This window comes from Lentzea sp. NPDC092896, from assembly GCF_044754905.1.
Taxonomy (GTDB): Bacteria; Actinomycetota; Actinomycetes; order Mycobacteriales; family Pseudonocardiaceae; genus Lentzea.
In genome coordinates this window covers 1,531,248-1,641,154 of sequence record NZ_JBIVPX010000001.1, presented here as the reverse complement: position 1 = coordinate 1,641,154, position 109,907 = coordinate 1,531,248, and the positions used below count along the sequence as shown (strand labels likewise).

118 protein-coding genes and 1 tRNA gene (2 of these 119 cut by a window edge) are annotated in these 109,907 nt (G+C 69.4%); 56 read left to right on the top strand and 63 right to left on the bottom strand.

Annotation, left to right across the window (positions count from 1 at the left end):
• Positions 1-413: the 5' portion of a DUF4142 domain-containing protein gene (locus ACIQF0_RS07360; protein WP_401025618.1), read on the bottom strand. It extends 352 nt beyond the left edge of the window; 413 of the gene's 765 nt are visible here — the first part of the coding sequence; it begins with the start codon at positions 411-413; the stop codon falls past the left edge of the window.
• Between the two features lie 95 nt (positions 414-508).
• Between ACIQF0_RS07360 and ACIQF0_RS07355 the strand changes: the two genes are divergently transcribed.
• The gene (locus tag ACIQF0_RS07355) at positions 509-997 is read left to right on the top strand and encodes a MarR family winged helix-turn-helix transcriptional regulator (RefSeq protein ID WP_401025615.1); all 489 of its coding nucleotides are present in this window, start codon (positions 509-511) and stop codon (positions 995-997) included.
• Here the strand turns inward: ACIQF0_RS07355 and ACIQF0_RS07350 are convergent.
• The 4 genes from ACIQF0_RS07350 to ACIQF0_RS07335 all read right to left on the bottom strand — a co-directional run bounded on the left by ACIQF0_RS07350 (position 944) and on the right by ACIQF0_RS07335 (position 3,700).
• A complete protein-coding gene (locus ACIQF0_RS07350; protein WP_401025612.1) occupies positions 944-1,501 on the bottom strand; it encodes a TetR/AcrR family transcriptional regulator in 558 nt (185 codons plus the stop codon). The two genes, ACIQF0_RS07355 and ACIQF0_RS07350, sit on opposite strands and share 54 nt — an antisense overlap.
• A gap of 9 nt (positions 1,502-1,510) precedes the next feature.
• A complete protein-coding gene (locus tag ACIQF0_RS07345; RefSeq protein ID WP_360029493.1) occupies positions 1,511-1,939 on the bottom strand; it encodes an SRPBCC domain-containing protein in 429 nt (142 codons plus the stop codon).
• Between the two features lie 110 nt (positions 1,940-2,049).
• Positions 2,050-3,117: a CU044_5270 family protein gene (locus ACIQF0_RS07340; protein WP_401025610.1), complete on the bottom strand. Its 1,068-nt coding sequence runs from the start codon at positions 3,115-3,117 to the stop codon at positions 2,050-2,052.
• Positions 3,110-3,700, bottom strand: a complete 591-nt coding sequence (locus ACIQF0_RS07335) for an RNA polymerase sigma factor (RefSeq protein ID WP_360029491.1) — start codon at positions 3,698-3,700, stop codon at positions 3,110-3,112. The genes ACIQF0_RS07340 and ACIQF0_RS07335 overlap by 8 nt, the downstream gene beginning before the upstream one ends.
• 136 nt (positions 3,701-3,836) lie before the next feature.
• On the opposite strand from ACIQF0_RS07335, the gene lexA reads away from it, so the two are divergent.
• On the top strand, positions 3,837-4,496 hold the full coding sequence (lexA, locus tag ACIQF0_RS07330; protein ID WP_401025607.1) for a transcriptional repressor LexA: 660 nt from the start codon (positions 3,837-3,839) through the stop codon (positions 4,494-4,496).
• On the opposite strand, the gene ACIQF0_RS07325 is transcribed toward lexA, so the two are convergent.
• Entirely contained in the window at positions 4,493-5,380 is an 888-nt protein-coding gene (locus ACIQF0_RS07325) for a LysR family transcriptional regulator (protein ID WP_401025605.1), read from the bottom strand. The genes lexA and ACIQF0_RS07325 overlap by 4 nt on opposite strands.
• A 55-nt stretch (positions 5,381-5,435) precedes the next feature.
• On the opposite strand from ACIQF0_RS07325, the gene ACIQF0_RS07320 reads away from it, so the two are divergent.
• Positions 5,436-6,095: a type 1 glutamine amidotransferase domain-containing protein gene (locus tag ACIQF0_RS07320; protein WP_360029488.1), complete on the top strand. Its 660-nt coding sequence runs from the start codon at positions 5,436-5,438 to the stop codon at positions 6,093-6,095.
• Here ACIQF0_RS07320 and ACIQF0_RS07315 read toward each other — a convergent pair.
• The 3 genes from ACIQF0_RS07315 to ACIQF0_RS07305 are packed head-to-tail and all read right to left on the bottom strand — an operon-like array spanning position 6,092 to position 9,621.
• Complete coding sequence (locus tag ACIQF0_RS07315; protein ID WP_401025599.1) at positions 6,092-7,579, bottom strand: nucleotidyl transferase AbiEii/AbiGii toxin family protein; 1,488 nt, start codon at positions 7,577-7,579, stop codon at positions 6,092-6,094. The two genes, ACIQF0_RS07320 and ACIQF0_RS07315, sit on opposite strands and share 4 nt — an antisense overlap.
• 15 nt (positions 7,580-7,594) lie before the next feature.
• A complete protein-coding gene (locus ACIQF0_RS07310; protein ID WP_401025596.1) occupies positions 7,595-9,019 on the bottom strand; it encodes a DUF6297 family protein in 1,425 nt (474 codons plus the stop codon).
• On the bottom strand, positions 9,016-9,621 hold the full coding sequence (locus tag ACIQF0_RS07305) for an ATP-binding cassette domain-containing protein (protein WP_401025593.1): 606 nt from the start codon (positions 9,619-9,621) through the stop codon (positions 9,016-9,018). The genes ACIQF0_RS07310 and ACIQF0_RS07305 overlap by 4 nt, the downstream gene beginning before the upstream one ends.
• Before the next feature lie 99 nt (positions 9,622-9,720).
• Between ACIQF0_RS07305 and ACIQF0_RS07300 the strand changes: the two genes are divergently transcribed.
• From ACIQF0_RS07300 to ACIQF0_RS07290, 3 genes are read left to right on the top strand one after another with little or no spacing between them, the layout of a single operon-like run.
• Complete coding sequence (locus tag ACIQF0_RS07300; protein WP_401025590.1) at positions 9,721-10,878, top strand: LLM class flavin-dependent oxidoreductase; 1,158 nt, start codon at positions 9,721-9,723, stop codon at positions 10,876-10,878.
• Positions 10,875-11,297 carry a MarR family transcriptional regulator gene (locus tag ACIQF0_RS07295; protein ID WP_360029483.1) on the top strand — a complete coding sequence of 141 codons (423 nt, stop codon included), beginning with the start codon at positions 10,875-10,877 and terminating at the stop codon, positions 11,295-11,297. The genes ACIQF0_RS07300 and ACIQF0_RS07295 overlap by 4 nt, the downstream gene beginning before the upstream one ends.
• Entirely contained in the window at positions 11,297-11,965 is a 669-nt protein-coding gene (locus ACIQF0_RS07290; protein WP_401025588.1) for a CE1759 family FMN reductase, read from the top strand. Before ACIQF0_RS07295 ends, ACIQF0_RS07290 begins: the two co-directional genes overlap by 1 nt.
• Here ACIQF0_RS07290 and ACIQF0_RS07285 read toward each other — a convergent pair.
• On the bottom strand, positions 11,962-12,792 hold the full coding sequence (locus ACIQF0_RS07285) for an SDR family NAD(P)-dependent oxidoreductase (protein ID WP_401025585.1): 831 nt from the start codon (positions 12,790-12,792) through the stop codon (positions 11,962-11,964). The genes ACIQF0_RS07290 and ACIQF0_RS07285 overlap by 4 nt on opposite strands.
• 39 nt (positions 12,793-12,831) lie before the next feature.
• Here ACIQF0_RS07285 and ACIQF0_RS07280 point away from each other — a divergent pair, with 39 nt between their 5' ends.
• The gene (locus ACIQF0_RS07280; protein ID WP_401025582.1) at positions 12,832-13,506 is read left to right on the top strand and encodes a TetR/AcrR family transcriptional regulator; all 675 of its coding nucleotides are present in this window, start codon (positions 12,832-12,834) and stop codon (positions 13,504-13,506) included.
• Here the strand turns inward: ACIQF0_RS07280 and ACIQF0_RS07275 are convergent.
• From ACIQF0_RS07275 to ACIQF0_RS07265, 3 genes are read right to left on the bottom strand one after another with little or no spacing between them, the layout of a single operon-like run.
• Positions 13,503-14,240 carry an ABC transporter permease gene (locus ACIQF0_RS07275; RefSeq protein ID WP_401025579.1) on the bottom strand — a complete coding sequence of 246 codons (738 nt, stop codon included), beginning with the start codon at positions 14,238-14,240 and terminating at the stop codon, positions 13,503-13,505. The two genes, ACIQF0_RS07280 and ACIQF0_RS07275, sit on opposite strands and share 4 nt — an antisense overlap.
• Positions 14,237-14,941 carry an ABC transporter ATP-binding protein gene (locus ACIQF0_RS07270; RefSeq protein ID WP_401025577.1) on the bottom strand — a complete coding sequence of 235 codons (705 nt, stop codon included), beginning with the start codon at positions 14,939-14,941 and terminating at the stop codon, positions 14,237-14,239. Before ACIQF0_RS07270 ends, ACIQF0_RS07275 begins: the two co-directional genes overlap by 4 nt.
• Before the next feature lie 14 nt (positions 14,942-14,955).
• Entirely contained in the window at positions 14,956-15,942 is a 987-nt protein-coding gene (locus ACIQF0_RS07265; RefSeq protein ID WP_401025575.1) for an ABC transporter substrate-binding protein, read from the bottom strand.
• A gap of 54 nt (positions 15,943-15,996) precedes the next feature.
• On the opposite strand from ACIQF0_RS07265, the gene ACIQF0_RS07260 reads away from it, so the two are divergent.
• The gene (locus ACIQF0_RS07260) at positions 15,997-17,517 is read left to right on the top strand and encodes an FAD-dependent monooxygenase (protein WP_401025572.1); all 1,521 of its coding nucleotides are present in this window, start codon (positions 15,997-15,999) and stop codon (positions 17,515-17,517) included.
• A gap of 4 nt (positions 17,518-17,521) precedes the next feature.
• Entirely contained in the window at positions 17,522-18,037 is a 516-nt protein-coding gene (locus ACIQF0_RS07255) for a hypothetical protein (protein WP_401025569.1), read from the top strand.
• On the opposite strand, the gene ACIQF0_RS07250 is transcribed toward ACIQF0_RS07255, so the two are convergent.
• Entirely contained in the window at positions 18,022-18,396 is a 375-nt protein-coding gene (locus ACIQF0_RS07250) for a YciI family protein (protein WP_401025566.1), read from the bottom strand. The two genes, ACIQF0_RS07255 and ACIQF0_RS07250, sit on opposite strands and share 16 nt — an antisense overlap.
• A 96-nt stretch (positions 18,397-18,492) precedes the next feature.
• Between ACIQF0_RS07250 and ACIQF0_RS07245 the strand changes: the two genes are divergently transcribed.
• Positions 18,493-18,912, top strand: coding sequence for a hypothetical protein (locus ACIQF0_RS07245; RefSeq protein WP_401025563.1), 420 nt, complete (start codon positions 18,493-18,495; stop codon positions 18,910-18,912).
• Here the strand turns inward: ACIQF0_RS07245 and ACIQF0_RS07240 are convergent.
• The gene (locus ACIQF0_RS07240; RefSeq protein WP_360029472.1) at positions 18,876-19,154 is read right to left on the bottom strand and encodes a hypothetical protein; all 279 of its coding nucleotides are present in this window, start codon (positions 19,152-19,154) and stop codon (positions 18,876-18,878) included. The two genes, ACIQF0_RS07245 and ACIQF0_RS07240, sit on opposite strands and share 37 nt — an antisense overlap.
• 155 nt (positions 19,155-19,309) lie before the next feature.
• On the opposite strand from ACIQF0_RS07240, the gene ACIQF0_RS07235 reads away from it, so the two are divergent.
• From ACIQF0_RS07235 to ACIQF0_RS07225, 3 genes are read left to right on the top strand one after another with little or no spacing between them, the layout of a single operon-like run.
• Positions 19,310-19,732: an XRE family transcriptional regulator gene (locus ACIQF0_RS07235; protein ID WP_401027744.1), complete on the top strand. Its 423-nt coding sequence runs from the start codon at positions 19,310-19,312 to the stop codon at positions 19,730-19,732.
• 3 nt (positions 19,733-19,735) lie between these two features.
• Positions 19,736-20,209: a hypothetical protein gene (locus tag ACIQF0_RS07230; RefSeq protein WP_401025559.1), complete on the top strand. Its 474-nt coding sequence runs from the start codon at positions 19,736-19,738 to the stop codon at positions 20,207-20,209.
• The gene (locus ACIQF0_RS07225; RefSeq protein ID WP_401025557.1) at positions 20,206-21,291 is read left to right on the top strand and encodes an MAB_1171c family putative transporter; all 1,086 of its coding nucleotides are present in this window, start codon (positions 20,206-20,208) and stop codon (positions 21,289-21,291) included. Before ACIQF0_RS07230 ends, ACIQF0_RS07225 begins: the two co-directional genes overlap by 4 nt.
• Here the strand turns inward: ACIQF0_RS07225 and ACIQF0_RS07220 are convergent.
• Genes ACIQF0_RS07220 through ACIQF0_RS07205 form a run of 4 tightly spaced genes read right to left on the bottom strand, consistent with a single transcriptional unit; the run spans position 21,241 to position 24,214 of the window.
• Positions 21,241-22,920, bottom strand: a complete 1,680-nt coding sequence (locus tag ACIQF0_RS07220) for a GMC family oxidoreductase (protein ID WP_401025554.1) — start codon at positions 22,918-22,920, stop codon at positions 21,241-21,243. The two genes, ACIQF0_RS07225 and ACIQF0_RS07220, sit on opposite strands and share 51 nt — an antisense overlap.
• The gene (locus ACIQF0_RS07215; protein WP_401025551.1) at positions 22,917-23,195 is read right to left on the bottom strand and encodes a hypothetical protein; all 279 of its coding nucleotides are present in this window, start codon (positions 23,193-23,195) and stop codon (positions 22,917-22,919) included. The genes ACIQF0_RS07220 and ACIQF0_RS07215 overlap by 4 nt, the downstream gene beginning before the upstream one ends.
• A 52-nt stretch (positions 23,196-23,247) precedes the next feature.
• Positions 23,248-23,580, bottom strand: a complete 333-nt coding sequence (locus ACIQF0_RS07210; protein ID WP_401025548.1) for a putative quinol monooxygenase — start codon at positions 23,578-23,580, stop codon at positions 23,248-23,250.
• Positions 23,581-23,611: 31 nt separating this feature from the next.
• On the bottom strand, positions 23,612-24,214 hold the full coding sequence (locus ACIQF0_RS07205) for a DUF6928 family protein (RefSeq protein ID WP_401025545.1): 603 nt from the start codon (positions 24,212-24,214) through the stop codon (positions 23,612-23,614).
• Between the two features lie 58 nt (positions 24,215-24,272).
• On the opposite strand from ACIQF0_RS07205, the gene ACIQF0_RS07200 reads away from it, so the two are divergent.
• Positions 24,273-26,237 carry an MDR family MFS transporter gene (locus ACIQF0_RS07200; protein WP_401027741.1) on the top strand — a complete coding sequence of 655 codons (1,965 nt, stop codon included), beginning with the start codon at positions 24,273-24,275 and terminating at the stop codon, positions 26,235-26,237.
• Here the strand turns inward: ACIQF0_RS07200 and ACIQF0_RS07195 are convergent.
• On the bottom strand, positions 26,234-28,852 hold the full coding sequence (locus ACIQF0_RS07195; RefSeq protein WP_401025542.1) for a BTAD domain-containing putative transcriptional regulator: 2,619 nt from the start codon (positions 28,850-28,852) through the stop codon (positions 26,234-26,236). The two genes, ACIQF0_RS07200 and ACIQF0_RS07195, sit on opposite strands and share 4 nt — an antisense overlap.
• A gap of 190 nt (positions 28,853-29,042) precedes the next feature.
• Between ACIQF0_RS07195 and ACIQF0_RS07190 the strand changes: the two genes are divergently transcribed.
• Positions 29,043-30,176 (top strand): endonuclease/exonuclease/phosphatase family protein, encoded by a 1,134-nt coding sequence (locus ACIQF0_RS07190; protein WP_401025539.1) that lies wholly within the window; start codon positions 29,043-29,045, stop codon positions 30,174-30,176.
• 3 nt (positions 30,177-30,179) lie between these two features.
• Here ACIQF0_RS07190 and ACIQF0_RS07185 read toward each other — a convergent pair whose 3' ends face one another.
• A complete protein-coding gene (locus ACIQF0_RS07185) occupies positions 30,180-30,470 on the bottom strand; it encodes a DUF1905 domain-containing protein (RefSeq protein WP_360029463.1) in 291 nt (96 codons plus the stop codon).
• 25 nt (positions 30,471-30,495) lie between these two features.
• Positions 30,496-30,948: a hypothetical protein gene (locus ACIQF0_RS07180; protein ID WP_401025537.1), complete on the bottom strand. Its 453-nt coding sequence runs from the start codon at positions 30,946-30,948 to the stop codon at positions 30,496-30,498.
• 85 nt (positions 30,949-31,033) lie between these two features.
• Here ACIQF0_RS07180 and ACIQF0_RS07175 point away from each other — a divergent pair, with 85 nt between their 5' ends.
• From ACIQF0_RS07175 to ACIQF0_RS07165, 3 genes are read left to right on the top strand one after another with little or no spacing between them, the layout of a single operon-like run.
• Positions 31,034-31,585 carry a TetR/AcrR family transcriptional regulator gene (locus tag ACIQF0_RS07175; RefSeq protein ID WP_401025534.1) on the top strand — a complete coding sequence of 184 codons (552 nt, stop codon included), beginning with the start codon at positions 31,034-31,036 and terminating at the stop codon, positions 31,583-31,585.
• Between the two features lie 5 nt (positions 31,586-31,590).
• Positions 31,591-33,756 carry an MMPL family transporter gene (locus tag ACIQF0_RS07170; RefSeq protein WP_401025532.1) on the top strand — a complete coding sequence of 722 codons (2,166 nt, stop codon included), beginning with the start codon at positions 31,591-31,593 and terminating at the stop codon, positions 33,754-33,756.
• Positions 33,757-33,802: 46 nt separating this feature from the next.
• The gene (locus ACIQF0_RS07165) at positions 33,803-34,456 is read left to right on the top strand and encodes a hypothetical protein (RefSeq protein WP_401025530.1); all 654 of its coding nucleotides are present in this window, start codon (positions 33,803-33,805) and stop codon (positions 34,454-34,456) included.
• On the opposite strand, the gene ACIQF0_RS07160 is transcribed toward ACIQF0_RS07165, so the two are convergent.
• From ACIQF0_RS07160 to ACIQF0_RS07145, 4 genes are all read right to left on the bottom strand, one after another.
• Positions 34,399-34,734: a DUF6292 family protein gene (locus ACIQF0_RS07160; RefSeq protein ID WP_401025528.1), complete on the bottom strand. Its 336-nt coding sequence runs from the start codon at positions 34,732-34,734 to the stop codon at positions 34,399-34,401. The two genes, ACIQF0_RS07165 and ACIQF0_RS07160, sit on opposite strands and share 58 nt — an antisense overlap.
• A gap of 88 nt (positions 34,735-34,822) precedes the next feature.
• Positions 34,823-35,782, bottom strand: a complete 960-nt coding sequence (locus tag ACIQF0_RS07155) for a sporulation protein (protein ID WP_401025524.1) — start codon at positions 35,780-35,782, stop codon at positions 34,823-34,825.
• Positions 35,783-35,809: 27 nt separating this feature from the next.
• A complete protein-coding gene (locus tag ACIQF0_RS07150; RefSeq protein ID WP_401025521.1) occupies positions 35,810-36,967 on the bottom strand; it encodes a hemolysin family protein in 1,158 nt (385 codons plus the stop codon).
• The gene (locus ACIQF0_RS07145; RefSeq protein WP_401025518.1) at positions 36,964-38,205 is read right to left on the bottom strand and encodes a hemolysin family protein; all 1,242 of its coding nucleotides are present in this window, start codon (positions 38,203-38,205) and stop codon (positions 36,964-36,966) included. Before ACIQF0_RS07145 ends, ACIQF0_RS07150 begins: the two co-directional genes overlap by 4 nt.
• Before the next feature lie 109 nt (positions 38,206-38,314).
• On the opposite strand from ACIQF0_RS07145, the gene ACIQF0_RS07140 reads away from it, so the two are divergent.
• From ACIQF0_RS07140 to ACIQF0_RS07110, 7 genes are all read left to right on the top strand, one after another.
• A complete protein-coding gene (locus tag ACIQF0_RS07140; RefSeq protein WP_360029454.1) occupies positions 38,315-38,710 on the top strand; it encodes a MerR family transcriptional regulator in 396 nt (131 codons plus the stop codon).
• A gap of 33 nt (positions 38,711-38,743) precedes the next feature.
• Entirely contained in the window at positions 38,744-40,447 is a 1,704-nt protein-coding gene (locus ACIQF0_RS07135) for an IlvD/Edd family dehydratase (RefSeq protein WP_401025516.1), read from the top strand.
• Positions 40,448-40,744: 297 nt separating this feature from the next.
• A complete protein-coding gene (locus ACIQF0_RS07130; protein ID WP_401025513.1) occupies positions 40,745-42,310 on the top strand; it encodes an ABC transporter substrate-binding protein in 1,566 nt (521 codons plus the stop codon).
• Positions 42,277-43,281, top strand: a complete 1,005-nt coding sequence (locus ACIQF0_RS07125; RefSeq protein WP_401025510.1) for an ABC transporter permease — start codon at positions 42,277-42,279, stop codon at positions 43,279-43,281. Before ACIQF0_RS07130 ends, ACIQF0_RS07125 begins: the two co-directional genes overlap by 34 nt.
• A complete protein-coding gene (locus ACIQF0_RS07120) occupies positions 43,274-44,158 on the top strand; it encodes an ABC transporter permease (RefSeq protein WP_401025507.1) in 885 nt (294 codons plus the stop codon). Before ACIQF0_RS07125 ends, ACIQF0_RS07120 begins: the two co-directional genes overlap by 8 nt.
• The gene (locus ACIQF0_RS07115; RefSeq protein ID WP_401025504.1) at positions 44,152-45,054 is read left to right on the top strand and encodes an ABC transporter ATP-binding protein; all 903 of its coding nucleotides are present in this window, start codon (positions 44,152-44,154) and stop codon (positions 45,052-45,054) included. Before ACIQF0_RS07120 ends, ACIQF0_RS07115 begins: the two co-directional genes overlap by 7 nt.
• Positions 45,036-45,674, top strand: coding sequence for an ABC transporter ATP-binding protein (locus ACIQF0_RS07110; protein ID WP_401025501.1), 639 nt, complete (start codon positions 45,036-45,038; stop codon positions 45,672-45,674). The genes ACIQF0_RS07115 and ACIQF0_RS07110 overlap by 19 nt, the downstream gene beginning before the upstream one ends.
• Here the strand turns inward: ACIQF0_RS07110 and ACIQF0_RS07105 are convergent.
• The 4 genes from ACIQF0_RS07105 to ACIQF0_RS07090 are packed head-to-tail and all read right to left on the bottom strand — an operon-like array spanning position 45,646 to position 48,858.
• Positions 45,646-46,170 carry a class F sortase gene (locus tag ACIQF0_RS07105; RefSeq protein ID WP_360029447.1) on the bottom strand — a complete coding sequence of 175 codons (525 nt, stop codon included), beginning with the start codon at positions 46,168-46,170 and terminating at the stop codon, positions 45,646-45,648. The two genes, ACIQF0_RS07110 and ACIQF0_RS07105, sit on opposite strands and share 29 nt — an antisense overlap.
• Positions 46,170-46,913, bottom strand: a complete 744-nt coding sequence (locus ACIQF0_RS07100; protein WP_401025496.1) for a DUF4397 domain-containing protein — start codon at positions 46,911-46,913, stop codon at positions 46,170-46,172. The genes ACIQF0_RS07105 and ACIQF0_RS07100 overlap by 1 nt, the downstream gene beginning before the upstream one ends.
• A 45-nt stretch (positions 46,914-46,958) precedes the next feature.
• Positions 46,959-47,708 (bottom strand): hypothetical protein, encoded by a 750-nt coding sequence (locus ACIQF0_RS07095; RefSeq protein WP_401025494.1) that lies wholly within the window; start codon positions 47,706-47,708, stop codon positions 46,959-46,961.
• A 25-nt stretch (positions 47,709-47,733) separates the two neighbouring features.
• Positions 47,734-48,858: a GAF domain-containing protein gene (locus ACIQF0_RS07090; RefSeq protein ID WP_401025491.1), complete on the bottom strand. Its 1,125-nt coding sequence runs from the start codon at positions 48,856-48,858 to the stop codon at positions 47,734-47,736.
• A 128-nt stretch (positions 48,859-48,986) separates the two neighbouring features.
• Here ACIQF0_RS07090 and adh point away from each other — a divergent pair, with 128 nt between their 5' ends.
• The 6 genes from adh (at position 48,987) to ACIQF0_RS07060 (ending at position 54,398) form a co-directional block, all read left to right on the top strand.
• Positions 48,987-50,510, top strand: a complete 1,524-nt coding sequence (gene adh, locus ACIQF0_RS07085; protein WP_401025489.1) for an aldehyde dehydrogenase — start codon at positions 48,987-48,989, stop codon at positions 50,508-50,510.
• Entirely contained in the window at positions 50,510-50,860 is a 351-nt protein-coding gene (locus tag ACIQF0_RS07080) for a DUF779 domain-containing protein (protein WP_401025486.1), read from the top strand. Before adh ends, ACIQF0_RS07080 begins: the two co-directional genes overlap by 1 nt.
• A gap of 9 nt (positions 50,861-50,869) precedes the next feature.
• Complete coding sequence (locus tag ACIQF0_RS07075; protein ID WP_401025483.1) at positions 50,870-51,724, top strand: hypothetical protein; 855 nt, start codon at positions 50,870-50,872, stop codon at positions 51,722-51,724.
• The gene (locus ACIQF0_RS07070) at positions 51,721-52,572 is read left to right on the top strand and encodes a hypothetical protein (protein WP_360029438.1); all 852 of its coding nucleotides are present in this window, start codon (positions 51,721-51,723) and stop codon (positions 52,570-52,572) included. Before ACIQF0_RS07075 ends, ACIQF0_RS07070 begins: the two co-directional genes overlap by 4 nt.
• 68 nt (positions 52,573-52,640) lie before the next feature.
• Complete coding sequence (locus ACIQF0_RS07065; protein WP_401025481.1) at positions 52,641-53,912, top strand: alpha/beta hydrolase family protein; 1,272 nt, start codon at positions 52,641-52,643, stop codon at positions 53,910-53,912.
• A 99-nt stretch (positions 53,913-54,011) separates the two neighbouring features.
• Positions 54,012-54,398, top strand: a complete 387-nt coding sequence (locus ACIQF0_RS07060; RefSeq protein ID WP_401025478.1) for an SgcJ/EcaC family oxidoreductase — start codon at positions 54,012-54,014, stop codon at positions 54,396-54,398.
• On the opposite strand, the gene ACIQF0_RS07055 is transcribed toward ACIQF0_RS07060, so the two are convergent.
• From ACIQF0_RS07055 to ACIQF0_RS07045, 3 genes are all read right to left on the bottom strand, one after another.
• Entirely contained in the window at positions 54,395-55,438 is a 1,044-nt protein-coding gene (locus ACIQF0_RS07055) for a chitinase (protein ID WP_401025475.1), read from the bottom strand. The two genes, ACIQF0_RS07060 and ACIQF0_RS07055, sit on opposite strands and share 4 nt — an antisense overlap.
• A 98-nt stretch (positions 55,439-55,536) precedes the next feature.
• Positions 55,537-56,460 (bottom strand): zinc-binding alcohol dehydrogenase family protein, encoded by a 924-nt coding sequence (locus tag ACIQF0_RS07050; protein ID WP_401025472.1) that lies wholly within the window; start codon positions 56,458-56,460, stop codon positions 55,537-55,539.
• A 106-nt stretch (positions 56,461-56,566) separates the two neighbouring features.
• A complete protein-coding gene (locus tag ACIQF0_RS07045; protein ID WP_401025469.1) occupies positions 56,567-56,962 on the bottom strand; it encodes a MerR family transcriptional regulator in 396 nt (131 codons plus the stop codon).
• Between the two features lie 93 nt (positions 56,963-57,055).
• Between ACIQF0_RS07045 and ACIQF0_RS07040 the strand changes: the two genes are divergently transcribed.
• Positions 57,056-58,105: a serine hydrolase domain-containing protein gene (locus ACIQF0_RS07040; RefSeq protein ID WP_401025466.1), complete on the top strand. Its 1,050-nt coding sequence runs from the start codon at positions 57,056-57,058 to the stop codon at positions 58,103-58,105.
• A gap of 491 nt (positions 58,106-58,596) precedes the next feature.
• On the opposite strand, the gene ACIQF0_RS07035 is transcribed toward ACIQF0_RS07040, so the two are convergent.
• Together ACIQF0_RS07035 and ACIQF0_RS07030 are read right to left on the bottom strand one after the other, a co-directional pair.
• Positions 58,597-59,337, bottom strand: a complete 741-nt coding sequence (locus ACIQF0_RS07035) for a maleylpyruvate isomerase family mycothiol-dependent enzyme (protein ID WP_401025463.1) — start codon at positions 59,335-59,337, stop codon at positions 58,597-58,599.
• Positions 59,338-59,643: 306 nt separating this feature from the next.
• Entirely contained in the window at positions 59,644-61,119 is a 1,476-nt protein-coding gene (locus ACIQF0_RS07030; protein ID WP_401025461.1) for a class I SAM-dependent methyltransferase, read from the bottom strand.
• A 469-nt stretch (positions 61,120-61,588) separates the two neighbouring features.
• On the opposite strand from ACIQF0_RS07030, the gene ACIQF0_RS07025 reads away from it, so the two are divergent.
• From ACIQF0_RS07025 to ACIQF0_RS07015, 3 genes are read left to right on the top strand one after another with little or no spacing between them, the layout of a single operon-like run.
• Positions 61,589-61,945 carry a hypothetical protein gene (locus ACIQF0_RS07025; RefSeq protein ID WP_401025459.1) on the top strand — a complete coding sequence of 119 codons (357 nt, stop codon included), beginning with the start codon at positions 61,589-61,591 and terminating at the stop codon, positions 61,943-61,945.
• Entirely contained in the window at positions 61,926-63,137 is a 1,212-nt protein-coding gene (locus tag ACIQF0_RS07020; protein ID WP_401025456.1) for a hypothetical protein, read from the top strand. The genes ACIQF0_RS07025 and ACIQF0_RS07020 overlap by 20 nt, the downstream gene beginning before the upstream one ends.
• Positions 63,134-63,997 (top strand): transporter substrate-binding domain-containing protein, encoded by an 864-nt coding sequence (locus tag ACIQF0_RS07015; protein ID WP_401025454.1) that lies wholly within the window; start codon positions 63,134-63,136, stop codon positions 63,995-63,997. The genes ACIQF0_RS07020 and ACIQF0_RS07015 overlap by 4 nt, the downstream gene beginning before the upstream one ends.
• 81 nt (positions 63,998-64,078) lie before the next feature.
• On the opposite strand, the gene ACIQF0_RS07010 is transcribed toward ACIQF0_RS07015, so the two are convergent.
• Positions 64,079-64,387: a hypothetical protein gene (locus ACIQF0_RS07010; RefSeq protein WP_401025451.1), complete on the bottom strand. Its 309-nt coding sequence runs from the start codon at positions 64,385-64,387 to the stop codon at positions 64,079-64,081.
• 143 nt (positions 64,388-64,530) lie between these two features.
• Positions 64,531-65,025, bottom strand: a complete 495-nt coding sequence (locus tag ACIQF0_RS07005; RefSeq protein ID WP_401025448.1) for a DUF4231 domain-containing protein — start codon at positions 65,023-65,025, stop codon at positions 64,531-64,533.
• A 181-nt stretch (positions 65,026-65,206) separates the two neighbouring features.
• On the opposite strand from ACIQF0_RS07005, the gene ACIQF0_RS07000 reads away from it, so the two are divergent.
• On the top strand, positions 65,207-65,761 hold the full coding sequence (locus ACIQF0_RS07000; protein ID WP_401025446.1) for a DUF2716 domain-containing protein: 555 nt from the start codon (positions 65,207-65,209) through the stop codon (positions 65,759-65,761).
• A gap of 219 nt (positions 65,762-65,980) precedes the next feature.
• Here the strand turns inward: ACIQF0_RS07000 and ACIQF0_RS06995 are convergent, their stop codons facing one another.
• The 4 genes from ACIQF0_RS06995 to ACIQF0_RS06980 all read right to left on the bottom strand — a co-directional run bounded on the left by ACIQF0_RS06995 (position 65,981) and on the right by ACIQF0_RS06980 (position 69,671).
• Complete coding sequence (locus ACIQF0_RS06995) at positions 65,981-66,670, bottom strand: M15 family metallopeptidase (RefSeq protein ID WP_401025443.1); 690 nt, start codon at positions 66,668-66,670, stop codon at positions 65,981-65,983.
• A gap of 386 nt (positions 66,671-67,056) precedes the next feature.
• Positions 67,057-67,356 (bottom strand): hypothetical protein, encoded by a 300-nt coding sequence (locus ACIQF0_RS06990; protein ID WP_401025440.1) that lies wholly within the window; start codon positions 67,354-67,356, stop codon positions 67,057-67,059.
• Between the two features lie 429 nt (positions 67,357-67,785).
• A complete protein-coding gene (locus tag ACIQF0_RS06985) occupies positions 67,786-68,730 on the bottom strand; it encodes an SDR family NAD(P)-dependent oxidoreductase (protein WP_401025437.1) in 945 nt (314 codons plus the stop codon).
• The gene (locus ACIQF0_RS06980) at positions 68,727-69,671 is read right to left on the bottom strand and encodes an SDR family NAD(P)-dependent oxidoreductase (RefSeq protein WP_401025434.1); all 945 of its coding nucleotides are present in this window, start codon (positions 69,669-69,671) and stop codon (positions 68,727-68,729) included. Before ACIQF0_RS06980 ends, ACIQF0_RS06985 begins: the two co-directional genes overlap by 4 nt.
• Positions 69,672-69,784: 113 nt before the next feature.
• Between ACIQF0_RS06980 and ACIQF0_RS06975 the strand changes: the two genes are divergently transcribed.
• Positions 69,785-70,336, top strand: a complete 552-nt coding sequence (locus tag ACIQF0_RS06975; protein ID WP_360029417.1) for a helix-turn-helix domain-containing protein — start codon at positions 69,785-69,787, stop codon at positions 70,334-70,336.
• Here the strand turns inward: ACIQF0_RS06975 and ACIQF0_RS06970 are convergent.
• Positions 70,272-70,748, bottom strand: a complete 477-nt coding sequence (locus tag ACIQF0_RS06970; protein WP_401025431.1) for a GbsR/MarR family transcriptional regulator — start codon at positions 70,746-70,748, stop codon at positions 70,272-70,274. The two genes, ACIQF0_RS06975 and ACIQF0_RS06970, sit on opposite strands and share 65 nt — an antisense overlap.
• A gap of 59 nt (positions 70,749-70,807) precedes the next feature.
• On the opposite strand from ACIQF0_RS06970, the gene ACIQF0_RS06965 reads away from it, so the two are divergent.
• Genes ACIQF0_RS06965 through ACIQF0_RS06955 form a run of 3 tightly spaced genes read left to right on the top strand, consistent with a single transcriptional unit; the run spans position 70,808 to position 73,970 of the window.
• Entirely contained in the window at positions 70,808-71,326 is a 519-nt protein-coding gene (locus ACIQF0_RS06965) for an FAD-dependent oxidoreductase (protein ID WP_401025428.1), read from the top strand.
• Positions 71,327-71,337: 11 nt separating this feature from the next.
• A complete protein-coding gene (locus ACIQF0_RS06960; RefSeq protein ID WP_401025425.1) occupies positions 71,338-72,852 on the top strand; it encodes an alkaline phosphatase D family protein in 1,515 nt (504 codons plus the stop codon).
• On the top strand, positions 72,849-73,970 hold the full coding sequence (locus ACIQF0_RS06955) for a hypothetical protein (RefSeq protein ID WP_401025422.1): 1,122 nt from the start codon (positions 72,849-72,851) through the stop codon (positions 73,968-73,970). The genes ACIQF0_RS06960 and ACIQF0_RS06955 overlap by 4 nt, the downstream gene beginning before the upstream one ends.
• A 1-nt stretch (position 73,971) precedes the next feature.
• Here ACIQF0_RS06955 and ACIQF0_RS06950 read toward each other — a convergent pair whose 3' ends face one another.
• Entirely contained in the window at positions 73,972-75,006 is a 1,035-nt protein-coding gene (locus ACIQF0_RS06950) for an aldo/keto reductase (RefSeq protein WP_401027738.1), read from the bottom strand.
• 68 nt (positions 75,007-75,074) lie between these two features.
• On the opposite strand from ACIQF0_RS06950, the gene ACIQF0_RS06945 reads away from it, so the two are divergent.
• Genes ACIQF0_RS06945 through ACIQF0_RS06935 form a run of 3 tightly spaced genes read left to right on the top strand, consistent with a single transcriptional unit; the run spans position 75,075 to position 76,695 of the window.
• Positions 75,075-75,605, top strand: a complete 531-nt coding sequence (locus tag ACIQF0_RS06945; protein ID WP_401025419.1) for a hypothetical protein — start codon at positions 75,075-75,077, stop codon at positions 75,603-75,605.
• 21 nt (positions 75,606-75,626) lie between these two features.
• Positions 75,627-76,016 (top strand): MerR family transcriptional regulator, encoded by a 390-nt coding sequence (locus tag ACIQF0_RS06940; RefSeq protein ID WP_360029410.1) that lies wholly within the window; start codon positions 75,627-75,629, stop codon positions 76,014-76,016.
• A gap of 10 nt (positions 76,017-76,026) precedes the next feature.
• Complete coding sequence (locus tag ACIQF0_RS06935) at positions 76,027-76,695, top strand: MOSC domain-containing protein (protein ID WP_401025416.1); 669 nt, start codon at positions 76,027-76,029, stop codon at positions 76,693-76,695.
• A gap of 158 nt (positions 76,696-76,853) precedes the next feature.
• Here ACIQF0_RS06935 and ACIQF0_RS06930 read toward each other — a convergent pair whose 3' ends face one another.
• The 3 genes from ACIQF0_RS06930 to ACIQF0_RS06920 are packed head-to-tail and all read right to left on the bottom strand — an operon-like array spanning position 76,854 to position 78,068.
• Entirely contained in the window at positions 76,854-77,276 is a 423-nt protein-coding gene (locus ACIQF0_RS06930) for a protein-tyrosine phosphatase family protein (protein ID WP_401025413.1), read from the bottom strand.
• A 16-nt stretch (positions 77,277-77,292) separates the two neighbouring features.
• A complete protein-coding gene (locus tag ACIQF0_RS06925) occupies positions 77,293-77,682 on the bottom strand; it encodes a DUF1304 family protein (RefSeq protein WP_401025410.1) in 390 nt (129 codons plus the stop codon).
• Complete coding sequence (locus tag ACIQF0_RS06920; RefSeq protein WP_401025407.1) at positions 77,679-78,068, bottom strand: cupin domain-containing protein; 390 nt, start codon at positions 78,066-78,068, stop codon at positions 77,679-77,681. Before ACIQF0_RS06920 ends, ACIQF0_RS06925 begins: the two co-directional genes overlap by 4 nt.
• 88 nt (positions 78,069-78,156) lie before the next feature.
• Here ACIQF0_RS06920 and ACIQF0_RS06915 point away from each other — a divergent pair, with 88 nt between their 5' ends.
• Both ACIQF0_RS06915 and ACIQF0_RS06910 read left to right on the top strand, forming a co-directional pair.
• Positions 78,157-79,143: a LuxR C-terminal-related transcriptional regulator gene (locus ACIQF0_RS06915; protein WP_401025404.1), complete on the top strand. Its 987-nt coding sequence runs from the start codon at positions 78,157-78,159 to the stop codon at positions 79,141-79,143.
• A 60-nt stretch (positions 79,144-79,203) separates the two neighbouring features.
• Entirely contained in the window at positions 79,204-80,538 is a 1,335-nt protein-coding gene (locus ACIQF0_RS06910; protein ID WP_401025402.1) for an FAD-dependent oxidoreductase, read from the top strand.
• Here ACIQF0_RS06910 and ACIQF0_RS06905 read toward each other — a convergent pair.
• Complete coding sequence (locus tag ACIQF0_RS06905) at positions 80,504-80,977, bottom strand: hypothetical protein (protein ID WP_401025399.1); 474 nt, start codon at positions 80,975-80,977, stop codon at positions 80,504-80,506. The genes ACIQF0_RS06910 and ACIQF0_RS06905 overlap by 35 nt on opposite strands.
• Positions 80,978-81,007: 30 nt before the next feature.
• The gene (locus tag ACIQF0_RS06900; protein WP_401025396.1) at positions 81,008-81,412 is read right to left on the bottom strand and encodes a VOC family protein; all 405 of its coding nucleotides are present in this window, start codon (positions 81,410-81,412) and stop codon (positions 81,008-81,010) included.
• Between the two features lie 108 nt (positions 81,413-81,520).
• Here ACIQF0_RS06900 and ACIQF0_RS06895 point away from each other — a divergent pair, with 108 nt between their 5' ends.
• Entirely contained in the window at positions 81,521-82,486 is a 966-nt protein-coding gene (locus ACIQF0_RS06895) for a helix-turn-helix transcriptional regulator (protein ID WP_401025393.1), read from the top strand.
• On the opposite strand, the gene ACIQF0_RS06890 is transcribed toward ACIQF0_RS06895, so the two are convergent.
• On the bottom strand, positions 82,440-83,105 hold the full coding sequence (locus tag ACIQF0_RS06890; protein WP_401025390.1) for a Clp protease N-terminal domain-containing protein: 666 nt from the start codon (positions 83,103-83,105) through the stop codon (positions 82,440-82,442). The genes ACIQF0_RS06895 and ACIQF0_RS06890 overlap by 47 nt on opposite strands.
• 93 nt (positions 83,106-83,198) lie before the next feature.
• Between ACIQF0_RS06890 and ACIQF0_RS06885 the strand changes: the two genes are divergently transcribed.
• The 3 genes from ACIQF0_RS06885 (at position 83,199) to ACIQF0_RS06875 (ending at position 87,200) form a co-directional block, all read left to right on the top strand.
• Positions 83,199-85,007 (top strand): serine/threonine-protein kinase, encoded by a 1,809-nt coding sequence (locus ACIQF0_RS06885; protein WP_401025387.1) that lies wholly within the window; start codon positions 83,199-83,201, stop codon positions 85,005-85,007.
• 7 nt (positions 85,008-85,014) lie between these two features.
• Positions 85,015-85,752 (top strand): SDR family NAD(P)-dependent oxidoreductase, encoded by a 738-nt coding sequence (locus ACIQF0_RS06880; protein ID WP_401025384.1) that lies wholly within the window; start codon positions 85,015-85,017, stop codon positions 85,750-85,752.
• A gap of 182 nt (positions 85,753-85,934) precedes the next feature.
• Complete coding sequence (locus ACIQF0_RS06875; RefSeq protein WP_360029400.1) at positions 85,935-87,200, top strand: glycosyl hydrolase family 18 protein; 1,266 nt, start codon at positions 85,935-85,937, stop codon at positions 87,198-87,200.
• On the opposite strand, the gene ACIQF0_RS06870 is transcribed toward ACIQF0_RS06875, so the two are convergent.
• Positions 87,093-87,500 carry a DMT family transporter gene (locus ACIQF0_RS06870; RefSeq protein ID WP_401025380.1) on the bottom strand — a complete coding sequence of 136 codons (408 nt, stop codon included), beginning with the start codon at positions 87,498-87,500 and terminating at the stop codon, positions 87,093-87,095. The genes ACIQF0_RS06875 and ACIQF0_RS06870 overlap by 108 nt on opposite strands.
• On the bottom strand, positions 87,500-87,814 hold the full coding sequence (locus ACIQF0_RS06865; RefSeq protein ID WP_401025378.1) for a DMT family transporter: 315 nt from the start codon (positions 87,812-87,814) through the stop codon (positions 87,500-87,502). The genes ACIQF0_RS06870 and ACIQF0_RS06865 overlap by 1 nt, the downstream gene beginning before the upstream one ends.
• Before the next feature lie 51 nt (positions 87,815-87,865).
• Between ACIQF0_RS06865 and ACIQF0_RS06860 the strand changes: the two genes are divergently transcribed.
• Positions 87,866-88,738, top strand: a complete 873-nt coding sequence (locus ACIQF0_RS06860; protein ID WP_401025375.1) for a 5'-nucleotidase — start codon at positions 87,866-87,868, stop codon at positions 88,736-88,738.
• Here the strand turns inward: ACIQF0_RS06860 and ACIQF0_RS06855 are convergent, their stop codons facing one another.
• From ACIQF0_RS06855 to ACIQF0_RS06835, 5 genes are all read right to left on the bottom strand, one after another.
• Entirely contained in the window at positions 88,739-89,425 is a 687-nt protein-coding gene (locus ACIQF0_RS06855) for a DUF2625 family protein (RefSeq protein WP_401025372.1), read from the bottom strand. It lies immediately after the preceding gene.
• Between the two features lie 65 nt (positions 89,426-89,490).
• Complete coding sequence (locus ACIQF0_RS06850; RefSeq protein WP_401025369.1) at positions 89,491-94,956, bottom strand: carboxyl transferase domain-containing protein; 5,466 nt, start codon at positions 94,954-94,956, stop codon at positions 89,491-89,493.
• Between the two features lie 160 nt (positions 94,957-95,116).
• Positions 95,117-96,340 carry an MFS transporter gene (locus tag ACIQF0_RS06845; RefSeq protein WP_401025367.1) on the bottom strand — a complete coding sequence of 408 codons (1,224 nt, stop codon included), beginning with the start codon at positions 96,338-96,340 and terminating at the stop codon, positions 95,117-95,119.
• A gap of 1 nt (position 96,341) precedes the next feature.
• Positions 96,342-96,833 carry a Gmad2 immunoglobulin-like domain-containing protein gene (locus tag ACIQF0_RS06840; RefSeq protein ID WP_360029393.1) on the bottom strand — a complete coding sequence of 164 codons (492 nt, stop codon included), beginning with the start codon at positions 96,831-96,833 and terminating at the stop codon, positions 96,342-96,344.
• 240 nt (positions 96,834-97,073) lie between these two features.
• Positions 97,074-97,158: transfer RNA gene (locus tag ACIQF0_RS06835), tRNA-Tyr, on the bottom strand.
• A gap of 230 nt (positions 97,159-97,388) precedes the next feature.
• Between ACIQF0_RS06835 and ACIQF0_RS06830 the strand changes: the two genes are divergently transcribed.
• Positions 97,389-99,953 (top strand): ATP-binding protein, encoded by a 2,565-nt coding sequence (locus ACIQF0_RS06830; RefSeq protein ID WP_401025363.1) that lies wholly within the window; start codon positions 97,389-97,391, stop codon positions 99,951-99,953.
• Between the two features lie 48 nt (positions 99,954-100,001).
• Positions 100,002-100,277, top strand: a complete 276-nt coding sequence (locus tag ACIQF0_RS06825) for a hypothetical protein (RefSeq protein ID WP_360029391.1) — start codon at positions 100,002-100,004, stop codon at positions 100,275-100,277.
• Here ACIQF0_RS06825 and ACIQF0_RS06820 read toward each other — a convergent pair.
• Genes ACIQF0_RS06820 through lnt form a run of 4 tightly spaced genes read right to left on the bottom strand, consistent with a single transcriptional unit; the run spans position 100,270 to position 103,400 of the window.
• Complete coding sequence (locus tag ACIQF0_RS06820; protein WP_401025360.1) at positions 100,270-100,743, bottom strand: TspO/MBR family protein; 474 nt, start codon at positions 100,741-100,743, stop codon at positions 100,270-100,272. The two genes, ACIQF0_RS06825 and ACIQF0_RS06820, sit on opposite strands and share 8 nt — an antisense overlap.
• A gap of 17 nt (positions 100,744-100,760) precedes the next feature.
• Complete coding sequence (locus ACIQF0_RS06815) at positions 100,761-101,048, bottom strand: hypothetical protein (RefSeq protein WP_401025358.1); 288 nt, start codon at positions 101,046-101,048, stop codon at positions 100,761-100,763.
• Positions 101,049-101,104: 56 nt separating this feature from the next.
• Entirely contained in the window at positions 101,105-101,869 is a 765-nt protein-coding gene (locus ACIQF0_RS06810) for a polyprenol monophosphomannose synthase (RefSeq protein WP_401025355.1), read from the bottom strand.
• Complete coding sequence (gene lnt / locus ACIQF0_RS06805; RefSeq protein WP_401025352.1) at positions 101,853-103,400, bottom strand: apolipoprotein N-acyltransferase; 1,548 nt, start codon at positions 103,398-103,400, stop codon at positions 101,853-101,855. Before lnt ends, ACIQF0_RS06810 begins: the two co-directional genes overlap by 17 nt.
• A gap of 36 nt (positions 103,401-103,436) precedes the next feature.
• On the opposite strand from lnt, the gene ACIQF0_RS06800 reads away from it, so the two are divergent.
• Positions 103,437-104,813, top strand: a complete 1,377-nt coding sequence (locus ACIQF0_RS06800) for a class I adenylate-forming enzyme family protein (RefSeq protein WP_401025349.1) — start codon at positions 103,437-103,439, stop codon at positions 104,811-104,813.
• Between the two features lie 27 nt (positions 104,814-104,840).
• A complete protein-coding gene (locus ACIQF0_RS06795) occupies positions 104,841-105,446 on the top strand; it encodes a TetR/AcrR family transcriptional regulator (protein ID WP_360029385.1) in 606 nt (201 codons plus the stop codon).
• Here ACIQF0_RS06795 and ACIQF0_RS06790 read toward each other — a convergent pair.
• Positions 105,350-106,606, bottom strand: coding sequence for a hypothetical protein (locus ACIQF0_RS06790; protein ID WP_401025346.1), 1,257 nt, complete (start codon positions 106,604-106,606; stop codon positions 105,350-105,352). The genes ACIQF0_RS06795 and ACIQF0_RS06790 overlap by 97 nt on opposite strands.
• 135 nt (positions 106,607-106,741) lie before the next feature.
• Here ACIQF0_RS06790 and ACIQF0_RS06785 point away from each other — a divergent pair, with 135 nt between their 5' ends.
• Positions 106,742-106,936, top strand: a complete 195-nt coding sequence (locus tag ACIQF0_RS06785) for a PspC domain-containing protein (RefSeq protein WP_093588499.1) — start codon at positions 106,742-106,744, stop codon at positions 106,934-106,936.
• A gap of 48 nt (positions 106,937-106,984) precedes the next feature.
• Here ACIQF0_RS06785 and ACIQF0_RS06780 read toward each other — a convergent pair whose 3' ends face one another.
• Together ACIQF0_RS06780 and ACIQF0_RS06775 are read right to left on the bottom strand one after the other, a co-directional pair.
• Positions 106,985-107,527, bottom strand: a complete 543-nt coding sequence (locus ACIQF0_RS06780) for a hypothetical protein (RefSeq protein ID WP_401025344.1) — start codon at positions 107,525-107,527, stop codon at positions 106,985-106,987.
• 47 nt (positions 107,528-107,574) lie between these two features.
• Positions 107,575-108,354, bottom strand: a complete 780-nt coding sequence (locus ACIQF0_RS06775) for a hypothetical protein (RefSeq protein ID WP_401025341.1) — start codon at positions 108,352-108,354, stop codon at positions 107,575-107,577.
• 263 nt (positions 108,355-108,617) lie between these two features.
• Here ACIQF0_RS06775 and ACIQF0_RS06770 point away from each other — a divergent pair, with 263 nt between their 5' ends.
• A protein-coding gene (locus ACIQF0_RS06770; protein ID WP_401025338.1) for a hypothetical protein crosses the window boundary here: on the top strand, positions 108,618-109,907 show its 5' portion. 771 nt of this gene lie beyond the right edge of the window; 1,290 of the gene's 2,061 nt are visible here — the first part of the coding sequence; the start codon lies at positions 108,618-108,620; its stop codon lies off the right edge, out of view.

The window sequence follows — 109,907 nt, the reverse complement described above, 5'->3', positions numbered from 1 at the left end:
ACGCCGTGCGCCGCCCGCAGCCGGTTCGCGAACACGCGGTCGAACTCAGGACTGCGCGCGGGAGCGGCCGTCATCTCGTTCAGCCAGCCCTGCTGCGACTCGTTGGGCTGCGTGGGCAGCTGGACGTTCAGCGTGCGGGCGAGCTCGACGGTGCGCCGATCCAGGTCGGCGTGCCCCTCGATCAGGTGCCGGCCGGCCTCCTGCACCTTCGGGTTGGCCGACTTGTCGAGCCCCATCCGCCCGGCGGGCCCCTCCCACAACCCCGCGAGCGCCACCTTCTGCAGCAGGTCGCGCCCGGCCGGTCCCATCGGCCCGAACTGGGTCTGGACGTAGCCGGGTCCCAGATCCTGCTGCGCGAACGCGGGCTGCGCGCCGAGCAGCAACGTCAGCAAAGCGACGAGGAGTATCCGCATGCCGAGAGGTACGGACAGACAACGACCCATCGACCGTTGCACAGTGCAATGTTTATCGTTTCGTTACCTTCGGCGAGCCCTGTAGAACTAGTCGGGTGAGCGATGCCGATGACCTGACCGACGCGGTCCTCACCGCGTCCCGCCTGCTCGTGGCCGTGTCGGCGCGGTCACTCGCGGCTGTCGAGGAGACGCTCACGCTGCCACAGCTCAGGATGGTCGTCCTGCTCGACAGCCGCGGCCCGATGAGCCTCACCGCGCTCGCCGACCTGCTGGAGGTCAACCCGTCCACGGCCAAGCGCATGATCGACCGCCTGATCACGTCCGGCATGGTCGACCGAGCGCCGAACCCCGCGACGAAACGCGAGGTCGTGGTCGTGGCCAGCGAGGAGGGCAGCCGGGTCGTGACCGAGGTGATGGCCCGCAGGCGTGCCGAGATCAGCACGATCGTCGCGCGCATGCCGGAGCACCTGCGGCACGGCCTGGTCGAGGCGCTGACCGCGTTCGCGCAGGCCGGTGGCGAGCCCCGCTGGTCAGCCCGCGACGAGGCGCCGGAACGGACCCGCGACCACGCGGAAGTCGACTGACGAGTCCAACGCGCGGTGCAGCACCAGCCCGTCGATGGCCGCGCCGAGCAACAACGCCACCGCGTCGGCGTCCTGCACACCCGACTCCCGCAGCCAGTCGGCGACGCGCACCCGGAACTCCACGACCAGCGCCGACAGCCCGGCCCGCAGGTCGGGCAACCGGCGCGCGGCCAGGAACGCCTCGGCCAGCAGCAACGACTCGGGATCCGTGCCGGTGAAGCGCGACAGGTCCGCCAGGATCTGTTCGACCCCCTCGGCCGGCGACACCGACCGCAACGCCTCCGCCGACTCGGCCAGCGCCTTCGCGGCGAACCGCAGCGCGGCCGTCGACAGCAGCTCCTGCACCGACGAGAAGTGGTAGTGCACGAGCGCGGCGTTGACGCCCGCCCGTTCCGCGACCAGCCGCGTGGTCACCGCACCCCAGCCGACCTCGCCCACCAGTCCGGCGGCGGCGTCGATCAGTTGTTCACGGGTGCGGCGGCCGCGGTCGGCTGATTTGGGCACGCGCTCAACTTAGCTTTCGGCCTTCTTCGCGAACGCGTCGAGCACCTCGGGCCAGCCGCCCGTGTTGTCCCGCAGAGCCTTCGCGCGCAGCTCCTCCGAGCCCGCGAGCTGGGAGAACCCGCTCTCCACGACCTTGAGCCGAGTCGCCGCGCCCTCGGGCGTGAGGGTGAACTCGACCAGCGTCGTGTTGTCCGCGGCCAGCTCCTGGCCCTGGAACGCGCTGGCCCAGCGGTAGGACACGTAGGTCTGCGGCGTCACGGTCACGACGCGCACCGGGAAGTCGCCGTACTGCTCGTTCTTGCAGAGGGTCGTCTCCCCCTCGACCGCGGCACCGGACGGCTGCGAGGCCACCCAGAACCCCGGTTCGGTCACCAGCTGCCAGACCCGCGCCAGCGGTGCCTCGATCACGGTCTCGCGTTCGATCCGGTCCACGCTCACGACAACTCCCGATGTCCGCCAATAAGTGCAACCCCAGAGTTGCACATCCCCCCGAGGATGCGCAACCCCAGGGTTGCATGTCTCTCCCGCGCCCCGAACGGCGGGAGAAGCTACCTGGCGCCCAGCGAGTCCACGATCTTCGTGGTCACGGCGGAGGAACTGCGGACGGTGCCCTTCTCCAGGCCGCCCTTCTCCTCGGGCTGGTCCTCGGCGACGGTCTCGCGGCGGCCGATGTAGTCGCCGTTCGACGGGTCGATGAGGATCTCGGTGAAGTCGTCGAAGTACTTCATCCCGAGCGCGACGCCCTCCTTGCCGTCGAGGTTCGCCTTGTTGTCGGTCACGACCAGGCCGGGCAGCAGGGCCAGTGCGCGGAAGAGGGTCGCGCGCACCTCGGCCGGGTACTGGCCCGAGTTCAGCGCCTCGCCGGCCGCCATGAACGCACCCGGATCGCCGGCGTGACCTTCTTCCCTGAGCTTGGCCAGCAGCTCCGCCGGGTCGTTCGGCAGCGCCGCGATGAACTCCGGCGTGGGGTTGTAGAACGTGCCGTTGGTGCACCGGTCCGGCTGGTCCGCGGCGTAGTAGGAGTACTTGCCGCACTTGCCGGTGAACTCGGAGCCGTCCTTGAACGGACCCGGATCCGGCCTGCCGTCGCCCTCGTGGTCCTCCAGCCACTCGACCTTGCTGATCGAGAACCTGATCTTCCACTCGTCCCGGCGATCGGCGGGGATCCACTCCTCGCTGCCGGAGTCGGTGGTCCACGCCTTGGTGGAGCCGTACTCGACGGTGATGCCCTCGTAGCGGCTGCGCACGTAGCGGAACTGACCGGGGGCGAGCGGGCGTTCGACGACGCGGGAGGCGAGGTCCGCGGCCTTGATCAGCTCCTCGGAGGCGCTCACGGAGTTGCTGCCGACGCCGGTGAGGTCGACGGTCGACGCGGCCAGGCCACCACCGGTCAGCACCACCACGGCGGCCGCGGCGGCGAGCCAGCGAACCCGCTTGCGCGGCCGGTGCTCGGCACCGGCGGCGATCGGCTCAGCGACTTCCGCGCGTGACTTCAGAGCGGCGGCCAGGGCGTTCTTGCCGGCGGCCACGTCGAACTGGACGGGCTCGTCGCCGGCCCGCGACAGGGCGGCGTCGAGCAGTCGGTCGAGGGTCTCGGGCTGGGTGGGCTCAGACATGGCTGTCCTCGGTGAAGTCGTGATCGGTCGCGGCGAGGCGAGTGCGCAGCCGTGCGCGGCCACGGTGCAGACGAGTGCGCACGGTGGCCACCGGGACATCGAGTGCCACGGCGATCTCGGTGGGCGTGAAGTCCGCCCACGCGTGCAGCAGCAGCACCTCGCGTTCCTCGACGCGCAGTTCGGCGAGCCAGGCGGTGAGCGGGCCGGCGAGCACGTCGGCGTCCGCCGCGGCGCTCACCCGGTCGCCGATGTCGGCCTCGTCGGTGCGGGCCGCGTACTCCTTGCTCCACGCCCGCAGCTTGCGTTCCTCGGCACGGACGTGGCCGCGCAGCAGGTTCGTCGCCACGCCGTAGAGCCAGGCACGGATCGCGTCGGCCTCGTAGGTCTGCCCGGCGCGCTGGTCCCACAGCACCAGGAACGCCTCCGACACCACGTCCTGCGCGGTGTCGGCACCGACCCGCCTGGCCACGTAGCGGTGCAACCGCTCGGCCGTCGATTCGTACAGCTCCAGCAGCGCGGCCTCGTCCAGCACGGCTGGCGCCACTTCTGGTGTCAGCGCCACGGGCGCCACCTGGGTTCGCACAGACCTCCCTGGTCGCAGGCCCCAGGAGCGTTCCCGACGTGTGCTCACCGCCACATCGTGGAGGAGCAGGGCACATCTCGCCTGGGCACGTGAGCCACCCGATCGTGTCCGCGACCCCCTAACTAGTATCTGGCCGATGACCGCCTACGACGATCTTGAACTCGACACGACGGAGCTGCCGGAACGCCAGCAGATGATCCTGGTCGCCATTCGCGACTGGGTCGTCGAGCACGGCTACTCCCCCAGCACCCGTGAGATCGGCGAGGCGGTCGGCCTGAAGTCGTCGTCCAGCGTCTCGAAGCACCTGTCCTCGTTGGAGGACAAGGGTTACCTCAAGCGCGGCGGCTCCGTGACGCGGCCGATGGACGTGCGAGTATTCCTGAGCGGCGCGCCTATCGCGCCCGGGATGGTCTCCGAGGACTCGATCTCGGTGCCGGTCGTCGGTGACATCGCCGCCGGTGCGCCGATCTCCGCCATCGAGCACGTGGACGAGGTGCTGAACCTGCCGCGCGGGCTGGTCGGCCGGGGCAGCAACGTGTTCGCGCTGCGCGTGCGCGGCGACTCGATGATCGACGCCGCGATCTGCGACGGCGACACCGTCGTGGTGCGGCAGACGCACGAGGCCTACAACGGGCAGATCGTCGCCGCGATGATCGAGGAGGAGGCGACGGTGAAGGTGTACCAGCGCCGCAACGGCCACGTGTTCCTCGAACCGCGCAACGAGGCCTACCCCGTCATCGACGGCGACAAGGCCGTGATCCTCGGCATCGTGGTCTCGGTTCTCCGCAGCGTCTAGAGAGCGCCCCAGTCGCGTGACCTCAGCTGCTCCACGACCGCGTCGGTGGCCGGGGTCGTCGTGCCGCGGGTGACCACGTAGAGGGTGTTGAGCGGCGGAACCTCCGGGTGGTGCAGCTGCTCGACGGATCCGGCGGCGAGCGCGGGTTCGGCGAGATAGCGCGGCAGGGCCGACACGCCCGCCCCGGCGATCACGGCGGCCAGCACGGCGCGCAGGTCCGGCACGGTGACGACGGTGGCGTTCTTCGGCCGTGCGCCGAACTCGCTGCGCCAGTACCTCCGGATGATCGGCAGTTCGCCGGAGTAGGCGACGAGCGGCAGGTGTTCGAGAGCGCGCGCCGGGTCCCGCGCGAGCAGCCGCTGATCCACGGTCCTGGCCAGCTGTGGTGGCCCGACCAGCAGGAACTCCTCGTCGGTGAACGGGGTCGCGGTGAGGCCCGCGCCGGGTCGGACCGAGGACAGCACGAGGTCGAGCTGCGCCGCCTTCAGGGCGGTGAGCAGGTCGTTCGCCAGGCCGAGCGTGATCTCCAGCCGCAGGCCGCGCTGGGTCAGCGGGGTGAGCGCGGGCATGCCACGGGTGGTCATGAACTCGGCCGCACCCCCGATCCGCACCGTGCCTTCGAGTGCGGGTTCAGGGTCGAGGGCCGTCTTGAGCTGGTCGAGGTGGGTGCCGACGCGTCGGGCCAGGTCATCGGCACGAGGCGTGGGGGTGACCCCGCGGCCACCCCGCACGAACAGCGGTGCGCCGAGCTCCTTCTCCAGCTTGGCGAGCTGCCCGCTCACCGCCGGCTGGGTGAGCCCCCGCCTGGCCGCCGCGCTCGTCAGCGAGCCGCCCCGGTAGATCTCCAGGAACGTCGCCAGCAGGTCCAGGTCCATCGCAGCCATAACTCAGCTTATAGCTCCGCCGTCACGTTCTGCGGATCTGTGATGTCCTGGGCGCATGAAGAAGCTACTGATGGTCGTGACCGGCGCCGACTCGCTGACGCTGGCGGACGGGTCGAGCCACCCCACTGGGTACTGGGCCGAGGAGGTCGTGGAGTCGGTGCGCGTGCTGCGCGAGGCCGGCGTCGAGGTCACGCTGGCAACGCCGGGCGGCGTCGTGCCGACCGTGGACAAGGCGAGCCTCGACGGCAAGTTCGACGACGCCGTCGCGTCGCTGGAGGACCTGCGCGCCCCGGCCGTGCTGGCGTCGCTGAACGCCGCCGACTTCGACGCGATCTACCTGCCCGGCGGCCACGGCCCGATGGCCGACCTGGCGTTCGACACGACGCTGGGCACGCTGCTCGCGGACTTCCACGACAACGGCAAGCTCGTGGCGGCGCTGTGCCACGGACCGGCCGGGCTGCTCAGCGCGGTCCGCGCGGACGGCACGTTCGTGTTCGCCGGCAAGGAGATCGCGGTGTTCAGCGACGAGGAGGAGCGCCAGGGCGGCCTGAACGTCCCCTACTCGGTCGCGGGCAGGCTGGCCGAACTCGGCGCACGGCTCGCGCCGGGTGAGCCGTGGTCGAGCACGGTGATCGTGGACGGCACGCTCGTGACGGGTCAGAACCCGCAGTCCAGCGTGGCCACCGCCGAACGCGTGGCGGCGCTGCTCGGCTAGCGCAGGGCGGCCGCGATCCGTTGCAACAGAACGGGTTCGTCCTCCTCGGTGACGGGGAGCTCGGTCGGCGCGTTGTCCCAGTCGACGCCGCTGAGCTCCAGCACGGACTCCGGTCCGAACTCGTCCGCGTGGTGACGCAGTTCGGGCCGCAGCAACTCGCGCACCAGGGTGAGGTTCACGGTGGTGACCTCCGCGAGCAGTGCGGCGTCGTAGAGGTCCTTGGCCTGCGGGTAGCTGTCCGTCGCGAGCCACTGGAGCTTCCACGCGAGGGACAGCTCCTCGTCCGCGGCGAGCAGAACCGTGCCGGCGATCTCCACGGGTCGCGGCGCGATCAGCAGTTCCTCGTTGAAGACCAGGTCGATCTGGATCGCGCCGTCCGGGAGCCCCTCGACCTCGAACGGGAACACGATCCGAAGGCCGGGAACCCGTTCGTAGGTCCAGATCGGCTCGACGACCGACGGCTCGACCGCCGCCCTGAGGTCGTCGACGAGCTGCTTCGCCCGCGGGCCTTCGAACGTGATGGCCCGCGGCGTCACCACGAAGTCGAGGTCGCCGGGCTCGCGTGCGGCGGCGCCGAACCACTCCCGCATCAGCGTGCTGCCGCGCAGCACCAGGTTCTCGGACCACTCCGACTCCCCGATGATCCGGAGGGTCCGCGCCATGGCCTCCCTGCGTGCTTCGAGCCAGCGCGCACCGTCCGCGGGGTCGCCGAACCTCGGGTCGCCACCGCGGAACGCGTTCCGGTGGTGCTTGAGCGCGGGATCGAACACGGCGCGCTGTTTGATGTCCTGGCTCGGTTTCACCGCGAGCGGCTGGTAGGTGACGGGGAATCCCTCCACCCCCGCGGGCGCCTGCCGGAGCCGCTCGCCCTGGCCGTTGTGCCAGTCGACCTCTCCGTTGATCCAGCCGTCGTCGATGTGCAGCGCGTCGTCGTCGACGACGTACTCCTCCTCGACCTCCAGCACCTCGAACTCCTCGAGGTCGTTCAGGAGTGCTTCGAGCTTCTGCCTGGCAGTGGCCCGGCCGACGCCGAAGCACCGCTGCGTGACGAACCGCTCCTCCGTGCCGTCGTCACGGGTGCGGCGGGCGTTGCGAGAGAGGTGAGCCTCGTGCGGCTTGACCTTCTCGATGACGTCCCACCACCTCCCTGCCAGGCGCAGCTTCACGTGGTGCTCGAAGTACAACGCGGGATCGGCCTCTTCGTCGTGCTGCGGCACACCCTCGTTCCACGGGGCCGCCTCGATCTTCACCCGCAGCACGTACAGCTCGGCCGCGAGCATCCGCGCCCGCCACCCCTCGGCGACCGCCCGCACCTCGTCGATCGTGCCCTTGGCGCCGATGGTCAGCATCGGTTGCGACCACACGGTCCCGCCGTGCAGCTCGATGTGGCTGAACTTGAGCTGATGCGTGCGCGCGAACGCCGCCAGCTCCTCGACCTGCCACTCCGAGCCGGTCAGGTGCAGCTCGAACTCACCCGCGAACACGATCTCCCCCTTGGCCTACACCAACGTCTGCAGCACAGCGAGCCCCGTCAGCAACGCCGGCCCACGGCTCAGCTGCACGATCAGGCCGGCCGGTGTCGGCCCGTACATCCCGAAGCTGACGATCGCGGCACCGTAATCGACCGGCGGCCGCGTGGCGATCCGATATACGACCGCCACCGCGCCCACCGCCGAGACGAGCCCGTTCAGCACGGACACGTGCGGGGTGAAGGCCGTCGTGACGGCACACCACAGGACGGCGCCCGCCGCGGGGAACACGAGGTGCGCCAGCCGCAGTCGCCGGTCCGGCAGGCCCAGGGCCCGGCGCATCGCCGGGGAACGGCACACGAACTTCAGACCGGCGGCGAGCCGGTCGGTGGCCAGGAACGCGGCGACGAGGTGGACGGCGGCGGCGAGGGCGGGCTCGCCGCCCAGTGCCACGAGAGCCGGGACCGGGAGCAACGCGGTCCAGACGAGGACTGCGTTGGGGCTGCGGCGAAGTCGGAGCGCGTCGGTCCAGGCGAACGCGGCGACGTGGGAGCGCTGCCGGTCCGGTCCCCCGCTCCCGCCCAGCCGCGCCGACCTCACGCGCCCCACCGCGCGTGCACGGCGTTCGGCAAGCACCGCCCCGAGCAGAGCGAGGTCGAACCAGCTCACCGACACCCGCGCCACACCGGCCAACGCCGCCCCATCAGCAAGGTCGGACCGCCGCAGGTGCTGTGCGGAGGCCACCGCCACCAGCGCCAGACCGCTCGCCACGACCCAGGCGCCCCAGCTCACGCCACCGCCGAACGAGCCCCACTCCCCCGCTGTGCCAACAGAACCCGACTCCGCCACCAGAGAACCCGACTCCGCCACCGGAGAACCCGGCTCCCCGACCGAACCCGCCCAGGGCACCCCGATCCACCCGGCAGGCACCAGCAGCGCCACCACCGAGAGCCCCACCAGACCGCTCAACCACCCCTGCGGCCGCACCCGAACCCGTTGCAACAGAACGGCTCCAGCCACCGCGGCCAGCCCACAGGCACCCCCGAGCACCGTGGAAACCAGCGGCGGCACAACGGCCCCCACCACTCCGAACACCACAGCGGGCCACACCGCACCCACCGCCGCCCCACCAGCGAGCAGCCCGAACAACCGAGGCCGCACCAAGGCCCCGCGCGGCACCGGCGAGCTCAGCACCCAGAACATCCGGTCCGCGCCGACGAAGACCGGCCCGAACGCCAGCGACACCTTCATCAGCACGGTAGCGCCCAGCACCGACAACCAGAGCGCGGTCCAGCCGCTCCCTGCCTGAGGCGCCTTCGTGAGCCCGGCGTACGCCCAGCCGTACCCGACCGCGCCGGTGATCGACAACAGAACGATCCGCGAGTACAGCCGCGCGACCAGGAACCGCCACGGCTCGGGAGTGCGCAACCGGCGCCGGACGGCAGCGGCGGTCACAGCGTGACGGTCCGGCACGCCACCGCCTCCACCAGCTCGTGGTCGTGCGACGCGAACACCACGGCCACCCCGGCGGCCTTCTCCGCCAGCAGACGGGAACGCAGCCAGGCGCGGCCGGCCGTGTCGAGGCGCTGTTCCGGTTCGTCCAGCACGAGCACCGAGCGCGGGCGCACGAAGCACGAGGCCAGCCCGAGGCGGTGTCGTTGCCCCGAGGACAACGTCGGCGGCAACTGGTCGGCCGCCGACGTCAGGCCGACCTCCGCCAGCACCGCCGACACGTCCTCAGCAGACGCGTGCAGCCACGCCAGCAACCGCAGGTGCTCCACAACGGACACGTCCGGGAAGTAGTCGGCGTCGTCCAGCAGCGACGCGACGGCGGCACGGAACGCGCCCGACGACTCGTCCACCGCACCACCGTCGAACAGCACGCTGCCCGAGTCGAGCACCTCGGCCCCGACCAGGCACTTCAGCAACGTCGACTTGCCCGAGCCGTTCGGACCGACGACGGCGACGGCCTCACCGGGAGCCACGGCAAAGGACAGACCTGCGAAAACGGGGACTCCGCCGTAGCTGAAGCAGGCGTCCTCCACCCCCAGTGACATGGGATCAAGGGTAGTGGGAATAGGTGGGGCACCCAGGCGTTAGAGTAGATGCAAACGCATTAGTCACCAGTCAGTACGGATCAGAAGGAGGCGGGTGCCGTGCAGTTCGGAATCTTCTCGGTGAGCGACATCACCAGGGACCCGGTGAGCGGCGAGACCCCCAGCGAGGCCGAGCGCATCGACGCGATCGTGCAGATCGCGGAGAAGGCGGAAGAGGTCGGGCTCGACGTGTTCGCGATCGGCGAGCACCACAACCCGCCGTTCTTCTCGTCCGCGCCGACCACGCTGCTCAGCCACATCGCGGCCAAGACCAAGAACCTGATCGTCAGCACCGCGACGACGCTGATCACCACGAACGACCCGGTGCGCATCGCCGAGGAGTACGCGATGCTCCAGCACCTGTCGAAGGGCCGCATGGACCTCATGCTGGGCCGCGGCAACACCGCGCCGGTCTACCCGTGGTTCGGCGCCGACATCCGGCAGAGCCTGCCGCTGGCGCTCGAGAACTACAACCTGCTGCACCGGTTGTGGCGCGAGGACGTCGTGGACTGGGAAGGGAAGTTCCGCACCCCGTTGCAGGGCTTCACCTCCACGCCGCGGCCGTTGGACGACCTGCCGCCGTTCGTGTGGCACGGGTCGATCCGCACGCCGGAGATCGCCGAGCAGGCCGCCTTCTACGGTGACGGGTTCTTCGCGAACAACATCTTCTGGCCGAAAGAGCACTACATGCGGCTGATCAAGTTCTACCGCCAGCGGTACGCGCACTACGGCCACGGCACGGAGAAGCAGGCCATCGTCGGCCTGGGCGGTCAGGCGTACATCGCGAAGCGGTCGCAGGACGCGCTCAAGGAGTTCCGCCCGTACTTCAACGAGGCTCCCGTCTACGGCCACGGCCCGCGGATGGAGGACTTCATGGAACAGACGCCGCTGTCGGTCGGCAGCCCGCAGGAGGTCATCGACAAGACGCTGACGTTCCGCGAGCACTTCGGCGACTACCAGCGCCAGATGTTCCTGATGGACCACGCCGGCCTGCCGCTCAAGATGGTGCTCAACCAGCTCGACCTGCTGGGCGAGGAGGTGGTTCCGGTGCTGCGCAAGGAGATGGAGGCGCGGCAGGACCCCGAGACCGCCAAGCCGCCGACGCACGCCGGGCGCGTGCAGGACAAGTACGGCGACGGACCGGTCCGCCAGCCCAAGCCGAACGCCAACCGGGGTGACAACGTCACGGGTGGCTCGCCGTACCAGGACTCGCAGTGACCAGAGCCAACGAGGCGTGGGAGTCCCTGATGAAGGCGTACTCCGTGTTGATGAAGCAGTTCAACGCGGAGGACATCTGGGGCGACCTGACCATGCGGGAGTACGACGTGCTGTACCAGCTGTCCAAGTGCGACAGTCCACTCAGGATGAGTGAGCTGAACCGCCACGTGCTGCTGAGCCAGCCCGCCCTGTCCCGCATGGTCGACCGCCTGGTCGACCGCGGCTACATCGACCGCTGCCCGGACCCCGGTGACCGCAGGGGTGTGCGCCTGACGCTCACCCCCGCGGGCCGGGAGACCCAGAAGCAGATCGGCAGTCCGCACGCACGCAGCGTCACCCGCGCACTGAGCGTGCTGACGCCCGAAGAACTCGAACAGCTCGCCGTGATCACCGGCAAGCTCAGCCAGAGCGAGGAGTAATGGGCCAGAACTTCCAGCTGGTGGTGGTGTCCGCCGGCACGAGCGACCCGTCGTCCACCCGCCTGCTCGCCGACCGCGTCGCCGGACGGGTCGGCACGCTCGCCGGCAAGCGGGCGCAGACCGTCGGCACGACGGTGATCGAACTGCGCGAGCTCGCCTCCGAGATCGCGAACGCCCTGGTGTCCAACCACATCGGGCCGAAGCTGCAGACCGCCATCGCGACCCTGCAGCACGCGGACGGCATCGTCGCGAGCACCCCGGTCTACAAAGCGGGCGCGAGCGGGCTGTTCACGTCGTTCTTCCAGATCCTCGACAACGACCTGCTGATCGCGAAGCCCGTCGTGCTCGCCGCGACCGCCGGTACCGCAAGGCATGCACTCGTGGTCGACGACCAGATGCGCGGCCTGTTCGCCTACCTGCGGACGGTCGTGGTGCCGACGGCGTTGTTCGCCTCGACCGAGGACTGGCAGGACAACGGCCTCAACAAGCGCATCGACCGCGCGGCCCTCGAACTGGTGGCGCTGATGACCTCCGGCTTCGAGAAGACCGTGCGCGACGAGTCGTGGGGCAGCTACCAGCACGAGTACGGCAGCGCGGGCGGTACGGAGCTCACGATCGACCTCGACTCCGACCTGATGCGCCTCGCCGCCGGTGGTGGAGCGAACTAGAAGTCGGCGCTGCGCGAGAGCTTCTCGTTCTCGCGCAGCTCCACCAGCGCGGTCTCGTGCATGGCGACGACAGTGTCGTACCCGGAATTGCCGAGCACGATCCGCTGCGGCGGAACAGGTGCGTTCATCGCACTTATCACGGCCTGCACACCGCGCACGGGGTCACCCGCCTGCTTGCCGTTCTGGTCCACGAACGCCGCCTTGACGCCCTCGACCAGCGGCAGGTAGGCGTCGACGGTCTCGTCGACCGGCTCACCTTCGAAACTGGCATAGGCCTTGGTGCGGAACCCTCCCGGCTCCACGAGGAGCACGCGCACCCCGAACGGCCCAACCTCCTCGCGCAGTGTCTCCGACAGCCCCTCGAGGGCGAACTTCGCCGCCGAGTAGTAACCGAACCCCGGCGCGCCGACGAGGCCCGCCACCGACGACATGTTCACGATCCAGCCGTCGCCGCGCGCCCGCATACCCGGCAGGGCCGCGCGAATCACCTCGACCACGGCGAACAGGTTGAGGTCGAAGGTGCGGCGGATCGTCTCGTCACGAGCCCCCTCGACCGAGCCGAACCAGCCGCGGCCCGCGTTGTTGACGAGCACGTCGATCCCGCCGAACCGCTCCTCCGCCGCCCTGACCGCCGCCCGCACCTGATCCGCGTCGGTCACGTCGAGCTCGAGAAGCAAGACGCGGTCGCCGTGCTGAGCGGCCCATTCCCGCAGCTCATCGAGCCGTCGCGCGGTCAGCACCACCTGATCGCCCTGCTCCAGCGCGGCCTCGGCGTAGGTCTGACCGAATCCTCCGGGCGTCCCACCGGTGATGAACCAGGTCTTCACGGACTTCTCCTCTCGCTATAGCGCTCAATGTAGCGCTACATGAGCTACTATAACCACATGCAGAACGCGCGGGACAGACTCCTGCTCGCCGCGGCGGAGTTGCTCGAGGGCGGCGGCACGCTGTCCACGAGGGCGGTGTGCGAACGCGCCGGCGTGCAGGCACCGACGCTGTACCACCACTTCGGCAGCAAGCAGGGCCTGATCGACGCCGTGCTGAACCACGGCTTCACCCAGTACACGGCGGTCGAGAGCTCGGGCGACCCGCTCGACGACCTGCGCGAAGGCTGGGACAGGCACGTGCGGTTCGGACTGGAGCACCCGTCGTTCTACGGACTGCTCTACGGCCGCGCCGAGCCCGGAAAGCCTTGCGCCGTCACCGCTCCCGCACACGCCGCGCTGCGGGACAGGTTCACCGAAGCCGCCACGATCGGACTGCTGAAGGTGCCCGCGGACGACGCCGCCGAGCAGGTGCTCGCCGCGAACGTCGGCGTCACGCTGACCCTGATCAGCCAGCCCGAGCCGGACTTCGGGCTGTCCGAACGCGTCCGCGAGTCCGCGTTGGCGGGCGTTCTGGGCACCCTGACGACCGATGGCGCCGCGACCCGCGCGAGCACCGCGCTCACCCTGCGCGCCCTGGTCGCCGACGACCCGGCCGACCTCACGCCGGGCGAACGGGCGCTGCTCGGCGAACTGCTGGACCGCCTGGCCCGTTAGGCCTCCGCCCAGGGCACGAGCTTGCGTTCGGCCCAGGTCAGGCCGTAGAAGAGCGTGACGCTGATGATCGCGAGCAGCGCCATCGCCGCGAACGCCAGTGAGGTGTCGGCGCTGCCGCCGGACACGGTGATCACATACCCGAGTCCGGCGTCGGCCCCGACGAACTCACCGATCACCGCCCCGATGACCGCGAGCGTGATCGACACCTTCAGGCCGACGAAGATCTGCGGCAACGCGTGCCGCAGGCGCAGCTTGAAGAACTCGTGCGTGCGCGTGGCGTCGAGCGACCGGAACAGCTCGACCAGTTCGCTGGGCGTCGACTTCATGCCGGACGCGGTCGAGATCACGATCGGGAAGATGCACACCAGCACCACCATCAGCACCTTCGACGAGATGCCGAACCCGAACCACACCACCACGATCGGCGCGATGGCGACCTTCGGCACGGCGTTGAGCGCGACCAGCAGCGGGTAGAACATCCGCTCCAGCACGCTCGACCCGACGATCAGCAACGCGAGCGGCACACCGATCACAATGGACAGTCCGAAGCCGGACACGGCCTCCCACAACGTGATCAGCGCCTGTTCCAGCAGGTAGCCCGGCAGCTCAAGGAACGACGCGACGACGTCGGCCGGTGACGGCACGAGCAGCGGCTCGATCCCGAACACGATCGTCGCAAGCCACCAGAGCCCGATGATCGCCAGCAGGCCCAGCACCGGCAGCGCGGCCCTCATGCGGTCACCAGCAGCCCGCGCAACTCGCGACTCACCTCGTCGAGCTCGACCTGACCGAGCGCACGCGGCCGCGGCAGATCCACGTCGACGATCCGGTGGATCCGGCCGGGCCGCGGACTGAGCACCACGATCCGGTCGGCGAGCAGCACGGCCTCGTCGATGGAGTGCGTCACGAACACGACGGCACGCGGCCGGGCGAGCTGAACCCGTTGCAGTTCCTCGGAAAGCTCGGTGCGGGTGATCGCGTCCAGCGCGGAGAACGGCTCGTCCATCAGCATCACCCGCGGGCTCTGGATCAACGACCGGCACAGCGACACCCGTTGCTGCATGCCGCCGGACAGCTCGTGCGGCAGCCGCTTCTCGAACCCGCCGAGCCCGGCCAGTTCCAGCAACTCGTGCGCGCGGTCCCGCTGATCGCCCAGGCCGATGATCTCGGCCGGCAGCAGGACGTTGGCCAGCACCGTCCGCCACGGCAGCAACGCCGGCCGCTGGAACATCACCGAGACGTCCCGGCGCGGCCTGGTGACCGGCGAACCGGCCACCAGGATCCGGCCCCGCACAGGGGTGAGCAGCCCGGCGACGAGCCGCAGCAACGTCGACTTGCCGCAGCCCGAGCGCCCGATCACCGCGACGAACTCGTGCTCGCCCACGTCCAGGTCGATGCCGTCGAGCGCGTGCACGCCGCCGAAGGAGTGCGACACTCCGCTCAGACTGATCACTTGGGCGAGATCCCGAAGGACACGAGGTCGTTGGAGCTCAACGATCCCGCCGGAATCGCAGCGGCCTCCACGAGGGTGCTGACGATCTTCTCGACCCGCGCCTCAGTCACCCCGCCCACGCGACCGCTGTAGTTCAACGGCTTGACGTACGTCGCCATCAGCCCGACCTCGGCACTGGCCACGTCCGCGTCCTGGGTCGGCTGGTACTTCTTGAGAATCGGGCCGACCTCGGCCGGGTGCTCGACCGAGTACTCGAGGCCCTTGAGCAGCGCCGTCATGAAGGTGCGCGCCAGCTCCGGCTTGTTCTGCACGACGTCCTTCGACGACACGAGCGCGTTGCCGTAGAGATCGGGAACCAGGTCGCCGTAGGGCAGCACGACCGCCTTCCTCCCCTTGGCCGCGGCCTCGATCAGCGGCTTGCCGACGACGAACTGCCCGATCCCGTCGACCTGCCCGGCGGCCAGCAACTGCGGCAAGGCGGGCGGAGCGGACGGCACGAACTGGACCTTCGCCGGGTCGATGCCCGCCGCCTTCGCGTAGACCGGGAACATCACCTGGTTCGTCGACCCGGGCTGATCACCGATCTTCTTGCCGACCAGGTCGGCGGGTGTCGAAATCCCGTTGCCCTCCAGGGCGACGATCGCGGCCAGCGACCGTTGCTGGATCGCCGCCAGCACGGTGACCGGCATCTTCTCCTTGGCCATCGTGATCGCGGTGGCGGTGAAGTCGGCGATGCCGAAATCGGCGCGCCCGGCCGCGACCAGCTTCAGGACGTCGACGCTGCCGGTGCCCGGCGTGATCGTGACGTCCAGGCCGGCCTCCTCGAAGAACCCCTTCTCCTTCGCCACGTAGACGTACGCGTCCCGGCCGAACGTGCCGAACGACGTCAGGTAGTCGACCTTCTCCAGAGCTTTCTGCGCAGCTGGTGCCGCGCAGGCCGTCACGGCCAGCAGAACGGCGAGTGCTGAAAACGCTTTCCTCATGTTCCCTCCCCCGAAGGCTCCCTCATGGTCGAACATAGAGGTCGGGGAGGACAGATGAACACGTCCGATAGTCCGGTGGCCGTGATCGGCGCGGGCCCGGTCGGGCTGATCACCGCGTTGGGGCTGGTCGCGCACGGAATCCCGGTCGTCGTCTTCGAGGCAGGGAACGAGCTGTCGGCCGAGACGAGAGCGGGCACGATCCTGACGCGCACGCTGGAGGTGCTGGACCGGTACGACGCGCTCGGGCCGGTGCTGGAGGCGTCGCTGCGGCTCGACGAGATCGGCGAGGTGGACCGGGCGACCGGGAACTCGACCGGGAGCGTGCTCACCTCGGCACTGGCCGGCGAGACGCGGTTCCCGTTCGTCGTCAACGTTCCGCAGCACGAACTGGAGCCGGTGCTCGCGGCGATGCTGCCACCCGGCACCGTGCGGATGGGACACCGGCTGGTGGACTTCTCGCAGCACGAGAACGGCGTGACGCTGCAACTGTCCACTCCGGACGGAACCGTCGGCTTCGCGGCCGCGTACGTGCTGGGCTGCGACGGCGGGCGGTCGACCGTGCGGGAACGGCTCGGCGTGGCGGTCGACGGGCACACCCTGGAGCAGCGGTACATGCTGGTCGACCTGGTGTGCGACCTCGACATCGCCCACCCGCGCGACTACCCGTACCTGGCCTACTTCGGCGACCGCGAGGAGTGGATGGTCCTCGTGCGACAGCCGCACTGCTGGCGGTTCGTGTTCCCGCTGGCACCCGGCCGCGACGAGCCGGCGCCGGACGAGCTGCGGGACAAGGCGCGGCACTTCATCGGCGACGTCGACTCGCTGGAGGTGCTGGACAGCAACGTCTACACCGTGCACCACCGGGTCGCGTCGTCGTGGCGGGACGGCCGGGTGTTCCTGCTGGGAGACGCGGCGCACCTGATCACGCCGATGTGGGCGCTGGGCCTGAACACCGGCGTGCTCGACGCGTCCAACCTGCCGTGGCGGCTCGCGTGGGTGCTGCGCGGATGGGCTTCGGATGCCTTGCTCGACGGCTACGAGGCGGAGCAGAAACCGGTGGCCGTGCACGGTTCGGGCGCGCTGGCGGAGGCGGCCCGCGCCGTGATGGACCGGCGCTCGGACGCCGTCGCGGGGTGGCAGGACGCGATGACGCGGACGTTGCTCGGCGTGCGCCTGGGCGCCGACTGGTCGATGACGCGCACCGGGCCTTTGCGCGTCGGCGACCGAGCCCCGGACCTGCGCGTCTTCGGTCTGCGCGGCCCGGTCCACCTGCACGAGCTGTGCCGTGACTCGTTCGTCGCGCTGCACCTCACCGACGCGCGCCGCCGGCCGTTCATCCCAGCTGACGGACCCGCTGGTCTGCGGCAGGTGGTCGTGAGCCGGTGGGACGCTCCGCACTCGGACCTGCGTTCGCGGGCCTACTTCGATCCGGGCGACACGGTGCGCGAACGCTTCGGCGACGTCGTGGTGCTGCTGCGTCCGGACGCGCACATCGCCCACATCGAACCGTGGACCGCCATGTCGTGGCAGTCGGTCCAGGACCGCTATCTGCAGGAGGTGCACCTTGCGGGGTGACGTCGTGATCTCACCGTCCGGTGAGGAGATCGTGCTCGTCGACGTCGGCCGGCGCGTGCTGCACGACGATCCGGTGGTCAGGGTGTGGGAGGTGACGCTCGAACCGGGCGAGACCCACCCGTGGCACCTGCACCACAACCCGTACGTCGTGCTCAGCGTCGACGGCTCGGAAGGCCGGATGGACTGGCTCGACGGCAGCGAGCCGCGGTTCATCTCCGAGCACCGCGGCGGTTTCGTGTACCGGCCCGTGTCGCCCGTGCACCGGCTGACGAACATCGGCACGACCTTCTACCGCAACCGGCTGGTCGAGCTGAAGGACCTGGGCGAGAACCTGCCGGAACCGCTCGACGTCCGGCCCGACGACGTCAGCGTGCGCACGGTCGCGGACACGGCTCTGGACCTGGAGGGGCCGCACGTTCTCGTGGCGTTGGACAGCGAGGACGTGCGGCTCCACCCGGGCGGACCGTGTCAGCTGGACGGCGAGTGGTTCGTCGTCGAACTGGCCTACTTGGTCAGATAGGGCTCGATGTCCTCGAACTCGGTGACCCGCCGGACCTCGATGGACATCTCCTCGACGCCCGCGAAGCAGGTGATGTACTCCTCGGCGATAGCGGTAGCCTCGTCGAGATCCTTGGCGTTGACCAGCAGGAACCCGCCGACGACCTCCTTGGCCTCCGCGAACGGCCCGTCGGTCGACCTGATCGCCGCGCCACGCCTGCGCACCACCGCGCCCGGCTTCAGCACGCCCTCCGCGCCGAGCATGACGCCGTCCGCGTTGAGCTTCCCGATGAACGTGTTCATCCGCTCGATCAGCTCGGGGTTCGGCTTCCAGGAGGCCTCGTCGTCCTCGTGGACCCGGTGCATGAGCATGAACCGCATGTTCTCTCCTCGTTGTCGACTGGCGGCCTCGTCCGGCCGCCACCCCTGCGTCGATCGACGTCACGGAGCTTTCGACATTTTCGCCATGATGGCCAGGTGAGATTTTCGCGGCTCGTCGTTCCCCTGCTCAGCATGTGGCTGTTCGGCAACCTCTACGAGCAGATCGTGTGGAATCCGCAGCTGCTGGCCGACCCGCGGCCCGGTTCGCTCGTGGGCGTGTTCGCAGCGGGCAGCCCGATCTACTACTACCTGCCGTGGGGACCGCTCGGCGTGGTCCTGGCCGTCGTCTCGCGCGCGCCGTGGCCCGCGCTGGGCTGTCTCACGGTGTCGGTCGTGATGAAGATCCTGCTGATCACGCAGGTCAACCCGGTGTTCCGCGACCCGGCCGTCTCCCGGGACGTGGTCCACGACCACGCCGTGCTCTGGGCGTTCGGCAACGGGGTCGTCGTCCTCGCGGTCGCCGCCGCGATCCTGCTGGTTCAGCGCGCGCAGCGCAGGCCGGCGTCCCCCGCGTAGCAGCCCGGTCCCAGCCGGGTCGCGTTCACGAACAGCAGCACGCACTCGTCGTTGTCGAACCCGGCGATCATCGCCCGGCGCCGCGCCATCTCCAGCGCCTCGCGCACGGCCTCCTCGGGCGTGTGCTCGTAGGACCAGCCCGTGAACGCCTGCGCCTCGTTCACCTCAGCTGCGACCGGCGGGTTGGCCGCCACCGTCAGCGCACCTGCGGCAAGTCCGGCTCCCGGGACCACCTTCGTCATGTCCAGCTCCCCCTCTGGTCGGCGATGAGCGACCGGCTCCCCTCGGTCATTCATCTCAGCTAACGTGACCGACCGTAAGTTGCGCGGACAGACCGTGTCAATCCAAGATGAATGAGAATCTCAAGGGCGTTCATCTGAGCACGTGGAAGGCGATGATGACCGAGGACCGGGCGACCACGCTCGCCGACCGCATCGACCGCCTGTTCCAGGTGGTGCGCAGGCCGAACGGGGAGCAGCACAGCCACGAGGAGGTGGCGCGGTCGTGCCGGGAGACCACCGGGGAGTCGTTCTCGGCCGCGTACCTGTGGCAGCTGCGGACAGGGCGCCGGGACAACCCGACGAAGCGTCATCTGGAGGCGCTGGCCGGGTTCTTCCAGGTGCCGCCGGCCTACTTCTTCGACGATGAACAGGGGAGAGTCATCGCCGGGGAGCTGGAGCTGCTGGGGGCGCTGCGCAACAGCGCGGTGCGGGACCTGGCGCTGCGGGCGGTGACGCTGTCCGAGGAGGGGCTCGGCACGGTCGCCGACATCGTGGAGGCCATCGGACGTCGAGAGGCGCAGCGCGGCAAGGGGGACTAGGCGGTGCTGGGCAGGAGAAACGCGCTGTGGCGGCGATGCGAGCAGATCGCGTCCACTGTGGACTTATCTGATCCGTTCGACGTGCACGCGCTGTTCGGCACGATCGCCGAGCAGCGGGGGCGGCCGATCGAGCTGATCCCGTTGCAGGCGAGGCCTGGGGCGCCGTGCGGGGTGCTGGCCGCGACCGACCGGGCGGACTACGTGTTCTACACGCGGGACACGTCGCCGTTGCACCAGCAGCACATCCTGTTGCACGAGCTGGGTCACCTGCTGTGCGGGCACGCGGAGGGCCAGGAGCTCTCGGACGAGGTCGCGGCGAACCTCACGCCGAACCTGCCGGTCGAACTGGTCCGGCGGGTGCTCGGCCGCACGACCTACCTGTGGGAGCACGAGCAGGAGGCCGAACTGGTGGCGTCGCTGATCGTGCGGCGGCTCGCGGGCGGCGCGGACCCGCTGCGATCGGCCTTCGGGTCGTGATCAGCTACCTCACCGCGGCGCTGCTGGCGGCGATCGGTCTCGCCCAGCTCTCCACCGCCCGGCGCAGGCCCCGGCACCTGGTCACGTTCTTCTTCAGCATGGCGCTGAGCCTCACGATCTCGGCGGAGCCGACGCTCCAGGTGATCGGGATCGAGTACCAGCTGCCCTGCCGGCTCGTCACGAACATGCTGCAGATGCTCGCCGTGCGCGAGTTGATGAAGCTCGCCCGCAGCACCCGCTCCCCCGAACCGCGCACGCCGTGGTGGCCGCTCGTGCTGTGCTGGGCGGTGATGCTGTCGTCCAGCCTGGACTTCGCCGATCTCTACGGCGTGCAGGAGATGCAGGTGTTCCAGTGGCGGCCGAGCGTCCTGCTCTACCAGCTCGCGCTGACGGGCTATCCGATCGGCTGTCTGGCCGTCTTCATGGTGTCGTTGGCGCGCAACGCTTCGACGCGTCCGGCCGGCACGTTCCGGACCGGGCTGCACGTGATCGTGGTGGCCGCGGCGGCGACGATCGGGTGGGGGCTGTTCTCCGGGCTGCCGTCGTTCACGTTCGCGGTCACCGGGTTCGGCGTGGCCGAGTTCCTGCCGGTGTCGCGGAACATCGGCCTGGTGGCGATGACGCTGTGGGTGGTCGGAGCGCTGCTCACGGCGTGGGACGGCGTCGCCCGGACGGTGCGGACCTGGCGCGGGATTCGTGCGGTGACGCCGTTGTGGAAGGCCCTGGTCGCCGCGCAACCGCAGATCGAACTGCCCGCGCGGCACGACCTGGAGTTCACGCTCTACCGGCGGCTGATCGAGATCCGCGACGGGCTGCTCGCGTTGCGCACGCACGTGCCGCCGCAGGTCCAGGACTGGCTGCACTCCCCCGTCGACGGCCCGACGCGCGCCGCCGCCGAACTCGCGGCCGCGATGGTGATGCGCGACGCGGGCCGGAGCTGGCCGCAGCAGCCTTCCGGGCACGCCGGTGAGGCGCCCAGCGTGGAGGCCGAGACCGCCTGGCTGGGCGCCGTGTCCTCGGCTTTCACCCGGTCACCGGTCGTGCGCGAGGTGCGCCGCCTCGCCCAGCTCGACGCGGTGTGACACGAGGTGGCCCGCTGTGCGGAGAGCCAGCGCGGCCATCGTCAGCGACGGGTTGGACGTGCCGAGCGACGGCATGCTGCCGCACCCGACCGCGTACAGGTTCGGGTGGTCCCAGCAGCGTTGCCACTGGTCGACCACGGAGTCGCGCGGTGAGGTGCCCATGACGTGAGTGCCGCCGCCGTGCCCGGCACCCCACCAGCGCATCGGCTCCCCCTCGTGCTCGAAGTACCGCTCGTCGTCCGGCTTGTACGAGGTGTGGTCGTCGGCGCCGAGCAGCTCGAAGATCCGGCCGGAGGCCCGTTTCGCGGCCAGCAGGCCGTCCTTCACGTAGTCCGAGAGTCCGTAGTGGATCGACGGTCGAGGGTTGCCCAGGGCGTCGAGGTCGTCGGCCAGCGTGACGCGGTTCGCCGGATCGGCCTCCTGCTCGACCTCGATCTGCAACGCGAACTGGCGGCCGACCCGGTCCGCCACCGCTTCTCGCAGCGCCTTGCCGCGCAGCCCCGCCGCGACGAACTCGGCCGTGTCGGAATCAGGACTCCCGGCCGCCCAGCCCCAGCCCCAGTTGCCGATCTCGATGCGGAACGGTGCTCTCACCCGGCGTTGCGGACCGCTGCGGAACGCCTCGATGCCCGTCGTCGAGCCGGGGCCGCGGAACGGGCCGATCGCCTGCGGCATCAGCGCCCACGTCAGCAGCGCGGGATGGTCCATCAGGTTGCGGCCGACCTGGTCGCTGCTGTTCGCGAGCCCGGACATGAGCAGCAGCTTGGCGTTCTCGATGGCGTGCGCGGCGAGGACGACCACGTCCGCCTCTTCCTCGTGCCGCGTGTGCCTGCCGGAGGTGTCGTCCTCGTAGCGCTGGTAGCTGACCTTGGTGATGCGCCCGGACTCGTCCGCGTGCACCCGGTTCACCACGCATCTCGTGCGCAGCTCGACGTTGCCCGACCACTGCCTCTGCGTCCGGCGTGGGGTGTACTTGGCGTTCTCCGGGCAGATCGGCACACAGCTCGCGTAGCCGGTGCACTGGTGCCCGTCGGGCCGATAGCCCTGGACCGGGATCCCGTTGCGCGCCTGCGGGGTGCCGACGACGAGCAGTTCGCGCCCGTCGATCCACGCACCGTCCACAACGGACGCGATGGCGTGGTCGAGGTACGTGCGGGGCAGGGCGTGCATCGGATAGCGGTAGCCGTCCGCGACGGGGAGGTGCTGCCGCTGCTCGTCGGCGTCGGCCGCGATGCCGATCTCCCACTCCGCCGCGCGGTAGAAGGGTTCCAGGTCGGCGTAGCCCAGTGGCCAGTTGCGGCCGCGGCCGATGTCGGCGGTGCGGAAGTCGTCGGGGCGCATCCGGGGCGTGATGCCGGTCCAGGCGGTGCCGGTGCCGCCGTTCATCCGCAGGTACGGGCTCGAGTAGGCGTACGGCCCGGTGTTGATCAGGTAGCCACTGGACGGCGCGGCGGCGGTCGTCCGGTACGGCGCGAGCGGCGACTTGACGAGAGCCGTGCGGAACCGGTGCACGGCGTCGTCGTTCGGTTCGGCGCCGGCTTCCAGCACGAGCACGCGGAACCCGTTGTCCCCCAGCACCTTGGCGACGAGCGAGCCGGCGAACCCCGCGCCGACGACCACGGCCCTCACCGGGCGCTTCTTCTGGGTCTCTGCTCCCAGCTGCCGAACCCGGCCGCGCGGGTCCCCGGCGCGGCGACCCCGACCGCCTTCCACGCCAGGCCTTCGGCGTAGGCGCGCTCGCTCGGGATCACCCCGCGCCAGACGCCGGTGTACCAGAGCTGGATGATCTCGTTCTCCGGCGCGCCGTCGGCCAGCGCGCGGTACTGCTCGACCAGTCCGGTCGACCTCAGCTCGTCCGCCGAGAATCCGGTCAGCTCGGCGGACAACTCCAGGAAGGCGTCCATGGCGCCCATCCTGGGCGGACGAACCCGCTGCACCAAACGATCCGGGCAAGGCTCACCCGCGTGGCGCAACCTCCATCTCGCCGAGCAGCGACCAGTCGTCCTGCTCCACCGACTGGCTGACGATCCGGGGAGTCTCCGCGAGGTGCTGAGGCAGTTCCTTCTGGGCGTTCTTGAAATGCTCGGACTGCACGTGCGCGCCGCCCGCGTCGCCGTCCCGGAACGCCTCGACCAGCACGTACTCGGTCGGGTCGTCGAGGCTGCGCGACCAGTCGAACCACAGGCAGCCGGGTTCGGCGCGGGTCGCCTCGGTGAAGCTGCGGCTGATCTCGGGCCAGGCCTCGGCGTGCTCGGGCAGGACGCGGAACTTGGCGGTGATGAAGATCAAGACGGCCTCCTTCAGGTGATCTCGTCCGACCCTATGACGGCTCGGTGATCGGGACCAGCGAGCCGTCCGGCCCGATCGTCATCCGCCGCGGGCCGCGCCGGACCATCGCGGCCACCGCGGCGTTGTGGGCGGTGTCGCGTTCAGGCCGGTCCGGACCGGTCACGCGGAAGCCGTGCAGCACCACGCCGTCCGGCGGGCTCTCCGCCGTGAAGCCGAACATCTCCGCCGCCACCGAGTCCGCGAGTTCGTACTGGTCGTGCGACTCGGCGTGGTGCGACCGGAGCAGCGTGCCGTCCGCGGCCCATTCGGCGAACGCCAGCCACCCCGAACCGGAGTGCTGGGCGAACACCTTCAGCGGACGATCTCCCGCGAACTCCAGGACGTGCTCGGGCACGGGCACGGTCGCCAGCTCCTGATCGCACACGATCGTGGCATCCGGGAACACCGCGACGTACGCGAACCCGTCACCGGGGTAGATCTCGTCCACCAGTTCGCCGTCTCCGACCGGCTCGACCGCGCAGCCCGGCCGCAACGCCCGGACCACCGCCTCCGCCGCCGAACGATCCGGCCCGCCACCACGTCGCAACGCCGCCCGCACGTCGCCGAACGCCACCAAAGCGGCCTTGACCCCCATCGTGTTCCTCCCCCTGCGAGGTCGTCCAACCTGCGCGATCATCCCCTGCGTGCCCGAGATGATCGACACTCGCAGGCGGAACCTGGTCGTCGCGGCCGTCCTCCTCGCCATGCTGCTGGCCGCACTCGACCAGACCATCGTTTCCACCGCGCTGCCCACGATGGTGGCCGATCTGGGTGGCGGCGCGCACCTGTCGTGGGTGGTGACGTCGTACCTGCTCGCCGAGACGATCATGACAGTGCTGATCGGCAAGTTCGGCGACCTCTACGGGCGCAAGAAGACGTTCGTCATCAGCGTCGCGCTGTTCCTGATCGGGTCGTTCTTCGCCGGCTGGTCGGAGTCGATGACCACGCTCATCGCGTTCCGCGCGATCCAGGGCCTGGGCGCCGGCGGGTTGATGGTCACCTCGACGGCGATCATCGCGGACGTCGTGCCGCTCAAGGAACGCGGCAAGTTCCAGGGCTTCGCGGGCGCGGTGTTCGGCATCGCGACGGTGGCGGGGCCGTTGCTCGGCGGGCTGTTCGTCGACCACCTGAGCTGGCGCTGGGCGTTCTACGTGAACATCCCGCTCGGCATCGCCGTGGTGCTGGTGGCGATCGCCGCGCTGCCCACGATCAAGGCGGCGGGCAGCCCGAAGATCGACTACGCCGGCATCGCGCTGATCGCCCTCGCCGCCACCGGGTTGACGCTGGTCACGAGCTGGGGCGGCACCGAGTACGCGTGGACGTCGCCGACGATCCTGTGGATGGCGGCCGGATCGATCGTGCTGCTGATCGCGTTCGTGCTCGTCGAACAACGCGCGGCCGAGCCGATGCTGCCGATGAGGTTGTTCCGCAGCAGGGTGTTCACGGTGTCGGGCATCCTGAGCTTCGTCGTCGGGTTCGCGATGCTCGGTGGCATCACGTACCTGCCGATCTACCTGCAGTACGTGCGCGGCGAGTCGGCCACGGCGTCCGGGCTGTGGATGCTGCCGCTGATCGTCGGTCTCATGTCGACGGCCCTGTTCACCGGCAACACGATCAGCCGCACCGGCCAGTACCGGATCTTCCCGCTCATCGGCTCGGTCGGGCTCACCATCGGCCTGTTCCTGCTGTCCCTGCTGGACGCGAACACGAGCTACTGGGAGATGGGCGCGTTCATGATGGTGCTGGGCGCGGGCATCGGCCTGGTGATGCAGGTGCCGGTGATCGTCGTGCAGAGCACCACGAACTACACCGACCTCGGCGTCGCCACGTCCGGCATCAGCTTCCTGCGCACGATGGGCAGCTCGTTCGGCGTCGCGATCTTCGGCACGATCTACGCCAACCAGCTGCCGAAGCACCTGGTCGTCCCGCCGGGCGTCGACCCGCGCGCCATCGCCAGCCCGGCCGCGGTCCACGCGCTGCCGGACGCGATCAGGGCCCCGATCGTCGCCGGGTACGCCGAGACCGTGCAGATGATGTTCCTCATCGCGGCCCCGATCGGACTGGTCGCGCTGGCGGTGGCGTTCTTCCTGCCGCAGGTCCAGCTGCGCGACACCTCCCGCGCCGCGGCCGCCGGCAACAGCGGTGTGGGCGAGAGCTTCGCCGCGCCGCCGTCGAACTCCTACGACGAGCTGCGCAAACTGGTCTCGACGGTCGTCTCGAAGTCCGACGAGGACCCCGGCCTGGCCGTGCTCCGCCGGTCCGGCGTCGACCTGCCGCTGGAACAGGCGTGGCTGCTCGGCCGCGTGTACCGGGCGTCGACGGACGACGGCGTCGCCACGCTGGACGAGATCGCCGAGATGACGAAGGTGCCCGGCGGCATCTTCGAACCGACCGCGCAGGCGCTCGTGCGGTCCGGGCACCTGGCCTTCGGCGACGACGGCTACCGGTTCACCGACCAGGGCGTGGACGTGTTCACGCAGCTCGTACGGGCGTGGCGGCGCTGGCTGCTCGACCAGCTGGAGGACTGGCACGAGCCGGACCAGCGCGACTTCGCCCAGGCGCTCGACTCGTTCACCGACGAGCTGATCGAGAGCGGCCGGCAGATGAGCCGGGTCTAGACACGGGCTTGCAGGGCCGCGGCCTCCGCGTCGCGGCCCTGTTCCCGGTAGAGCTCCAGAGCGCTTTCCCAGTGCTCACGCGCCCGTACCTCGTCGCCGGCCTCCGCGTGCACGTCACCGAGGTGCTCCAGCACCGTGGCCGACTCGGCGGGATTGTCCAGTTCCCGGTACAGCGCCAGGGCCTCGCCGTAGTGCGCGATCGCGTCGGCGTGGCGGTCGTCGTGGCGGGCGATGTGCGCGAGGCTGTCCAGCGTCGCGGCGATCCCCTCCGCGTGGCCGAGCTTGGTGTTGAGCAGCATGGCCTCCTCGCAGAACGTCCTCGCCTCGGCGTAGCGGCCCAGGCACGCGTACCGCCAGCCGGCCTCGTTCAGCGACTCGGCCTCGCGGACCTCGGACGCGGCGGCACGGAACTTCTCCAGCCCGAGCAGCGAGTGCTCCAGCGCCTTCTCCAGGTCGCCCTCGAACTCGGCGGCCCACGCGATCGACCGGTGCGCGGCCCCGTGCGCCACCGGGTCGTCGTTGCGCGCGAACAACTCCAGGCTGCGCTCGAAGTGCCGGTGTCCCAGCGCGGACTGGCCCAGCTCGACGTAGTTCGCGCCGAGGCACATGTGCGCGGTCGCCTGCTTGGTCTCGTCCCCCATGGCCTCGGCGGCCCGCAACGCCGCCAGCCAGGCCTCCACGTCGTCGGACGTGCGCCCGCGCCGGAGGTGGTAGTTGTTCAGCGTGCGGCCGATCATCCAGGCCACGTCGAAGGCGCCGCGTTCCAGGGCCTGCCGTTGCTCGGTGACCAGGCAGGCGTGCTCGGCGTCGAACCACGCCATCACGGCGGCGTTGCTCTCGAACGCGAGTGTGTGGCTGCTTTCGTGTTCCGGCAACGGTTTGTGCGGTTCCTGGGTCAGCGCGGCGGCGCGTGCGGTGGCGGCGTAGAAGTCGGCCAGCCGCGTGCCGGCGTCGGCGGAACGGTCCGCCGCGTACAGGCCGACCAGGTCGTGCATCCGGTACCGGCCGGGCACGTGCTGCTGCACCAGGTGCGCGTTCTCCAGTTCCCGCAACACCATCCGCGTTCGTGCCGCGGGCCGGTCCAGCAGCGCCGCGGCCGCCGCGAGGCTCACGTCCGCCGTGCCGACGGTGCCGAGCAGGCCGAACGCGCGGGCCGCCTCCTCCGACAGCGCCGCCACGGACCACGAGAACACGGTCCGCAGGTTCGTGCCGATCTCGCCCGCGTCCAGCGCGTCGAGCGGCTGCTCGCGCAGTTCCCCGGCGAACGCGGCCAGCGGGAAGTCCGGTTCCATCGCGGCCCGCGCGGCGACGATCGACAACGCCAGCGGCAGGCCGCCGCACCAGCTCACCAGGTCCGCGACCACCTCGGGTTCGGCCGCCACGCGCTCGGCGCCGAGCCTGGCCACGAGGAACTCGTGGGCGTCGGCCGGGCGCAGCACGTCCAACGACACAGACCGGGCCCCGTGCGCCGCCACCAGCCCGGCGAGCTTGAGGCGGCTCGTGACCAGCACCGTCGCGTCCGAGCCGGGTAGCAACGGCACGACCTGCTCGGTGGAGCGGGCGTTGTCGAGCAGCACCAGCATCCGCCGCCCCGCGACCACGCTGCGGTAGCGCGCGGCCCGTGCGTCCAGTCCGGCCGGGATCGTGTCCTCCCCCAGCGCCTCCAGGAACTCGCGCAGCACCGTCTCCGGCGGCGTCGGCTCCGCGGACGGGTCGAAGCCGCGCAGGTTCACGTAGAGCTGGCCGTCCGGGAACTCGGCGAGGTGCCGGTGCGCCCAGTGCAGCGCCAGCGCGGTCTTGCCGATGCCGCCCGTCCCGCCGATCGCGGTGATCACGACGGTGCCTGCCGAGCCCAGCGCGGCCAGTTCGTCGGTGCGGCCGGTGAACCACGGGTGCGGCGCGGGGAGCTGGCGAGGTCCGTCGGCGCGGTCGTCCACGTCGCCGTTGAGAATCCGCTGATGCATGTCCTGCAACGGTTTGCTCGGATCGACGCCGAGTTCGTCGGCGAGGCGGTGGCGCACGATCTCGTAGTGCCGCAACGCCTCCGCGTCGTTGCCCGACCGGTGCAGCGCCAGCATCAGTTGTGCGGCAAGGCGTTCGTCGAGCTGGCGTTCGCCTGCCAGCTGCCGCAACGAGGGCAGCAGCGCGGCGTGCCGGCCGTCCGCGAGCGCCACGTCGTTGCGATCCAGTTCGGCGGCGACGCGTTCGGCGTGCAGGCTCTCGCGCAGCGCGTCGAACCACGGCGACTCGAGCCCGTCTAGCGCCTGTCCGCGCCACAGCCGCAGCGCCGCGTCGAAGTCCCGATCGCGCACGAAGGCCCGGAAGCGGAACAGGTCGACCTGCGCCGGGTCGACCGTGAGGCGATATCCGGCCGGTGAGCGCTCGATGTCCAGTTCAAGGAGCTTGCGGAGCTTTGACACGTAGCCGTAGAGCGTCTCGCGCGCCCGCAGCGGCGCCCGTTCACCCCAGACGCGGTCGAGCAGCCGGTCGACCGGAACCGGCCGTCCCTCCTCCATCAGCAGCGCGACCAGCACAGACCGTTGCCGGACGTGGCCGATCTCGACCGACTCACCCCGGTCCCGCACCTCGACGGCGCCGAGCAGCCCGAACTCCAAGATCACCCCTCAGCCAGTGGATTCAAGGTTCATCCTAGGTTCGTCCTCGGCCAAACGGGCAAAGTCGTTCTCGCGGAGGGCCCCACCACATCCGGCAGCCCAGCCACCGGGGCCCTCCACCATCGGCGCAGCGAAAGATCACCCGAGCGGACCAGGGCGAACACGTTCCTCCACATGCGACCCTGAAGTCGTGAGCACCACGCGAATCGGGTCGTTCAACGTGGAGAACATGTTCGAACGTCCCAAAGTGATGGGCCGCAACGCCACCAAACACGCGGCCCCGACTCTGGCCGCCCACGCCCGGTTCAACGAACTCATCGCCGCCGAGACCTACACGCCGGAAGTCAAGGAAGAGCTCAAGGAACACCTGACGACGCTGGAGTTGCTCAGGAGTGACCGGAGCAGGTACGCGGTCCTGCGGCGCATCCGCGGCCGTTTCCTCGCGCGCCACCGCACCGGCGAAACCTCAGTCGTGGCAAGCGGACGCGAGTCCTGGGTCGGCTGGGTGGAGCTGACCACCGAACCCATCAGCGAACTCGCCACGCGGCACACCGCCCAGGTGATGCGAGACGTCGGCGCGGACGTCCTCGGCGTGGTCGAGGCCGAGTCGCGCGAGTTGCTGCACATGTTCTCCGCCAGCATGCTCAAGCACGTCGGCTGGACCCCGTACGAGGAGGTCCACCTCATCGACGGCAACGACGAGCGCGGCATCAACGTCGGATTGCTGACGAGAGAACAACATCAGGTCATCACCATCCGCACGCACGTGTACGCGCGGGACAGCTCGGGCACCATCTTCTCCCGCGACTGCGCCGAATACCACGTGCGCACGCCCGCCGGCCCCGAGGTCGTCGTGCTCGTGAACCACCTGAAGTCCAAGGGCTACAGCACTCCCGGCGACCCTCTCGGCGCCCGCCGCCGCTTCCGCCAGGCAGTCCGCATCGCCCGCATCGTCAACCGGTTGCGCGACGAGGGCCACGAGTACATCGCCGTCGTGGGCGACCTCAACGACACCGCGGACAGCGAGGCACTGCGCCCGTTGTTCCAACGCACGGGCCTGCGCGACATCAGCGAGCACGAGAACTTCGAATGGGACCACCGCCTCGGCACGTACCGCGGCGTCAACGAGAAGGGCAAGATCGACTACGTCCTGCTCACCCCGGAGCTGTTCGCGAAGGCCACCGGCGGCGGCGTCTTCCGCAAGGGCGTCTGGCGCGGCCCGCGGACCAAGAACCGTTGGGACGTCTACGAAACCATGACGAACGAGGTGCACGCGGCCAGCGACCACGCCGCGATCTACGCCGACATCGACTGGAGCGCCTAGGGCCTAGACCAGCTCGACCGTCACCTCGATGACGTCACCGGGCCCGACGTCGTTCTTCTTGCGCACCGCCGCCTTGACCGGCAGCACGTAACAGCCGGACTGCTTGTCCGGGAACACCGACGTCGACCACGTGCTGGCGCCGACCCCGGCCCGGACCTTCACCGAGCCGAAGCCGGGGCCGGGCGTGGCGATGTCGCGGATCTGGTCCGAGACGTCCTCGGGCAGCGTCACGAAGGTCCAGGTTTCCGTGCGGCGGGCGTCCCAGATCCAGAGCTCCGCGTCGAAGACGAACATCGCCCCATTCTCCACAGAGGTGGACTCAGAGGGGCGCGCTGATGCGGAACTCCTCGTCGAACCGCGCGGCCAGCGCGTCGCCCAGCCCGTCCGGCGCCCACTCACGCACCCGCTCCAGGAAGCCGGGCAGGTCGCGCCGGACCCCCTCCAGATGCGCGGTCAGGTCCGCGAGCGGGATCACGCAGACAGGCCCATCGGCAGGTGCCGGGTGGTGCCGCATCCGCACGGCGTCCTCCAAGCCGGTGCGGCAGCCGGGTTCGACCACCACCCCGCTCCCGGCGTCCCGCACGACCAGCCCACCGGCCATGATCACGCCGTCAGCCTCCAGCAGCCCGCGCAACGGTGCCGGCTCGTCCTCCCCGCCGGAGTTGTAGTCGGCGATGGCGGCCAGGACCGTACCGACCTCCTCCTGGAACATCCGACCGGACAGCGCCACGTGACTATCAGTCACCTCGACGACGGCTCGAAACTCGATCACTCACCCGTTGTGGTGACGAACGCCACCGACCATTTCGGTCGGTAAACCTACCGAACCGGTCGGTAAACGCCGTAAAGTCGGCCGCATGCCACGACAGCCCAGGACCGGAGTCGACGAGAAGATCCTCGACGCCGCCGCCGCGCTCTTCGCGCGGCACGGCTTCGAGCAGACCTCGTTGAAGTCGCTCGCGGACGCTGTCGGTCTGTCCAAGGCCGGCCTGCTGCACCACTTCCCGAGCAAGGACGCTCTCTTCGAAGCGGCGTGGGAACAGAGCCGTGTGCTCACCCGGCACGTCCTCGACCAGGTCTCAACGCTGCCCGCGGGCTCCGAGCGGGACCGGCGGTCGCTGGAACTGCTGACCGACTACGCGCTGGACCGGCCAGGACTGGTCTCGCTGCTGTTCCGGACGATGACGGCGCCGGGCGAGGACCCGCAGCAGGCGCAGGACGAGCTGCTCCTCAACGAGATGTTCGTCATCGACCCCGAGAAAGAACTGCCCCGCGCGATCCGCATCGTCGGCGCGCTCAGCTCCATGGCCGTGCTCACCCTTCTGGCCAACCAACAGGGTGAGAAGACGACATGGCGTCCCTTGATCCTCGCTACCTGCTTCGACGCACTCGGGCACCAGGAGGCCTGACCATCATGGCGAAACTGCTCTACAAACTGGGACTCGGTGCGCACAAGCACCGCCTCCCGGTCGTCCTGATCTGGCTGCTCGTGCTGATCGGCTCCGGCGTCGGCGCGTTCACGCTCGGCGGTGAGACGTCCAACTCGATGTCCATCCCCGGCCAGGAGTCGACCACCGCCCTGGAGCGCATCCAGGAGAAGTTCGGCTCCGGTGAGACCGCGTCGGCCAAGGTCGTCGTGCAGGCCCTGGACGGCCAGAAGCTGCCGCAGCACGTCAAGGCGATCACCGACCTGGTGGCCGACGAGTCCGCGCTCAAGGGCGTGCGGTCGGCGACGAACCCGCTCGACCCGGCGGCGCCGAGCGTCAACCGCGACGTCAACGTCGGCTACAGCACCGTCACCTACGACGTGAAGCCCGGTGAGGTCACCGACGAGCAGCGCGCCGAGCTGACCAAGGCCGTCGACAAGGCTCGCGCGGCGGGCCTGACCGTCGAGGTCACCGGCACCGCGATGCAGGAGACGCCGCACGTCGGCGGGCCCACCGAGGCCATCGGTGTCGTGCTGGCGCTGGTCGTGCTCGCGCTGACCTACGGCTCGCTCGTGACCGCGGGCATGAACCTGCTCAGCGCCGGTATCGGCGTCGGCATCGGCACGCTCGGCATCACGATCGCCACCGGGTTCATGGACCTGCAGTCGACGACCCCGATCCTCGCCTCGATGCTGGGTCTCGCGGTCGGCATCGACTACGCGTTGTTCATCATCAACCGCTACCGCCAGGAACTGCGCCGGGGCTCCGACGTCGGGCACGCCGTCGCGACCGCGGTCGGCACCGCCGGTTCCGCCGTCGTCACCGCCGGTCTGACCGTGGTGATCGCGCTGGTGGGCCTCGCGATCGCGGGCATCCCGTTCCTGACGCAGATGGGCGTCTCGGCCGCCGCCACGATCGTCGTGTCGGTCCTGATCGCCATCACGCTGGTGCCCGCGGTGCTGAGCCTGCTCGGCCGCCGCGTGCTGACCCGCAAGGAACGCTCCGCCACCCCCGAGAACCCGGTCGAGCCGAAGGACCGCGGTGTCATCCGCGGCTGGGCCCGTGCGATCACCCGCAACCGCGTCGTCGCGCTGCTGCTGTCGGTCGTGGCGCTCGGCATCGTCGCGATCCCGGTGGCGTCCATGGACACGACGCTGATCCAGAAGCCGCCGGCCGGCTCCACGCAGGAGCGTGCCGACCAGATCCTCGCGAAGGGCTTCGGCGAGGGCTTCAACGGCCCGATCATCGTCCTGTTCGAGGGCCAGGGTGCCGCCGCGACGGCCACCAAGGCGTCCGAGCCGCTCGCCAAGCTCTCCGACGTCGCCCTGGTGACGCCGGCGCAGCCGAGCCAGGACGGCAACGCCGCACTGGTCACCGTGATCCCGAAGTCCGGCCCGGACAGCACCGAGACCGAGAAGCTCGTCGCCGACCTGCGCGCCGAACTGTCCGACGTGGACGGTGGCAAGGCGTACGTCACCGGTGCCACCGCGGTGAGCGTCGACGTGGCCACGTCCCTGGACAAGGCACTGCCGATCTACCTCGCGGTCGTCGTCGGCCTGGCGCTCGTGCTGCTGGTCCTGGTGTTCCGCTCGCTGCTGGTGCCGCTGGTCGGTGTGCTCGGCTTCCTGCTGACCATCGGCGCGTCGCTCGGTGCCACGGTCGCGGTGTTCCAGTGGGGCTGGCTCTCCAGCGCGGTCAACCTCGAGAGCACCGGCCCGCTGATCAGCCTCACGCCGATCCTGGTGATCGGCATCCTGTTCGGCCTCGCCATGGACTACCAGATCTTCCTGGTGTCCCGGATGCACGAGGCACACCACCGCGGCGCCAAGCCGTTGGAGGCCATCACCACGGGCTTCCGCCAGGCCGCCCCGGTCGTCGTGGCCGCCGCGCTGATCATGTTCTCGGTGTTCGCGGGCTTCGTCCCCGCCGGCGAGCCGACCGTGAAGTCGATCGCGTTCGCCCTGGCCGTCGGCATCTTCGTGGACGCGTTCGTGGTCCGCATGGTGCTCGTGCCCGCGGCGCTGGCTCTGCTCGGTGAGCGCGCCTGGTGGCTGCCGAAGTTCCTGCGCTGGCTGCCGGAGCTCGACGTCGAGGGCACCGCGCTCGACGAGCTGCCGAACGAGAAGAAGAAGCAGGAGCCGGTCTCCGTCTGACCGATTCCGCTCACCGGTCCGTCATGTCCGTGATCTGATCATGGGCATGACGGACTGGTCTGTGCTGCACCACGCGTACGGCACCGCGGAGGACATCCCCGCGCTGCTGGACCGCGCCGCCACGGACGACCAGGAGGCGTGGAGCGAGTTGTGGAGCGCCTTGTGCCACCAGGGCTCCAGCTACACCGCCAGTTACGCCGCACTCCCCCACCTCGCCGAGATCGGGAGCCTCGACGCGGTCCTGCTCGCGGTGGGAATCGTCGCGGACGGCCCTGACGAGGTCCGCACCGAGCACGCCGCCGCCATCGCCACGCTGGGCACCAGGGCGAACGAACTCCTGCCCGTGACCGACGACGGTTACGAGTACCTGCTGGAAGGTGTGCTGGTCCTGGAAGGCCTGCTGCATCAGGCAGACGCCATGGCGTGGGGAGTGGCCGAGGAGGAGTACGAGATCGAGTGTCCCGAGTGCGACACGCCGATGTTCATCCTCCCCGCCGAGGGCATCAGCAAGACCGTCGAGGCGGAACGGCCGTTGCGGCCCGCTGATCCCACGACGCTCGACGGCGTCGGGCGACGGGTCTGCGAAACGGCTGCGGCGCACGGCCAGGACAAGGTCGCTCGCGTCCTCGGGTACTTCTTCGGTCAGGCGACCTGTCCGGCGTGCGACGCCGAACTCACGGTGTCCGACGAGCTGCTCTGACCCAGCAGCCGCTCCACCCACTTGGCGACCGTGCGGGGCGGGGGTTCGACCGCGCCACCGAGGTGCGCGACCACGGTCAGCTCCGCGCCGTCCTCGACGGCGATGGCCCACCCGTGCCGTTCGGTCCACAACAGGGCGACGTCGTGATCGGGATGACCGGGCAGGCGTCCGTCCACCGCGATGTACATCCGCAGCGGTTTCTGCCGGTCGATGCACGAGGACTCACCGCTCAGGCCGAGTTCTCGCGTGACCTTCAACGCGTAATCAAGCGTTTTCACACCGTCACCGCTCTCCGTCTCACCGGGGTGGCAACGCCGACTGCTTGACGCAGGGCGCGAGTACCCCGGTGAGCGGAGGGAGAAACCCTTACTCGCCGCCGAAGTCGCCGAAGTCCTCGAAGGCGTCGTCCATCATCTCGCCGACGACCATGCCGCCGACGAGACCGGCGGCACCGGCCGCGACGACCGTGCCCATGCCGGGACCGCTGCGGTGGTGGCCGCCGTGGTGACCGTGCTGGCCGTACTGGTCGTGGCCGTAGCCGTGCATCGCGCCGCCGCCGCGCTGGGCGACCTGGGAAAGCCAGCCGTTGATCGCCGACGCCCAGTCGGTGCCCTCGGACTCCTGGTGGGACACGCGGAAGTGACCGAACGCGTCACCGCCCGACGAGAACATCCCGCCGCGCTTGTCGGCCTCCAGGATCACGAACAACTCGTGCGGGTTCGCCACGAAGGTCAGCTCGACCTGCTGGACGGCACCGGCGAACTGCGCGGGCGGGAAGAACTCGATCTCCTGGTAGAAACCGAGCTCCTGCGGCACGCCGTGCAGGCGGCCGGCCTCGACGTCGGCGCTGCGGAACGAGAAACCGAGCTGCCCGAACGCGGTGAGCACCGCGTCCTGCGACGGCAGCGGGTGGACCAGCACGGGGTCGAGGTCGCCCTTGTCCGGCGCGCCCGCGATCACGAGCTCGGTCCGCACGCCCACGGTCATGCCGGGCAGCTGGCCGCCGCCCACCGCGGTGATCGGGGTCTCCCACGGGATCGGCAGCTGAAACGGGATCGCGACCAGCTGACCGGCCCCGACCCGCACGCCCTGCTGCACGACGACCCGCAGGAACTCGGACACGCCGCCGTACTCGTGGTCACCGCGCTCGACCTCGACGCGGGTGACGAGCGACAGCACGACCTGGCCGATCTCGGCGTCCGCGCTGCCACCCTGGATGCGCACCTGCCCGGTGACGACCTGGCCGGGCGAGGCGTGCGGCGAGTCCAGCACGGTGTCGACCGACGGGCCACCGACGCCGAAGGCGCTGAGCATCCGCTTGAACATTTGTGTTTCCTCCCTGGGAAACTCCGGTCAGCGGGCGCTGACCGGACGGGTGTCGGTTTCATCCTCGAAGTCGCCGATCAGCTCTTCGAGGAGGTCTTCCAATGCGGCGATACCAACGACTGTGTTGATCGGCCGCTCCTCCGGAGACGGCGGCGAGTTCGCCTCGAAGTCGGCCGTCCGGTCACCGCTTCGGCCCGAATCGCCTTCGGCGGTCGACCCGAAGAGGCGTCCGGACGACCGACGCGAACTCGCGTCTTCGACGAGGGCTAGCTGCGAGCGTTCTGCACGCATCGCCGTCACGGCCTGGGCCACCGGCATCGACGCGGGCAGCGTCAGCACCGGGCCCATCAGCTCGCGGGCGGAGGGATCCTCGCCGCGGGCCGTGGCACGCATGGCCTCGCGGATGTGCACGAGTCCGACGTACCGGCCGCCGAGCCCGGTGACCGGGAAGCGCGACCGTCCACACTGGAGGCTGCGCTGTTCGATCTCCCGCGCGGTGGTGTGCTCGGTGACCGTCGACGTCTCCGCCACGGGCACCATCACCTCGCTCACGGTTGTGCGCTGGACCTGCAGCATCCTGGTCAGCAGCCGTTGCTGGGCCTCGGGAATCAGGCCGTGCTCCGCGGACTGGCGCAGCAGCATCCGCAGGTCGTCCGGCCGGTGCGTCTGCGCCAGCTCGTCCTGCGGCTCGACCTTCAGCAGGCGCAGCAGGCCGTTCGTCACCGAGTTCAGTCCACTGAGGAGCCAGCGGACCGAGCGGGCGAACGCGCGGAACGGCAGCGCCAGGATCAGCGCGGACCGTTCGGGGTCCGCGATGGCCCACGACTTCGGCGCCATCTCGCCCACGACCATGTGCAGGAACACCACCAGCACCAGGCTGATCGCGAACGCGATGCCGTAGGCGAACGCCTCCGGCAGGCCGGTCAACCGCAGCGCAGGTTCCAGCAGGTCCGCGACGGCCGGTTTCGCCAGCGCGCCCAGACCCAGCGTGCACAGCGTGATGCCGAGCTGCGCGCCCGCGAGCATCAGCGACAGCTCACGAACGCCCGCCACGGCGGCGCGGGCCGCCCTGGACGTCTCGGCGGCCTGCTCCAGGCGGTGCCGCTTGGCCGCGATCAACGCGAACTCGGCGGCCACGAAGAAGCCGTTCAAAGCAAGCAGCACAACGGAGATGACGATGCTCATCGGGACAACACCACCGAGTCGGGCACGTTGCGCGCCACCGCGGTGACCACCAGGCGCACCCCGTTCATCTCGATCTCGTCGCCGGCCTGCGCCACGCGGCCCAGCCGATGCAGCACCAGACCGGACACCGTGTCGTACGAGTCGTCGGCAGGGAGTTCCACGCCGGTGACGTCCTCGACCTCGTCCAGCCTCATGCGACCGGGCACGCGCCAGTCGTCGCCGACCTTCTCGATCATGTCGGCCACCCGGTCGTCCTCGTCGTGGATCTCACCGACGAGCTCCTCCGCCAAGTCCTCCAGCGAGATGACGCCGGCGAACCCGCCGAACTCGTCGACCACGCAGGCGAGCTGACGGCGTTCGGTCCGCAGCCTTTCCAGCACCGCGGGCAACGGCAGCGTCGCCGGGACGACCAGCGCGGGCGAGGCGATCTTCCCGATGGCGATGACGGACCGCTGCTCCGGCGCCAGGGTCAGCACCTCGGCCAGCCCCACGACACCGCGCAGGTCGTCAAGGTCGTCACCGATCACCGGGAAACGCGAGTTCCCGGTGTCCAGCAACGAGACCACGCGCGCGGCGGGTTCGTCGCACCGCACGGTGTGGACGTTGACGCGCGGCGTCATGGCCTGCTCCGCGACCAGTTCGCGGAAGCCGATGCCGTGCTCCAGCAACCGGGTCAGCTCGGGGTCGAGGTGGCCCTGCTCCCCCGCCTCCTCGACGATCTGCCGGAAGTCCTCCGGCGTCGCGCCCTGCGGCAGTTCCTCGACGGGCTCGATGCCGATCGCGCGCAGCAACCGGTTCGCGGCCGCGTCGAACAACCGGATCACGGGACCGGCGATCTTCAGGTACACCAGGGTCGACGAGCTCAGCGCCAGCGCGAGCTGTTCTGGCCGCGCGATCGCGAGGTTCTTCGGCAGCAGCTCGCCGAGCACCATCTGCACGAAGGTGGCGAAGGCCAGCGCGATCACCATCGAGCCCGGCACGCCGAGCCCGGTGCCGAGCAGCGGCTCGGCCACGTACCCGACGAGCAGCGCCGTCACCGTGATGCCGAACTGGGCACCGGACAGCATGAACGAGAGCTTCTGGGTCACGCGGTAGGCGCGGTCGGCGGCCTTCGAGCCGCCCTCGGCCATCTGCTGCAGGCGGCCGCGATCGACCGCCATGTACGCGAACTCCTGAGCCACGAAATACCCCGTGGCCACGGTCAGGACCACGATGGCGAGCAAGCCGGATGCGATCAACAAGACGCACCCGGCCACGTACTACAGCCGTCTACACCGGCTTCATCAGGCATGTTCCAACAGTAGCACGTGGCACTGTATGGTTTTGGTGACCGGGGAGGTGACCGCTGTGGCCGAGGCACTGCTGAAGATCGGCGAACTCGCCGCCCGCGCCGGCGTGAGCATCCGCACCGTCGACTACTACACGACGCTGGGCCTGATCAGCCCCGCCCAGCGCACGGCGAGCAACTACCGCCTCTACCGCGGCGACGACGTGGACCGCATCCACCTCGTGCAACGCCTGGAGGTCCACGGTCTTCCCCTGGAGGACATCGCCCGCGCGTTCACCGCCGCTCCCGCCGACACCGCGGCCGTCCTCGGGCAGATCGACATGGACCTGCGCACGCTCCAGGAGGCCGCCGACGCCGCGTCGCCGGCGATGCACGGCCTGCTGTCGGTGATCGCGAACCGCGTCCACTCGCTGATCACCATCGCGCTGCAACTGCCGCCGGACCTCCCGATGTAGTTAAGGTCGGAGGTGACCGCAAGGAGGCGCGCAGTGGGACTACGCAGCGAGCACTGGTACGCAGGTCAGGACCGCAACGCCTACATCCACCGCGCCTGGATGCGCCGCGGCGTCCCGGACGACGCCTTCTCCCGGCCCCAGATCGCGATCGCCAACAGCGCGTCGGATCTCACGCCGTGCAACGCGCACCTGAACGAGGTCGCGCAGTCCGTCTCCAACGGCGTGTACGAGGCCGGCGGCATCCCGCTCAACCTGCCCGTGGTGTCGCTGGGCGAGACCAACGTCCGCCCCACCGCGATGCTGTGGCGCAACATGGCCGCGATGGCCACGGAAGAAATGCTGCGCGCCAACCCCGTGGACGGCGTGGTGCTGCTCGGCGGGTGCGACAAGACGATCCCGGCGCTGCTGATGGCCGCCGCGTCCGTCGACATCCCGGCGGTCGTGGTGCCCGGCGGGCCGATGCTGACCGGCACGTTCCGCGGCACTCCCCTGGGCTGCGGAACGGACGTGTGGCGGCTGTCCGAGGAGGTGCGGGCAGGCACGTTGTCGCAGGAGGCGTTCGTCCGCTCGGAGTCGGCGATGATCCGCAGCCGCGGCCACTGCAACACGATGGGCACGGCGTCGACGATGGCGTTGGTCGCGGAGGCCCTGGGCACCACCGTCCCCGGCGTCGCGGGCACTCCGGCGCCGGACAGCAGGCTCCTGGAAGCGAGTCACGGCACCGGACGGCTGATCGTCGAGCTGATCGAGAAGGACCGGCGTCCCAGCACGTTCCTGACCAAGGCGAACTTCCACAACGCGATCGTGGCGCTGGCCGCGATCGGTGGCTCGACCAACGCGGTGGTGCACCTGCTCGCGATCGCCGGGCGCCTGGGCGTCGACCTGACGCTGGACGACTTCGACCGCATCGGCTCCGGCGTGCCGCTGCTGGTGGACCTCCAGCCCGCGGGCCGGTTCCTGATGGAGGACTTCCACCGCGCGGGCGGGCTTCTGGCCGTGCTGCGGGAAGTGCGCGACCTGCTCGACCCCGACGCCCTGTCGATCACCGGCAACCCGCTCGTCGACCACCTCGACGACGCGCCGATCTGGGAGCCGGAGGTGATCAGGAGCCGCAGCGAGCCGATCATCGCCGAGGGCGGCATCGCGGTGCTGAGAGGCAATTTGGCGCCATCGGGATCTTTGATCAAACCGGCAGCGGCGTCGGCGCATCTGTTGCAGCACCGGGGCAGGGCCGTGGTGTTCGACAGCATCGAGGACTTCCACGCCCGCATCGACGACCCGGATCTCGACGTGAACGCGGACTCCGTGCTGGTGCTGCGCGGTTGCGGCCCGCGCGGCTACCCCGGCATGCCGGAGGTGTCGAACATGCCGTTGCCGAAGAAGCTGCTGGAACAGGGCGTGCGCGACATGGTCCGGATCTGCGACGGGCGCATGAGCGGGACCGCGTACGGAACCGTTGTGCTGCACGTGGCACCGGAGGCGGCGGCAGGCGGACCACTCGGGCTCGTCCGGACGGGCGACGTCATCGTGCTGGACGTGGCGAACCGCCGCATCGACGTGGAGGCGCCGGACTTCCTGTCCCGCACGCCGAACGCCGCGACGGTGTCGGCGTTCGCGGCACCGAAACGCGGCTGGGAACGGCTCTACGTCGACCACGTCCTGGGCGCCGACACCGGAGCCGACCTGGACTTCCTGGTCGGCTCCAGCGGTAGCGACGTCACCCGCGAATCACACTGAACTCAGTGCGCGTGCTGGTGTTCCTCGACGTGACCCGCGTCGTGCACGTGCGTGTGTGAGTGCGTTTCTCCGTCGTGCGTATGGGTGTGCTCGTGCTCGACGTGATCGTGCGCGTGTTCGCCATGCGGATGCGTGTGAGTCGTGTCGCCGTGACTGTGCTCGTGGGTATGCACTCCGTTGGTCATGCCTCGATGCTGGCATGAGTCCGACTTGAGCGCACAGATGCAAGATCTTGCCTATTGCAACTCCCTTGCTGTTAGCTGCTCGCGGCAACACGGACTTCTGGGGAGGATCTGCATGCGGCGAGCTGTTCTGGCGGCCCTCGTTCTGGTGGCGGGGTGCTCGTCTCCCGACGGCGCGACGACCGGTTCGGCCGCGTCGATCGTCATCGGCGCGGGCAGTGAACCGGAGAACCTCAACCCCGTGCTCGGCTACGCGCCGGACGGCGCCGCGAAGATCTTCGACGGGCTCGTGACGCGGGACGCCTCGCTGGCTCTGAAACCGGCGCTGGCCGCAGAACTGCCGGCCGCGTCGGCGGACGGCCTGACGTGGACGGCCAAGCTGCGCAAGGACATCACGTTCTCCGACGGCACGCCCGTGACCGCCGAGGACGTCGTGTTCACCTACAGGTCCGTGGTGGACAAGAAGGTGAACTCCACGATCGCCTCCCGGTTCGACGCGCTGACCGAGGTGAAGGCGGTCGACGCGAGCACCGTCGAGTTCACGCTCTCCTACCCGTACGCCCCGTTCGCGCAGCAACTCGCGCTCGGCATCGTGCCCGCCGCGAAGCTCACCGGCACCGACATCAACAGCGCGCCGTTCAACACCGCCCCGGTCGGCACCGGCCCGTACACGGTCGAGTCGTGGCGCAAGGGCGACCGGCTGATCCTCAAGGCCAACGAGAAGTACTGGGGTGGCGCGCCCGCGATCAAGACCGTGACCGTGGTCTTCGTGCCGGACGACAACGCCCGCGCGACCCGCATGGCCGCCGGCGAGTTCGACGGGACGGTGCTGCCACCCAAGCTCGCCCAGACCTACCGCGACCGGTCCGGCTACCAGATCGTGCGGAACCCGTCCGCCGACTACCGCGGTCTCGGCATCCCGTCCGAACTGCCGTTCACCTCGTCGCCGCAGGTCCGGCGCGCGATCAACCTCGGCATCAACCGCCAGGCCATGATCGACGCCGTGCTGGCGGGCTCCGGCAAGCCCGCGTCCACGCCGATCTCGCCGTACCTGAAGGACTGGTACAACGACAGTTCCGCGTTCGGCTACGACGTCGCCGAGGCCGAGAAGCTGCTCGACGAGGCAGGCTGGCGCAAGGGAGCGGACGGCAAGCGAGCCAAGGACGGCCAGCCCGCGAAGCTGCCGGTGCTCTACCCCGCGCCGGACGTGCTGCGCAAGGAACTGGCCCTCGCCACGGCCTCCGACATCGCGAAGCTCGGCATCGACGCGCCCGTCGAGGCCACCACGTTCGAGATCATGCTGCAGCGCCAGAAGGAAGCGGCAGCGGTGTGGGGCGGCGGCGACCCGTACGACCCGGACACGGCCGCGTACACGTTGCTGCACTCCCGTTACGCGGGCCAGTCGGGCTACGTGAACATGACGCTGTACAAGAACTCCACTGTGGACACCGCGCTCGACACCGCGCGCCGCAGCCTCGACCCGGCCGCACGCAAGAAGGCCTACAACGAGTTCCAGACCGCTTACGCGGCCGATCCCGGCTGGGCGTTCCTGGTGTTCCTCGACCACACCTACGTGCTGCGCGACAAGTGGAACGGCCAGGAGACCCAGGTCGAGCCGCACGACCACGGCCTCGTGCACGCGGTGTGGTGGAACCTCGAGCGCTGGACGCCGAAGTCGTGACCCGGTCGATCGCCCTGGTCGCGTTGCGGCGCCTGGCCTTCGCGGTCCCGGTGCTGCTCGTGGTCAGCTTCGCGCTGTTCGTGCTGGCCAAGGCCAGCCCGTTCGACCCGGTCGAACGCTACTTCGGCGTCCGGATCATCGGCGCCTCCCCGGAACGCGTCGCGCAGCTGCGCGAGAACTGGGGCGTCGACGAACCCGTCGCCACCCAGTACTGGGCCTGGCTGCGGCACGCCCTGGCGGGCGACCTCGGCGACTCGCTGTCGTTGCAGCAACCCGTGTCGGCCGTGATCGGCGACCGTCTCGGGTGGACGGTGCTGCTGGTGTCGGTCGGCTTCGCGCTGGCGTTGCTGCTCGGGCTGGTGCTGGGCACGCTCGCGGCGTGGCGGCAGGGGTCGTGGCTCGACCGTTCGATCACGGGCAGCTGCTACGCGCTGGAAGCGGCGCCGGTCTTCTGGCTCGGCCTGGCGGTGCTGTACGTGTTCGCGCTGCAGTTGCGCTGGCTTCCCGGCGGCGGTGTGACCACGGGCTCCGAACCGGTGTCCGTCGGCGGGGTCGCCGTCCACATGGTCCTGCCCGTGGCGGTGCTGGCGATCTCGCAGGCGCCGTGGTTCGTGCTGTTCGTGCGGCAGAACCTCCTCGAATCGTTCACGCAGGACCACGTGATCGGCGCGCGGGCTCGTGGGTTGCCCGACCACCTGGTGGTTTCTGGGCACGCGTTGCGCACCTCGCTGCTGCCGTTCCTGACCCTCCTCGGCGCGCGACTGCCCGAGCTGATCACCGGGGCGTTGCTGGTGGAGACGGTGTTCTCGTGGCCGGGCATCGCGCGGGCGACGGTGGAGGCGGCGCTGAACGTCGACTTCGCGTTGCTGGGCGCGTTGACCGTGATGGCGACGGGTGTGGTGTTGCTCGGCAACCTGCTGGCCGACGTCCTGTACGCGCTGGCCGACCCGAGGGTGGCGCTCGATGGCTGACCTGCTCTGGCGTCCTGCCCCGCGCAGCCGCCTCACCGCCGCGAGCCCGCCGCGGTCGCCTCGCTGGCGGCTGCTGCCGTCCGCGATCATCCTCGGCGTCGTCGCGCTGACCGTCCTGATCGTGCCGCTGGTCGTGGAGCTCAACGAGCAGTACGTCGACCTCGCGATCGCCAACCAGCCGCCGTCCGCCGCGCACCTGTTCGGCACCGACGAACTCGGGCGTGACGTGTTGCTGCGGTGCGTCTACGCGCTCAGGGTCTCCCTCACCGTCGGTGTGGTCGCCGCCGTGATCTCCGCGATCGCCGGCACTGCGGTCGGTGCGCTCGCGGGGTCGATCGGCGGCTGGTTCGACCGGATCATGATGCGCGTGGTCGACGCGATCGCGTCGGTGCCGCACCTGTTGCTGGGCATCGTGATCGTCGCGATCCTGCGGCCGAGTCTGTCCGCCGTGATCATCTCGATCGCCCTGACGCACTGGCTCACCGCCGCCCGGATCGTGCGGTCGGAGGTGCTGTCGTTGCGCACCAGGCCGTTCGTCGACGCGGCGATCGTCGGTGGCGCTTCGAGACTTCAGGTGATGACCCGGCACCTGCTGCCGAACGTCGCCCCGCAGGTCCTGCTCGCGACCACGCTGATGGTGCCGCACGCCGTGTGGCACGAGACCGCGTTGTCGTTCCTGGGCCTCGGTCTGCCGCCGCACGCGGCCAGCATCGGCAACATGATCAACGACGCCCAGCGCTCGTTGCTCATCGGCGGCTGGTGGATGTCACTGGCGCCCGGACTGCTGCTGATCATCACGACGCTGGCGGTGTCCGGCGTGAGCGGTGTGTGGCGGGACCGGCTGAACCCCAAGCGGCGCACGGAGTTGACGTGGTGAACCTGGAGATCGACCGGGTGTCGGTGCGGTTCGCGCTCAAGGGTGCGACCGTCGAGGCCGTGAACGACGTGTCGTTGCGGATCCGGCCCGGAGAGTGCGTGGCGCTGGTCGGCGAGAGCGGCTGCGGCAAGACGGTGCTGGCGTCGGCGTTGCTCGGGTTCCTGCCGGGCAACGCGGAGACCTCCGGCAGTGCCCGGCTCGGTGAGGTGGACCTGCTCGCGGCGACCGACCACGAGCTCGCGACGACGATCCGCGGCCGGCAGATCGGCCTCGTCCCGCAGAGCCCGGCGAGCCACCTGACGCCGGTCCGCACCGCGCGTTCCCAGCTCGAAGAGGCCGCGCGGGTGCTCGGCGGAGACGCCGCGAACGCCGCAGAACGGGCAGGTCTGCTCCCCGAGCACCTCGACCGCTACCCGCACGAGCTGTCCGGGGGCATGGCGCAGCGCGTCGCGAACGCGCTGGCGCTGGTCGGCAACCCGTGGCTGCTGATCGCCGACGAACCGACGACGGGCCTCGACCGCGATCTCGTGGACGGCCTGCTGGACGAGTTCCGCAGGCTCGTCGACGACGGCCACGCCGTCCTGCTGATCACGCACGACCTCGCGGCGGCCCACAAGATCGCCGACCGGATCGCGGTGATGTACGCGGGACGGATCGTCGAGGTCGGCCCGGCCCACGAGGTGCTCGACCACGCGAAACACCCCTACAGCCGGGGACTCGCCAACGCTCTGCCGGAACGGGACTTCCTCCCGATCCCCGGCCAGCCGCCCCTGCTCACCGACCTGCCCGCGGGCTGCGCGTTCGCCCCGCGCTGCGAGCAGGCCACCGCGATCTGCGAGGACCGCCCCGTGCTCACCGACGACCCGCACGCCGTCGCGTGCCACCGCCCGTGCTGACCGCGAACGGCATCACCGCCGGCTACCGCGAACCGGTGATCACCGACGTCAGCCTCACCGTCCAGCCTGGACAGACCGTCGGTCTGGCCGGACCGAGCGGGTCCGGGAAGTCCACTTTGGCCCGTGTGCTCGCGTTGCTGCACAAGCCGTTCGCAGGCACCGTGGAGATCGACGGCGAGACGGTCACCGGGTTCCGCTTCAAGGCTCAGCAACGCACCAGGATCGGCGTGCTGTTCCAGCAGCCCCGGCTGTCCGTCGACCCGCGCTTCACCCTCCGGCAGGCGATCGCGGAGCCGTTGAAGAACCAGGACCGCGTCGAGGAGCTGGCGTCGCTGGTGATGCTCACCGACGACCTGCTGGGCCGCCGCCCGCACGAGGTCAGCGACGGCCAGTTGCAACGCGCCTGCCTGGCCCGCGCACTCGCGCTGAACCCGCGCTACCTGATCTGCGACGAGATGACGACGATGCTGGACGCCTCCACGACGGCCGCGCTGGTCGGCGTGATCCGCGCCTACCAACGTGAATCGAACGCGGGAGTTCTCGCGATCTCGCACGACGCCACGCTGCTGACGAGGTGGGCCGACGAGACCGTCAGACTTTCAGCACCGCGTCCACGATGACGTTGTTGCGGTAGCTGCCCGCGACTCGGTCGAAGTCGCCTCCGCACGTCACCAGCCGCAGCTCCGACAACGGCGTCGGCCCGTACACGGCGTCCGTCGGGAACGCGGTCTTCTCCGTCGTGTGGGTGCTGCTCACGACGAACGTGAGCTTGCTGCCGTCCTCGCGCTCGACCAGCACCTCGGCACCGGGCTGCAGCTCGGGCAGCCGGAAGAACACCCCGGGCCCGGTCTTCGAGTCGACGTGGCCCGCGATCACGGCCGGACCGGCGTCTCCCGGCGCGACGCCCTTGGCGTACCACCCGGCCTTGTCCGCGCGCGTCGGCGGCTCCAGCACGCCCGCGGAGTCCACCTTCAACGCCTCCAGCGACGTGTCGACGCCGATCGACGGGATCAGCACCGTCACCGGTTCCGGCACCTCGTCGCCGCCGGGTCCCTTGACCACGTAGATCAGCGTGACCAGCACGGCCGCTCCCATCAGGAGCTTGCCCTTGGCCATCAGCCGAACCGGAACAGCCGGCCGCGCACCGAGTACATCGCGACGCCCACGATGAGCGCGATCACCAGCGCGGTGAGCCAGTCCCAGCCGCCCGCCATGCCACCGAACCCGGTCTCCTGCCCGCCACCGGGCACGACCTCGGCGGCCTTGGCGTCGGTCCTCAGCTCGATCCGCCGGGCGCTGACCAGCAACGAGTAGACGCCGCCGGGTTCGAGCGCGGCCTCCAGCGTCGTGGAGTCCTTCCCGCGCGGCAGCACCTGCAGCCCGTCCTTGCCGGGCAGCATCACGACGTAGCCGGTCGTGGAGTTCGCCTGCACGTTGCGGTGCACGAACACGCTGCCGCGCAGCAGGTCCATCTCGGCGTCGCCTGCGTTGATCACCCGCAGCCGCGCCTGGCCGTTCGGCGGCAGGCTGACGTCGTCCTCGAGGACCTTCATCGAGGAGGCGATGTCGATGACCGTGTACGCCTTCCCGGCTTCGGTCTTCACGAGCACGGACCGCAGCACCGGGCTCCCGGGATCGGCACCGGCCGTGCGGAAGTCGACGACGTGCTCCCCCGCCTCGACCCGGCGGTACTCGTAGAGCTGGGCGTAGTCGAGGGTGCCGAGCTTGACGCCGTCGAGCGTGGCGTCGACGCGCGCCTGGTCCATCGAGAAGTGTCCCAGGCGCACGTACGTGCCTGTCGCGGCGTGCGCGGGCGTGGCCGTGAACAGCAACAACAGCACAACTGCGAGCACTCGCACGTGGACACCTCCCCTCACTGGAGGTGTCCACGATAACTCGGCTGATCAGCTCCGTGGGAACTGATCAGTGACGTCCAACCCGTCCGGCAGCACCGCGAACAGGTCGACCGGCGTCCGCTGCGACACCATCTCGCTGCGATGGGCGCGCTTGAGCCGGTCCCTGGCGACGACGACCTGCTGGCTCGGCGCGGACAACACGAGGACCGGCACCGCTCCCTGCGCGACGTGGGCGCTCACCCGGTCCGCGGTCCCGCGCCCGAACTTGAGCACCTTCCCGTACCGCGTCAGGTAGAGCAGGTTCTCCTCGCCGCGCAGGCGTTTGAGCTGCCGCACCTCCCCGGTCTCGTCGTCGCGTCCCCACGTGCCGTGCGACTTCGTGAGCCAGCGGAACCCGGTCCACGGCAAGCCGTGCACGTCCGTCGCGAGCACGGTCCAGCCGGGCCGGAAGTACTTGGCGAGGCGAACCTTCACGGTCGTCGCGGCGATGAACTCCGAGTTCTCCCGCCAGGTGCCGTCGAGCTCCAGCCGGTGCGCGATCTTCTGCACCGCCGGGTCCGGCACGGACCTGTCGTCCAGGCACACCAGGCACCTCGTGCGCCAGCCGACGCCGCACGAGCGCGCGACACCGCACCAGCCGCACTGCTGGATCTGCACGGGCGCACCGCCTGGCCGGTCGAGCAGCACTTTCATCTGGTCGGACACGACCTGCAGGCACGGCGCGCACAACGAACACCACGCGACCTCGGTGACATCCTTGCGCGGCAACCGGGTCATGCAGTTGATGCACTGCTTCACTTTTGCCCTCCCCTTGCGGGAAAGCCTATTCCAGCGCCCTTCGCAGGCGCGAGGAGACGAGAGCGTGACGAGGATCGGTGACCGGGAGCAGCAGGTGCAGGCGTTCGAGCACCTCGGCGTCCTCACCGCTGTCCGCGAACGACAGCAGCGCGTCGAGATCTCCCCGCTCCAGCACGCCCTTGCGCACCGCGGCGGCGAGGTCGACCCGTTCCTCGCGGACCACCGGAGCGTCCGAACGAGGTAGCAGATCACCGCTGTAGTGCCGGGTGGCCTTGCCCGCGTCGCCGGAACGCAACGCCGTCCGCACGTCGAGGAAGTCGCCGCGCACCACCGCATCGAGCCGATATGGCCTCGTCAACAGGACACCACCGAGCTGCGCACGCAGCCGATGCAGCTCCGCGCGGACCGTGGTCGGGTTCCCACGTTCACCATAGAGCAACAACGCGAGTTGCTCCGCCGTCAGTCCCTTGGGGTGCAGCGCGAGCGCGGTCAGCACCTCCGCGTTGCGCAACGTCAGCCCCAGCGGCCGTCCGTCGAGATCGGCGTGCGGCCCGCCCAGGAAGTTCAGCGTGAGCACGTGCTGCCGCGGCGCGAACTGCCCCAGGTGGTGCTCGGCCAGCCGGGCGGCCGCGGACACGAGCTGCGCGACGGCCGGGTGCATGGTCTTGAGCGGCCCGCTGACGTCGACGACCCCCAGCAGCAGCCCCGTGTGGGGGTCGTGGATCGGGCTCGCCGCGCACGTCCAGCCGTGGTAGGTGCGCACGAGGTGCTCGCGGGAGTGCACGGTGACGGACCTGCCGGTCGCCAGCGCGGTGCCCATCGCGTTCGTGCCGATGACGTCCTCGCTCCAGCGCGACCCCTCGGTGAGGTGGACGCGTTCGGCCTGGTGCCGGATCTGGTTGTCGCCCTCGCACCAGAGGATGTGGCCGCGGGTGTCGGTGACGATCATGATCGTGTCGTCCATCGACAGCGTGTGGGTGAGCAGCGGGACGGTCGCGGCCAGCGGGTGTGCGCCCCGCAGGTCCGCGATCTCGTCCGGCCCGTAGACGACTGGCGCCTCGTGCCGGTCCGGATCGACGCGCGCGTCGAGGGACCGCCGCCACGACTCGAAGATCACCGGCCGGGCGGAGCCCAGTTCGCCGGGGTCCATCGGTCCAGGATGCAGCCCGTACCACCGCACCGGCAACCCTGCGGCTACTCCGATCGGATGCAACGTGGGTGAAACGTTCGCGGTTCTACGTTCGCCGCCTGTTCGCAACGACGCGGAAGGCAGGCCCCATGGCGAAGTACGCGGCTCCAGGACAACCGGACAGCGTGATCACCTATCGCGACCGGTACGACCACTTCATCGGAGGCGAGTACGTGCCGCCCGCCAAGGGCCAGTACTTCGCCAACCCCACCCCGGTCACCGGCGAGGACTTCACCGAGATCGCCCGCGGCACCGCCGAGGACGTCGAACGCGCCCTGGACGCGGCCCACGGCGCCGCCCGTTCGTGGGGGAAGACTTCGGTCGCGGACCGCGCGAACGTGCTCAACAAGATCGCCGACCGCATCGAGGCCAACCTCGAGATGCTCGCGGTCGCGGAGACGTGGGACAACGGCAAGGCGGTCCGCGAGACGCTCGCCGCCGACCTGCCGCTCGCCGTCGACCACTTCCGCTACTTCGCGGGCGCCCTGCGTGCCCAGGAGGGCGGCATCTCGCAGATCGACGAGGACACGGTCGCCTACCACCTGCACGAACCGCTCGGCGTCGTCGCGCAGATCATCCCGTGGAACTTCCCGATCCTGATGGCGGTCTGGAAGCTCGCGCCCGCACTGGCCGCGGGCAACGCGATCGTGCTCAAGCCCGCCGAGCAGACGCCGGCGTCGATCCACGTCCTGATGGAACTGATCGCCGACCTCATCCCGCCGGGCGTGCTGAACGTCGTCAACGGGTTCGGCGTCGAGGCGGGCAAGCCGCTCGCGTCCTCGCGCCGCGTCGCGAAGGTGGCGTTCACCGGCGAGACCACCACCGGCCGGTTGATCATGCAGTACGCCAGCGAGAACATCATCCCCGTCACGCTGGAGCTCGGCGGCAAGTCGCCGAACGTGTTCTTCAACGACGTGGCCGCGCAGCGGGATGCCTTCTACGACAAGGCACTCGAAGGCTTCACGATGTTCGCGCTGAACCAGGGCGAGGTCTGCACGTGCCCGTCGCGGGCGTTGGTCCAGAGCGACATCTACGACAGCTTCATGGGCGACGCCGTGGCACGGACTCGCGCGATCAAGCAGGGCCACCCGCTCGACACCGAGACGATGATCGGCGCGCAGGCGTCCAACGACCAGCTCGAGAAGATCCTGTCCTACATCGACATCGGCAAGCAGGAGGGCGCTCGCGTGCTGACCGGCGGCGAGCGCGCCGACCTCGGCGGCGAGCTGTCCGGCGGCTACTACGTCACGCCGACGATCTTCGAGGGCGACAACAAGATGCGGATCTTCCAGGAGGAGATCTTCGGCCCGGTCGTGTCGGTCACACAGTTCTCCGACTACGACGACGCCATGAAGACCGCCAACGACACCCTGTACGGCCTCGGCGCGGGCGTCTGGTCCCGCGACGGTTCGGTCGCCTACCGCGCCGGCCGCGACATCCAGGCGGGCCGCGTGTGGGTGAACAACTACCACGCCTACCCGGCGCACGCGGCGTTCGGCGGCTACAAGCAGTCCGGCATCGGCCGCGAGAACCACAAGATGATGCTCGACCACTACCAGCAGACCAAGAACCTGCTCGTCAGCTACTCCCCGAACGCCCTGGGCTTCTTCTGATGCCCCGCGTCGCACTGACCCCTGAGGCCGCGGACGTGCTCCGCGGCCTCAGGGCTGAGCACGGCGACCTGATGTTCCACCAGTCCGGCGGCTGCTGCGACGGCTCCGCCCCGATGTGCTACCTGGCCGGGGAGTTCCGCACCGGCGCGTCCGACGTGCACCTCGGCGACCTCGCGGTCGACGAGTTCGTCATTCCTGTGTGGATGTCCGCGGCGCAGTTCGAGTACTGGAGCCACACGCACCTGACGATCGACGTCGTGCCCGGTCGTGGGAGCGGTTTCTCGCTGGAGGCACCGCTTGGAATACGTTTTCTGGTGCGCTCTCGACTGCTCACGAACGAGGAGCTCTAGCATGCCCGCATGACCGTCCAATGCGGATGCTGCGGAGCCGAGATCACCTCTACGGACCGCATCGACTACAGGCTCAACCGTCCGGAGCAACTGCTCGGCGTGCCCGGCGAGCAACTCGGCGCCCCCACGGGCGGGTTGCTCGTCGGACCGGACGGCGACTCCTACATCCGTTGCCTGCTCCCGGTTCGGCTGACCGGCGGAACCGAGCTCGTGTTCGGCGCGTGGACCCAGATCAGCAAAGTCGACGCGATGTACGCGCACGCCGTGTGGGACAACGACGAGCAGTACGCGAACCTGCGGATCTCCGGCAGGTTCGCGAACGTGATCAAGCCGTGGGACCTGCTCGGCGTGCCCGTCGAGGCCGCGGTGCTCAACACCGACGAGCTGCCGTACTTCACCTCGCACCCGGTGCTGGAGCGGGAATGGGACCGCGACGAGGTGCTGTGCCGCATCCGGCACCCGTTGCCGATCCCCGTCCGCGAGACGCTCGGCGAGGTCTGGACCATCGAACGCACCGACGGCATGCGCTGCGCGGTCGACGGCCGCACGGTCAGGTTCACGAGCCCGGACCGCCGGGTGGCGCTCGACGTCTACGCCGACCTCACCGGCGGCAGCGTGAGCGACTTCCTGGGCGCGGTCCTCGACGGCTACCCCGCGAGCGCCGAGCACTCCGTCTCGCACGACGGCCCGGAGTTGCGTCACGCGTTCTGGCTCAGCGAGGTGATCGACGGCCACGAGGAGCAGGTGTTCCACGGGCACGTCGTCCGTCCCGGCACGATGATCTCCGTGCGTTGCGTGTACCGCTACCCGGTGGACAGGGCGTGGGCGCAGCACGTGCTCAACAGCGTCCGGTACATCGGGTGACGGCCTGCGCGTGCTGCGGCACCGAGACCGACGACTCCGGCGCCATCGACCTCGACCTGGGCCTGCCCTCGGGGGTGCGCAACCCGAAGCTGCTGGCCGGCGGCAACGTGCTGCTGGCCGACGACGCCTCGTTCGTCAGGAGCGTGCTGCCCGTCGAGCTGACCGGCGATCTGGAGCTGTGGTTCGGCGCCTGGATGCGGGTCGGTCTGCAGGAGGCCCTGCACGCGGCTGATTCGTGGGACGGCCCCGGCTACGCCTCGCTGAGGTTCACCGGCACGTTCGCGCACGACGTCAAGCCGTGGGACGGCCTGCGCGGCGCGGAGGTCGTCGCCGAGGTCCGCGAGCCCGATGACCTGCCCGAATACGTCCAGCACCCGTTGCTCGGCACGACCTGGGACCGCGACGAGGTGCTCAGCGGCTACCTGGTCGAACTGCCGGTCTCGATCCGGCAGAAGCTGCCCGGCCAGTGGAGCATCGAACGGACCGCGGGCCTCACCCCGCACGTGCTCGAGGAGGGCCTGCGCTTCGCCGGTCCCGGCCGCGCGGTGTTCGTGGACGTCCGCAGGGCCATCGGCACGTCCGCCGAGAAGTTCCTGGAGCTCGCGCTGGAGGGCGCGCCGGACGTGCCTGAGGAGCAGCAGTTCCTCGTGCGCGACGGTGTCGAGCTGCGGCACGCGTTGTGGCTCACGGCCAGTTCGGACGGCGTGACGCGGCACGAGTTCCACGGCCACGTCGCGCGGTTCGGCGAGATGCTCGTCGTGACGTGCGTGCACGACGACCCGGCCGACCACGCGTGGGCGCGGCACGTGCTGAACAGCGCCCGCTTCCGTCGCGTGACTCGCTCGTAACGTCAGGGAAATCCCAAGTTTGTGTGAGTGAACTGGACCACTTATCGAGCTGGACCCACGATTCCGCCATGAACGTCCTGCTGGCATTCGCACTCACCGCGAGTCTCACGTCGCCGGTGCACCTGCCCCCGACCGCACCGTGCCCGGAGAACGTCCCCGCAGGCACCACCTGCTACGAGGGCCGGGACCCCAACGGCGCGTACTACACGATCGCCGTGCCGAAGAAGTGGAACAAGACGCTGGTCGTGCACTCGCACGGCGGGCCCGACCTGGGCGAGCCCACGCCCGAGCGCACTCGTGACGACCTGAACCGCTGGGCGGTCATGGTCAAGGAGGGCTACGCGTGGGCGGGCACCTCGTACCGGCGCGGCGGTTACGGCACGCGGATGGCGGCCGAGGACACCGACAACCTGCGCAAGATGGTCAGCGCGATGCTCAAGCCGCACAAGGTCTACATCCACGGGCAGTCGTGGGGCGGCAACGTCGCGGCCAAGACCATCGAGCTGTACAAGGGTTATGACGCGGCGCTGCTCACGAGTGGTGTCATGGCCGGCGGTTCGCGCGGCTACGACTACCGCGTCGACCTGCGCGTTGTCTACCAGTACTACTGCGGCAACCACCCGCGGCCGTCCGAGGCGCAGTACCCGCTGTGGCAGGGCCTACGTCCCGGTTCCACGATGACGACCGCCGGGCTGCGCGGCCGGATCGAGGAATGCCTTGGCGTGGCCGGCAGCCGCACGCCCGAGCAGCAGCAGAAGCTCACCGACATCCTCACGGTCACGAAGATCCCCGAGGAGACGCTGAACTCGCACCTGAACTTCGCGACGTTCACGTTCCGCGACATCGTGCACCTGCGGCTGGGCGACCGGAACCCGTTCAGCAACACCGGTGTGGTGTACAAGGGTTCGCACGACGACAAGGCGCTCAACGCGGGCGTCGAACGCTTCGCCGCCGACCCCGCCGCCCGTGCGGAACTCGCGTACGACAGCGACCTCACCGGGAAGATCGACATTCCGGTGCTGTCGGTGCACGCGATCGGCGACCCGACCGCGTTCGTGGAGCACGAGTCGGCCTACAAGGACGCGGTGACGAAGGCCGGACGCTGGTACAACCTCGTGCAGACCTTCACGACCGAGGCCGTGCACAGCGCGTTCAGCGACTCCGAGTACGCCGCGGCCATGCAGTCGCTGGAGGCCTGGGAGAAGTGGGGCATCCGCTCCAACGCGTTCCTGATCGCGGCGGCCTGCCCGAGCCACGACAAGAAGTACGGCACCGGCTGCTTCTACAACCCCTGGTACAAGCCGAAGTCCTACGAGTCCCGGGTCGCGCCCCGCGCGTGACCCGTTCGGGGCCCGGCACACCGCCTCCACAACCGCTGTGCCGGGCCTCGGTTTCTCGGCCTTGACCTCCACATTGGTCGAGGTACGACGATCTTCACCATGACCGACATCGCGGAGATCGAAGAGCTCGTCGCCACTGTCCAGCACTCTCAGCAGAACGAGTTGGCCGAAGAGTTCATCGATCTCTTCCGCTCCGACGCGATCTGGACGACCGCGCACGGCAAACGCCTCAACGGACGCGACGAGATCGCCTCCTTCACCCGCCAGGTCCTGCCCGGCGCGGCGAAGGAGGCGACCGCCACGTACGAGGTGGCGCACGTGCTGTTCATCCGGCCGGACGTGGCGGCCGTCAAGATCCGCCAGCGTCCGGTCCGGCCGGACGGCACCCTGATCCTCGACCAGAACGAGGGATCACCGCTCTACGTCCTGTCCAAAGAGGACGGCGCGTGGAAGATCGCCGCCGGGCAGAACACCATCGTGCTCTAGCGGCCCTGCAACGACTTCACCTTGTCCCCGAAGGTCCAGTTCTTCGAGCCGTCCCAGTTGATCGACCAGGTCATGAGGCCCTTGAGCTGACCGCCGAAGCTGTTCCAGGCCTGCCCCACCAGCGTGGGGTTCATGTAGCCGCCGCCGGCACCGGGCTGCGCGGGCAGGCCGGGAACCTGCTTGTCGTAGGGCACCTTGATCGTGGTGCCCTGCACGACCAGCCCCTTGTCGAGGCACTGGGTCTGCGCCACGAAGCCCTGCACGGTCCCGGCCGAGTAGCTGTCGCCGGCACAGCCGTACATGGAACCGTTGTAGTACTGCATGTTCAGCCACCACAGGCGGCCGTTGTCCGCGTACTTCTTGATGATCGGCAGGTACGCGCCCCAGATCGAGCCGTACACGACGCTGCCGCCCGTCACGTACGCGGTCTCCGGCGCCATGGTGAGCCCGAACCCGGCGGGCATCGCCGCCAGCACGCCGTCGATGATGCGGATCAGGTTGGCCTGCGAGGCGGACAACGAGTTGATGTTGCCGCTGCCGACCAGCCCGGTCTCGATGTCGATGTCGATCCCGTCGAAGTTGTACTTCTTCAGGATCGGCACCACGGTCGCGACGAACTTGTTGGCCACGGCGGTCGAACTCAGGTCGATGCCCGCCGCCGCGCCACCGATCGACAGCAGGATCGTGGACCCGGCCGCCTTCGCCGCGCACATCTCGGCGGGCGTCGCGACCTTCACCCCGGCGTCCATGCCGTCCTCCCACAGCACGGTGCCGTCGGAGCGGATCACGGGGAACGCCGCGTTGATCACGTTGTAGCCGTGCTGCTTGATGCGGCTGTCAGTGATCGGCGTCCAGCCGAACGGCGGGTGCACGCCGTTCGACGCGCCGTCCCAGTTCTCCCAGTACCCGTGCAGGACCTTGCCCGCCGGACGGGGTTTGAGCGCACAGGTGTCGGCCGCCTGGGCAGCGGACGGGATGAGCACGGTGCTCATGAGCAGAAGCAGGGCGGTCAGTGCCCTCAGCAACAAGCGGGCAGACATTCGCTCACCTTTCGCTTACAGGCGGCGACCCGTTGTCATTGAAGCACGAAATGGTCCAGACCTCTACCGGGAGGACGAGGTGTCCCGCTGGTTCCCGCTCACGCCACCTTGATGACGACCTTGCCCGAGGTGTGACCGTTCTCGACGGTGGCGAGGGCGGCCGGGGCGTCCGAGAGCGAGTGGACCGCGGTGATCACGGGTGCGAGGACCCCGTCGAGGGCCAGCCGAGCGGACCGTTCCAGGTTCTCGCGGTCGAGGCGACGTTCGACGAAGCGTCCACCGAGATCGGCCACCGACGCGTCCCCCACGGCGATGACGGTGCGGGGATCCCTGGCCAGCGGCGCGACCGTTCGCAGCGAGGCGCCCCCGACCAGGTCGACGATCCCGTCGAACCCGTCTGGAACCAGCTCGCGCGCCACGGCGACCACGTCCTGCGCGGCGTAGTCGATGAACCGCACCCCGATGGCTTCGGCCTGCTCGCGCTTGGCGGTGCTCCCGGTGCCGATCACCCGCAGGTCGCGACTGACGGCCAGCCGGGCCACGGCGAGACCGACCCCGCCGCCGACCCCGTTGACCAGGATCGCGGCACCGGCCGGGAGGCCGAGCTGGTCGAGCGCGTCCACCGCGGTCGTCCCGGCCACCGGCAGCGTTGCCGCCACGATCGCGGACAAACCCGCCGGGACCCGTGCGGTGTTCGGCGCGGACAGCACCGTCGTCTCGGCGTAGGCACCGCCACCGGTGAGCGCGAAGCCGAAGACCGCGTCACCCACCTCGAGCGCGTCGACGTCCTCGCCCAATGCGAGAACGGTTCCCGCTGCCTCCATGCCCAGCACGCGGGGAAACGGACGCCCGCCGTCGAGTCCGGGGACCAGCCCCGAGCGCACGAGGTGGTCGAGGGGGTTCACACCGGCGACCTCGACCCGGATCAGCACCTCGCCGCGACCGGGGACGGGATCGGGACGATCGAAGAACTCCTGCACCTCGGGCCCGCCGTGCTCGCCGAAACCCAATGCCTGTCCCATTTTCTGCCGCCTCCCAGGTGACCGGCCCGGTGGTTCCGGGCCCTGTCACCACCTTCACCCCTGACATCGATGTGAAGGGCAAGCCGCTGAGGCGCGGGTCACAGCGTCAGGCGGGCTGCGCCACCTGCGCCGAGCTCCTGGACAACTTCGCCCGGTGGCGACTGTTGATCCGCATCAGCGCATCGAGCGCGTCCCGTTCCTCGGTCAACTGCGCGATGTCGGCGTCGATCCGGTCGCGCTCGCGCATCATCGCCGCGTACGTCTCCTCGGCGACACCAAGATCATCGGGAAGATCCACGCACGGCAGCACCGTCGCGATCACCCGGCTGGGCATGCCCGCGTCGAACAGCTGCCGGATGAGCGACACGCGGTCGACCTCGGCGTCGGAGTAGTGCCGCTGCCCCGCGTCGGAACGCGAGCTGGTCAGCAGTCCCTGCTCCTCGTAGTACCGCAGTGAGCGCGGACTCACGCCCGTGCGCTTGGACAACTCGCCGATCCGCATGTCTCAGAATTTACTCCCGCGTGCTCTCCGGCGATCGGCGTTGCTCAGCGCGCACACGCCGATGAGCGAACGGTCGATGCGATGATGTTGACCATGGAGCGGGTGGCTGAGTTCATCGAGAACGAGGTGTCGGCTGACCGGTTGCCGGGCGCTGTGGTGGGGGTCGTGCATCGCGGGCAGGTGGTCTTCTTCGAAGCCTTCGGCTACCTGGACAAGGCCGGCGGTGTTCCGATGACGACGGACGCCTTGTTCTGGATCGCGTCGATGAGCAAGCCGATCACGGCGGCCGGTGCGTTGCTGCTGGCCGAGCGGGGTCAACTCGTGCTGGACGAACCGATCGGCACGTACCTCCCCCAGTTCGCCGGACGGTCTGTGCAACCGTCGGTCCTCGACCTGCTCAGGCACACGGCGGGCATGCCGGAAGGTCTGCTCGGCGACTCACCGGTGCACGAGCTGTACGCGGAGGCGGTCGGCGACGGGATGACAGACCTGACCGGCGAGGAGTTCGTCAGCAGGTTGAGCGCACTGCCCCTGCTGCACGAACCGGGCGCGATGTGGCACTACGGCTGGGGATTGGACCTCACGGGACTGATCATCGAGTCCGTGGCGGGCATGTCGCTGGGTGACTTCCTGCGCAATGAGGTCTGCACGCCGCTGGGGATGCCGGACACGACCTTCGGTGTTCCGGAAGAACATCGTGACCGGTTCGCCCGGCCGTTGCCGCCGCACGTGCTCCCCGACCTGTCGATCGCGCGGTTCCACTCCGGTGGGGCGGGACTGGTCAGCACCGCGGGTGACTACCTGCGGTTCGTCCAGATGTTGCTGGACAAGGGAAACCCTCTGCTCGGCCGCAAGACCGTGGAGTACATGTTGTCCGACCAGCTAGCCCCCGGCACGGACACCAGCCGGTTGGAGAAGCCGGGCTGGAATCCCGGGCACGGCTTCGGCATCGGGCTCGCGGTGCGGCGGCGGATCGGTGGTTCGCCCACCCCGGGATCCGTGGGCGAGGTGACGTGGCCGGGCGCGGGCGGCACCACGTGGTGGGCGGATCCGAGCGAGGACCTCGGTGTCGTCGTGATGGCGCACACCACGGCCAAGATCGAACCGCAGCTCAGAGCGATGGTGCTGCGGTCCCTCCTTTGAACGCCTGACAGCTGCCATGCCGATGAGCAGACACTCAGCGGCGCGGTAGCGGTCGCCCGGATGGGGTTTCAGCTCGATCTTGCGTCGTCGACGTTTGATCGGATGGCCTCGTCCTGGATCGTCGGGCTCCCACCCACTCCGAACGTCAGATCTCCTGGCTGACTGTCCGCCGGGACCGACGACGGATCACCAGCGCCGGCAGGGAGCGCTGGTGCGGTCGCGGGCGACAGCGGACCGGTGGCGGTTCGGATTCACCGTGACGAACTGGCGCTGGTCGAGCGGCTCGTTCGGGCGGTCGCTTGGCCAGGGACGCGGTGGACCGGGTCGGCGGACGAATTCGTGGCGTCACTAGCCCGCAGTTCGTTCCCTTCCTGCCCGATGAGGTCGCCATCGTCGAGCTGGCCGTCAACCACGTGTACCTGGGGTCGATCGCGGTGTTCGCCAGCCATCCGTTCCGCCCGTTGCCGGCGCGTCAGGCAGGTGTTGGTTCGTCAGAAGCCGGGAAACACGCGACGCAGGTCGTCGAGCGTGACGCTGCCCTCGACGGTGACGCCCTTGTCGTACGGCGCCTTGAGACGGCCGCTGATCAGGCGGACGACCGCTTCCTGCGGCCCGTTGAACGTAGCGGAAGGCGCCTCGAGGTGGTCCACCACGGTGACCGCGTCGTCGATCACCAGACCGGCGCCGGGAATCGCGACGGACACGGGCGCCGAGAGCTCGGCGGGCTTCGCGAGGAAGCCCAGCAGGAAGCCCAGGGGCCCGGCCAGCAGGTCGACGAGCACCGCGGCCGAGTCGGCGTCCACCCCGGCATCGGGGTCGAAGGCCACCCGCACGTCCCACGAGTGGTTGGCCACCTCGTTGAGCCGCATGCCCAGGGCGGTCAGCAACGGGATCGGCTCCGGCAGGAAGCCGAGGTCGACGGTCAGCGACGAGCGCTGCTCGGGCGTGAGCGCCTCGACCATGTCGAGCCAGCGGCCGTTGTGCTCCAGGAAACCCTCGGCCTGCGCGCGCGGCGCGGACGCGTCCCAGCGAGCCCAGATCGTCTGGTTGTCCTCGGCCGCCACGGTCTCGCCGGCGGCCGAGGCGATCGGCGCACGGCCGATCTCCGCGCCGCTGCCGAGATGCGACAGAGCCTGAGCGACGGTCCATTCCTCGGCACCACTGGTGAGGGCCAGCTGTTCGTCGGTGAGGGTGCGGACGAGACCGGCGAGCACGTCGTACTCGGCACGCAAGGCAGTGATCGTACGGTCCACGAGTTGACTCATAACCAACCCCAACTCACGAACCCGCGGATGTGTTCCACCGATCAACGCCACACCGACTCGCCGCCACGAAAGCCGGCCCGTCAGTGCACCGATCCCGGCCAACGCACGCTCATGCCGAATTGCGGACGTCTCTCGAGGCTGACGCGCAGGCGCCTCGCGACCCTCGGCTGCTCCCCCGCCGGCGGCGTGTGTAGCCAGATGCGTGCGAACACGCGGAGGGGGACATCGGCACCGGGCACACCGGATCACTCCGGTGCGCCCGGCTTCCCGCGGCTATTTCCGCACCACGTGCAGTTGGCGCTGGCGCTCCGGGTCGTAGAGGTTGATGACGGTCAAGCCGTGCTTGCGGTGTGTCGCCGCGTTCACCAACAACGGCGTCAGGCCGCCGTAGACGCCGAACCCGCCCTGCTTGAGCAGGTGGGCGAACATCAGGTTGAACTTCTCCGGCGTGTCCTTGGTGTTGCCGATCTGGTTGTTCAGCAGGCCACCAGAGTTGATGATGACGTCCGCACCCTGCGACACGCCGAGATCGGCCGCCGCCTTGGTGGCGTCGTAGTTGTAGCTGAGCATGTCTCGCAGCAGGGCCTTGGCGGTCAGGTTGAACGTGGGCGGCACAGACAGCTGCCCAAAGCGGCGGGTGGCGACCTTGATGTCGGTCGGGCTGTAGTCCACCAGGACGTAGTTCAGGCTCATCGCGGGAAACATCGCGGCCAGCTCCTTGATGACCCGTTCGGCCAGGTCGCCGTTGCCGCCGGCGATGTCCAGGACAGTGATCTTCTTCGGGGTGGACGTGAACGGCACGACGCTGCACAGGTACTGGGTGATCTTGGGATGGACCTCGGTGTAGTAGGTCATGCGGTTGCCGCCGAGGCCCAGCCGCCAGTCGGCGGCTTTGTCCTGCCAGTGGGCGTCACCGGCCGTCTGTGTCGCCATGTTGGCTGTGTCGTCCTCGCAGAGGTTGCCGTCCAGGCCGTAGCGCAGGCTCAGCACCTGTCCGACGAAGTGGCCTTCGGTCTGGTGGCGGAGGCTGCGGTCCGCGAGCCTGACCACGCATTCCGCCGCCGACAACGACACGCCCTTGATCATCGTCGCCTCGATCGTGACGATCTGCAGGTTGTCGACCTGGAAGTGGAAGCCCGACACGTCGATCCGCATGATGCGATAGTTCGCGCCGCACAGTTTCAGCCACTCGGCATCGGTGATGCGCTGCCACTTGGACTCGTTCGCCGCACTGGTCAGCTTGGCGTGATTGGCCAGCACACTGTTGACGGTCGGCGTGCCGACGCCCTGGACCACTGGGAGCTTGCAGAGCTCGCTCATGGGCTTGTCGGCGCCGACGAACAGGACGTCGGGGTTTTCGATGAGCCTCTTCAGCAGATCGTTCCGTCCGGCGACGACTGCCTTCAGCGCGTTCTTGCGGGCGAAGTAGGTGTTGTCCTCCTCGGTGCCCTGCTGCGTCTTGGACAGCTCGTCGACGTACGCGCACATGTAGGAGAACGCCAACCAGGTGATCGCGCGGCGCTCGTCGTACCCTGGGTGGTTCGGCTGGACGACGCTGAAGAGCGTCCTCAATTGGTCGGACTCGCTGAGGGCGCTGTCGGTGAGCAGCTGACTGGTCGCGTCGCATTCGGTCAGCAACTGGATCAGGCCGCCGCCGAGGAACACCTCGGTGGCGATCTGGTCGATTCGCGGCACACCCGTCCAGCGGCCCGGCATTCCCTGCATCTCGGCGCCCGGACTGTGGGTCATGATCCCCCAAACACCTTATGTGCCACAGGAAATCCGTGGCCGACGAGACCGTATCGACGCGGCCGGCCCCCGACAAGGTACGAAGGACCATGGGCGGCCGGACCGCTTCGTACCGATGGTGCCCGGAGTCGCGTTGTGCTGCCTTGGGTCGCAGCGCCTCGGAACCGAGATCGTCGGGCAGTGGCGACGACCAGCCCAACATCCCGCGCCACCGGCGCGTTCTCGTTCTGGCTGCTCATCGACACGACCGAGAACACCACGAACAAACCTGCCACGTGGTCCGGTGTGGCGCTCCATGATCTCCAGCACTGCGGCGGACAACCAGCATTTTCTCCTCGTCAGCAAACCACCGCTACTCGGTGAAGATGGCCGCCGGAATTCCACCTGTGTTCGCAACATTTGTTTTCCATCAACAGAAGTAACACCGCGCGCAGTCACGTCGATCTCCACTCAGCCGGAAGGAGAATCGATGAACTTGCTCGTTGACGCGGGCGATGAGACCGGCGTTCTGTGGACCTGGCTCAACCGCGAGGACGACCTCCGCGGAAAGATCAGGACCAAGTCCGTGCCGCCACCACCGGAGTCGATGTCCATCGACGTGGTGATCGCCGCCGACGGCGACGCCATCGCCGCTCTGGCCCGGTCAGTCTGCCGCTACCTGGAAGTGCGCGAACCCGGCCGCGGCACCGAACTGGAACTGACCGTGACAAGACCGAACGGGGAGAAGGTGCGGATCGTGGTCGCCAGGGGAACCGCCCACGGCTCGATCCTCGACCTCCTCCTCGGCGCTCACCTCGAAGGTACTGATGCGACTTCCCGTTCCTGACAATTCCCGGGTCGTCCTCATCGGCACCACGACCTATTCGGGCGAGCTGGCCGAATCCCCGCTGGAAAGCGTGCGCAACAACGTCATCGACCTGATGGAAGTGCTGACGCACAAGGAGTTCGGCGGTTTCCGGCGCGACCACTGCGTGCAAGTGCTCGACGAGCCTGATCCGCGCCGCGTCCTCCACGTACTCGGCGAGAACGCCGACCTCGCCACCGACGTGCTCCTCGTGTACCTCGCCGGCCACGCACGACCCAAGGACCCGGTCGGCAACGAGCTCTACGTCTGCCTGCAGAAGACAGATCCGGCGGAACGGCACTGGTGGCTCGACGCGTTGTCCTTCGGCGACGTCCGGAACGTGGTGCGGCACAGCCCGGCGGCGAACCGGATCATCATCGTGGACACGTGCTTCGCAGGCCTGGCCCTGCCGGATGCGATGGGTGAGGGCGAACTGTTCCAGGTCGCCGGCGCGTACACGCTGACGGCCGTCTCGGAGAACGAGCGGGCGTTCGCCCCGCAGAACGCGCGGAACACCGCGTTCACCGGAGCACTGACCCGACTGCTCACCGAGGGCGTGCCCGGTCATGACGACTTCCTCTCGCTGCCACGGGTGTTCCCCATCCTCAGGAACACCTTGATGGCGGAGGAACTACCGCAGCCGCGGCATCATTCGACGGAGACGGTCGACCACCTGGCCGTCGTGCGCAACCGAGCCACCCGGCCGAGCACCGCGCTCCCCGACGACGTTCGCGCTCTGCTGATCGACCCCATCAACACGGTTCGCCTCAGCGCGGTCGGCAAACTCGCAGTGCTGCATCAGACAGGTGATGACGCTGTGCGCAGCGAGTCCAGAGCCGCGCTTGTCCGGCTCGTCGAGGACGACAGCAGAACCGTGGCGAACGAGTCCCGGCGAGTCCTCGACGACATCGACGACAAACCCGCCACCGTGCCACCGACGCTGTCACCGCCGACACCCACGTCGCCGGCGCCCGCCCACAGGACGCCCACCCCACTGACCGACCTCTGGTGGATCGCCAGCGGAGGAGCGTGTGGAACTCTCACCGGCCTGGTGCTCCTGCTCCTCGGCTGCGTGGCCGAGCAGGCGCTGCTCGCGGGTTCGGTGGCCGCGGTCCTGAGCTATCTGGCCGCGGTCGGAACCGCGTCCTCCCAGAAACGGAACCGTACTTCATGACCCGTCCCCGACTGCTCCCCCTGCTCGCCGCCGTCGTGATGTCGACCGCCTCGGCCGGTGTCGCCTACGTCTCCTTCGACTTCCCCGCCAAGTACCTCGGCTCCGAACTCGTCATCGGCATCAACGGCACGTTGCCGGGATGGAGCCACCCGTCGGGGCAGACGATGACGAAGGGCTTCGACATCGACCTGGCGAAGTTCATCGCCGCGGAAGTCGGTGCCGATCACGTGCGCTACGAGCCACTCAAGCCAGGCGAGCGCGTTACCGCGCTGCTGGAGAAGAGGGTCGACCTGGTCATTTCAAACTTCTCGATCGAGGGCAAAGCCTGGCCCGACACCTCGAAAGGGCGGCGCGAGCTCATCGACTTCGCAGGGCCGTACTACAAGGACAACTCGGGAATCATGTACTCCGAACAAAAGCTGGCCGCGCTGCCTGAGGTCCGCTCAGGCATACCCGTGGCGAGGGTATGCGCCAGCAACGGCACAACCGCGGTCGACTATCTGGACGGCGGCGGTGTCAAACTCGACCAGCCCGAGTGCTTCAAACGGTTTGCCGATCCCACCGACCTGGGAGTCGTCGGGGTCGTGACCGACCAGTCCATCCTCACCGCGTACACCCTCGACCAGAAGACCACAGTCGCACCGGCGGAGTGGGAGGACGAACAGTTCCCCATCAAGGACAACGAGTTCTACGGCGTGGGGATGCGCAAGGACGTACCTGGCCTGTGCGTCAGACTCAACGCGGCGATCAATAAGTTCCTCAGCGGCCCGTGGGACACCGCGTTCGAGGCGAATCTGAAGGAGATCAAGCAGCGAGATTCGCACAAACCGCGATCCATCGACTCGACGTTGTGCGACTAACACATCGCCAACGCGCGAAGTCCCAAACGCGGTCCGGCGACCTGACCACGCACAAGGCTCCTGCAGCTTCCTAGTCGTTGATCAGTCCGCCGCGAACTCGCCTGCGATGCATCGGGCCACGGCCTGCTCCACGCTCAGGTGATGCTGGTCGGCTTCGTCGTACTCGGCCAGGCGGGCAGCTGCCAGGCGCTCTGCAAGGTCGTCGAGCGTGCGAAAAGGTGCCTCCAGGCGGTCCACCACGGTCACCGCGTCGTCGATCACCAGACCGGCGCCGGGCATCGCGACGGACACGGGCGCCGTGAGGTCGTCGGTGAAGGTGCGGACAAGACCGGCGAGCACCTCGTGCTCGGCACGCAGGACGGTGATCGTGCGGTCCACGAGTTGACTCATGACCATTCCCGCACTGCCTCGCTGTGACGAAGGCCGGGCCGCCGGTGCACCAGTTCCGGCCAACGCGCGCTCATGCCGCGAGCAGAACGGCGCACTGTTTCCTCCACCACCGACAGTTGCTCGTTGTTCCCTGAACTCTTGGTTCAGTTGGTGGCGGGAGGTTGTTGCGCGGAGGTGACGCTGCGGTGGTCGGCCTCCCACGCCCGGCCCTCGGCTTCGGTTATCTCTTCGACGGTCATGACCAAGGTCGCAGCGTTGGACCTGGTGTCGTAGGGCGGCACGCGGTGCTTGTAGTAGGTGATCTCCCGCTCGATCGCATACCGCGTGCGACTCCGCGAGATCCAGTTCTCCTGCCACCGGTAACTGCTGCGGATCCCACCGACGATGACTGCCGCCGTACCCAGCAGGGCACCGATCACCGGTTGGTCGACTGTCAGGGTGATTGCCGGCGCCAGAGCGGCAAGCGCGAGATTGAGCACCTCGAAACGATGCGACAGACCGCACGCCCGCTTCGACGTCGTCCGGTACCAGCTCCACTTCGCCAGCACCGAGTCAGGGATCGCGGGGTCCTCCGCCGCAGTCTCGTTGATCCAGTGCGAATCCCTGAGCATCCCCTGCTTTGACAAGGCATTGGTCACGACACGACCACCTCCTGCACCAACAGTCGATCTCAGGCCCGCTGACGTTTCCGTGCCGAGGTGCGGACGTCCTCTCGTGCCGCGAAGTAGTCGAGTTGGCGGCGGACGGCGACACATCTTGGTCGGCCACCGAATGCTGCTGTCGCCAGAATCGCGGCGAGCACGGGTAGCGTTCGTGGGCGTGCCGGAGTTCGCGTTCGTTGAGCTGCCCGAAGGCTTCGATCGCTTCCTGTGGCGGGAGTTCGTGGCCGAGTTCGACTTCCGACGTGCGCGTCGGCCCGTGATCCGCGAGCCGGTCCCGTCGGTAACGTGGACGTTGCCGCCGTGCGGCACCTCGGACCGACCGTTCCCTGACTCCACGCTCCCGGTCGCCCAAGTGGTGTGCGACGTCCTGCGCGACTGCGTCGAATGCTGGGACTCGGTGTTCCACCACGACGGTGTGCACCCATCGACCCAGTACCGTCCCCACCGGGTCACCGACATACGGGACCTGGACCGTTGGGAGTACTCGCACTACCCCAACGGCGACTACTCGATCTTCGTCGCGAAAGACCTGTCCTTCGGCGTGGTCGGCGATCCCTACGAGCAATCCCTGTGCTTCTTCGGCGCCCAGGCCGTCACCGCCGCGGAGAACCACAACCACGGCGTGCTGGCCCATGCTCTCCGCCGCAACGGCATCTCCGTCCCCGAACACCCGCCGTGGCGACCGGTAAGCCCTTCGGGTCCAGGTATGTGATGGAGACTGGCAGAACCGGAACAACACCCCGGTGCCTCACTGCGGGCACCGTGAACGCACTCATCCGCCGATGATCGGAGGTTGGGTCGAGTCGATGGACCCGAGCCTTCGCCTGCCGTCGTCGTGGCACCGCCAGACCGCCGCCACCCCGTCCGGCGGCGATCCTGGGCGCTGTTCGAGTTGCGCGGTGCCACGCGCCGACGGCTTCTCGGGCTGGTGTCAGGGCTTCTCGAAGTGCTGGTAGTCGATCGGGGTGTCCCAGAAGCCGCCCCAGGTCCAGCCGCGCGTGGTGAACGCCTGCTCGGTGGCGTCGCCCGCGTGGATCATGCCGGGCACGTTCTGGGTGCGGTCGACGTAGGGCGCGCCGTTGGGCGGGTAGACCGCGCCGCTGCGGGAGATGTAGGGGTTCTGCACGGTGTTGATGTCGATGGCCCGGCCGTAGGAGTGGTTGGACCAGGCGGTGCCGCCGGTGATCGGCCGGCAGTTGAACGCCGAGGTGTTGTTCGCCGCCATCGACGCGTCGTCGTCGGAGTCGTACTTCTCGATGGTCTCCATCCTCTGGATGGGGAACCGGCCGAAGTACAGGTCGGCGAAGGTGCGGGCGACCTCGGTGGCGAGATCGGCGTTGACGATCAGTTCGCCGCGGTGCACTGCACCATCGAAGCCGACGAAGTTCAGGTTGACCAGCCGCAGCTGGTCGGGCCCGACGGGGCAGCCCTCGCGCCAGCTGGAGGCGAGCCGCTTCGCGGTGACCGGCTTGATGACGGCGATGTAGGGCGGGAGGCCGCTGCCGGCCGGCGCGGCAAGTTCCACGGTCTGGGCGGTGGCGGCGGGCGCCGGCGTGGTGCCGACCAGGACCGTGGACAGAGTGAACGTGATGAGTGCGAAGACTCTGGTTCTCAACCTCAAAATACTTCCCCTCGATTCACCTACCGGGCCGCGTAGGAGAAGCAGCTCATCGACAGCGATCGTCAGTGGACTGTTTCCGGCTGTTCACCCCCAGCCGCGCGAAGACGCCCTCTGGGATCGACCCTGCCAGCGGTGTGCGAACAACGTCAACTTCGCTGGAACGTTTCGCCCCTCCCCAAAACGTCCGGTCGTGCGGGAACCGGGCGGGACGCACCGAGGCCGGCAGCCCGAGCTTGTCGTCGTTCGATGACATACACACGAGGACGTGTACGAGCAGAACGCCTTGCCCGCCGTACACCGGACCGACAATGCCATGCCAGGGCCGGACCAGAACCTGGGATCCGCAGCCAAACGGCTACCGCACGGGCCCAGCCCAACGGCAGGTGTCACCAGTGGCCGAGACGCACCCTCACTTGGTGGTTGTGCTCGGTGTGCGAGGTGACAGTGCCGACTATCCGAGAGCCCATTGGCGGGAGTGTTGCTTCGCGGGGCATCGCGGTGATCTCGGCCAAGCCGACGGCATCAGGCACGCCGTCGATGCGGATGAAGATCCCAAAGGGCTGCCGTCCTACCACCTCACCGGCGATCGCAGTCCCGACAGGGAGTTTCTCAACCGTCGCTCTCCACGCCTCGCGGCTACGTGCCGCAAGCCGCTGGCCGCCGTCAGGCCAGGAGTAGTCGTTCACGGCATCAGTGTTGCATCGCCTTCGAGTCCAACACCCCAACCGTCCGCTCATGCCGCTGACCGGTCAATCGGCTGAGGTGAAAGAACATCAACAGCCTCGCACGGTGACTCGTACCTGGCTGAGGCGCATTTGCGCGTGTGTGCCGACGCGGCCCGGCAACCAGGTCGGGGCTGGACAAGCCTTTCCGGCAACGACTTCGCTTGCCGGTCGGCGACGGCTGGACCCGCGCCCGCCTCGACCGCCGAGGCCCGGACGCTGACCACCGTCATCACGGTGGCGGTGTCCTTGCCTGCGGAACCCTGGTGCGCGCCACCTCAGAGTTCACGCCGCCGTCTCGGGTGCGTGGCCTTGAGGTTGGTGGCCCAGGCTGCGTCGCCTGGGCCACCGACACCGCGCCACCCGGCGCCGGCCCCCTTGGTTGCTGCTGGCTCAGGCCGCCTTCAGCGACCAGAGGGTCTCCTCGGAGACCTTCCACAGCTGGGCTGCCGCCTCCGGGTCCTGCGCGTACGGTGCGACGCCGCGCAGAGGGCTGGCGTCTGAGACCGGGACGGCCTCGTTGCAGTCCTCGAAGTACCTGCCCGAGATGCCGTCCAGCAGTGGGGTGGTGGCTACGACCAGCGTGGTCGCGGCACCCTGTTCCGGGGTCTTCACGCGGCGGGTGGCCGCTGCGCCGCTTTGGCGGATGCGCTCCTGCAGTTCTTCCGGCGTGAGGTGGCGCTGGAGGTTCGTGGCGATGCTGCCGGGCATGAGGGCGTTCATCGTGATGCCCTCGCTGGACCAGCGGCGGCCTGCCTCTACGCCGAACAGGATGTTCGCGGTCTTGGACTGGCCGTAGGCCTGCCAGCGTTCGTACTCGCGGTGCGCGTAGTGGATGTCGTCGAACACGACGTCGCTCATGAGGTGTGCGGACGAGCTGACGTTCACCACTCGGGCGCCTTCGGCTCGCAGCGAGTTGAACAGGCCCGCGGTGAGGGCGAAGTGGCCGAAGTGGTTGGTGGCGAACTGGAGTTCCCAGCCCTCCGGCGTGCGAGTGAACGGGGTGGCCATGACGCCCGCGTTGTTGATCAGCAGGTGCAGCGGGCCGTCCCAGTTGCGGGCGAACGCCTTCACCGACTCCTGGGAGGCGAGGTCGAGGCGGGCCACGGAGATCCGCTTGTTGCCCGTCGACCTGCAGAGCGACGTGGCCACGCGCTGGCCCGCGTCGATGTCGCGGGCCGCGATGGTGACCTCGGCGCCCGCGGTGGCCAAGGCGCGCACGGTTTCCACGCCGATGCCCGAGGCGCCGCCGGTGACGATGGCGCGGCGGCCGGCGAGGTCGGCGACGTCCGCCACTTCCTGGGCCGTCGTGTCGAATCCGAATCCTGTGGTGATCATGCCTGCACCTTCAGCGTTTCCTCGGAGACCTTCCACAGCTGGGCGGCGGCCTCGGGGTCGGCCGCGTAGGCGGCCAGGCCGTTGGTCATGCCCTCGGTGTTGGGGACGGCCTCGTTGCAGTCTTCGAAGTAGAGGCCTGAACGGCCCTGGACCAACGGGGACACGGCGAGCACCAGCGTGGTGGCCGCGCCCTGCTCCGGCGTCTTGAGCTGCAACGGCTTGTCGCCGCCGCGCAGCTTGATGCGCTCCTGCAGCGCCTCCGGCGTGATGTGGCGCTGCAGCGCCGTGAGGATGCCGCCCGGCATCAGGGCGTTCATCGTGATGCCGTCAGCAGCCCAGCGGCGGCCCGCCTCGACGCCGAACAGCACGTTCGCCGTCTTGGACTGGCCGTACGCCTTCCACGGGTCGTACTCGCGGCGCTCGAAGTGGATGTCGTCGAACACCACCGGGCTCGACAGGTGGCCGGACGAGCTGACGTTGACCACGCGGGCGCCCTCGGCGCGCAGGGACTCGAACAGGCCCAGCGTCAGCGTGAAGTGGCCGAAGTGGTTCGTGGCGAACTGGAGCTCCCAGCCCTCCGGCGTGCGGGTCAGCGGCGAGGCCATCACACCCGCGTTGTTGATCAGCAGGTGCAGCGGGCCGTCCCACGCCGCGGCGAAGGCCTTGACCGACTCCTGCGAGGTCAGCTCCAGCGGAGCGACCAGAACACTCTTGTTGCCAGTAGAAGCGGACACGTCGGCGGCGACCTTGCGGGCCGCCTCCAGGTCGCGTGCCGCGATGGTGACCTCGGCGCCCGCGGCGGCAAGAGCCCGCACGGTCTCGACGCCGATGCCAGACGCTCCACCGGTGACCACGGCGCGACGGCCCGAGAGGTCGACGCCCTCGACGACCTCGAGAGCCGTGCTCCCGAACCCGAACGGGGTGGTGATGCGCTCACTCATCCTGTTTCCCCAACCTGTGTCGTACACTGAAACGGAGGTTCCTCCGGTTCGGGTTCCACCGTAAGCGGAGGGGCCTCCGTTTAGCAAGTGACGTACCCCATAGGAGTGATGAAGTGCGTGCAGACGCGGTCCGGAACCGGGGGCTGCTGATCGAGGTGGCGCTCGACGCGTTCACCCACGAGAAGGACGCGACGCTCGGCGCCATCGCCAAGAAGGCGGGCGTCGGGATCGGCACGCTGTACCGCCACTTCCCCACCCGCGAGGCGCTGATCGAGGCGGTCTACCGCACCGAGCTGGAGAAGCTCTGCGACGCCGCGCCCGAGCTGCTGAAAACCCACGAACCCGAAGCCGCGCTACGGGAGTGGATGGACCGCTTCATCGCCTACGCCGCGACGAAACGCGACCTCAAGGACGCGCTGCAGGCCGTGATCGCGCTGGGCCTCAACCCGTTCGAGCACAGCCGCGCGAAGATGACCGAGGCCGTGTCGAGCCTGCTCGCACCCCTCGGCGCGCACACCGAGCCGATGGACCTGATGGCGCTGCTGATCGGCGTCGCGCAGAACGGCGACCCGGCTCAGGCGAAGCGGATGCTGGACCTGATCATGAACGGGGTTCTCCACGACGCTGCCGCTCGAACCGCTCCACCAGCACCGGCGCCTCGTTGATCAGGAACGCGTAGAAGTCCCGCATGTACTCGAGCCGGTCGTGCGCGAGGCCGGGCCCGACCGCCTCGACGCCCTTGTCCACGGCGCGAAGCACGTCGTCGACCACGGAGTGCTGGCGCGAGTAGAGCGTCGTCCAGGCGTTGTCCAGCATCCGGAAGTGCTCGCGCCGGCTGCCCGCGACGTAGATCCGCTCGATCAGGCCCATCTGCGCGACCATCTTGATCGCGCCGGACACCGATCCCGCGCTCACGCCCAGTTCCTCGGCGAGATCGCCCGCGGTCAGCGACTCCTTCTCGGTGAACAGGAACGCGGCGATCGCCCGCGCGCCCATCCGCTGCATCCCGGCGCCGACCAGCGTGAGCGCCAACTGCTCGGCGGCCTCCCTGCGCTCTGTCTCGCCCGTCACAGTCATCCTGTCTTCAGAAATTTCTGAACGTTCGCTAGCCTCAATCCTAGGGGAAGGGGCTGGTCATGGCCACAGCACTCGTCGTCGGGGCCGGGATCTCCGGTCTCGCCACCGCACTCAGGCTCGCCCGCAGCACGTGGGACGTGGTCGTGCTCGACCACGGCACCCACCACGACCCGGTCGTGCTCACCGGCCCGGACCGCCTGGCGGCGAAACGGCTCGCCGCGCTGCCCCACCCGCTGCGCTACGAGACCCGCCACAGCAAGGTCACCGCGCTGCACCCCGACCGGTTCGGCGTCACGGTCGCGTTCAACGACCACGACGACGAGTGGTTCGACATCGTCGTGTGCGCCCAGCCGTGCTGCGAGGCGGAGCGATTACCCGGCCTGTGCCTCGAACGATGGTCCCGCGACCACGTGGCCCTGCTCTACCGCGCCGTCCGCGACACCGGCCTCCCGCTCAGCGCCGCCGAACTGCTCGCCGACGCGTTCGACATCCACAACGACGACATCGCCGCTTTTGCTTGGTGGGAAACCACTCTGAAGCCGCACGCCGTTAGGCGGACCTTTACCCGCGTTCGGTAAGCCTGCGGGTCATGACCACGTTACGGAGACGTACCTTCATCGTGGGCGGCCTCGCGGGAGCGAGCGCCGGGGTTCTCCTTCCCGCACTGGCCAACGCCATCGGCTATCCCTTCACCCTCGGAGTCGCGTCCGGCGAACCGGCGGCCGACGGGTTCGTGATCTGGACCCGCCTCGCCCCCAGCCCGCTGAACGCCGACGGTCTCGGCGGCATGCCGAACACCAACACCGCCGTCGAATGGCAGGTCGCCACCGACGAACGCTTCACCGCCATCGTCCGCACCGGCACGTTCACCACCACCCAGGCAAGCGCTCACGCCGTGCACGTCACCCTCACCGGCCTGGAGCCGGGACGTGAGTACTGGTACCGCTTCCGCACCAGCGGTCACATCTCCCCCGTCGGCCGCGCGCTCACGGCGCCGGCCGTCGGCACCTCGCCCGCACTGACCATGCTCTTCGCCTCGTGCGCGCACTACGAGGAGGGCTACTTCACGGGCTACCGCCGGATGGCCGAGGAACACCCGGACCTGATCCTGCACCTCGGCGACTACATCTACGAGGGCGCCGCCACCACCACGAAGATCCGCAAGTTCGCCCCCGCCACCGAGATCAGCACGCTCGCGAACTACCGGGTCCGCCACGCCCAGTACAAGGCCGACCCGGACCTGCAGGCCGCGCACGCCACCGCACCGTGGCTGGTCGTCTGGGACGACCACGAGGTGGAGAACAACTACGCCGACCTCGTCCGCAACGACAGCAGCCCCGCCGGTGACTTCACGGCCCGTCGCGCGGCCGCGTACAAGGCCTACTACGAGCACATGCCGCTGCGATCCGCCCAAGCACCGACGGCGGAGAACATGTTGCTGCACCGCAGGGTCCGCTGGGGCAGCCTCGCCACGTTCCACATGCTCGACACCCGCCAGTACCGCAACGACCAGGCGTGCGGCGACGGCACGAAGGTCTGCCCCGCCGCCGACGATCCCGCCCGCACCCTCACCGGCACCTCGCAGGAGACGTGGCTGATCGACGGCCTCAGGCAGAAGCTCGGCACCTGGGACTTCCTGGGCCAGCAGGTGTTCTTCGCGCAACGGCTCGCCGCGGCGGACGGTTCCAAGAGCATGGACGCGTGGGACGGCTACACGGCCAACCGCACGCGCATCCAGAACGCGTGGGACGCCAACGGGAACAAGGGCACGGTCGTGCTCACCGGCGACGTGCACCGCAGCTGGGGCGCGAACCTCATGCAGAACTACGGAACCCAGAACCGGATCATCGGCACCGAGCTCGTCACGACGTCGATCACGTCCGGCGGTGACGGCAACGCGGCCGACAACAGCCTCAACCCGACGCTGAACCCGCACGTGAAGTACTTCAAGAACCTGCGCGGCTACGTGAAGACGCAGACCACCTCGACGGAGATGCGGGTCGACTACCGGGCCGTCGACAAGGTCACCGTGCGCGACTACCCCGTCAAGACCGTCGGCAGCTACGTCGTCGAGGCCGCCAACCCCGGATTGCAGGCACCGTGAAGACACTGCTGATCGCGAGCCTCCTGCTGGCACCCGCCCCGATGACGTGGTCCACGGTCAACAGCGACTCGACCGGAGACCAGGACAACGCGTCCGTCTCAGCCACCCGCAACGGCTACACGGCCGTCGTGTGGGAGGACGACAGGGACACCACGACCCCCACGGACCCGATCCACTCGGACGTCTGGATCCGCCTCTTCAAGGAGGGAGCGGCGGTCTACGAGAAGAAGCTCTCCACCGGCGGCACCGGCGACTGGCGGCACTGGCAGCCGGACGTCTCGCTGCACGAGGACGGCAGCGCGGTCGTCGTGTGGTCGGAGGACCCGGACGGCAACGGCTACTACAACATCGCCGTCCGCTCGATCAGCGCGTCCGGGACCGTGTCGGGTTCCGGCACCGCCAACGCGAGCGCCGACGGCCAGCAGTACTTCCCCAGCGTGGCGGCGGATCCGGACTCCGGTGGCTTCGCGGTCACGTGGGAGGACCAGCAGGGCACGGCCGCGCCCACCGTGCGGGTGAGCGTGTTCGCGTCCATCAGCTCCAAGACCTACGAGGCCCAGGTCAACAACGCCGGCGGCACGCACGCCAAGCCCCAGGTCGCGATGAGCGCCGCCGGCAACGCGATCATCGCCTGGGAGGCCGACGCGAACGTCGCCCGCAAGATCGTCACCGCGTCCGGTGGCGTGAAGCAGGCGCAGACCACGACGGGGCAGGGGAAACGCCCCGCCGTGGCGGCGAACTTCAACGGTGACTTCGCCATCGCCTGGGAGCAGTCCGGAGTCCGCACCCAGTCGTTCACGGCGGCCGGCACCTCCCGTGGTGCCGTCGCGTCGACCACCGGCACCGACCCGCAGATCGGCATCGACGACCAGCTCGGCGTCGCGGTGACCACGACGGAGGCGCAGGACGTCCACACCGTCCTCTACAACCCCGACGGCACCACCACGGGCCGTCCCGAACGGCAGCTCACGGTCTCGAACGCCACCGGCAGGCAGGACGAACCCGCCGTGGGCGTCGACCCGTGGGGCCGCGTCACCGTCGTCTACACCGACGACAACGACGGCAACGGGTTCGACCAGATCTACCTGGGCACCGGCCTGACCACCCAGCAGTGGTGAGTCAGCGCTGATCGAGCGGCCTGCGGCGCTGGTGGACCTCCAGCAGCGCCGCGGGCTTCCAGAACCCGTGCACGTCGTAGGTGTCGACACCGGGGGGCACGATCTCGTCGATCCGGTCCAGCACGTCGTCGGTGAGCACCAGCGAGGCGCCCTCCAGCAACGACTCCAGCTGCTCCATCGTGCGCGGCCCGGTGATCGCCGAGGTCACGCCGGGATGGGTCGTCACGAACGCGACCGCCAGCGCGGGCAGCGACACCCCCATCTCGTCGGCGAGCTTCGCGAACTGCTCCACCGCCTCGAACTTCGCCGCGTTGCCCGGCAGCGACTCGTCGAACCGCTCAGGGCTCAGCGTCGCCCGGAACGCCTCGGCCGACGCGCCCCTGCGGTGCTTGCCCGACAGGAAACCGCTGGCCAGCGGGCTCCACACCAGCACACCCATGCCGAGCCGCTGTGCCGTCGGCAGCACCGACCGCTCGACCCCGCGCGCCAGCAGCGAGTACGGCGGCTGCTCGGTCCTGAACCGCAGGTGGCCCCGGTTCATCGACACGTGGTGCGCTTCGACGATCTCCTCCGCCGGGTACGTGGAGCACCCGAACGCCCGGATCTTCCCGTCCCGGACCAGGTCGGTCAGCACCGCCAGCGTCTCGTCGATGTCGGTGCGGTAGTCCGGCCGGTGCACCTGGTACAGGTCGATCCAGTCGGTGTCCAGCCGCCGGAGGCTGTCCTCGACGGCGTTCAGGATGTGGCGACGCGAGTTGCCGCTGTTGTTGCGGCCCTCCCCCAGCGGGAAGTGCACCTTCGTGGCCAGCACGACGTCGTCGCGCCGGTCCTTCAAGGCCTTTCCGACGATCTGCTCGGACTCTCCCGCCGAGTACATGTCGGCGGTGTCGACGAAGTTGATGCCCGCGTCGAGGGCGCGGTGGATGATCCGCACGCCCTCTTCGTGGTCGTTGTTGGCCACGGATCCGAACATCATGGCGCCGAGGCAGTGGTGGCTGACCTCGATGCCGGTTCCCCCGAGAACGCGATAGCGCATGTTCATGGCGAGAACCTACGAACTAGAGCCGTCTCTAGGTCAAGAAGCACGTTGTTACTCTCGGGATCATGACATCCGAGAGCGATCGACAGGCGTTCAAGCCCCTGCCCGGTCGCACGACCCCCAGTTCGACCGCCTGCGAAGCCGTGCTGCGAGACCTGTTGCCGCTGGTGGGGGCCGAGATTCCGGCCGCGGACCAGCCCGACGTCAAGCCCTCGTGGCGCCATCGGGCCCGGCGTGCCGTCGGCAAGGCGGTGGCGGCGACCGAGGAAGCTCCCGAGGAGTGGTTCGAACCATTGATGCAGGCCGCCGTCCTCGAACCGGACTCCGGATTCAGCCGGGAGCTCGTCAAGCCCGCGATCACGGCGTTCGGCCGGCGTCGCGTCCAGCTCGCACTTCTCGACTACCTCGACAAGGGCACCGCGGCCGACGTCGCGGGCGCCACCCGCGCCTGGCACGGGACCGAGGTCCAGATGGCGTACGAGCCGGGCTCCAAGACGCCCACGCCGGAGAGCCTCGCGGAGTGGGAGGAGTCCAGCGATCTGCGCGAGCGCTACCAGCAGCTGCGCGAGCAGGTCGAGGTGCGCTCGGCCGGGTAGTCCGGGACCTATGCTCGGAGCATGGGGCTGAGCATCGGACAGGTGGCGGAACGCACCGGACTGAGCGTGCACGCGCTGCGGTTCTACGAGAAGGAAGGCATCCTCGCGCACCAGGTCCACAGAGGACCGGGCGGCCGCCGGGTGTACACGCAGCAGGACATCGACTGGCTGAAGATGTGCATCATGCTGCGCATGTCGGGGATGCCCGTGCCGGAGATCCGCCGCTACACCGACCTGGTCCGCCAGGGCGACGGCAACGAGTTGCAGCGCCTGGACATCCTGAAGGAGCACCAGCAACGCGTGGCCCAGCAGATGGTGCAGCTGCAGGAGTGCATGGACCTGATCACGCACAAGGTGGGCATCTACCAGGACTACGTCAATTCGATCGCTGCCAGGGCGGTCGGCCAATAGTCTCGGCCCCATGCCTGTCGTGCTCTCGCTGAACGTCGCCCAGAAGACGGCCCCGGCCGACTACGCCCGCGTCGGTGCCACCGGCATCGACAAGCGCCCGGTGGACGGACCGCTGCGGATCAGTCCGCCCGGCGCCAAGGGCTCGGCGGGCAGCGGCGTCGCGGGTGACTCGATCGCCGACTGGTCCGCGCACGGCGGCGAGTACCAGGCCGTGTACGGCTACGCCCGCGAGGACCTCGACTGGTGGCAGTCGGAGGTGGGCGCCGAGTTCCACCCCGGCCAGTTCGGCGAGAACCTGACCACGCAGGGCATCGACCACACGAGCGCGCTGGTCGGCGAGCACTGGCGGATCGGCACGGCGTTGCTGGAGGTCACCGGGCCGCGCATCCCGTGCCGCACGTTCGCCGAGTTCCTCGGCCAGCGCGGCTGGGTCAGGCGGTTCACCCAGGTCGCCCGGCCAGGGGCCTACTTCCGCGTGCTGGAGGAGGGGCTGATCGGGCCGGGCGACGAGATCACCGTCGTGCACCGGCCCGGCCACGACGTGACGGTCGAGCTGTTCTTCCGCGCCGTCACCACGGAGGCCGCGTTGCTGCCCCGGCTGCTCGCGGCCGGCGACTCGGTGCCGCCGGAGGTCGTCGAGCTGGTGCACAAGCGGTCGGTGGTCGAGCTCGACTCCTAGTGGTGTGGCCCGAAACGTTGCCGTGCGAATTCGCGGTCAGACGGACGCATCGTGGTGCCGCCCCCGCGCCCTAGTACTGGATGTCCAGGGGCGCGGGGGCGGTGCCGCGAGGTGTCCTGCTGAGCGTGAATTCACCGCCAACGTTTCGGGTCACGCCACTAGTTGGGCGGGAAGTTCCTGACCCAGCGCTTCTGCCACGGCGTCTCGACGGCGCGCTTGTGGTAGTTCGCGCGCGTCCACGCCACGGCCTCGGCGGCCGGAACGCCCGCCAGCACGGCCAGGCACGAGATCACCGTGCCGGTCCGGCCGATACCGCCGCTGCACGCCACCTCGACCAGTTCGCCGGACAGCGCCCGCGCGTGCAGCGTGCGGATCAGCCTGATCGCGGCGTCGTGGTCACGCGGGAGGCGGAAGTCCGGCCAGTCGATCCAGTCGTGCGGCCACGGCACGTCGACCGGCTTCGGCTGCAGGTACACCCCGTACCGCGGGTGCGGCTCCACGATCTTCCCGTCGCGCAGGCCACGCCCTCTGATCACGGCGCCGTCGGGTAGCTCAATCGTCTTCACGAAACGTTCCCCCATGAGTACCAAGCGAATGCTAGGCGAACAACAGTACTACCAGCGGCGGAATCCCTTCTGCCGCAACGCCTCCCCACGCCTGGTTGCGCGGACGGCTCATCGCCAGCTGGTCGGCGACGGCCAGCACCACGCTGCCGCCGACCATGAACCACGACACGTAGAAGACCAGTGTGCGGCCGACCAGTTCCTGCCCGCCGTGCACCGCGATCAGCCCCGCGATCACCCCGCACGCCAGGAACAGGTTGTAGAACCCGACCCCGAACGCCCACAGCCGGATCGCCGGCACGTCCTGCGCGGGCTGCCCGAACATCGACCGGTGCACGCGCCCGATCAGGAACGCCTCGCAGACCCACACCACCAGGTGGATCAGGGCCGCGACCGCCGCGGCGACCTGGGCGACGACGCTCACCGCGTCACCCCGTGCCGGGCCAAAGCCTCTATGCCGTTCGAGGACAGGTCGAGGAAGAACGCGCCCATCACGTCCCCGACGGCGAACGCGAGGAACTGCACTGACGGCGTGTGCACCGTGAACGTGTGCGACGCGTTGGGTGGAATGGTGATGGCATCGCCCGGTGAGAGGTCGTGGAGCTCACCGTCGAGGAACACGGCCATGCGTCCGTGCAGCACGTAGTACGCCTTAGGCCACGGCGTGCGGTGCGGCGGCGCGGCTTCCCCACGCGGTGCGTCCACCTCGAACAACTCGTAGGTGCCGCCGGTGTGCTTCGCCGATATCCGGATGGTGATGGTCGCGTCGGGCACGGTGAGTACCTCGCCCTCGCCTGCGGTGGTCAGCATGCACCGCACCCTCCGCGCCGGGATCGAGTCGTCGTATCCCGGAAAACTGGGATCCCCGACGGTCCGGAGCGGGCGCATACTGCGAACCATGTGGGAGGGTCGGGCGCTGGGCGTGCGACGCGACGTCACAGCACTGGCGGGCGCGGGGCTCGACGTCGCACAACTGCACGCGGCGGCCATCGCCCTGGTGGACCGGGTGGTCCCGTGCGAGCTCGCCTGCTGGGCGTCGATGGACCCGGACTCCGGCGTGTTCAGCACCATGACCAGCGGCGTCAACCGCATCCCGCAGCAGTACGAGCCGGTGCTCGCGACCTGCGAGTACACGCCCGGCGAACCGCACACGTTCGCGTCGCTGGCACAGCGCGGCGACACGGTGGCGAGGCTGGAGGACAAGCGGTCCACGAGGCTCAACGAGGTCTGGCGGCCGCTCGGTCTCAGTCACGAGCTGCGGTCGTTGTTCCGGGCCGACGACACCTGCTGGGGCGGGGCGGGAATGGTGCGCACCACCGAGTTCAGCGAGCGCGAGCTGGAGTTCATGGCCTCGGTGGCACCGGCTCTCGGCGCCGCCACCCGCGTCGCGGCACGCACCTCGGCCCGCCGGACCGGTGCGCCCGCCATCGTCGTGGTCACCGGGGACGGCACGATCCGGGCCTCGACCGCCTCCACCGCCCAGTGGCGGGACGAACTGGAGGACGTCGCGCCGGGCCGGTTCGCGGTGATGTTGCGGGCCGCGGCGGCGGGAGCGCGGTCCGGGGCGTTCAAGGCGAGGGTCCGCGACGCCCGCGGTGGCTGGATCCTGCTCGAAGCCAGCGAGCTCGTGAGCGACGACGAGTTCTCGGCGGCGGTGACGATCAGCCGGGCGTCCGGCGCGGACCTGCTGGGGCTGCTGATAAAGGCGCACGGCGTGACCAGCCGCGAAGAGGACGTCTGCCACGAGGTGCTCGCCGGGCAGCCGACGTCGGCGATCGCGGCACGGCTGGCGATCTCGCCCTACACCGTGCAGGACCACCTCAAGTCGCTGTTCGCCAAGTTCGGCGTGCGCAGCCGCGCGGAGCTGGTGGCGATGCTGTCCTGAGACCGAACACAGGACTCTCGGCGGATCCGCCCGGCAGGTCGTTCTGCCAGCATGACCGCCATGTACTCCGACCGCGCCCTCGTCATCGGCGCCGGCTTCGCGGGACTGCTGGCGGCGAGGGTGTTGTCCGAGTCGTACGGCGACGTCGTGCTGGTCGAACGGGACAGGCTCACCCCCGACACGGGCTACCGCGCGGGCACCCCGCAGGCCTCCCACCCCCACGCGCTGCTGGCGCGCGGGGCGGACGCGCTCGAAGCGCTCTTCCCGAGACTCGGCACGGAACTGGAGGACGCGGGCGCGGTCCGCGCGGACCTCGGCAGCGACTTCCTGATCCGCACCCCGTCCGGCTGGGCACCGCGCGGCTACCTGGGCCTGAGCGTGCTCTCGACGACGCGGGTGATGCTCGAGCGGACCATCCGCCGCCGGGTGCTGAGCCTGCCCAACGTGTCCCTTGTGGACGGTGTGACGATCGACGGCCTGCTGCACGACCGGGGCACGGTCACCGGGGTGCACGGGCAGCACGACGACAGGCCGTTCACCGACTACGCCGATCTCGTGGTCGACACCTCCGGCCGCGACGGCAAGCTCGTGTCGTGGCTCGCGGAACTCGGCGTGCACTGTCCCGCACCGCTGATCGTCAACGGCCACCTCAGCTTCACCTCGCGTCTCTACGAGGTGAACCGCGACCTGAAACTCGACTGGAAGACCGCGTTCGAGGTCACCCACGCCCCCACCGCGCGACGCGGCGGTTCGGTGTCCACAGTGGACGGAAACCAGTGGTTCCTGACGCTGTTCGGCGCGGACGGCGACGCCGCACCCACCGACGACGACGGCTTCCTCGACTACGCCGCGACCCTGCACTGCCAGGACATCGCCGAGATCATCAAGACGGCCACCCCGGCGTCGAAGATCTACCAGGCGGGCAACCTGCGCAGCCGGTGGAACCGCTTCCACCAGGTCCCGGACTGGCCACGCGGCCTGCTCGCGCTCGGCGACTCCGTGGTCTCGCTCAACCCCGTGCACGGCCACGGCCTGACGCTCGCCGCCCTGTACTGCCTGGATCTGCGCGCACTGCTGCAGGAACACGACCTCGCCAAGGAACCGCTCGTCTTCCAGCGCGCGGTCGCGAGAACCGCCAGGACCCCGTGGAGGTCCGCGACGACCGCCGACCTTGGCTGGAGCGCCAGGAAACTCGCGCTGAGCACCCGGTTGCTGCGCTGGTACACCGACCGCGCGTTCGAGGCCGCTCCCGGCAACCGGCAGGTCTACCGCGCGTTCATCCGCGTCTCGCACCTGGTCGACCACCCGGCCACGCTGTTCCGGCCGGCCGTGCTCTTCCGGGTGCTGCTCGGAAAAGCGTTCAGCGGACGGCGCCCTCGGGCCACAGAACCGTGACCGGCACGCCCCGCGACCGCGCGTAGGCCACCACGTCGGCCGTCCCGCCGGGTCCACGTCCTGGGAGCCCGTCCCACACCGCGAGCAGCGAGTCGGATTCGTCGACCATCCGCTTGCCCGCCTCCATGTAGGCGTGCGGGTCCGGCGTGACGTACTCCAGTTGCACGACCTCGGCCGCCCGCGCGAGCAGCCCGTCGTAGACGGCCCGGTAGTCCTCGGGCAACGTCTCGCGGTACCTCGAGGCCGGCAGCACCGCGACGAGCGCGCCGCCCACGTCCAGCACGGCCTGCGCGAACACCGCGTCCGCACCGTCCGCCAGGCACGACACCCCGGCCACGTCGCCGTGCTCCGCCACCGAGGCGCGGATCATCTCGTCGATCCGCGCCTCCAGCTCGGCGGAGAGTCCGCGATGTCCTGTGATGGCGAGGCGAGTCGTCATTTCAGCAGGATATGCGGCAGCGGACGGCTTTCAGTCGCGGCGGTTCTGCTCCGCGATGGCCAGGTAGTGCGTGTTCGTCATGACCCCGAGGATGTTGCCGAACGGGTCGACCACCGACGCCGTCACGAAGCCCGGGCCGCGCACCTGGGGTTCGTCGTGGACCTTGGCGCCGATCTCCTGCAGCCGCGCGAACGTCGCGTCCAGGTCGTCGACCGCCCAGTAGAGGATCTGCCCCGCCGGTCCGTCGGACGGCGTCACCTCGAACCGGCGGTTCACGAGGCCGAGTTCGGCCTGGTAGTCGCCGATCCGGAACTCGACGTACGCGAGCACGCCGTCCGGGGTGCTCCGCTCGAAGTAGGCGTCGACCCCGAGGAACCGCGCGTACCAGTCACGGGCCTCGGTCAGGTCGTCGGCGTAGTAGGACACGGTCGACATTCCTCGCAACACAACTGCCTCCAGGGGAACTTCGCTTCGGTCTTGTAGCTCCAAGCTTCCGCCGTAAAGTGCTCATCGAGTGAGCACTTTTAGCGGGAATCTGGAGACATGCGCGCAGACCGTCTAGTCGCCACGTTGTTGCTGATGCAGGCTCGCGGCCGGGTGACCGCCGCCGAACTGGCCGCGGAGCTCGAAGTCTCGAACGCCACCGCCCGGCGCGACCTCGAGGCCCTGTCCGCGGCGGGGGTACCCGTGTACCCCCAACCGGGCAGAGGCGGGGGCTGGTCGTTGGTCGGCGGCGCCCGCACCGATCTGAGCGGCCTCACCTCGGCGGAGGCCCAGGCGTTGTTCCTGGTCGCCGGACCGGCCACGTCCGTCGCCCCGGAGATCAAGTCGGCGTTGCGGAAGCTGGTCCGCGCGCTGCCGCAGACGTTCCGGGCCGAGGCGGAGGCGGCCGCCGAGTCGACCATCGTCGACACCGCCGGATGGGGCGAGGTCACCTCGGACAGGCCAGGCCTGGTCACCGCGCTGCAGCAGGCCGTCGTCAAGCAGGTGCGGGTGCGGCTGAGCTACCAGAAACGCGGTGAGGCACCGAAAGAACGCCTCGTCGACCCGTGGGGACTCGTGGACAAGGACGGCATCTGGCACCTCATCGCCGGTACCGACGAGGGCCGGCGCACGTTCCGGCTCGACCGCGTCACGGGTGTGATCCCCACCGACACCCCGTCCTCGCGGCCCGCCGACTTCGAGCTGGCGGGCGCCTGGGGCGAGGTCGTCACGGCCATGGAGGAGCGGCGTTCGGAAACGTCCGCGACCGTGCTCGTGCCCACGAGGTTCCTGAATGTCTTCCAGCACCAGCACGGACGCCACTGCACGGTCGTCGAGGACCAGGGCGAGTTCACGCTGGTCGAACTGACGGCGCCGCGACCGCTCGACATCGCCCGCAACGTCGCCGGGTGGGGCGGCCTGATCACCGTCGAGTCGCCGGAGGTCGAAGAGCACCTGGCCCGCATCGGCGCGGAACTCGTCAGCCGATACCGGCGTGCTGCTCCAGCCGCGCCAGCCGGGCCATGATCATCTCGAGGATCTTCGCCGCGTCCGGAGCGGCCTTCTGCTGCTTCTTGAGGTGGACGATGCCCGCGAGCGCCGTCTGGACCGCGCGGCGCGCACCCTTGATCTCGATGCCCAGCTCGCGCAGTTCCTCGCCGCCCGCGCCGCTCGGTTCGGCGACGATGCCGAGCAGCAGGTGCTCGCAGCCCACGTAGTTGTGGCCCAGGGCGATGGACTCGACGACCGCGAGCTCCAGCGCCGCCGCCCCGTCGTCGGCGAACCCGGGTTTCCCGCCGGTGCCCGCGGGCGTGGAGGAGGACAGGCCTCTCGGTTCGACGTCGAGCGCGCGGAGGACGTCCATCGCCAGGTTCTCGCCCTCCCCGACGATGCCGGCCAGGAGGTGCGCGGTGCCGACCTTGGCGCCCTGGGCGAGTTCGGCGGCGATCTGGACGGCCTTCCACGCGCGCTCGGTGAACTGCGGGGGTGCCTCGCGCTGGAGGTCTCTGATGTCGAGTGCCCGGATCGCGGCGATCCGCTTGACCGAGCCTTCGAGCGCCCGCTGGCAGATCGCCGAGACGGGAATGTTCATGTCCTTCACGGAGTCCGCGAGCTCGTCGGGCAGGTACACGTTGATTTTCGGCATAACCCCATATCTACCCCCAGATGGGGTTACAGTCAACGACGAGCGCGGCAACCGTCACACTTGTGAGTGATCAGAGGGGACGGGAGCACCCGCGTGGAGGACAGCAGCAGGCTCATCGGAAGCCGCTACCAGTTGAAGCAGAAGGTCGGCCAGGGCGCGATGGGAGTCGTCTGGCAGGCCTACGACGAGCAGCTTCACCGCGTGGTCGCAGCCAAGGAACTGCTCGCGCTGGACGGCCTCGACGAAGCCAGGGTGGACCGCGCGAAGGCCAGGGCCATGCGCGAGGCCCGCCTCGCCGCGCGTCTGGAGCACCCGAACGCCATCCGCGTCTACGACGTGGTGGAGGAGGACGGCCGGCCGTGGCTGATCATGGAGTACCTCCCCTCCCGCAGTCTCGCGGCCGTGATCACCGAACAGGGCACGCTGCCGCCGCGTGAGGTGGCCCGCATCGGCTGCTACACCGCCGCCGCGCTGGCCGCCGCGCACCGCCACGGCATCCAGCACCGCGACGTGAAGCCCGGCAACGTCCTGATCGGCGACCAGGAAGTCAAGATCACCGACTTCGGCATCTCCCGCGCCACCGACGACGACGGCACCGCCACCGCGACCGGCACCGTCGGCACCCCCGCCTTCTTCTCCCCCGAGGTCGCCCGCGGCGAGGACGCCGGTCTCCCCTCCGACGTCTTCTCGCTCGGCGCCACGCTCTACAACGCCGTCGAGGGCGGCCCGCCGTTCGGCACGGCGGACAACAACCTCGTGATGCTGCACCGCGTGGCCGGCGGTTCGATCATGCCGCCCGCCAACGCGGGCCCTCTGCTCGCACCCGTGCTGTTCCGGCTGCTCGCGAACGAACCCGAGCGGCGTCCGAGCATGCAGGAGGCCGTCCACCTGCTGGCCGCCGTCGTGAACGAGACGCCGCAGGCCTCCCAGGCGACCGTGGTCATCCCGGCGACGGTCAAGCTCCCGGTCGAGGCGCAGCCGGAGGAGAAGGCGAAGCAGGAGGCCGCGGCTGCCGCGGCGGGCCTGATCGCGGGTGCGGCTGCTGTCGAGGCAGCCGGATTGACCGCACCGGCCAAGGCGGAGCCCGAACCCGAACCCGAGCCGGCACCGGAACCCGAGCCCGAGCCGACGCCGGAACCTGAGGCGACGACACCGGTCGCCGAGGTCGCGGCTCCGGCTGAGGCGCCTGCTCCCGTGGAGCAGAAGGCGCCGGAGGCGGCTCCGGTCACGACCCCGCCGCCGGTGGTCCGCGAGCCCGTCGCGCAGCCGCCCACTCCGGTGCTCCCCGTCAGCCCGCCGCCCGCACCCCCGGCGGAACCCGACGAGAACCGCCGCAAGTTCCCCCTGGTCCCCATCGCGATCGTGCTTCTCGTGCTGGCCGTGGGCGTCGGCTCGTTCCTGCTGTGGCCCAAGGGCAACGGCAACCAGAACAACGCCCAGTCGCCGACCAACAGCCAGACCGGCTCCCAGTCGAACCAGCAGACGACGAGCCAGACCCAGCCGCAGCAACCGGCGGACAGCCAGACCCCGCCTCCGGAGAACTCCCAGACGAACCCGCCGGCCAGCACGCCGAGCCAGGGCCAGCCGGAGCCGCCCGCCGGGCCGAAGAACGCCCAGGAGGCGATCACCGCCTACTACGCGCTCATCCCCGGCGACCTGCAGACCGGCTGGACCCTGCTCACCGACAGCTTCAAGGCCGGGCGCGGGCTTACCTACGACGGCTACCAGGGGTTCTGGCGTCAGTACAGCTCGGTGCAGCTGTCGAACTTCGTGCCGCAGGGCGACAACGCCGTGACGGTGACGCTGCAGTACATGCAGGGTGGGAACGTGGCCATGACGGAGACGCCCACGTTCACGTTCGTGCAGCAGAACGGCAAGTGGCTGATCAACAGCCAGGGATGATGGTCGTATGACCAGACGCGCACTCGTCACCGGAGCTTCCCGCGGCATCGGCGCCGCCATCGCCCACGCCCTCGCGGCAGGCGGCCACCAGGTCGCCGTCCACTACCGCTCCGGCGCGGAGGAAGCCCAGGCCGTGGCGGCGGGCCTGCCCGGCGACGGCCACGTGACCGTCCAGGGCGACCTCGGCGCGAACCAGGCAGAGCAGGTCGTCAGCGAGGCCGTCGCGCAACTCGGCGGCCTCGACGTCCTGGTGAACAACGCGGGGATCTACTTCCACCACCCCATCTCCGTCACGAGCTTCGAGGAGTGGCAGGACGCCTGGCGCCGCACGATCGAGCTCAACCTGTACGGCCCGGCCGACCTCGCCTGGCACGCGGTCCGGCACATGACCGCGGGCGGCCGCATCATCAACGTCGGTTCGCGGGGTGCCTACCGGGGTGAGCCCGACGCCCCCGCGTACGGCGCGGCGAAGGCCGGTCTGCACGCGATGACCCAGTCGCTGGCCCAGTCCCTGGCGCCACAGGGCATCGCGGTCGCGGGTGTCGCACCGGGATTCGTGCGGACCGACATGGTCACCGACCTCCTCGCCAGTCCCGAGGGCGAGCGGATCCGCGCGCAGAGTCCGTTCGGGCGTGTCGCCGAACCCGACGAGGTCGCCGCCGCCGTCGCCTGGCTGACCACGGAGAACGCGCTGTGGGCCAGCGGCACGATCATCGACGTGAACGGCGCCTCACACCTCCGATGATTCCGCGGAACGACCGGAACCAGTTCCGGTCGCCAGTTGATCTTCCAGCAACCGGTCTAGACCACTAACGTCGCGGTGGGCGCTCGACGAAGTGGAAGGCCTCCCCTGCAATGCGTTCATTCCGTTCACGCCTCGGTGCCGCCGGCCTCGCGCTGGCCGCCGCCGCGGCGACAATGACAGTCATGGCGCCTGCCGCGCAGGCCGCCTATCCCGCCGGGTTCAAGAGCGTCGGCTACATGCCGTCGTGGTCCGGCAGTGTCAGCTCGATCCAGTACAGCAAGCTGACGCACATCAACTACTCGTTCGTGCTGCCGAACTCGAACGGCACGCTCCAGGGCGTGCCGGATCCCGGCAAGCTGCAGCAGCTGGTGAGCCTCGGCCACCAGAACGGCGTCAAGGTCTCGATCGCGGTCGGTGGCTGGAACGACGGCAACGACGACAACTTCGAGATCCTGGCCGCCAGCGCGAACGGGCGCACGACGTTCGTCAACGCACTGATCAACCTGGTCAACCAGTACAACCTCGACGGTGTCGACATCGACTGGGAGTACCCGGATCCGGGCGCTGAGGGCAACAACTACACGTCGCTGATGACGCAGCTGGGCAACGAGTTGCACAGCCGCGGCAAGCTGCTCACGGCCGCGGTCGTGAGCGAGGGCGGCACGGCGAACGGCGTGCAGCCCGCGGTGTTCGGCGTCGTCGACTGGCTGAACATCATGGCCTACGACGGTGGCAGCCCGCACGCGAACTACGACTGGTCGATCGCTTCCGTCAACTTCTGGAAGAACCGCGGACTGCCGGCGAGCAAGGCCGTCCTCGGTGTGCCGTTCTACAGCCGGCCGACCTACATCTCCTACCGCGACCTGGTCGCGCAGGACCCGGCGAACGCCAACCGCGACAGCTACAACGGCAACCAGTACAACGGCATCCCGACGATCAAGCGCAAGACGACGTGGGCGCTGTCGAACGCGGGCGGCATCATGAACTGGGAGCTCTCCCAGGACACGACCGGTGCCACCAGCCTGCTCAACGCCATCTGGGAGACCGCGGGCAACGGCAACCCCCAGCCTCCGACCGGCGGCACCATCACCGGTTTCGGCGGTAAGTGCGTCGACGTGGCCGCTGCCAACTCGGCCAACGGCACCGCGGTGCAGCTCTACGCGTGCAACGGCACCAACGCCCAGCAGTGGACTCGCAACGGAAGCACGTTGCGCGCCTTGGGCAAGTGCCTCGACGCGTCGGGTACCGCCAACGGCTCGGTGACCCAGCTGTGGGACTGCACGGGTTCGGGCAACCAGCAGTGGACCTCCGAGTCCAACGGCCAGTTGCGCAACACGGCGTCAGGAAGGTGTCTCGACGCCACCGGCAACAGCTCCGCCGACGGCACCAGGCTTCAGCTCTGGGACTGCGCCGCCACCGCCAACCAGCGGTGGACCATCAACGCCTGAGCCTCCTGACTTCAGGAACTTCAGGCCGATGACGCAGGCGATGATCCCGGTGAGGAACACGATCTTCCACGCGGAGACCGCTTCCTCGCCGGTGATCATCGCCCACGTCACCGTCAGTGCCGCACCGGTGCCGACCCACACGGCGTACGCGGTCCCGACGGGAATTCGTTTCATGCCAACGGAAAGCCCGACCATGCTCAGCGTCGCGGCGACCAGGAAGACCACATAGGCACCCTGGGACAACGCCGTCGCCCACACCGCTTCGAGCACCGCGCTTCCCAGCAACACGGCCCAGTACATCAGCTCACCACCTTCAGGCCCGCGACGCAGCCGACCAGCGCGACGAGCAGCAACGCCCTGGCCACCCCGAGCTTCTCCTCACCGCGCAGCACCGCGACGAGCACCGTGAGCACGGCCCCCACGCCGACCCACACCGCGTACGCCGTGCCGACCGGGATCCCCCGCATCGCCCACGCGAGCCCGACGACGCTCAGCGTCATCGACACGGCGAACACCACCACCGGCCACAACCGGCGGAAACCCTTCGACGCCGAGAGCGCCGTGGCCCACACGGCCTCCAGCACTCCCGACGCGATCAGCACCACCCAGTACATTGGTACGACCGTACCAGAAAAGCGCCGGGCCGGGCGTCTACGATCCGTGACGTGGCTCCCAGCCTGGAAAACCTGCTGGTCGTAGGCGTCGCGTCGAGCGCTCTGTTCGACCTGACCGCGTCCGACGCCGTCTTCGCGGCCGAGGGCGAACAGGCCTACCGCGCCTATCAGGAAGCCCACCTCGCCGAACCGTTCGGGGCAGGCGTCGCGTTCCCGTTCATCCGCCGCCTGCTGCAGCTCAACGCGCTGGCACCGCTGGTCGAGGTGATCGTGCTGTCGCGCAACTCCCCCGACACGGGCCTGCGCATCCTTCGCTCCGCCGCGCATCACGGCCTCACGATCACCCGCGCGATCTTCACCGAGGGCCGCGCCCCGCACGAGTTCATGCCGGCCCTGAACATGTCACTGTTCTTGTCCGCCAACGAGAACGACGTCCGCAAGGCCACCCTCGCCGGCCTCCCGGCGGGCCAGGTGCTCAAGTCGTCGTTCCAGGACGACGACGATCCGGCGCTGCGCATCGCCTTCGACTTCGACGGCGTCCTGGCCGACGACGCGTCCGAGCGGATCTACCAGAGCGGCGGACTCGACCAGTTCCAGCAGCACGAGGCCACGAACGTCGTCACGCCGCTGGACCCCGGTCCGCTGAGGAACTTCCTCGCGGGCGTGAACCGCATCCAGCGCCAGGCCGAGGACCGCATCCGGGTGTCCGTGGTGACCGCCCGCTCCGCTCCCGCGCACGAGCGGGCGATCAACAGCCTCAAGGCGTGGGGCCTCACGGTGAACGACGCGTTCTTCCTGGGAGGGTTGAAGAAGGCGCCGATCCTGGACGTGCTCAAGCCGCACATCTTCTTCGACGACCAGCGCGGGCACCTGATCCAGACCGTGCCGTGCGTGCACGTCCCGTTCGGCGTGAGCAACGAGTGATCAGCCGAGCTGCCGCGCCGTGTCCTGATGAACAGCCACGAGCTCGTGCAGCGGAACGGCCTTGCGGCTGGTGCTCGCGAGGTCCGCTCTGCCTTCCCCGGACCACAGGGGCGGGAAGAACGAGAGCCCGTCCCGCAGCCCGACCGCCGACACCTCCTCCTGCCACGACGGCCAGAAGAGCGACTCGTAGAACTTCGCGGCCCCACCCGCCAGCATCACGCCGAGCCAGTGGCTGTAGCCGCCGTCGAAGGTCTCCCACTCCAGCGCGTCCGGCGCGAAGTAGACGATCTGCCCCGGCTCCCCCGGCCTGCCGAACCGCGCGGGGTCCATGCCGTTCCAGACGAACTCGCCACCGAGCACGTCGTGCCCGACGACCAACCCTCCCGGCGTTCCCCAAGCGGGGTCGACCGCCGCGGGAAACCCGTTCACCTCGGCCAGGCTCGCCATCGCGCCGCCGGACCCGCCGTACACGCGCAGCCAGCCGTCCGCCAAGACCAGGCCGCCGCTGTTCAGCACCACGGCGCCCAGCAACGACCGCGCCGTCACCTGCAGTTGCAGCAACGCCGCCCGGCACGCCTCGGGATCGCCGGGAAGCACGGTGCACGAGGTCGGCCCCTCGGCGATGGCCTCCAGCACGACGGGCCAGCCCGGATCGTCCACGTCGGTCAGTTCGGTGATGTCCCGCACGGTTCTCCCCCAAGAGAAAGGCCCGGCCGTCCCAGAACGGGAAGGCCGGGCCTGATCCTAGAGAACTACTTCGCGAGACCGTCCTCGATCGCCTTGATGATCGCCGGCCGCAGCTGAGCGGCCGAGATGATCGCGTCGACCGCCCCGACCTCGACCGCGCGCTGCACGCTGTGCACCCGGTCGAACTCGGCGGCCATCTCGTTGAGCTTCTCGGTCCGCACGCTCTGGCGCGTCGTCACCAGCTCGGCGGTCAGTGCCGCCCGCTCGGCGCCGGACGCCTCGGCCACCGCGGACTCCAGCTTCTTCACGCGCGGGTCGTTGGCCGTGCGGCCGTCGACCTCGCGGGCGAACACCACGGCCGCGGCGGGCGCGCCGCCGATGACCGAGGCGAAGGAGCCCTCGACCGCGAGCACCGTCATGGACGGGTTCAGGGCCTTCGAGAAGACCACGAACGCGCCGCCGTGGTACCGCGAGATCACGGTGAACACGATCGGGCCGCGGAAGTTGACGATCGCGCGGCCGATCTCGGCGCCGTACTCCAGCTGCAGTTCCCGCATCGACTCCGGCGAGCCGTCGAAGCCGGACAGGTTCGCCAGCACCACCAGCGGGCGGTTGCCGGAGGCCGCGTTGATCGCACGGGCCGCCTTCTTCGACGACTTCGGGAACAACGTGCCGGCGGTGTAGGTGTCCGGGCCGTCGGTGGGCGGGAAGCCGGTGCGCGAGACACCACGCGACTCGACACCCAGCAGCGTCACCGGAATGCCGCCGAGGTGCACGTCCTGGACGACGGCCGTGTCGGCGTCGGCCATGCCGGCCCAGCGCTCCAGCACGTCGTGGTCCTGGTCGCTGAGAGCACGCATCACGGTGCGGATGTCGAACGGCTTCTTGCGGTCCGGGTTCGACTCGATCGAGAAGATCTCGCCGACGGTGGTGAACGGGCTGTCCCCCACCACGTGCGGGTACGACGACACGTCACGCGACGAGGGGTCCGAAGTGGACACCCGGCGCGGTCCGGACTCGCCCGGCGCGATGTAGCTGTGCTCGTAGTGGCCCAGCAGCACGTCGAACGCCGCCCGCAGGTTCGGGGCCCAGTACTGCGCCTGGCCGTTCGGGCCCATGACGCGGTCGTAGCCGCCGATGCCGTAGTTGTCCTCGGCCGAGACGCCGCCGGAGAAGTCGAGCGCCTGCTTGCCGGTCAGCACCATCGCCGAGTCCGGCGTCATGACAAGGATGCCCTTGGTGTGCATGAGCATCGTGGCCTCGGCGTTCCAGTACGGCTGGGCGCCGACGTTGATGCCGTTGACGACGACGTTGATCTCGCCACCGTCCTGCGTGAACTCGACGATCCGCTTCAGCGCCGCGGCCACCCAGTCCATGTTCTCGACACCGGAGTTCATCGAGATCTTCGCGCCGGACGACAGCGAGAACCACTCCAGCGGAACGGAGAGCTCCTCGGCCAGGTCGATGGCGTGGATCACCCGCGAGCACTCGGGCTCGGCCAGCGCGCCCAGCGACTTGGTCGGGTCGCCCAGCAGCACCACGCGCTTCATGCCCTCGGGGTACGCCGGGGTCGGCGTGGTCACCACACCGACGACGATGCCGGCCTTGTTGCCACCACGCGGGCGGTCGACGGGCACCAGCGCGCCCTCGACCAGGTCGTGCTCCACGAAGGACCCGCCGTCGCCGACGAGCATGTCGACCAGCTCGTACGGGTAGATCGTGCCGCGCGACTGGGCGCGCAGGACGTTCTGGCGGTAGTCGTCGAGCGGCTGGATCGGGTCGGTCGGCGGCTGCACGAACGAGAACCGCACGCCGGAGCCCGCGTCGTTCGCGATCCGCACGCCGATGTCGGTGAGCTCACCGGACACCGGGTCCCTGCGGCGCGCCAGGAACAGGACCTCCTCCAGGTCCAGGCCCGCGGTCGTCGGCAGCACGCGCTGACCGATCGCGTCCAGGTCCTTCGAGGACAGCTCGGTGGGCGGCCACGCGTAGAGCACCACGCGGTTGGTGGCCAACCGAGTGCGGCCACCGGCCTGCGCGCGAGCCCTGCGGATGCCGTCCAGGCACGTGGCCAGCACGTCCTCGGCGGCGGGCAGAGCCACGATCCGGCCCTCGTCGTCGCGCAACGGCGTCAGGTCGCGGACCTGGCCCAGCGCCACGAGCCGCTCGTCGGACTTGTTCGCCTTGGCCACGGCGCGGAACAGGTACACGTCCTCGTCCACGGAGGTCAGACGGGTGAGGTCGAACTCGCGCAGCCGTTCGAGCTGCATGCGTTCGGCGATGCGCGGGTGCAGCCCGCGCACCAGCCTCTCCTCCGCGAACCCGTTGGACGACGGGCGGAACGTGAAGTGGTGGTGCATCGACTCGCCACGACGGCCGGCGACCGTGGTGGTGATGCGGGTGATCGTCGGCGGCAGCTGGTGCGCGGCCAGGGCGGCACCCAGACCAGCGGCCATCTCGTCTTGGTCGGACGGGCCGTCGACCCAGTTGACGTAGAGGTCCGCGACGACAGCGCTGCCGGTGCCGTGCTTGACGACGTCACCGACGGCGTCGATCAGCGACGGGAACTCCACCGCGGTCGAGATGAGCCGCGTCTGCTCCGGCTCGTTCTCCGCGATGAAGAACGCGCCGTTCACGCGCGGGTTCTCCAGCGCCTTCTTCGTGTAGTAGCGGCGGGCCAGCACCTCCAGCAACGGGGTGTTGTCCGCGCCGGGCTTGCCGATGCGCTGGCCGAGCAGGCGCACCAGCGGCTCGGCCGAGGCGACCATCGCCGCGATCCGCTCCTCGCGGTCCGCCGCCTGGGGCTGGGCGTCGAGGTGGATCAGGTGCTTGCGGACCTCGCTGTGCACGCGGGCGCGGTTGCGGCGCACCAGCGGCTGGGCGAACCAGGTGAACACGACGCTGCGGGCGAGGTCTGCCACCGCCGGGTAGCGGACCTGCGTCGCGGCGACGATGTGCTCCAGCACCAGGCCGATCTGGACCTGCTCGGACTCGACCGGCGGCGCCTCCTGCACCCACTGGCGCAGCAGGGTCGTCGCGACGGCCGCGTCGAACACGCCCCGGCGCGACGCCACGAAGATCCGGAAGACGGCCTGCTCCAGCTCGGGCGTGCGGTCGAGCTCCGTGATGCCGTAGTGGCCGATCACGTTCTGCAGGCGGGCGCGGAAGCCCTCCGGCAGCGCCGCGCGGTCGGCGTCCAAGGTCTTCAGGTAGGTGTGGAGGTGCTCGCGCGGAGAGTGGATGTGGTTCTCCGGCTTGGTCTCCTCACCGGCGGGCCGGTTACGCGAGAGGTCGCAGAGGTCGGCGAAGATGCCGAGCAGCTGGGCCTCCTGCACGAGGGGCCGCTCCAGCAGGTCGTGCCGCGCGCCCATGTAGTCCGTCAGGACCCGCTCGGTGTCGGCGGCGGTGGTGTCGAAGCCCAGCAACAGGTTGCGCAGGTCGTCGAGACCGCGGGCGACGAGCTCCTCCGGCCGGACGTCCGTGCGCGGCGCGGGCAGTTCCAGCTCGACCGCGGACTCGGACTTCTGCTCCTCGACGGCGCCGGCCTCGTCCTCGATCTCCTCCAGCTTGAGCAACGCGCCGCCGGCGGGCACCTGGGTGCCGACGACGACGTTGAGCTCCTTGAGGCGTGCGCGGAACGGCGCGCGCAGCACCGTCTCCATCTTCATCGCCTCGAGCACGAGCACCGGTGCGCCGGCCTCGACCTCGGCACCGACCGCGAGCGGGGTGGCGACGACGAGCGCGGGCATCGGCGAACGCAGGACGCCGCCCTCGTCGCGGGTGACGCGGTGGGTGACCCCGTCGACCTCCACCTGGTGGACCACGCCGTGCGTGCCGGTGACGACGCGGAACCGCTCGCCGTTGACGGTGATCTGGCCGACGTGGTGGTCGAACCGCTCGACGTCGACGTCACCGGTCAGCACGGTCTCGGAGTCCGCGGCGGACACGCCGACGCGGTACTTCGCGGCGCCGATGCGGGCGACGTTCACGACGTAGGGCTGGCCGCGCAGGACGAACTCCAGCTTGACCGCGCCCTCGTGGTTCGTGCGCGGCTGGCCACCACGCGAGGACGCGAGCAGCTCGGAGCGGTTGATCTGCTCCTCGTCCTCGTACACCTCGATGCCGGCCGCGGCGAGCGCGATGGCGGAGTGGCGGTGCGAGATCAGGCCGCCCTCGGCGCGGACGCGGTCGATCCACGAGGTGTCGGCAGAGCCGTCGATCACGGCGGGCTCGTCCAGCAGGTCGAGCACGAAGCTCTTGTTGGTCGTGCCGCCCTCGATGATGACGGTCGTCTCGGCCATGGCGCGGCGCAGCTTGCCCAGCGCCTCGTCACGCGTGCGGCCGTACGCGATGATCTTCGCGATCATCGAGTCGAAGTCGGCGGGGATCTGCGAGCCCTCGGCCACGCCGGTGTCGACGCGGATGCCGGGGCCGGCCGGGAGCTCCAGCCGAACGATCGTGCCGGGGCACGGCGCGAAGTCGCGATCCGGGTCCTCGGCGTTCAGGCGGGCCTCGACGGCGTGGCCGAGCTCGACGGGCTTGTCGCCCTCGAGCTTGCCGCCACCCGCCACGTGCAGCTGCGCCTTGACCAGGTCGAAGCTGGTGGTGATCTCGGTGATCGGGTGCTCGACCTGCAGGCGGGTGTTGACCTCGAGGAACGCGAAGAGCTTCTCACCGGGGTGGTAGAGGAACTCGACGGTGCACGCGCCGCGGTAGCCCACCGCGTTCGCGAGCCGCTCGGCCGAGGACTTCAGCTCGTCGACCTGGTGCGGCTCCAGCACGCACGACGCCGACTCCTCGATGATCTTCTGGTTGCGCCGCTGCACCGAGCAGTCGCGGACGCCGAGCGCCCACGCCGTGCCCTGGCCGTCGGCGATGACCTGCACCTCGACGTGCCGGGCGCCGGTGACCAGGCGCTCCAGGAACATCACGCCGGAGCCGAACGCGCGCGCGGCCTCCAGGCTGGTGCGCTCGAAGTTCTCTTCCATCTCCGCGGGGGAGGTGATCTTGCGGATGCCCCGGCCACCACCACCGGCGGTCGCCTTGAGCATCAACGGGTAGGTGACCTCCTCGGCCACCTTGAGGGCGTGCTCCAGGTCCGTGACCGCACCGCGCGACCACGGCGCGACCGGGACACCGACCTCCTCGGCGATCAGCTTCGAGCCGATCTTGTCACCGAGCTTGCGCATGGCCTCGGCGGACGGGCCGACGAACGTGACGCCGACCTTCTCGCACAGTTCGGCGAACTCGGGGATCTCGGCGACGAAGCCCCAGCCGACCCACGCGGCGTCGGCCTTCGTCTCGACGAGTGCCTTCTCCAGGACCTCGAGGTTGAGGTACGGACGGTCAGCCGCCAGGCCGAGGTTGTAGGCGAGGTCCGCTTCCCTGACGAAGGGCGCGGACTTGTCGACATCGGTGTACAGGGCGACGGTCTCGATCCGTTCCCCTGACTCGGCGGCGAGCTCACGGACGGCGTGGATCAGCCGCATAGCGGCTTCCCCGCGGTTGACGATCGCTACACGACTGAACAACGACTTGGCTCCTCGCGGACATTACGACCTCAGCGGCAAACGCCGCCCAATCGATGTACACACTCTCGTCTACTACCCGGTAGGAAAACCGCTAGATCGAAGCGAGTTGAGCAGCGTGGTTTGTATGAAACCAACAAGCCACCAGGTCCTCGGCACAGCATCACTTGAGCCCGTGTCCCAACTCACCACCACGCTCGGCGTTCACCCGGGACCACCCGAGCCCCGCGGCGAACACGAGCGGTAACGCCGTGATCACCAGGGCGGTGCGCACCGACAGCGCGTCGGCCAGGACTCCCCCGGCCAGCGCCCCGGCGGGTTGCCCCACCCCGAACGTCATCATGCGCCCCACCAGGTTGACTCTCCCCTGAAGATGATCAGGGGTGATCAGCTGGCGCACCGTGATGCCGTTGACGATGACGATCGTCGAGGTCAGGCCCCACAGCGCGGTGCTCAGCACGGCGAGCCACCACAGCTGCGCCCCCACCAGCAACCCCATCACCCCCACCCCGGCGGTCAGGCCGATCGTGGTGGTGCGGCGGGGTTCGCAGGTGTCGCTGATGGCGGGCATGAGGACCGTGGCGACGAACGACCCGGCGGCCAGCGCGCTGAACAGCACGCCGATCCGCACGTCGTTCTGCGGCACCTCGAACACCCGGAACGCGTAGACGACGAGGAGCCCGGACACGGCGCCGCCCGCGACCGCCTGACCGAGACCCAAGGCGAGGAAGAGCCGGACTGTGGGTTCCCTCCACAGGAAGTCGAGTCCTTCCCGGATGTCCGCTTTGAGCGACGTGCGTGGAGGCGGAGTCAGGTTCAGCGGCCGCAGGATCGTGCGGATGAGCGCCGCGGACACGGCGAAGCTCAGAGCGTCGAGCGCCATCGTCCCGGCCGGACCGTGGACCACGAACAGCACTCCCGCGACCGACGGCGCCGCGACGTGCACGGCGGTGGCCGTACTCCAGATGGCGCTGTTGGCCCGGACGAGGTTCTCCGTGCCGACGAGCGCGGGCACGGCGCCGAAGGTGGCCGCGTCGAACCAGACACCGACGCTCGCGACCCCAGCCGCGACCAGCAGGAGGTGCGACGGGGTCAGTGCGTCCAGAGCCGACGCCACCGGCACGCTGGCGAGCAGCCCGGCGCTGACCAGGTCGGTGACGACCATGACCGTGCGCCGGTGCGCGCGGTCGACGAGCGCGCCCGCGACGAGCCCGAACGAGAGGTACGGCACCGCGGTCAGCGCCGCGAGCGCTCCCGTGTACGCGGCGCTGCCGGTGAGCGAGTACATGAGGACGGGCAGCGCGACGCCCGACACCGCGGACCCGGCCGTCGAGATCAGCCTGGCGAGCCAGAACTTCCCGAACTCCCGGTCGTCCCAGAGGGTCACATCAGGACTGGGGAATGCGGATCACGCTCCCTGGGGTGATCACGTTGGGGTCCGTGATGACGTGCGGATTGGCCCGCACCAGCCGCGTGTAGGTGTTGCCGGAGCCGTAGAACCGCGTGGCGATCGACCAGAGCGTGTCACCGGCCTTGATCACGTACTCCTGGTACACCCGGTAGCCTGGCACGATCCGCGGCCCGTACACCACCGGCACGATGACCTTGTCGAGCTCGGCGCCGTCCTGCGGCGACACCCAGAACACCTCGACGAAGAGCCGGTCGAGCACGAACGACGCCCCCGACACGTCGACCTGGACCTGGAACTGGCCGTGGCCGCCGACCCCGTCCCCCGCGGTGAACCCGCCGACCACCTCGTCGTGGCCCTCGTGGATCCGGTAGCCGAACTGGGCCTCGAACGCCCCGCCCGCGGTGCCGCCGACGTGGACGTGGCTTCCGACCAGGCCGAGCGGGCGAGGCTGCTGAATGTCGATGGACATGGTGTCCCCTTCCTCCGCTAGTGGTGTGGCTCGGAACGTTGCCGGGGGAATTCGCGGTCAGACGGGTGCATCGTGGTGCCGCCCCCACGTCCTCGTACTGGTTGTACGGGGGCGTGGGGGCGGCGCCACGAGGTGCCCTGCTGAGCGTGGATCACCTCGCCAACGTTCCGAGACGCACCACTAGTAGGTCGTGGGCGGAGCAGGGGTCGTTGCCGGGGTTCACCCCGGTGGCGCAACGGCTGGTGGTGGAGGTCGGAGTCGAACCGACTCTGCGCGGGGGCTCCCGTTTTACAGACGGGCGGGGCTCCACAGCCCCATCTCCACCATTGTCGTGCACATTTCCGCGCACGAAAAAGCCGCCCTGACCCGTTCGCACGGGCGGGCGGCTCTCGACGTCGGCGAGGCCTTACGGCGTCACGACGGAGAGCCTGAGCTGGGCGGATAGCTGCGATAGGTGCGCATGCGGACCACCTTGCCGGACCGTCCGCGTCGCCGCCAGCCATTTATCCGGCCATTTGCCGGAAACGAGGTTCCTGGCGTGGACGATATCCAGGCGTGAGGGTTGTGGGGCGTGGTCGTGAGCTCGCCGCGGCGCGGTCGTGGCTGGCGGCGGAGACCGGGCGGCTGGTGCTCTGCGGCGGGGAGCCGGGGATCGGCAAGACGCGGCTGGCCCAGGAGCTGGCCGGGCACGCGCTCGCGCTCGGCCGGGAGGTCGTGTGGGGGCACTGCGTCGAAACCGCCGGGGCGCCGGCGTTCTGGCCGTGGCGGCAGGTATTGAAGGCGACCGGCACGGATCCCGATCTCGTGCTCGCGCACGACGCCGAGGTGCCGCAGGACCGGTTCCGGGTGTTCGACGCGATCGCGACCGCGCTGGACCGCGACGGCCTGGTGATCGTCGTCGAGGACGTCCACTGGGCCGACGAGGCGTCGCTGCTCGTGCTCTCCCATCTCGCCACGCAACTGCGGAACGTGCTGGTGTTCGCGACCTTCCGCGACCCGTGCCCTGCGGTCGCCGACCTGATGCGCTCGGCCGACCGGATCGACCTGCACGGGCTGTCGCCCGACGAGGTCGCGGAGCTGGTCGGGGCCGAGCACGCGGCCACGATCACCGAACTGACCAGCGGGAACCCGTTGTTCGTCACGGAGATCGCCCGTGCGGTGGGCGACGGCACGTGGCGTGCGGACCAGCCGCCGCGCAGCGTCCGCGACATCGTCACCGCCCGCCTCGACCGGCTCTCCCCCGACGCCCGCGAGCTGATCAGGACGGCCGCGCTGATCGGCCGCGACTTCGACCTCGACCTGGCCGCCAGGGCCTCCGGCCTGCCGATCAGCGCGCTGGACGAGGCCACGACGTTGATCGACGCGACCGGGCACCGGTTCGTGCACGCGCTGACCCGCGACGCCGTCGAGGCCGCGTTCACCCCGGCCGAACGCCGCGCGCTGCACCGCCGGATCGCCGAGGCGATGACGAGCAGCACGCACTTCGCCGACGTGGCCCGGCACTGGAGCGCTTGTGGCGCAACAGAAGAAGCCCGCACGTGGACGATCCGCGCGGCGCAGGACGCGGTCACCAGGCTCGCCTACGAAGAGGGCGTCCGCCTCTACCGCGCCGCCGCCGAACTGGGCGACAGCCACGAGATCCAGGTGGCGCTGGGCAGAGCCGCCTACTTCGCCGGGGACCTCGCGGGGTGCGTCCAGGCCGCCCAGCGCGCCGCCGAACTGGCCGGGACGCCCGAGCAGATCGCGGAGGCCGCCCTGGTCCTCGAAGCCGCACCCGGCGCGGGCGTCAACGCCGTCGCGACCCCGTTGTGCGACAACGCCCTTCGCCAGGACGTCCGCCCGGCCACCCGGGCTCGGTTGCTGGCCCAGCGCAGCCACCTCGCGTTCTACCGCGGCGAGCAGCACCGCCTCGACGAGCTCAGCCGGGAGGCGCTGAGGCTGGCCCGCGGCGACGATCGCGCGCTCGCCGAGGCGTTGCACGCCAGGCAGGAGGCGTGTCCCGGGCCGTCCGGACGTGCCGAACGCCTGGACCTCGCCGCCGAGATGATCGACCTCGCCCACCGCACGCACAGTCCGCGCGGCGCGATGTGGGGTTCGCTGTGGCGCATCCACGCGTTGATCGAGAGCGGCGAATTCGCTGCCGCACAAGAAGAACTCCCGGCGCTGAAGCTGGCCTGCGAACGGGTCGGTGGCCAGGTCCCGTTGTGGCACCTGGACGTCGTGACGGCATGTCTCGCCCAGGCGCAGGGACGTTTCGCGGAGGCCCAGGAAGTCGGTCGCAGGGCCTACGACCGCATGCGGGTGATCGAGCGCGAACCGGCGTCGGGCGCCTACTTCGCTTTGCAGTGCGGGCTTTCCTGTCATCTCGGCGTCACCGAGGACGGCCTCGCGCTGGCCCGTCACTTCCACGACCCGCCACCGCGGTTCCGGCTGATGTCGAAGCTCACGCGGGCGTTCCTGTTGCTGCGCGCGGGTTTCCGCGACGAGGCCCTGGACTTCTACCGCCGTTCCGGCCCGATCGCCGAGTGGGACCTGCCCGCGTTCTTCGTGCTGCCCGGTCTGGTCGACGCCGTCCTGGTGACGTCAGGCCTCGGCCTGACCGAGGACCTGCGGCTGATCCTGCCCCGCCTCGCGGAGTTCCGCGGGGAGCACGCGGCCGGCAACGGCGTCGCGTACATGGGCCCGGTCACCCTCGCCCTGGGCCGCGGCCACCTGGCCCTCGGCGACCACGAGCAGGCCATCGCCGACCTCACCTCGGCCGTGGACGAGGCCTCCCGCGCCGGTGCGCCCGCGTTCGCCGCCGAGGCCCGCTGGCACCTCGCGGCGGCGTTGCGCACGGCGGGCCGTGACGCCGACGCCGTGCACCGCGCCGCAGACCGCGCGATCCGCACGCTGGGCATGACGGCGTTCACCACGACCGAACTGAGCGGCCGCGAGCACGAGGTCGCGTCGCTGGTCACCGAGGGCATGACGAACCGGCAGATCGCGCGCCGGCTGGTGATCTCCGAGCGGACCGCGCAGAACCACGTCCAGCACATCCTCACCAAGCTCGGCTTCAGCACGCGCAGCCAGATCGCGGCGTGGATGAGTACCGCACCGAGTACTCCGGCGGATGGCTGACCAGCGCGAACTTCCTACCTTGGGAGCACACCGACCGAGGAGGACCCCATGTGGCTCACCATCGCGACCCCGCCGATCCAGTCCCTCGACCAGCTCGACCAGGTGATGGGCGCGGCCACGCCCGACGGCCTGCGCGCCCGCTACGCCTGCCGGGCCGACGGCGAGTTCCGCGTCATCGCCGTGTGGGAGTCGAAGGAGCACGCCGACCGCTTCTTCCGCGAGGTGCTCGGCCCGATCCTGGCCCGTGTGCTCGGCCCGGAACCGTCCGGCGCGCCCGCGATGACGGGTATGGAGGTGCTGCGCGAGTTCGTGCCCGTCAGTTGAGCACGGCGATCGACACGTTCAGGGCCGTCGCGAAGCTCACCCAGGCCAGATAGGGCACGAGGAGCGCGCCGGCGGCCCTGCTGCGCCGCCAGAACGCCACGATCACCGCGGCGATCGCCAGCCACAGCACGAGGATCTCGGCGAACGCCACCCAGAACCAGCCGAGTCCGAAGAACAACGGCGTCCAGGCCGCGTTCAGCACCAGCTGCACGCCGAACAACGTCAGCTCGTTCCGAGTCGCTCCGGCACGCCAGGCCAGCCAGCCCGCGGCCGCGATCATCACGTACAGCAGCGTCCACACCGGACCGAACAGCCACGCGGGCGGCGCCCAGGAAGGCTGCTCCAGTGCCATGTACGTCGATCCGGCCGAGACGGAGAACAGCGACCCGACCACGGCGGTCACCAGCACGGCCCCCGCGAAGAGCCCGAGCGCGCGAACCGGATGCCGTTGCGATACCAGCGTCATTCCAGGGAGGTACCCGCTCAGGAGTCGGCCAAAGCACGGACGATCTTCAGCACCGCCGCCCGGCTCGGCCGCACCCGTTCGGCGGCGTTGAGCAGCGTGAGCTCGTCGACCAGCACGGCCTCGCGGATCTGCGCGTCATGTCCGGGCAGCTCGGCCCGCAACGCCTTCACCAGCCGCGACCGCAACGCCCGGCCCAGCGGGTCGTCGCTCGGCAGCTGTCGCCAGTGCGCCGCCAGCAGCCGTTCCGCCACGTCCTCACCGCCGACCGCCCAGAGCAGGCGGATCATCCGGTCGGCGAGGCCCATGCGGTCCACCCTGGGGTCCGGCGGTCGCACTCGCAACCGCCGGACTCAGCAAGGACCTACTTCTTGCCGCTGAAAAGCGCCTTGACCTGGTTCCCGCGCCGGCGCAGACCCCACTTCGTCACGCGGATCAGCGCCTCGCGCACGATGTTGCCGCTCATCTTCGACTCGCCGAACTCGCGCTCGAGGAACGTGATCGGCACCTCGCGGACCCGGAAGCCCAGCTCGATCGTCCGCCAGAGCAGGTCGATCTGGAAGCAGTAGCCGGCCGACGCGACCGAGGCGAGGTTCAGCTTGCGCAGGGTGTCCGCGCGGAACGCCCGGAAGCCGCCCGTCATGTCGCGGACGTTCGCGCCCAGCGCGAGCCGCGAGTACAGCGAGCCGCCCAGCGACAGGAACTTGCGCTGCGCCGGCCAGTTCACGACCTCACCGCCCGGCACCCAGCGCGAGCCGATGACCAGGTCGGCCTGCGGCAGCGCGTCGAGCAGCCGGTGCAGCTGCTCCGGGGCGTGCGAGCCGTCGGCGTCCATCTCGCAGATGACGCCGTAGTCCCGCTCCAACGCCCACTGGAAGCCCGCGACGTACGCGGCGCCCAGTCCGGCCTTCTCGGTGCGGTGCATCACCTGGACCCGCTCGTCAGCGGCCGCCATCTCGTCGGCGAGCTGGCCGGTGCCATCGGGGCTGCCGTCGTCGACCACCAGCACGTGCACGTCGGGCAGTGCCGTGTGCAGTCGCTTGACGATCTTTCCGATGTTGTCCCGCTCGTTGTACGTCGGGATCACCACCAGCACCTGCCCGAGTTCCTGGTCAGGCTGCCGCGCCATTCGAGTCCTTCCGTCGTCGGGTGAAGCCCAGCGCCAACGCCACAAGGCCCGCAGCGGCAATCACCCACTCGGGCCAGGCTCCTAGCCAAGTCGCCAGCGTAGTCTGTGACCGCAGCGGCAGTGTCGCGACCAGGGCACCCGGCTCGAAAAGCCCAGTCTTCTGAGTGACGGAACCGTCAGGTTCGACGATGGCGCTGACCCCCGAGGTGGCCGCCACGACCACCGCCCTGCCGTGCTCCACAGCACGCAGTCTGGACATGGAAAGCTGCTGGTAGGTCATCTCCGTGTAGCCGAACGTGGCGTTGTTCGTCGGGATCGCGATGATCGTCGCGCCGGCCGTAACGGAGTCGCGGACCACTGAGTCGAACGCCACTTCGTAACATGTGTCAATCGCGACCTTCGCGGGCCCCATGACGAAACCTTCCGGGTCCGTGCCGGGCTGGAACACACCCGCCCGATCGACCTCGGACGCGAACAGCCGGAAGAACGACCGCATGGGCATCGTCTCGCCGAACGGCTGCAGCTTGCGCTTGGTGTAGGTGTCCGTGGCCCCCTTGCCGGGGTCCCACAGCACCACCTGGTTGCGCGGCAGCCCGTCGGTCTTGTCGACCACCACGGCGCCCACCGCGATCGGCGCCTTGATCGTCTTCGCCGCCCTGTCGATGAGCGCGGCGGCGTCGGTGTTGCGGAAGGGGTCGATGTCGGAGGAGTTCTCCGGCCAGATCACCACGTCGGGCTGCTCGACCTTGCCCGCGGCCACGTCGGCGGCGAGTTCCAGCGTGCGCTTCACGTGGTTGTCGAGCACGGCCCGGCGCTGCGAGTTGAAGTCGAGCCCGGCGCGCGGCACGTTGCCCTGGATCGCGGCGACCGTGACGGTCCCGGCGGACGCGTCCATCCCCACCGGTACCACCAGGCCCACCGCCAGCGGCACCACGACCAGCGGCAGACCGAGCTTCCAGTTCTGGACGAGCCAGAACAGCCCGAACCCGGTCAGCACCACCGCGAACGTCACCAGCGGGGCCCCGCCGAGCGACGCGAGCGGCAGGAACCAGCCCTCCGGCTGCCCGAAGGCGATCTTTCCCCAGGTGAAGCCGCCGAACGGGAACACGCCGCGCAGCGCCTCGTCCGCCACCCACAGGCACGCCGCCCACAGCGGCCACCCCGGCACGCGCGACGCGAACGCCATCGCGGCCGTGCCGATCGAGATCATCAGCGCGCACGCGAGCGCCAGCGGCAGCCACGCGATCAGCCCGACGAACTCACCGGTCCACCGCAGCAACGGCACCATGAACCCGAGCCCGAACAACAGCCCGTACCCGAATCCAGCGCGCGCACGCCTGTTGTAGATCACATACGCGAGCAACGCGAACCCGACCGGCGCCAGGAACCACAGCGGGCGCGGCGGAAAGCTCAGGTAGACCAGCACGCCGCCGGCGACGGCGAGGGCCGTGCGCAACAGCACCGGAGTGCTCACTTTTCGCCTGCGCGCGGGCAATTCCGGCGATTCCGGCGCGATGGGGGGTGCGACCACCCGATCAGAGTACGAGGCCAGGAGTACACAGGACGTATGAGCTACGTCGATCTTGTGTTGGAGCGACTGTCCACAGACGACGAACGTGAGTCCGTGATCGGCGGCGACACCAGACTCACCCGCGCACAAGCCCGTGACCTGCTGTTCCGTCTCGCCGACGGCCTTGTCCAGCGCGGCATCCGTCCCGGTGACGGCGTGGCCGCGTACGTCGGCAACACGCCGGAGGCGGTCCTGCTGGCCGTGGCCGTCCACCTGCTCGGCGGCCAGCTCGTCTACGTGCCGCCGGAGCCCGGCCCGAGCGAACTCAGGGCGTTGATCGAGAGAGCGGACGTGTCCGGGGTGGTGGTCGACCCCGCCTTCAGCACCCGCCTCGACGGCTGGCACCTCGCCGACCTCCCGGGTGACCCCGTCGAACGCGTTCCGGCGCCCGACTTCACCACCGTCATGTACACCGGCGGCACGACCGGCCTGCCCAAGCTCGCGGTCCACCGCTCCGACGACCGCTGGGCGGTGTCCGCGCAGACACCGCCCATGAACCTGCTCTGCAACACGCTCATCACCCACGGCAGCGGTTCCGGCGCGGCGCGGCTCGCCCTCATGACCGGGTCGAAGCTGGTGCTGGGCCCGTCGACGTTCGACGCGGACACGTTCGTGCGCCTCGCCCGCGACGAGGAGATCAACGCGACGATGTTCGTGCCGCCGATGATGTACGAGGTGCTCGACCACCCGGACTGCCCCGGCCGGCAGTTCGGCGTCGTCATCGTGGGCGGGTCCCCGCTCGCCCCGAGGCGGCTGCGCCAGGCGATCGAGAAGTGGGGCCCGGTCGTCAACCAGGGCTACGGCATGACCGAGGCCATGGCGATCACGATGATGCCCGCGACGTCCGTGAACCTCGAGCGGCCGGACACGTTGCGCACGGTCGGCAAGGCCAATCCCATGACGGAGGTCGAGACCCGCGACGGTGACGTGTGGGTGCGCGGTCCGCACGTGATGGAGGGCTATTGGGGTGATCCCCCGTTGAGCGAAACGGCCGATGGGTGGTTCAACACCGGCGACGTGGGCTATTTCGACTCCGACGGTTACCTCTATCTCAACGACCGCAGCAAAGACGTCATCGTCACTGGTAGAACGTCCGACAACGTCTACTCACGCCTGCTTGACGACTTTCTCGTCACGCTTCCCGGCATCCGGCAGGCGGCGGCGGTCGCCCAGCCGGACGAGGCGCTGGGCGAGGTCGTGCATCTTTTCCTGGTCACCGAAGGACCGGATGTCGATGTCGACAGAATTCGCGATTCGGTCGTTGCCGAACTGGGTGAGCTTTACCAGCCCAGAGGGGTCACGATCGTGCCTCGACTTCCCTTGACCAAGGTGGGAAAGGTCGACAAGCGCAAGCTTCGTTCCCAGTTTCGGTAAGGTTCAGGACAAATCAGGAGGTGACGGATGCCCCGTCCAAGCGTGGAAGCCGAACGCAAGGCGCAGATCCTCGCGTCCACCTGCAAGGTGATCGCGGCAGAGGGCTTCCGCCACCTCAGGGTGTCCGACGTGGCCAAGGACGCCGGCGTGTCCGGTGGCACGGTCCACTACTACTTCGAGACCAAGCGGGAACTCACCGACGCGGCCTTCGAACACTGCTTCGAGCTCTCGGTCCGCCGGCGCCGCTGGATCCTCGAGTCCGACGAGCCCCCGTTGTCGCGCCTGCGCATGGTGGTCGAGTCGTACCTCCCCGAGGGGGCCGAGACCGTCGAGGCGTGGAAGGTCTGGGCGGAGCTCTGGGTCGAGGCGATCCGCAGCCCCGAACTGCAGGAGCTCAACGAGCGCTTCTACGGCGAGTGGCGCGACATCGTGGCGAGCATCTTCCGCGACGGCCAGGCCTCCGGCGACATCCACTCGCCCGGCGACCCGCTCGAACTCGCGAACATGATGGTCAGCATGCTCGACGGCCTCGCACTTCAGGTGCTCGCGGGTTCGAGGGCCATGACGGTCGACGCCATGCGCACCACGTGCCTGAGGTTCGTGGACCAGCTCTCGACCGCGTCCGTCGGATAGCTCAGCCCGCTCGTCAGCACGCACAGCACGAGCAACAGCGCTACCGGCGTGCGCGTAAAACCGAGGAACAGCAACCCTTTCGGCACCGGCACGGTCTCCGCGAACCGCTGCGCCTCGCTGAGCAACAACCCGGCGAACATCAGGAACACCACGGCCAGCGGAAGCGCACGCCCGATCACGCCCACGGTGACCAAGCCGGCGGTCGAGATCACCACAACCGCGGCCGTGAACCACCAGTGGTGCGGCGAATGCGACGGCCCCTTACCGCCACGTGCCATCAACCAGTCACCGAACAACACCGCCACCGTGCACAACACCAGCACCCGCATCGCCGTCAGCGCGTTCTGCCCGTCGTACGCCATCGGCACGTAGGCAATTCCCAGGGCTGCCAACGGGGTTACGGCCAGCCCCCGTGCCACCCGCATGACCGCGGGCCGTTGTTCCGTGGTCGGCCTCATCGCCACCCTGGCCCGGATCTGGTCGGCGTCCCCGAGCTTGCTCTTCGCGGCGTCGGCGTCGTCCAGTTCCCAGACCACCCACACCAACCCGAGCAACACGACCAGCCCGAGCACGATCGCGTACCCGGTCAGCTGCCGCGGCCCGTAGATCCACCCGATGCCCGCCACGAGGACGCACAGCCCAAGCCTGATCAACGCCCCGAGCTCAGGCCGCGCACTGCGCCACGTCTTCTGCGCCCACGACGTCAACACGAGCCGCCGCATCACGAACCACACGCTCGCGCCCATGGCGACCGCCGCGACGAACATCGCCAGCCCGACCCCGGGCCGGGTGAGCGACCGCGCGTCGCCGAACACCATCAGCCCCGACGCGATCACCACCACCGTCGCCTGAACCCTGAGGCGCCCCAACGCCCACACGTGCTGCCGAACCCAGCGATCCCGGTTCCGCCACGCCGACTCGACGGCCACCGTCACGAGAAACCCGAGCGCGATCAACCCGGCAGGATTGCCCGCGAGATGCCCCACGGCCAGAACCGTGATCGGCACCGCCCGCGGATACGGACTCTCGACCAGCGTCAGGCTGCGCAACGGCGACGGCGGCCCATTTCGCTCTTTTGCGCGCAACCACTGCCAGGCGTGCCACAACAGCGGCGCGTAGACCGCGATGAACACCGTGTCGATCAGGAAGTCAACGCTCATCTCGGCCTCCCCAACGTTCGGGACAACCGTGCTGTCGCAGGTCACAGCCCTGGAGTTACGTGATGTAGCTCATCCGGGTGAAATCAGGGTTCATCCCCGATGCAACAGTTGAGCAAAAGTGGGCATTCTGGGTATATGACCACGACAGTTGCTTTGAGCAGGCCCAGGACCAACCGGATGATCGCGGGTGTCTGCGCGGGGCTCGCCCAGCGCTGGGGAATGAAGGCGGGCACCGTACGCCTTCTGTTCCTGCTGTCCTGCCTTCTGCCCGGACCGCAGTTCGTCGTCTACATCGTGCTTTGGGTGATCATGCCCGACCGCGGTTACTGATCGACCGCAGGGAGCGCCGCCCACCGGTTCGGTGGGCGGCTGTCCCGTTCAGGGGGCGATCAGCTCGCGGTAGCCGGGAATCGGCGTGCCACCCGACTTCTCGTACCGAAGCGCATCGCTGGTGCCCACGCGGGTGCCGTCACCGAGGCTCCTGTTCGAGGTCCACAGGATCGCGCGCAACTTCGCGTTCTCCACGGACAGAACGTCCTCATTGGACCGCAGCTCGCCGTTCTCCCGGCACCACTCGGCCACCGCCGCCCAGAACTCGTTCACCGCCTCCCACACGACGAGGCACCGCGAACCGAGCACCACCCGAATCTCGTCCGCCGCGTGGAACTGCTCCAGACCGTGCGAGCCGAGGTGCTGCAGGACCTCGACCAGCGTCACGATGAGCTCGTGGTTGGCCTCGTCGGCCGCCAGCTTCTCCGCAACGCGCGCGACCGTCGGCAGCACGTCGTCAGCCGACGCCCGATCCGCCGCCACGCACGCGGTCAGCTTCGCGACGGCCAGGTCGCTCTGGTCGTCGAGGTGCTTCCAGGTCAGTCCGGCCGACTCGGCCGACCGCTGCGCCGCGGTTCTACGTCCCCACATCTGCTTCTCCCCCAAGTGCGTCTACCAGGGGGATCATCGCAGGGACCTCAGCGGTTCTCCTCCACCGGTATCCCGGCCAGCTCCTCCGACAGGCCCGTGAACGACTCGGGCTCCACCCGCAACACCCCGCTGAACGGCTGCGTCATCCCCACGCACAAGACGCACACGAACGCCAGCACCGCCGCCGTCAGGCTCATCTGCAGCACGTGCCGCCTCCGTGCCGTGAACCCGATCAACAACGGGAACACGATCATCCCCACGGCCCCGGCGATCGTGCCGATCAACATCAACATGCCGGTGTTGTCCAGCCCGCCGGCCGAGTCGATCCGATCCCGCCGCAGGTCGGTGATCTCCCTCAGCCGTTCCAGCGACCGCTCCCGCGCGCTCTTCACCTGGTCGGGCGAGGCGGGCAGCGACAGGATCTCGGAGTGCAGCGAGTGGAGCGTCTCGGTCGTCGTGTCGTCGGACTCGCCGGCGGCCAGCTTCGGCCATTCCTTGTCCGCCACCAGTTTCGGGTACTCGGTGAGCAGGGAGCGGATGTGGTCGCGTTGCGGTTGCGGCAGGACGGCGGTCTGCCAGTAGACGTCGGCGACGGCGGCCGCCTCGCGGGAGGCGTTGTCCTCGGCCGCGCCGCTCTCCTCCCAGACGATCACCACGTAGAACGCCAGCGCGACGATGAACAGGCCGCTGATCACCGCGCCCAGGAAGCCTCGCGAGTCCGCGTCCCGGTCGTCGGCCTGCTCGTGGGCACGGGAGCGCCCGAACAGGATGCAGGCGATGGCGGTCACGACCACCGACGCGAGAACGATGACTAGCGCGGTCCACATGGGGTCCATCTCCCCACAGCGGACACCGTTTGACCACCAACACCACGCTTCCCGGCACTGTTGTGCGCCCGTCAAGAGCAACCAGGCGTTGATCAAGCACACAGCAGGTCCACATCGGAGCACTCGGCCACAACCCGTTGACACGAACAGGAGAACCGAACCGAGCAACCCCTGACGGAGAGTGAGGACGGCGTGATCAACGGGCGGTGACAACCACCGGGAAGCGTGCCAACCTGTGCCCCGACCCGACCGGAAGGCGTGGCATGCGTGTACCGATCCTCATCGCCGTCGTGCTGCTGATCCCACTGCTCACGCCGGGGCCGGTCGCCGCGGCCGAGGTGTGGCGCACCCAGTTCGACGAGGCGGTGTACGGAGACGTCACGGTGATCGGCAACTCCGTCCTCACCTGCCCGACGCCCGAGCAGGCCGGACCCCGTCCGAAGTATCCGCCGCAGTCCTGTGTGGACGCCCTGAACCGCAAGGGGCAGGGGCCTTCCGCGCTCAACAACGCGCATCGAATGTCGTGGACCGACGTCGACGCCGACCCGGCGACCGTCAACTCCTCCAGCGCCGAGCTCAGCCTCCCGGCCGGCGCGACCGTCGCCTACGCCAAGCTCGGCTGGGCGGGCAGCGCGAGCTGCCGCGACGCACTCGACCCACCGGGAACACCCGGCGACCCGGTGACCTTCAACGGCGCCAAGATCGCCCCCGACAAGTTCGTCATCGACGCGCCGGACGACCTCTCCCACACCGACAACGCCTTCTACAGCGCCGAAGCCGACGTCACCCGCGCGCTGACGAGCGGCACCGTGACGGTCGGCAACGTCTGGGCGCCGCAAGGGTTCGACTGCTTCGGCGGCTGGTCGCTGACGGTCGTGTGGAAGTTCCCGAACGCCACCGCTACGGCACCCGCCAAGCGGCACGTGGCGGTGCACGGCGGGCACGTCCGCCTCCCCACCAAGAAGCCCGTGCTGAGCACGCCGATCGCACCGACGCATCCCGCGGGCGGGGTCATCCGCATGGGCATCACCGCGTACGAGGGCGACTGGGCCACGGACGGCGACCAGATGCTGGTCAACGGCGCGTCGATCGGCGGGTTCAACGCGTTCGTGTCGTCCGCACAAGGTGCCGCGCATCCCAACAACATGAGCGTCGACGCGCGCACGGTGACCATCGGCGAGAACGCCCTCAAACCCGGCACCAAGAGCGCCGAACTCAGCTTCAAGCGAGCGGACGACGCGTTCCTCGTCCAGAGCGTCGCGTGGTCGTTCCCACTGCCGGAACTCACGCTCGCAGTCGCCCCGGAGACACCCGTCGCGCACCCCGAGGACACCGTCACCCAGACCGCGACGATCACCAACGTCGGTGACGCGCCCGCCGCCGACGTGACCGTGTGCGGCCAGCAGATCGGCACGATCGCCTCACGCGCCACCGAAACGCGAACCTGTTCGTCCACGGCGGCCGACGACGACTACCCCGCGACCGTCGCGGTGAGCGGCACCAGCCTCGCGGGCGATCCACTCGCGACGCAGAAGGCGTCGACCGTCGACGTG

What these genes read in the sequence shown, in the direction of transcription:
- ACIQF0_RS07050 (WP_401025472.1), bottom strand. Translation starts at nt 56,460, where the DNA reads ATGGGACAGGCATTGGGTTTCGGCGAGCACGGCGGGCCCGAGGTGCAG.
- ACIQF0_RS06970 (WP_401025431.1), bottom strand. Translation starts at nt 70,748, where the DNA reads ATGACTGTGACGGGCGAGACAGAGCGCAGGGAGGCCGCCGAGCAGTTG.
- ACIQF0_RS06775 (WP_401025341.1), bottom strand. Translation starts at nt 108,354, where the DNA reads ATGTGGACCGCGCTAGTCATCGTTCTCGCGTCGGTGGTCGTGACCGCC.
- ACIQF0_RS06815 (WP_401025358.1), bottom strand. Translation starts at nt 101,048, where the DNA reads ATGGGCCTCGCCGACCGGATGATCCGCCTGCTCTGGGCGGTCGGCGGT.
- ACIQF0_RS07155 (WP_401025524.1), bottom strand. Translation starts at nt 35,782, where the DNA reads ATGTTCAAGCGGATGCTCAGCGCCTTCGGCGTCGGTGGCCCGTCGGTC.
- ACIQF0_RS07175 (WP_401025534.1), top strand. Translation starts at nt 31,034, where the DNA reads ATGCCACGACAGCCCAGGACCGGAGTCGACGAGAAGATCCTCGACGCC.
- ACIQF0_RS07105 (WP_360029447.1), bottom strand. Translation starts at nt 46,170, where the DNA reads ATGGCCAAGGGCAAGCTCCTGATGGGAGCGGCCGTGCTGGTCACGCTG.
- ACIQF0_RS07235 (WP_401027744.1), top strand. Translation starts at nt 19,310, where the DNA reads ATGACCGAGGACCGGGCGACCACGCTCGCCGACCGCATCGACCGCCTG.
- ACIQF0_RS07205 (WP_401025545.1), bottom strand. Translation starts at nt 24,214, where the DNA reads ATGGGGGTCAAGGCCGCTTTGGTGGCGTTCGGCGACGTGCGGGCGGCG.
- ACIQF0_RS07165 (WP_401025530.1), top strand. Translation starts at nt 33,803, where the DNA reads ATGACGGACTGGTCTGTGCTGCACCACGCGTACGGCACCGCGGAGGAC.
- ACIQF0_RS06965 (WP_401025428.1), top strand. Translation starts at nt 70,808, where the DNA reads ATGGCCACAGCACTCGTCGTCGGGGCCGGGATCTCCGGTCTCGCCACC.
- ACIQF0_RS07130 (WP_401025513.1), top strand. Translation starts at nt 40,745, where the DNA reads ATGCGGCGAGCTGTTCTGGCGGCCCTCGTTCTGGTGGCGGGGTGCTCG.
- ACIQF0_RS06840 (WP_360029393.1), bottom strand. Translation starts at nt 96,833, where the DNA reads ATGTCCATCGACATTCAGCAGCCTCGCCCGCTCGGCCTGGTCGGAAGC.
- lexA (WP_401025607.1), top strand. Translation starts at nt 3,837, where the DNA reads ATGACCGCCTACGACGATCTTGAACTCGACACGACGGAGCTGCCGGAA.
- ACIQF0_RS06875 (WP_360029400.1), top strand. Translation starts at nt 85,935, where the DNA reads ATGGCGCCTGCCGCGCAGGCCGCCTATCCCGCCGGGTTCAAGAGCGTC.
- ACIQF0_RS06895 (WP_401025393.1), top strand. Translation starts at nt 81,521, where the DNA reads ATGCGCGCAGACCGTCTAGTCGCCACGTTGTTGCTGATGCAGGCTCGC.
- ACIQF0_RS07280 (WP_401025582.1), top strand. Translation starts at nt 12,832, where the DNA reads ATGAGCTACTATAACCACATGCAGAACGCGCGGGACAGACTCCTGCTC.
- adh (WP_401025489.1), top strand. Translation starts at nt 48,987, where the DNA reads ATGGCGAAGTACGCGGCTCCAGGACAACCGGACAGCGTGATCACCTAT.
- ACIQF0_RS07305 (WP_401025593.1), bottom strand. Translation starts at nt 9,621, where the DNA reads ATGTCACTGGGGGTGGAGGACGCCTGCTTCAGCTACGGCGGAGTCCCC.
- ACIQF0_RS07120 (WP_401025507.1), top strand. Translation starts at nt 43,274, where the DNA reads ATGGCTGACCTGCTCTGGCGTCCTGCCCCGCGCAGCCGCCTCACCGCC.
- ACIQF0_RS06915 (WP_401025404.1), top strand. Translation starts at nt 78,157, where the DNA reads ATGTGGGAGGGTCGGGCGCTGGGCGTGCGACGCGACGTCACAGCACTG.
- ACIQF0_RS06940 (WP_360029410.1), top strand. Translation starts at nt 75,627, where the DNA reads ATGGGGCTGAGCATCGGACAGGTGGCGGAACGCACCGGACTGAGCGTG.
- ACIQF0_RS07080 (WP_401025486.1), top strand. Translation starts at nt 50,510, where the DNA reads ATGCCCCGCGTCGCACTGACCCCTGAGGCCGCGGACGTGCTCCGCGGC.
- ACIQF0_RS07065 (WP_401025481.1), top strand. Translation starts at nt 52,641, where the DNA reads ATGAACGTCCTGCTGGCATTCGCACTCACCGCGAGTCTCACGTCGCCG.
- ACIQF0_RS06865 (WP_401025378.1), bottom strand. Translation starts at nt 87,814, where the DNA reads ATGTACTGGGTGGTGCTGATCGCGTCGGGAGTGCTGGAGGCCGTGTGG.
- ACIQF0_RS06960 (WP_401025425.1), top strand. Translation starts at nt 71,338, where the DNA reads ATGACCACGTTACGGAGACGTACCTTCATCGTGGGCGGCCTCGCGGGA.
- ACIQF0_RS06905 (WP_401025399.1), bottom strand. Translation starts at nt 80,977, where the DNA reads ATGACGACTCGCCTCGCCATCACAGGACATCGCGGACTCTCCGCCGAG.
- ACIQF0_RS06880 (WP_401025384.1), top strand. Translation starts at nt 85,015, where the DNA reads ATGACCAGACGCGCACTCGTCACCGGAGCTTCCCGCGGCATCGGCGCC.
- ACIQF0_RS07170 (WP_401025532.1), top strand. Translation starts at nt 31,591, where the DNA reads ATGGCGAAACTGCTCTACAAACTGGGACTCGGTGCGCACAAGCACCGC.
- ACIQF0_RS07290 (WP_401025588.1), top strand. Translation starts at nt 11,297, where the DNA reads ATGGGCCAGAACTTCCAGCTGGTGGTGGTGTCCGCCGGCACGAGCGAC.
- ACIQF0_RS06790 (WP_401025346.1), bottom strand. Translation starts at nt 106,606, where the DNA reads ATGAGCGTTGACTTCCTGATCGACACGGTGTTCATCGCGGTCTACGCG.
- ACIQF0_RS07340 (WP_401025610.1), bottom strand. Translation starts at nt 3,117, where the DNA reads ATGTCTGAGCCCACCCAGCCCGAGACCCTCGACCGACTGCTCGACGCC.
- ACIQF0_RS06810 (WP_401025355.1), bottom strand. Translation starts at nt 101,869, where the DNA reads ATGGCGCGGCAGCCTGACCAGGAACTCGGGCAGGTGCTGGTGGTGATC.
- ACIQF0_RS07075 (WP_401025483.1), top strand. Translation starts at nt 50,870, where the DNA reads ATGACCGTCCAATGCGGATGCTGCGGAGCCGAGATCACCTCTACGGAC.
- ACIQF0_RS07275 (WP_401025579.1), bottom strand. Translation starts at nt 14,240, where the DNA reads ATGAGGGCCGCGCTGCCGGTGCTGGGCCTGCTGGCGATCATCGGGCTC.
- ACIQF0_RS07215 (WP_401025551.1), bottom strand. Translation starts at nt 23,195, where the DNA reads ATGGACGCCTTCCTGGAGTTGTCCGCCGAGCTGACCGGATTCTCGGCG.
- ACIQF0_RS07025 (WP_401025459.1), top strand. Translation starts at nt 61,589, where the DNA reads ATGAACTTGCTCGTTGACGCGGGCGATGAGACCGGCGTTCTGTGGACC.
- ACIQF0_RS07200 (WP_401027741.1), top strand. Translation starts at nt 24,273, where the DNA reads ATGATCGACACTCGCAGGCGGAACCTGGTCGTCGCGGCCGTCCTCCTC.
- ACIQF0_RS06820 (WP_401025360.1), bottom strand. Translation starts at nt 100,743, where the DNA reads ATGACGCTGGTATCGCAACGGCATCCGGTTCGCGCGCTCGGGCTCTTC.
- ACIQF0_RS06785 (WP_093588499.1), top strand. Translation starts at nt 106,742, where the DNA reads ATGACCACGACAGTTGCTTTGAGCAGGCCCAGGACCAACCGGATGATC.
- ACIQF0_RS07020 (WP_401025456.1), top strand. Translation starts at nt 61,926, where the DNA reads ATGCGACTTCCCGTTCCTGACAATTCCCGGGTCGTCCTCATCGGCACC.
- ACIQF0_RS06870 (WP_401025380.1), bottom strand. Translation starts at nt 87,500, where the DNA reads ATGTACTGGGCCGTGTTGCTGGGAAGCGCGGTGCTCGAAGCGGTGTGG.
- ACIQF0_RS07260 (WP_401025572.1), top strand. Translation starts at nt 15,997, where the DNA reads ATGAACACGTCCGATAGTCCGGTGGCCGTGATCGGCGCGGGCCCGGTC.
- ACIQF0_RS06945 (WP_401025419.1), top strand. Translation starts at nt 75,075, where the DNA reads ATGACATCCGAGAGCGATCGACAGGCGTTCAAGCCCCTGCCCGGTCGC.
- ACIQF0_RS07150 (WP_401025521.1), bottom strand. Translation starts at nt 36,967, where the DNA reads ATGAGCATCGTCATCTCCGTTGTGCTGCTTGCTTTGAACGGCTTCTTC.
- ACIQF0_RS06910 (WP_401025402.1), top strand. Translation starts at nt 79,204, where the DNA reads ATGTACTCCGACCGCGCCCTCGTCATCGGCGCCGGCTTCGCGGGACTG.
- ACIQF0_RS07040 (WP_401025466.1), top strand. Translation starts at nt 57,056, where the DNA reads ATGGAGCGGGTGGCTGAGTTCATCGAGAACGAGGTGTCGGCTGACCGG.
- ACIQF0_RS06950 (WP_401027738.1), bottom strand. Translation starts at nt 75,006, where the DNA reads ATGCGCTATCGCGTTCTCGGGGGAACCGGCATCGAGGTCAGCCACCAC.
- ACIQF0_RS06980 (WP_401025434.1), bottom strand. Translation starts at nt 69,671, where the DNA reads ATGAGTGAGCGCATCACCACCCCGTTCGGGTTCGGGAGCACGGCTCTC.
- ACIQF0_RS07240 (WP_360029472.1), bottom strand. Translation starts at nt 19,154, where the DNA reads ATGACGAAGGTGGTCCCGGGAGCCGGACTTGCCGCAGGTGCGCTGACG.
- ACIQF0_RS06930 (WP_401025413.1), bottom strand. Translation starts at nt 77,276, where the DNA reads ATGGGGGAACGTTTCGTGAAGACGATTGAGCTACCCGACGGCGCCGTG.
- ACIQF0_RS06935 (WP_401025416.1), top strand. Translation starts at nt 76,027, where the DNA reads ATGCCTGTCGTGCTCTCGCTGAACGTCGCCCAGAAGACGGCCCCGGCC.
- ACIQF0_RS06825 (WP_360029391.1), top strand. Translation starts at nt 100,002, where the DNA reads ATGTGGCTCACCATCGCGACCCCGCCGATCCAGTCCCTCGACCAGCTC.
- ACIQF0_RS07265 (WP_401025575.1), bottom strand. Translation starts at nt 15,942, where the DNA reads ATGAGGAAAGCGTTTTCAGCACTCGCCGTTCTGCTGGCCGTGACGGCC.
- ACIQF0_RS07325 (WP_401025605.1), bottom strand. Translation starts at nt 5,380, where the DNA reads ATGGCTGCGATGGACCTGGACCTGCTGGCGACGTTCCTGGAGATCTAC.
- ACIQF0_RS07030 (WP_401025461.1), bottom strand. Translation starts at nt 61,119, where the DNA reads ATGACCCACAGTCCGGGCGCCGAGATGCAGGGAATGCCGGGCCGCTGG.
- ACIQF0_RS07015 (WP_401025454.1), top strand. Translation starts at nt 63,134, where the DNA reads ATGACCCGTCCCCGACTGCTCCCCCTGCTCGCCGCCGTCGTGATGTCG.
- ACIQF0_RS07045 (WP_401025469.1), bottom strand. Translation starts at nt 56,962, where the DNA reads ATGCGGATCGGCGAGTTGTCCAAGCGCACGGGCGTGAGTCCGCGCTCA.
- ACIQF0_RS06890 (WP_401025390.1), bottom strand. Translation starts at nt 83,105, where the DNA reads ATGCCGAAAATCAACGTGTACCTGCCCGACGAGCTCGCGGACTCCGTG.
- ACIQF0_RS06985 (WP_401025437.1), bottom strand. Translation starts at nt 68,730, where the DNA reads ATGATCACCACAGGATTCGGATTCGACACGACGGCCCAGGAAGTGGCG.
- ACIQF0_RS06800 (WP_401025349.1), top strand. Translation starts at nt 103,437, where the DNA reads ATGAGCTACGTCGATCTTGTGTTGGAGCGACTGTCCACAGACGACGAA.
- ACIQF0_RS06920 (WP_401025407.1), bottom strand. Translation starts at nt 78,068, where the DNA reads ATGCTGACCACCGCAGGCGAGGGCGAGGTACTCACCGTGCCCGACGCG.
- ACIQF0_RS07055 (WP_401025475.1), bottom strand. Translation starts at nt 55,438, where the DNA reads ATGTCTGCCCGCTTGTTGCTGAGGGCACTGACCGCCCTGCTTCTGCTC.
- ACIQF0_RS06795 (WP_360029385.1), top strand. Translation starts at nt 104,841, where the DNA reads ATGCCCCGTCCAAGCGTGGAAGCCGAACGCAAGGCGCAGATCCTCGCG.
- ACIQF0_RS06900 (WP_401025396.1), bottom strand. Translation starts at nt 81,412, where the DNA reads ATGTCGACCGTGTCCTACTACGCCGACGACCTGACCGAGGCCCGTGAC.
- ACIQF0_RS07060 (WP_401025478.1), top strand. Translation starts at nt 54,012, where the DNA reads ATGACCGACATCGCGGAGATCGAAGAGCTCGTCGCCACTGTCCAGCAC.
- ACIQF0_RS07250 (WP_401025566.1), bottom strand. Translation starts at nt 18,396, where the DNA reads ATGCGGTTCATGCTCATGCACCGGGTCCACGAGGACGACGAGGCCTCC.
- ACIQF0_RS07185 (WP_360029463.1), bottom strand. Translation starts at nt 30,470, where the DNA reads ATGTTCGTCTTCGACGCGGAGCTCTGGATCTGGGACGCCCGCCGCACG.
- ACIQF0_RS07320 (WP_360029488.1), top strand. Translation starts at nt 5,436, where the DNA reads ATGAAGAAGCTACTGATGGTCGTGACCGGCGCCGACTCGCTGACGCTG.
- ACIQF0_RS07090 (WP_401025491.1), bottom strand. Translation starts at nt 48,858, where the DNA reads ATGGACCCCGGCGAACTGGGCTCCGCCCGGCCGGTGATCTTCGAGTCG.
- ACIQF0_RS07010 (WP_401025451.1), bottom strand. Translation starts at nt 64,387, where the DNA reads ATGAGTCAACTCGTGGACCGCACGATCACCGTCCTGCGTGCCGAGCAC.
- ACIQF0_RS06780 (WP_401025344.1), bottom strand. Translation starts at nt 107,527, where the DNA reads ATGTGGGGACGTAGAACCGCGGCGCAGCGGTCGGCCGAGTCGGCCGGA.